Origin of the sequence: Streptomyces telluris (genome assembly GCF_024519335.1) — a bacterium.
Classification (GTDB): Bacteria; Actinomycetota; Actinomycetes; order Streptomycetales; family Streptomycetaceae; genus Streptomyces; species Streptomyces telluris.
In genome coordinates, this window is record NZ_JANIID010000001.1 from 1 (window position 1) to 110,640 (window position 110,640).

104 protein-coding genes, 1 pseudogene and 1 riboswitch (1 of these 106 only partly in view) are annotated in these 110,640 nt (G+C 73.4%); of the genes and pseudogenes, 56 read left to right on the plus strand and 49 right to left on the minus strand.

Features of this window, described 5'->3' with window-relative positions; genetic code table 11:
* Nucleotides 1-61: 61 nt before the first annotated feature.
* Nucleotides 62-250: a DUF6233 domain-containing protein gene (locus NQU55_RS37030; RefSeq protein ID WP_372504608.1), complete on the plus strand. Its 189-nt coding sequence runs from the start codon at nt 62-64 to the stop codon at nt 248-250.
* Nucleotides 251-494: 244 nt separating this feature from the next.
* Here NQU55_RS37030 and NQU55_RS00005 read toward each other — a convergent pair whose 3' ends face one another.
* On the minus strand, nt 495-1,244 hold the full coding sequence (locus NQU55_RS00005; RefSeq protein ID WP_256789307.1) for a hypothetical protein: 750 nt from the start codon (nt 1,242-1,244) through the stop codon (nt 495-497).
* Between the two features lie 513 nt (nt 1,245-1,757).
* On the opposite strand from NQU55_RS00005, the gene NQU55_RS00010 reads away from it, so the two are divergent.
* On the plus strand, nt 1,758-2,144 hold the full coding sequence (locus NQU55_RS00010) for a hypothetical protein (RefSeq protein WP_240977090.1): 387 nt from the start codon (nt 1,758-1,760) through the stop codon (nt 2,142-2,144).
* A 564-nt stretch (nt 2,145-2,708) separates the two neighbouring features.
* Here the strand turns inward: NQU55_RS00010 and NQU55_RS00015 are convergent.
* The 5 genes from NQU55_RS00015 to NQU55_RS00035 all read right to left on the minus strand — a co-directional run bounded on the left by NQU55_RS00015 (nt 2,709) and on the right by NQU55_RS00035 (nt 8,132).
* Nucleotides 2,709-3,350, minus strand: coding sequence for an IS5 family transposase (locus NQU55_RS00015; protein ID WP_256789311.1), 642 nt, complete (start codon nt 3,348-3,350; stop codon nt 2,709-2,711).
* Between the two features lie 4 nt (nt 3,351-3,354).
* The gene (locus NQU55_RS00020; protein WP_168096380.1) at nt 3,355-3,858 is read right to left on the minus strand and encodes a GNAT family N-acetyltransferase; all 504 of its coding nucleotides are present in this window, start codon (nt 3,856-3,858) and stop codon (nt 3,355-3,357) included.
* Nucleotides 3,859-4,489: 631 nt separating this feature from the next.
* On the minus strand, nt 4,490-6,376 hold the full coding sequence (locus tag NQU55_RS00025) for an NACHT domain-containing protein (protein WP_256789316.1): 1,887 nt from the start codon (nt 6,374-6,376) through the stop codon (nt 4,490-4,492).
* 406 nt (nt 6,377-6,782) lie between these two features.
* Nucleotides 6,783-7,073 carry a hypothetical protein gene (locus NQU55_RS00030; RefSeq protein ID WP_256789317.1) on the minus strand — a complete coding sequence of 97 codons (291 nt, stop codon included), beginning with the start codon at nt 7,071-7,073 and terminating at the stop codon, nt 6,783-6,785.
* Nucleotides 7,074-7,265: 192 nt separating this feature from the next.
* Nucleotides 7,266-8,132, minus strand: a complete 867-nt coding sequence (locus tag NQU55_RS00035) for an EamA family transporter (protein ID WP_168096469.1) — start codon at nt 8,130-8,132, stop codon at nt 7,266-7,268.
* Between the two features lie 157 nt (nt 8,133-8,289).
* Here NQU55_RS00035 and NQU55_RS00040 point away from each other — a divergent pair, with 157 nt between their 5' ends.
* Nucleotides 8,290-8,865, plus strand: a complete 576-nt coding sequence (locus NQU55_RS00040; protein ID WP_168096468.1) for a helix-turn-helix domain-containing protein — start codon at nt 8,290-8,292, stop codon at nt 8,863-8,865.
* A 46-nt stretch (nt 8,866-8,911) separates the two neighbouring features.
* Here the strand turns inward: NQU55_RS00040 and NQU55_RS00045 are convergent, their stop codons facing one another.
* Nucleotides 8,912-9,409, minus strand: coding sequence for a GNAT family N-acetyltransferase (locus NQU55_RS00045; RefSeq protein WP_168096467.1), 498 nt, complete (start codon nt 9,407-9,409; stop codon nt 8,912-8,914).
* Nucleotides 9,410-9,447: 38 nt separating this feature from the next.
* Nucleotides 9,448-9,879 carry a CoA-binding protein gene (locus NQU55_RS00050; RefSeq protein ID WP_058041433.1) on the minus strand — a complete coding sequence of 144 codons (432 nt, stop codon included), beginning with the start codon at nt 9,877-9,879 and terminating at the stop codon, nt 9,448-9,450.
* Between the two features lie 162 nt (nt 9,880-10,041).
* On the opposite strand from NQU55_RS00050, the gene NQU55_RS00055 reads away from it, so the two are divergent.
* A complete protein-coding gene (locus NQU55_RS00055) occupies nt 10,042-10,926 on the plus strand; it encodes an ADP-ribosyltransferase family protein (protein ID WP_256789319.1) in 885 nt (294 codons plus the stop codon).
* Between the two features lie 711 nt (nt 10,927-11,637).
* Here the strand turns inward: NQU55_RS00055 and NQU55_RS00060 are convergent.
* Nucleotides 11,638-13,302, minus strand: coding sequence for a hypothetical protein (locus NQU55_RS00060; protein WP_168094758.1), 1,665 nt, complete (start codon nt 13,300-13,302; stop codon nt 11,638-11,640).
* A 659-nt stretch (nt 13,303-13,961) separates the two neighbouring features.
* Here NQU55_RS00060 and NQU55_RS00065 point away from each other — a divergent pair.
* Nucleotides 13,962-14,588: a YigZ family protein gene (locus NQU55_RS00065; RefSeq protein ID WP_168094757.1), complete on the plus strand. Its 627-nt coding sequence runs from the start codon at nt 13,962-13,964 to the stop codon at nt 14,586-14,588.
* Nucleotides 14,589-14,788: 200 nt separating this feature from the next.
* On the opposite strand, the gene NQU55_RS00070 is transcribed toward NQU55_RS00065, so the two are convergent.
* The gene (locus NQU55_RS00070; protein WP_168094756.1) at nt 14,789-15,760 is read right to left on the minus strand and encodes a polysaccharide deacetylase family protein; all 972 of its coding nucleotides are present in this window, start codon (nt 15,758-15,760) and stop codon (nt 14,789-14,791) included.
* A gap of 99 nt (nt 15,761-15,859) precedes the next feature.
* On the opposite strand from NQU55_RS00070, the gene NQU55_RS00075 reads away from it, so the two are divergent.
* Entirely contained in the window at nt 15,860-17,029 is a 1,170-nt protein-coding gene (locus NQU55_RS00075) for an exonuclease SbcCD subunit D (RefSeq protein WP_168094755.1), read from the plus strand.
* A complete protein-coding gene (locus tag NQU55_RS00080) occupies nt 17,026-20,190 on the plus strand; it encodes an AAA family ATPase (protein ID WP_256789322.1) in 3,165 nt (1,054 codons plus the stop codon). The genes NQU55_RS00075 and NQU55_RS00080 overlap by 4 nt, the downstream gene beginning before the upstream one ends.
* Nucleotides 20,191-20,350: 160 nt before the next feature.
* On the opposite strand, the gene NQU55_RS00085 is transcribed toward NQU55_RS00080, so the two are convergent.
* Nucleotides 20,351-20,797, minus strand: coding sequence for an Lrp/AsnC family transcriptional regulator (locus NQU55_RS00085; RefSeq protein ID WP_168091412.1), 447 nt, complete (start codon nt 20,795-20,797; stop codon nt 20,351-20,353).
* A gap of 94 nt (nt 20,798-20,891) precedes the next feature.
* Between NQU55_RS00085 and NQU55_RS00090 the strand changes: the two genes are divergently transcribed.
* The 3 genes from NQU55_RS00090 (at nt 20,892) to NQU55_RS00100 (ending at nt 22,090) form a co-directional block, all read left to right on the plus strand.
* Nucleotides 20,892-21,410: a rhodanese-like domain-containing protein gene (locus tag NQU55_RS00090; protein WP_168091411.1), complete on the plus strand. Its 519-nt coding sequence runs from the start codon at nt 20,892-20,894 to the stop codon at nt 21,408-21,410.
* Between the two features lie 78 nt (nt 21,411-21,488).
* A complete protein-coding gene (locus NQU55_RS00095; RefSeq protein WP_058041442.1) occupies nt 21,489-21,719 on the plus strand; it encodes a type II TA system antitoxin, ParD family in 231 nt (76 codons plus the stop codon).
* The gene (locus NQU55_RS00100) at nt 21,719-22,090 is read left to right on the plus strand and encodes a hypothetical protein (RefSeq protein WP_058041443.1); all 372 of its coding nucleotides are present in this window, start codon (nt 21,719-21,721) and stop codon (nt 22,088-22,090) included. The genes NQU55_RS00095 and NQU55_RS00100 overlap by 1 nt, the downstream gene beginning before the upstream one ends.
* Nucleotides 22,091-22,181: 91 nt before the next feature.
* Here NQU55_RS00100 and NQU55_RS00105 read toward each other — a convergent pair whose 3' ends face one another.
* From NQU55_RS00105 to NQU55_RS00120, 4 genes are all read right to left on the minus strand, one after another.
* A complete protein-coding gene (locus NQU55_RS00105; RefSeq protein ID WP_168091410.1) occupies nt 22,182-23,867 on the minus strand; it encodes a DUF885 domain-containing protein in 1,686 nt (561 codons plus the stop codon).
* A gap of 73 nt (nt 23,868-23,940) precedes the next feature.
* Nucleotides 23,941-25,305: a GNAT family N-acetyltransferase gene (locus NQU55_RS00110; RefSeq protein ID WP_168091409.1), complete on the minus strand. Its 1,365-nt coding sequence runs from the start codon at nt 25,303-25,305 to the stop codon at nt 23,941-23,943.
* A gap of 110 nt (nt 25,306-25,415) precedes the next feature.
* Nucleotides 25,416-26,834: a dihydrolipoyl dehydrogenase family protein gene (locus NQU55_RS00115; RefSeq protein WP_168091408.1), complete on the minus strand. Its 1,419-nt coding sequence runs from the start codon at nt 26,832-26,834 to the stop codon at nt 25,416-25,418.
* Between the two features lie 63 nt (nt 26,835-26,897).
* On the minus strand, nt 26,898-28,469 hold the full coding sequence (locus NQU55_RS00120) for an alkaline phosphatase D family protein (RefSeq protein WP_168091407.1): 1,572 nt from the start codon (nt 28,467-28,469) through the stop codon (nt 26,898-26,900).
* A 185-nt stretch (nt 28,470-28,654) separates the two neighbouring features.
* On the opposite strand from NQU55_RS00120, the gene NQU55_RS00125 reads away from it, so the two are divergent.
* From NQU55_RS00125 to mug, 4 genes are all read left to right on the plus strand, one after another.
* Nucleotides 28,655-29,320 (plus strand): HNH endonuclease family protein, encoded by a 666-nt coding sequence (locus NQU55_RS00125; protein WP_256789504.1) that lies wholly within the window; start codon nt 28,655-28,657, stop codon nt 29,318-29,320.
* 76 nt (nt 29,321-29,396) lie between these two features.
* Entirely contained in the window at nt 29,397-29,615 is a 219-nt protein-coding gene (locus NQU55_RS00130) for a hypothetical protein (protein WP_206328972.1), read from the plus strand.
* Nucleotides 29,616-29,742: 127 nt separating this feature from the next.
* Nucleotides 29,743-31,176 (plus strand): adenylosuccinate lyase, encoded by a 1,434-nt coding sequence (purB, locus tag NQU55_RS00135; RefSeq protein WP_168091405.1) that lies wholly within the window; start codon nt 29,743-29,745, stop codon nt 31,174-31,176.
* Complete coding sequence (gene mug / locus NQU55_RS00140; RefSeq protein ID WP_168091414.1) at nt 31,173-31,718, plus strand: G/U mismatch-specific DNA glycosylase; 546 nt, start codon at nt 31,173-31,175, stop codon at nt 31,716-31,718. The genes purB and mug overlap by 4 nt, the downstream gene beginning before the upstream one ends.
* 155 nt (nt 31,719-31,873) lie before the next feature.
* On the opposite strand, the gene NQU55_RS00145 is transcribed toward mug, so the two are convergent.
* Together NQU55_RS00145 and NQU55_RS00150 are read right to left on the minus strand one after the other, a co-directional pair.
* Nucleotides 31,874-32,620 carry an ABC transporter permease gene (locus tag NQU55_RS00145; RefSeq protein ID WP_168091404.1) on the minus strand — a complete coding sequence of 249 codons (747 nt, stop codon included), beginning with the start codon at nt 32,618-32,620 and terminating at the stop codon, nt 31,874-31,876.
* The gene (locus NQU55_RS00150) at nt 32,617-33,354 is read right to left on the minus strand and encodes an ABC transporter ATP-binding protein (protein WP_168091403.1); all 738 of its coding nucleotides are present in this window, start codon (nt 33,352-33,354) and stop codon (nt 32,617-32,619) included. Before NQU55_RS00150 ends, NQU55_RS00145 begins: the two co-directional genes overlap by 4 nt.
* Nucleotides 33,355-33,461: 107 nt before the next feature.
* On the opposite strand from NQU55_RS00150, the gene NQU55_RS00155 reads away from it, so the two are divergent.
* The 3 genes from NQU55_RS00155 (at nt 33,462) to NQU55_RS00165 (ending at nt 36,599) form a co-directional block, all read left to right on the plus strand.
* Complete coding sequence (locus NQU55_RS00155; RefSeq protein ID WP_168091402.1) at nt 33,462-34,673, plus strand: sensor histidine kinase; 1,212 nt, start codon at nt 33,462-33,464, stop codon at nt 34,671-34,673.
* 9 nt (nt 34,674-34,682) lie between these two features.
* Complete coding sequence (locus tag NQU55_RS00160) at nt 34,683-35,333, plus strand: response regulator transcription factor (RefSeq protein WP_168091401.1); 651 nt, start codon at nt 34,683-34,685, stop codon at nt 35,331-35,333.
* A gap of 84 nt (nt 35,334-35,417) precedes the next feature.
* Entirely contained in the window at nt 35,418-36,599 is a 1,182-nt protein-coding gene (locus NQU55_RS00165) for an ROK family protein (protein WP_168091413.1), read from the plus strand.
* Between the two features lie 72 nt (nt 36,600-36,671).
* Here the strand turns inward: NQU55_RS00165 and NQU55_RS00170 are convergent, their stop codons facing one another.
* Complete coding sequence (locus tag NQU55_RS00170; RefSeq protein WP_168091400.1) at nt 36,672-37,415, minus strand: GntR family transcriptional regulator; 744 nt, start codon at nt 37,413-37,415, stop codon at nt 36,672-36,674.
* A 204-nt stretch (nt 37,416-37,619) separates the two neighbouring features.
* On the opposite strand from NQU55_RS00170, the gene NQU55_RS00175 reads away from it, so the two are divergent.
* Nucleotides 37,620-38,366, plus strand: coding sequence for an SDR family oxidoreductase (locus NQU55_RS00175; protein WP_168091399.1), 747 nt, complete (start codon nt 37,620-37,622; stop codon nt 38,364-38,366).
* Nucleotides 38,367-38,383: 17 nt separating this feature from the next.
* Here the strand turns inward: NQU55_RS00175 and NQU55_RS00180 are convergent, their stop codons facing one another.
* On the minus strand, nt 38,384-39,316 hold the full coding sequence (locus NQU55_RS00180) for an RNA polymerase sigma-70 factor (RefSeq protein ID WP_168091398.1): 933 nt from the start codon (nt 39,314-39,316) through the stop codon (nt 38,384-38,386).
* A gap of 120 nt (nt 39,317-39,436) precedes the next feature.
* Between NQU55_RS00180 and NQU55_RS00185 the strand changes: the two genes are divergently transcribed.
* Nucleotides 39,437-40,267, plus strand: coding sequence for an alpha/beta fold hydrolase (locus tag NQU55_RS00185; protein ID WP_168091397.1), 831 nt, complete (start codon nt 39,437-39,439; stop codon nt 40,265-40,267).
* Between the two features lie 116 nt (nt 40,268-40,383).
* Nucleotides 40,384-41,220: an ATP-grasp domain-containing protein gene (locus tag NQU55_RS00190; protein ID WP_168091396.1), complete on the plus strand. Its 837-nt coding sequence runs from the start codon at nt 40,384-40,386 to the stop codon at nt 41,218-41,220.
* A 37-nt stretch (nt 41,221-41,257) separates the two neighbouring features.
* Here NQU55_RS00190 and NQU55_RS00195 read toward each other — a convergent pair whose 3' ends face one another.
* The 7 genes from NQU55_RS00195 to bioB form a co-directional block, all read right to left on the minus strand.
* Nucleotides 41,258-42,097, minus strand: coding sequence for an SGNH/GDSL hydrolase family protein (locus tag NQU55_RS00195; protein ID WP_168091395.1), 840 nt, complete (start codon nt 42,095-42,097; stop codon nt 41,258-41,260).
* An 89-nt stretch (nt 42,098-42,186) separates the two neighbouring features.
* On the minus strand, nt 42,187-43,203 hold the full coding sequence (locus NQU55_RS00200) for a hemolysin family protein (RefSeq protein ID WP_168091394.1): 1,017 nt from the start codon (nt 43,201-43,203) through the stop codon (nt 42,187-42,189).
* A complete protein-coding gene (locus tag NQU55_RS00205; protein ID WP_168091393.1) occupies nt 43,200-44,546 on the minus strand; it encodes a hemolysin family protein in 1,347 nt (448 codons plus the stop codon). The genes NQU55_RS00200 and NQU55_RS00205 overlap by 4 nt, the downstream gene beginning before the upstream one ends.
* Nucleotides 44,547-44,787: 241 nt before the next feature.
* Entirely contained in the window at nt 44,788-45,498 is a 711-nt protein-coding gene (locus NQU55_RS00210) for a class I SAM-dependent methyltransferase (protein ID WP_168091392.1), read from the minus strand.
* Between the two features lie 141 nt (nt 45,499-45,639).
* On the minus strand, nt 45,640-46,356 hold the full coding sequence (bioD, locus tag NQU55_RS00215; RefSeq protein ID WP_168091391.1) for a dethiobiotin synthase: 717 nt from the start codon (nt 46,354-46,356) through the stop codon (nt 45,640-45,642).
* 59 nt (nt 46,357-46,415) lie between these two features.
* Nucleotides 46,416-47,723, minus strand: a complete 1,308-nt coding sequence (locus tag NQU55_RS00220) for an adenosylmethionine--8-amino-7-oxononanoate transaminase (RefSeq protein ID WP_168091390.1) — start codon at nt 47,721-47,723, stop codon at nt 46,416-46,418.
* Nucleotides 47,716-48,939 carry a biotin synthase BioB gene (bioB, locus tag NQU55_RS00225; protein ID WP_168091389.1) on the minus strand — a complete coding sequence of 408 codons (1,224 nt, stop codon included), beginning with the start codon at nt 48,937-48,939 and terminating at the stop codon, nt 47,716-47,718. The genes NQU55_RS00220 and bioB overlap by 8 nt, the downstream gene beginning before the upstream one ends.
* A 181-nt stretch (nt 48,940-49,120) precedes the next feature.
* Between bioB and NQU55_RS00230 the strand changes: the two genes are divergently transcribed.
* Entirely contained in the window at nt 49,121-50,332 is a 1,212-nt protein-coding gene (locus NQU55_RS00230; RefSeq protein ID WP_168091388.1) for an 8-amino-7-oxononanoate synthase, read from the plus strand.
* 4 nt (nt 50,333-50,336) lie between these two features.
* Here the strand turns inward: NQU55_RS00230 and NQU55_RS00235 are convergent, their stop codons facing one another.
* Together NQU55_RS00235 and NQU55_RS00240 are read right to left on the minus strand one after the other, a co-directional pair.
* Nucleotides 50,337-50,591, minus strand: coding sequence for a DUF397 domain-containing protein (locus NQU55_RS00235; RefSeq protein WP_168091387.1), 255 nt, complete (start codon nt 50,589-50,591; stop codon nt 50,337-50,339).
* Between the two features lie 9 nt (nt 50,592-50,600).
* Nucleotides 50,601-51,479, minus strand: a complete 879-nt coding sequence (locus NQU55_RS00240) for a helix-turn-helix domain-containing protein (protein WP_168091386.1) — start codon at nt 51,477-51,479, stop codon at nt 50,601-50,603.
* Between the two features lie 282 nt (nt 51,480-51,761).
* Here NQU55_RS00240 and NQU55_RS00245 point away from each other — a divergent pair, with 282 nt between their 5' ends.
* A complete protein-coding gene (locus tag NQU55_RS00245) occupies nt 51,762-52,199 on the plus strand; it encodes an ATP-binding protein (protein ID WP_168091385.1) in 438 nt (145 codons plus the stop codon).
* Nucleotides 52,200-52,335: 136 nt separating this feature from the next.
* Here the strand turns inward: NQU55_RS00245 and NQU55_RS00250 are convergent, their stop codons facing one another.
* The gene (locus NQU55_RS00250; RefSeq protein WP_256789339.1) at nt 52,336-52,806 is read right to left on the minus strand and encodes a C40 family peptidase; all 471 of its coding nucleotides are present in this window, start codon (nt 52,804-52,806) and stop codon (nt 52,336-52,338) included.
* Nucleotides 52,807-52,810: 4 nt separating this feature from the next.
* Nucleotides 52,811-52,995, minus strand: a riboswitch (cyclic di-AMP (ydaO/yuaA leader).
* A gap of 730 nt (nt 52,996-53,725) precedes the next feature.
* On the opposite strand from NQU55_RS00250, the gene NQU55_RS00255 reads away from it, so the two are divergent.
* The 9 genes from NQU55_RS00255 to NQU55_RS00295 all read left to right on the plus strand — a co-directional run bounded on the left by NQU55_RS00255 (nt 53,726) and on the right by NQU55_RS00295 (nt 61,284).
* Nucleotides 53,726-54,028, plus strand: coding sequence for an urease subunit gamma (locus NQU55_RS00255; RefSeq protein WP_168096538.1), 303 nt, complete (start codon nt 53,726-53,728; stop codon nt 54,026-54,028).
* Nucleotides 54,029-54,043: 15 nt separating this feature from the next.
* Nucleotides 54,044-54,355, plus strand: a complete 312-nt coding sequence (locus tag NQU55_RS00260; RefSeq protein ID WP_058041472.1) for an urease subunit beta — start codon at nt 54,044-54,046, stop codon at nt 54,353-54,355.
* Nucleotides 54,348-56,069, plus strand: coding sequence for an urease subunit alpha (locus NQU55_RS00265; RefSeq protein WP_256789342.1), 1,722 nt, complete (start codon nt 54,348-54,350; stop codon nt 56,067-56,069). The genes NQU55_RS00260 and NQU55_RS00265 overlap by 8 nt, the downstream gene beginning before the upstream one ends.
* Entirely contained in the window at nt 56,069-56,803 is a 735-nt protein-coding gene (locus NQU55_RS00270) for an urease accessory protein UreF (protein WP_168092992.1), read from the plus strand. The genes NQU55_RS00265 and NQU55_RS00270 overlap by 1 nt, the downstream gene beginning before the upstream one ends.
* 42 nt (nt 56,804-56,845) lie before the next feature.
* Complete coding sequence (gene ureG, locus NQU55_RS00275) at nt 56,846-57,553, plus strand: urease accessory protein UreG (protein ID WP_168092991.1); 708 nt, start codon at nt 56,846-56,848, stop codon at nt 57,551-57,553.
* Entirely contained in the window at nt 57,550-58,344 is a 795-nt protein-coding gene (locus NQU55_RS00280) for an urease accessory protein UreD (RefSeq protein WP_168092994.1), read from the plus strand. The genes ureG and NQU55_RS00280 overlap by 4 nt, the downstream gene beginning before the upstream one ends.
* A 191-nt stretch (nt 58,345-58,535) precedes the next feature.
* Nucleotides 58,536-60,143: an alpha/beta hydrolase gene (locus NQU55_RS00285; RefSeq protein ID WP_168092990.1), complete on the plus strand. Its 1,608-nt coding sequence runs from the start codon at nt 58,536-58,538 to the stop codon at nt 60,141-60,143.
* A gap of 187 nt (nt 60,144-60,330) precedes the next feature.
* Complete coding sequence (locus NQU55_RS00290; protein WP_168092989.1) at nt 60,331-60,510, plus strand: hypothetical protein; 180 nt, start codon at nt 60,331-60,333, stop codon at nt 60,508-60,510.
* 351 nt (nt 60,511-60,861) lie between these two features.
* Complete coding sequence (locus tag NQU55_RS00295) at nt 60,862-61,284, plus strand: SSI family serine proteinase inhibitor (protein WP_168092988.1); 423 nt, start codon at nt 60,862-60,864, stop codon at nt 61,282-61,284.
* A 29-nt stretch (nt 61,285-61,313) separates the two neighbouring features.
* Here the strand turns inward: NQU55_RS00295 and NQU55_RS00300 are convergent, their stop codons facing one another.
* From NQU55_RS00300 to NQU55_RS00320, 5 genes are all read right to left on the minus strand, one after another.
* On the minus strand, nt 61,314-61,472 hold the full coding sequence (locus NQU55_RS00300; RefSeq protein WP_168092987.1) for a hypothetical protein: 159 nt from the start codon (nt 61,470-61,472) through the stop codon (nt 61,314-61,316).
* Between the two features lie 132 nt (nt 61,473-61,604).
* Entirely contained in the window at nt 61,605-62,558 is a 954-nt protein-coding gene (locus tag NQU55_RS00305; protein WP_168092986.1) for a cytochrome c oxidase assembly protein, read from the minus strand.
* 112 nt (nt 62,559-62,670) lie between these two features.
* Nucleotides 62,671-63,696: a 6-phosphofructokinase gene (locus NQU55_RS00310; RefSeq protein WP_168092985.1), complete on the minus strand. Its 1,026-nt coding sequence runs from the start codon at nt 63,694-63,696 to the stop codon at nt 62,671-62,673.
* Nucleotides 63,697-63,816: 120 nt separating this feature from the next.
* Nucleotides 63,817-64,545: a type 1 glutamine amidotransferase gene (locus NQU55_RS00315; protein ID WP_058041480.1), complete on the minus strand. Its 729-nt coding sequence runs from the start codon at nt 64,543-64,545 to the stop codon at nt 63,817-63,819.
* Between the two features lie 28 nt (nt 64,546-64,573).
* Nucleotides 64,574-65,812: a MurT ligase domain-containing protein gene (locus NQU55_RS00320; RefSeq protein WP_058041481.1), complete on the minus strand. Its 1,239-nt coding sequence runs from the start codon at nt 65,810-65,812 to the stop codon at nt 64,574-64,576.
* A gap of 166 nt (nt 65,813-65,978) precedes the next feature.
* On the opposite strand from NQU55_RS00320, the gene def reads away from it, so the two are divergent.
* A complete protein-coding gene (def, locus tag NQU55_RS00325) occupies nt 65,979-66,554 on the plus strand; it encodes a peptide deformylase (protein ID WP_168092984.1) in 576 nt (191 codons plus the stop codon).
* A gap of 29 nt (nt 66,555-66,583) precedes the next feature.
* On the opposite strand, the gene NQU55_RS00330 is transcribed toward def, so the two are convergent.
* Nucleotides 66,584-67,228, minus strand: a complete 645-nt coding sequence (locus tag NQU55_RS00330) for a TetR/AcrR family transcriptional regulator (protein ID WP_168092983.1) — start codon at nt 67,226-67,228, stop codon at nt 66,584-66,586.
* Nucleotides 67,229-67,386: 158 nt separating this feature from the next.
* Here NQU55_RS00330 and NQU55_RS00335 point away from each other — a divergent pair, with 158 nt between their 5' ends.
* From NQU55_RS00335 to NQU55_RS00355, 5 genes are all read left to right on the plus strand, one after another.
* A complete protein-coding gene (locus NQU55_RS00335) occupies nt 67,387-68,613 on the plus strand; it encodes an acyl-CoA dehydrogenase family protein (RefSeq protein ID WP_168092982.1) in 1,227 nt (408 codons plus the stop codon).
* 47 nt (nt 68,614-68,660) lie between these two features.
* On the plus strand, nt 68,661-69,047 hold the full coding sequence (locus NQU55_RS00340) for a VOC family protein (RefSeq protein ID WP_168092981.1): 387 nt from the start codon (nt 68,661-68,663) through the stop codon (nt 69,045-69,047).
* Between the two features lie 141 nt (nt 69,048-69,188).
* Nucleotides 69,189-70,922: a sigma-70 family RNA polymerase sigma factor gene (locus NQU55_RS00345; protein WP_256789354.1), complete on the plus strand. Its 1,734-nt coding sequence runs from the start codon at nt 69,189-69,191 to the stop codon at nt 70,920-70,922.
* Nucleotides 70,923-71,058: 136 nt separating this feature from the next.
* Nucleotides 71,059-73,044 (plus strand): RICIN domain-containing protein, encoded by a 1,986-nt coding sequence (locus tag NQU55_RS00350; protein WP_256789355.1) that lies wholly within the window; start codon nt 71,059-71,061, stop codon nt 73,042-73,044.
* Between the two features lie 136 nt (nt 73,045-73,180).
* On the plus strand, nt 73,181-73,861 hold the full coding sequence (locus NQU55_RS00355; protein ID WP_168094703.1) for a hypothetical protein: 681 nt from the start codon (nt 73,181-73,183) through the stop codon (nt 73,859-73,861).
* Here NQU55_RS00355 and NQU55_RS00360 read toward each other — a convergent pair.
* The 3 genes from NQU55_RS00360 to NQU55_RS00370 all read right to left on the minus strand — a co-directional run bounded on the left by NQU55_RS00360 (nt 73,809) and on the right by NQU55_RS00370 (nt 76,276).
* Nucleotides 73,809-74,801 (minus strand): alpha/beta fold hydrolase, encoded by a 993-nt coding sequence (locus tag NQU55_RS00360; protein ID WP_168094704.1) that lies wholly within the window; start codon nt 74,799-74,801, stop codon nt 73,809-73,811. The genes NQU55_RS00355 and NQU55_RS00360 overlap by 53 nt on opposite strands.
* Nucleotides 74,802-74,893: 92 nt before the next feature.
* Nucleotides 74,894-75,196 carry a hypothetical protein gene (locus tag NQU55_RS00365; protein ID WP_058041490.1) on the minus strand — a complete coding sequence of 101 codons (303 nt, stop codon included), beginning with the start codon at nt 75,194-75,196 and terminating at the stop codon, nt 74,894-74,896.
* Nucleotides 75,197-75,349: 153 nt separating this feature from the next.
* The gene (locus NQU55_RS00370; RefSeq protein WP_168094705.1) at nt 75,350-76,276 is read right to left on the minus strand and encodes a phytoene/squalene synthase family protein; all 927 of its coding nucleotides are present in this window, start codon (nt 76,274-76,276) and stop codon (nt 75,350-75,352) included.
* A 126-nt stretch (nt 76,277-76,402) separates the two neighbouring features.
* Here NQU55_RS00370 and NQU55_RS00375 point away from each other — a divergent pair, with 126 nt between their 5' ends.
* A complete protein-coding gene (locus NQU55_RS00375; protein ID WP_168094706.1) occupies nt 76,403-76,804 on the plus strand; it encodes a YunG family protein in 402 nt (133 codons plus the stop codon).
* A 32-nt stretch (nt 76,805-76,836) separates the two neighbouring features.
* On the opposite strand, the gene NQU55_RS00380 is transcribed toward NQU55_RS00375, so the two are convergent.
* The gene (locus NQU55_RS00380) at nt 76,837-77,418 is read right to left on the minus strand and encodes a TetR/AcrR family transcriptional regulator (protein ID WP_168094707.1); all 582 of its coding nucleotides are present in this window, start codon (nt 77,416-77,418) and stop codon (nt 76,837-76,839) included.
* Nucleotides 77,419-77,487: 69 nt separating this feature from the next.
* Here NQU55_RS00380 and NQU55_RS00385 point away from each other — a divergent pair, with 69 nt between their 5' ends.
* The 3 genes from NQU55_RS00385 to NQU55_RS00395 all read left to right on the plus strand — a co-directional run bounded on the left by NQU55_RS00385 (nt 77,488) and on the right by NQU55_RS00395 (nt 79,821).
* Nucleotides 77,488-77,970 (plus strand): SRPBCC family protein, encoded by a 483-nt coding sequence (locus NQU55_RS00385; protein ID WP_168094708.1) that lies wholly within the window; start codon nt 77,488-77,490, stop codon nt 77,968-77,970.
* 91 nt (nt 77,971-78,061) lie between these two features.
* Nucleotides 78,062-78,943, plus strand: coding sequence for an SAM-dependent methyltransferase (locus tag NQU55_RS00390; protein ID WP_256789359.1), 882 nt, complete (start codon nt 78,062-78,064; stop codon nt 78,941-78,943).
* A 101-nt stretch (nt 78,944-79,044) separates the two neighbouring features.
* A complete protein-coding gene (locus NQU55_RS00395; RefSeq protein ID WP_168094710.1) occupies nt 79,045-79,821 on the plus strand; it encodes a lysophospholipid acyltransferase family protein in 777 nt (258 codons plus the stop codon).
* Nucleotides 79,822-79,943: 122 nt separating this feature from the next.
* Here the strand turns inward: NQU55_RS00395 and NQU55_RS00400 are convergent, their stop codons facing one another.
* Entirely contained in the window at nt 79,944-80,450 is a 507-nt protein-coding gene (locus NQU55_RS00400; RefSeq protein WP_168094711.1) for a pyridoxamine 5'-phosphate oxidase family protein, read from the minus strand.
* Nucleotides 80,451-80,543: 93 nt separating this feature from the next.
* Here NQU55_RS00400 and NQU55_RS00405 point away from each other — a divergent pair, with 93 nt between their 5' ends.
* Nucleotides 80,544-81,269: a hypothetical protein gene (locus tag NQU55_RS00405; RefSeq protein ID WP_168094712.1), complete on the plus strand. Its 726-nt coding sequence runs from the start codon at nt 80,544-80,546 to the stop codon at nt 81,267-81,269.
* Nucleotides 81,270-81,444: 175 nt separating this feature from the next.
* Complete coding sequence (locus NQU55_RS00410) at nt 81,445-82,845, plus strand: cytochrome P450 (protein WP_256789361.1); 1,401 nt, start codon at nt 81,445-81,447, stop codon at nt 82,843-82,845.
* A 4-nt stretch (nt 82,846-82,849) separates the two neighbouring features.
* Here NQU55_RS00410 and NQU55_RS00415 read toward each other — a convergent pair whose 3' ends face one another.
* Complete coding sequence (locus NQU55_RS00415; protein ID WP_256789363.1) at nt 82,850-83,986, minus strand: isoaspartyl peptidase/L-asparaginase family protein; 1,137 nt, start codon at nt 83,984-83,986, stop codon at nt 82,850-82,852.
* A 203-nt stretch (nt 83,987-84,189) separates the two neighbouring features.
* Here NQU55_RS00415 and NQU55_RS00420 point away from each other — a divergent pair, with 203 nt between their 5' ends.
* Nucleotides 84,190-85,791: an ABC-F family ATP-binding cassette domain-containing protein gene (locus tag NQU55_RS00420; RefSeq protein WP_168092322.1), complete on the plus strand. Its 1,602-nt coding sequence runs from the start codon at nt 84,190-84,192 to the stop codon at nt 85,789-85,791.
* Nucleotides 85,792-85,922: 131 nt separating this feature from the next.
* Here the strand turns inward: NQU55_RS00420 and NQU55_RS00425 are convergent, their stop codons facing one another.
* Entirely contained in the window at nt 85,923-86,684 is a 762-nt protein-coding gene (locus NQU55_RS00425) for a class I SAM-dependent methyltransferase (RefSeq protein ID WP_168092323.1), read from the minus strand.
* Nucleotides 86,685-86,868: 184 nt separating this feature from the next.
* On the opposite strand from NQU55_RS00425, the gene NQU55_RS00430 reads away from it, so the two are divergent.
* On the plus strand, nt 86,869-87,810 hold the full coding sequence (locus tag NQU55_RS00430) for a peptidoglycan recognition protein family protein (protein WP_168092324.1): 942 nt from the start codon (nt 86,869-86,871) through the stop codon (nt 87,808-87,810).
* Between the two features lie 96 nt (nt 87,811-87,906).
* On the opposite strand, the gene NQU55_RS00435 is transcribed toward NQU55_RS00430, so the two are convergent.
* Entirely contained in the window at nt 87,907-88,788 is an 882-nt protein-coding gene (locus NQU55_RS00435; RefSeq protein ID WP_256789367.1) for a GNAT family N-acetyltransferase, read from the minus strand.
* A gap of 107 nt (nt 88,789-88,895) precedes the next feature.
* Here NQU55_RS00435 and NQU55_RS00440 point away from each other — a divergent pair, with 107 nt between their 5' ends.
* A complete protein-coding gene (locus tag NQU55_RS00440; protein ID WP_256789369.1) occupies nt 88,896-90,563 on the plus strand; it encodes a GMC oxidoreductase in 1,668 nt (555 codons plus the stop codon).
* A 122-nt stretch (nt 90,564-90,685) separates the two neighbouring features.
* Here NQU55_RS00440 and NQU55_RS00445 read toward each other — a convergent pair whose 3' ends face one another.
* The 3 genes from NQU55_RS00445 to NQU55_RS00455 form a co-directional block, all read right to left on the minus strand.
* Entirely contained in the window at nt 90,686-92,857 is a 2,172-nt protein-coding gene (locus tag NQU55_RS00445) for a PIG-L family deacetylase (RefSeq protein WP_256789371.1), read from the minus strand.
* Nucleotides 92,858-93,108: 251 nt separating this feature from the next.
* Entirely contained in the window at nt 93,109-93,852 is a 744-nt protein-coding gene (locus tag NQU55_RS00450) for a response regulator (protein WP_168092326.1), read from the minus strand.
* Complete coding sequence (locus tag NQU55_RS00455) at nt 93,849-95,033, minus strand: sensor histidine kinase (RefSeq protein ID WP_168092327.1); 1,185 nt, start codon at nt 95,031-95,033, stop codon at nt 93,849-93,851. Before NQU55_RS00455 ends, NQU55_RS00450 begins: the two co-directional genes overlap by 4 nt.
* A gap of 179 nt (nt 95,034-95,212) precedes the next feature.
* Here NQU55_RS00455 and NQU55_RS00460 point away from each other — a divergent pair, with 179 nt between their 5' ends.
* The 7 genes from NQU55_RS00460 to NQU55_RS00490 all read left to right on the plus strand — a co-directional run bounded on the left by NQU55_RS00460 (nt 95,213) and on the right by NQU55_RS00490 (nt 102,260).
* On the plus strand, nt 95,213-95,431 hold the full coding sequence (locus tag NQU55_RS00460) for a hypothetical protein (protein ID WP_168092328.1): 219 nt from the start codon (nt 95,213-95,215) through the stop codon (nt 95,429-95,431).
* A 4-nt stretch (nt 95,432-95,435) separates the two neighbouring features.
* Complete coding sequence (locus NQU55_RS00465; protein ID WP_168092329.1) at nt 95,436-95,939, plus strand: cupin domain-containing protein; 504 nt, start codon at nt 95,436-95,438, stop codon at nt 95,937-95,939.
* A gap of 174 nt (nt 95,940-96,113) precedes the next feature.
* Nucleotides 96,114-97,274 carry an alpha/beta hydrolase gene (locus tag NQU55_RS00470; RefSeq protein WP_168092330.1) on the plus strand — a complete coding sequence of 387 codons (1,161 nt, stop codon included), beginning with the start codon at nt 96,114-96,116 and terminating at the stop codon, nt 97,272-97,274.
* 64 nt (nt 97,275-97,338) lie between these two features.
* Entirely contained in the window at nt 97,339-97,959 is a 621-nt protein-coding gene (locus tag NQU55_RS00475) for an ArsR/SmtB family transcription factor (protein ID WP_168092331.1), read from the plus strand.
* Complete coding sequence (locus NQU55_RS00480) at nt 97,956-99,335, plus strand: MFS transporter (protein WP_168092332.1); 1,380 nt, start codon at nt 97,956-97,958, stop codon at nt 99,333-99,335. Before NQU55_RS00475 ends, NQU55_RS00480 begins: the two co-directional genes overlap by 4 nt.
* A gap of 56 nt (nt 99,336-99,391) precedes the next feature.
* Entirely contained in the window at nt 99,392-100,537 is a 1,146-nt protein-coding gene (locus NQU55_RS00485; protein ID WP_168092333.1) for an alpha/beta hydrolase family protein, read from the plus strand.
* A gap of 121 nt (nt 100,538-100,658) precedes the next feature.
* Nucleotides 100,659-102,260: an alpha/beta hydrolase gene (locus NQU55_RS00490; RefSeq protein ID WP_168092334.1), complete on the plus strand. Its 1,602-nt coding sequence runs from the start codon at nt 100,659-100,661 to the stop codon at nt 102,258-102,260.
* 48 nt (nt 102,261-102,308) lie between these two features.
* On the opposite strand, the gene NQU55_RS00495 is transcribed toward NQU55_RS00490, so the two are convergent.
* Nucleotides 102,309-103,361 (minus strand): polyprenyl synthetase family protein, encoded by a 1,053-nt coding sequence (locus NQU55_RS00495; protein WP_168092338.1) that lies wholly within the window; start codon nt 103,359-103,361, stop codon nt 102,309-102,311.
* 66 nt (nt 103,362-103,427) lie between these two features.
* Entirely contained in the window at nt 103,428-104,489 is a 1,062-nt protein-coding gene (locus NQU55_RS00500; protein WP_168092335.1) for a tetratricopeptide repeat protein, read from the minus strand.
* 895 nt (nt 104,490-105,384) lie between these two features.
* Between NQU55_RS00500 and NQU55_RS00505 the strand changes: the two are divergent.
* The 3 genes and pseudogenes from NQU55_RS00505 to NQU55_RS00515 all read left to right on the plus strand — a co-directional run bounded on the left by NQU55_RS00505 (nt 105,385) and on the right by NQU55_RS00515 (nt 109,689).
* Nucleotides 105,385-106,915, plus strand: a pseudogene (locus NQU55_RS00505) (MbnB/TglH/ChrH family RiPP precursor modification enzyme).
* Complete coding sequence (locus NQU55_RS00510) at nt 106,912-107,931, plus strand: TIGR04222 domain-containing membrane protein (RefSeq protein ID WP_168096227.1); 1,020 nt, start codon at nt 106,912-106,914, stop codon at nt 107,929-107,931. The pseudogene NQU55_RS00505 and the gene NQU55_RS00510 overlap by 4 nt, the downstream one beginning before the upstream one ends.
* A 138-nt stretch (nt 107,932-108,069) precedes the next feature.
* On the plus strand, nt 108,070-109,689 hold the full coding sequence (locus tag NQU55_RS00515) for a phospholipase D-like domain-containing protein (protein ID WP_168096226.1): 1,620 nt from the start codon (nt 108,070-108,072) through the stop codon (nt 109,687-109,689).
* A 77-nt stretch (nt 109,690-109,766) separates the two neighbouring features.
* Here the strand turns inward: NQU55_RS00515 and NQU55_RS00520 are convergent, their stop codons facing one another.
* Nucleotides 109,767-110,640, minus strand: partial view of a serine hydrolase domain-containing protein gene (locus tag NQU55_RS00520; protein ID WP_256789378.1) — the 3' portion only. 389 nt of this gene lie beyond the right edge of the window; the window shows 874 of its 1,263 coding nt (coding positions 390-1,263); the start codon falls outside the window, past its right edge — the gene reads right to left on this strand; the stop codon is at nt 109,767-109,769.

Consider the following 110,640-nt stretch of genomic DNA (forward strand, 5'->3'; position numbering starts at 1 on the left):
TGCACCCTCACCCGGGGCGGGCCGGCCCCAGGTACGCGGGGACGACACTGACCGCTGGAAGATCGAACGCCCCCGCCACACCTACAACGACACCGGCCCTCGGCCTACGGTCGTCCACCACGAAAGTTGTTTCCGGACTAAGGACCCGGCCGAGCTCACCACAGCCCGAGCACGCGAAGCCCTCCGTGCACCCGGAGCCAGTGCCTGCCCGGTATGCGGAGCTGACCAGCTCAGGGGCAAACCCCTGTAGCCGCGAGCCTGGCTCGATTGCTGCAGCTTGGGGGAGCTATGGCCAGACGATGCGCCGCGGCTCCTGGCCCAGACGCGCGGGGCCGGGGGCGCTAGCCGGTCGCTGTCGCCCACCGTGCGCGGCGGCTGGGGAAGCGCGCCTACGCCCGTCGGCCGTCACGGGCCATGCCCGGCCCAGCCCAGTCCCGAAACGGGACAGTCGACCGATGAGGCTCTCACGGCTGACACCTGAGAGCCCCGCGGTATCACGGCATGAAGCCGACCCAGGTCTCTTCGCTCTTTGGGATCACGTAGAGGGGGTCGGTGGTCGCCTTCCAGCCCTGAGGCACGACGTAGTAGCTGTCCGGGCCTTCGACGAGTCGCCGCAGGCCGGTATAGCGGTAGCGGTGGCGCAGCTTGCTTCCGAGGTCTTCCTCGTGGACGCCGTGCAGGCTCAGGCGCTTGTTGCTCAGCACTAGAACGCCGGTCCATTCACCCACGTGGTGCGCATGTACGCGGGCATCGTGTCGGCCGAGGTACGAGGCGCCCAGGGTGGCGGCCCACAGGAGGAGCAGGCCGGCGGCGGCGAGTGGTACGGCTCTGTGCCGCGGTCTGTTGTCTGCTGCTGTTCTCTGCCCGAGCAGTAGCCCTGCCGCGAGGGTGAGGGGTGCGACCCAACCGTACGGAGCGATCTGCGGCCACATCAGGAGCAGGGTCAGCCCGGCGGCGAGCACGAGCAGGTGAAACCGCGCAGCCGTGGACAGGACGGCGGACAGGAACTGGGTGACCGGGCCAGGCGGGATTCTGAGTCCTGCCAGGAGCAGGACGATGCCGCCGGCCAGCAGGACCGGCAGTGTGAGGAGATTGAGGCTTTGGACGACGAACTGGGAGAACCCGAACCCCAGGGTGAAGGGTGACAGATGGAAATAGCCGTAGTAGGTGCTGGTGTATACCGCCCCCAGATAGAACATCAGTGCCGCGATGAACGACGCCTGACCCACGAGGACTTTCACCAAGGTCGCGAGGTCATCTCCGCCAGGCTCCCCAGGAGCCGACGGCTTTCGGACCCCGCCTGGGGCAGTCATGTACTGGCGGGTGTGGGTGGTGGGGGGGTTTCCGGGTGCGTAGGCACAGGGACGGGTTTCGTCGGTTCTGAGGGGCCGCTTGTTGTCGGCCCAGGCGGTGGTGGCGGGACCGGGCCGTCAGTCGCCGCGGATGCGGAGAGGGATGGGGTAGGTGAAGTCGTCTCCGGCGGACTGGGCTTCTCGTCGCCGGAGCACGCCGTGCAGCACATCAGACACACCGTGATGCCAGCAGCCGCGAAAATCTGTCGCCCGATCACCTTGTCCATGAGAACCTCCTGCGCCAAGACGCTAAAGCCCCGGCACGACAGCGTGGACGATGTCACGGCACACCACGCCGTGACATCGTCCACGTGGAGGCTGAGGCGGGCCCCGCGGGGCGGGCGCGGGATGCTAATTCGAATATGCGCTAGCCGGTCGAACTGAAGGCCGGGAGGCTCGGGTGCTGTGGACATGGGGATTTCTGGTTTCAAGCCGTCCTTCCTGGTCGGGATCGAGGCGGTTCGGCAGGCGCACGGATCACGTCGGGTGAGGCTGGCTGGTCGGCGGCTGACGGGGTTCGCGTTGGTGCGCTTCGTCGAGAGCGGAGACTGGTTTGCCGACTGTCCGGTGGTGCTGGATTTCGACGGCGTTCAGGTGGAGGTTTGTCACTCGAAGTTGGATGAACTCTCGATCGGCTGGGCCACGATCGACACCGCAGCAACCATCACCGGGCGGGAGTGGTCCGAGTTCATGCCTCAGTGGTCTCAGAGTGATGAACGCCTGAGAAGCCGTATCTCAACCGAACGTGATCCATTGATTTCTGCTGGTCAGGCATGGTGTAGCTCGGAATGAGAAAGGCATCCGGCGTCTTGTTTCCGCTCCGTGAGCGAGGGGTGCGCGATGGCGTCGGTGTTGGGAATGCTGGAGGAGCGGGAGACAGCGGCCCGTGTGCGGGTGGAAGGGCTACGGGAGGAAGTAGCCCGGTTGGCTGATGCGGCGGAGGCCGCCGAGATTGAGCTGGACCGGCGGGTGATCGCGTGGGAAGAGCTGGTCGAGGCCCTGGCAGCCTCGGCTGCCGAGACCACCGCCGGGACCGAGGCCGAGGAGAAAGCGGTGCTGTCGCTCGCGCCGGTGCCGGGCTCGACGGTGCCGCTCTGGCGGGAAGGGCTGCCGGTGACGGTTCTGGCGCCGGACTATCAGCGCATTCTGGGCGTGCTCGAACGGCAGCGATCCACGGGTCACGGACCGCTTCGGGCCAAGGAGATCCCGGTGGAGCTGGGCCTTGACGCGACGCCGGCGAAGGTCGAGGGGCTGCGGTCGAAAGCCCGACGCCTGGCGGAGTGCGGGTGGCTCCTCCTGGAGGCGTCGGGGGCGTTCAGTGCCGTCCGGCGGACCGTGGCCGTCCCAGACGCCGGCTCATCCGGTGACCATCGACCACCGGATCATCGCCTCGCTGGTGGCGGGCAGGGTCTCGTAGTCCCGGGCCAGACGGCGGGAGTTCATCAACCACGCGAACGTGCGCTCTGCCACCCACCGCCTCGGCAGCACCACGAACCCTGCCATGTCGTCGGTGCACTTGACGATCTTTAAGGTCAGGGCGAGTTTGTCCCGGCACCAGCCGACGAGGGAGCCGGTCCAGCCGCCGTCGGCCCACACGAGGGTGCTGTCGCGGTGCAGACGGCGCAGCCGCATCAGCAGGCCCGCCGCGGCGTCCCGGTCGCCGATGTTCGCAGCCGTGACCGCGACGGCCACGAGCAGGCCGGGAGTGTCGGTCACGATGCGCCGCTTGCGGCCCGGCACCTTCTTCCCGCGCCGTGAGGCGGCCGGCACCGTCGCGGCGGCCCGCACTGACTGCGCGTCGGTGATCCCCGCTGTGGGCTCGGCCTCACGGCCCTCGCGCTCACGGGCCGCCCCGCGCAACCGGTCGTGGAACTCGGCGATCAGCCCGTGCTCGCGCCAGCGGCGGAAGAATGCGTAGACCCGGGCCCATGCGGGGAAGCCCGAATGGCATCGCCCGCCACGAGATCCCGCCCGCGACCAGGTAGCGGATGGCAACAACCACTTACGTGCCGGGATGCTCCGGCAGGGCGCGCCAGTCCGACCAGGAGATCTCGCGGCCGAGGAAGCGCGGCTGCTCGAACGGCCAGTCGGCGGCGATCCACTGCGGCACCAGCTCATCGAGGGCCTGCTCGACCTTGCTGCCCACCAGCTCGTCCACCACCCACCAGGAGATCTCGCCGTCCGCGCCGGCCTTCTCCGGTGGGTCGATGTAGACACAGCCAAGCAGAGCTGTCTCCGCCGCGTCGAACAGCGCGTAGTTGAAGGACTGGTGTGCGGCGATCTCCTTCTCGTGCCGCAACAGGTCGGCCTGGTCGGCCTCGTAGGTCATGGTGGCCGCGGGCCAGCCCCAGGCCGGGCCGAAGATGGTCCACAGCCGCTCGCGCGAACCCATCACAGCCGGATAGTCGAGCGCGGTGTCCGCCTCCCGGATCGGCCGCAGGTGATGGCCACCGCCCGGCAGCGGTACCAGGACGGGGTGGACGAAGTCATCGGGAAGCCAGCTCATGGCACCCGACCGTAGCAGCGCGCGGCCGTCCGCTCCCCTGGATTTTCCCCGCATACCGCCAGGCCCTGCTCTCATGCCGGGCAGGGCCCGCGATCACCCGATCGAGACTCCCGTTCGATCGACAGACTCCATGATCGGTATGGCAACGGCTTTTCACACCTGACACCCCAGGTTGGGAAGCAAGCACTGGCCCGTCCCGGGCCGCCGTCACATGCGGGCCAGCCTTGTCCCTGATGAGGCCGGGTGTGGAGGAGGCGATCAGTTGGAGGGGCCGGTTGTTTCGTCTGGGGCGTCAGGCCAGTAGACACGTCCACCCCTCGCCCCCTCTCTGGCGTCATACCCCATCCAGTACGCCGAGCTCCTCCCCGCGGTACCGCACCTGGCCCGGGCGCACGAGGCCAGGGGGCGCTGGCCGGTCGCCGCTGGCCACCGTGGGCAGCGGCTGGGGAAGCGCACCGGCACCCGTCGGCCGTCACGGGCCTGCCGGTGCGCGCTGCGAGCCCGTGATGGCACAAGACCTCTATGGCCTCCGGCAGTTGATTACGAGGATGTGCGCACAGGTGCGCTGCACCTATATCGCTTCTCCGCCTCAGAGTCTGCCGGGTAGGCAGGGGCTGTCCATGGCATCAAGCTATCCACCATCTGCCCTCCACAAGGCCGGACTATTAGCGCTGGGCACGGCGAGCGGTCCCTTGGGATGAAAGTCAAGGTCAGTCGGCCAGATGTCGCTGCAAGTCGAGGTGCCGGAACTGGTAGACCGCTCCCACCTGACGCAGCACGCCCCGGCGTTCATGGGCATCGGAGAGGAAGGCCATGAGATCGCGTGGAAGGCGTCGGCGCAGCGCCAGGTAGAGGCGGGCGACGGCGAACGGCCCCAGGCGGTGGAGGAGAAGGCAATGCCCGACCCGAGCCAAACGCCGATGCCAAGTCCTACCCACAAGCTGACCACAGATACGCCGGCGATGACCGCTGCGGGTCCCAGTCCTACCGCGGCGGTCACGAGGGTGAGTTGCCAGAAGACCCGGCGGTCCCGGGCCCACAAGGCCCGTGGGCCGACGGCCACAGCCGGATCGGCCGAGCCGACACGGACCCCGGTGGCGATACCGGTCCCCAGGCCGGTCATGACGACTGCTGGAGCTGAGGCGCCCATCATGGCTGTCAGAACGGCCAAGCTGAGGCTGACGGCAAGCCAGGGCCAGTTCCGGACCCAGACAACCTTGGCTGCGGGTTGCCGGCCTTCTGTCTCGAAGGTGAGCCAGAGCGGGAGAGTGATGGTGAACGCGATAATCATGCCTCCCACGAATGCACCAATCGCGTTGCCAAGCTTGACCCCTATCGCGTCATCGACGGTGTGGATCGCCGCGAAGATCCCGAGCCCGCTGCCCGCCAGCAGTGCGATAGGCCAGCTGATCAGCAGAGGAATAGTTGCCCGTACGGCTCGGTGAAGTTGCCACCAGGCGAGGTCGGGTGTGCCGTGCAGAGTGTGCTGCAGATGCCGGGCGAGAAACGTCAGGGCCACCTGTGCCTGTCGCGGAGTCCAACGGCAGGGGTACCGGGGGTGAAGTCGGTAGGCGGCTGGGATGAATGCGGAGAACAACTGGGTCTCGACAGCAGCACGGGTGGGGAAACGCGAGGTATCACAGAGTTCTGCGGGATGCGGCAGATCTGCTGCGCGCTCACCGGGGCGGGGGTTGTAGATGGTTCGGGCAAGGAAGAGCATCAGTGGTGTGCGCAGCGCCTCTCCCACAGGCGTGGGGGTTCCCAACTGTGTGGTGAGGGTGGCCCAGCGATCGGCGGCCTCGCTTGTGCCGCCCGCGTCCCGTTGAAGGTAGGCGGTGGCGTCCGCGGCGGAGAGCGGGCACAGTTCGATACCGGCAGTTCCAGCGAGCTTCACCGGTACTCCCGAGGCGGGACGCAGGGCGTCGCGATACTCGGCAACGCGGCTGGACAGCACCACGGCCTGCCCCAGCGGCAGGGCCTGGTTGATCGCGCTGAGGGCGGTGCCGCGGACAGCGAAGGGGATCTCGTCGAAGCCGTCCAGGATCGGCAGGATCAGGTGGTGGTCGAGCAGAGCACGGGCGCGGTCGACCGGCCCGTAGCGGGCCGGGGCCGGCCGTGCCAGGCCGCGGTAGTCTGCGGCGAGCCGGTCGGCCATCCATGCGTACAGGTCTTGACGGGCCGGATTCCACGAGGCCAGTGGAAACAGCACTGGGACCGCCCGGACTGCCGGGTGCCGGCAGTCGGATTCGTCGGAGGCGCGTTGGGCGAGCAGGCCCAGCAGCAGCCGCAGGAGCAAGACGGTCTTGCCCGCCCCCGGTCGGCCGAGCACCAACAGCCGCTGGGTCGGCACGTTGCGGGTGAACAATTGGGTGATCTGAGCCCCTGCCCCGGCCAGGTCCTCTGGCGTTGCGGCCCAGCCCGCAGGGTCGCCGACCGGCCCGCCCGGCCAGTCGATAGCGATCGTCCGCAGCAGCGGCCACGTCTCGACGAGGTCCTCCGAAGCCGCTTTCCAGGACACCGAGAGAGGATAGGGGTCGTTGAGCTGCCGCACACGGACCTCGGCCTCCCACTGGCGGTGAACGGCCTGTGCCAACTGCTCGGCGGTCTCTTCCAGCGTCTGCTCGGCATCTTGCTCGGCACTCGCACTGAATGTCGCCCAGGACAGGAACTACGGTGCCAGCGTAGGCAGTAAGGACACCGTGGTAGCGGCAGCCCCCAGGGAGAATCGGTCCGCAAGCCATAACGCCCCGGCCGTCCCACCCAGCGCCAACACCAGATATGTCCCGCCCACACGCCATGCCCTGGACCGCGCGTCCCCCATACCAGTCATCATCTCGCCGGGTAGTGGCAGCAGCCACCCTCTTCGTGGACCAGGGGGCGAGCCCCCTGACCGCTAACCCTTGCCGGCCGCTGTCGGGGAACCTTCAGCTTCCCCACCGGCCCCAGAGGGTTTGCTGCCACTCGTCAGCGTCGGGGCCGGGAAGGTTTATTGAAGGCAACGATCCCTGCACGGTCTCGATCAGGTGCACCAGCGACCACGCGACGCCATAGCAGTCATCCGGGCCGAAGCAGCCGGCCAGCGCATGCGCCTCCTCCGCCGTGACGGGCGAGGGGATGGCTTCGAGCTGCCTCACTCGCCGCTCGATCTCTTCCTCGTCGGCGTGCCAATCCGGCAGAGCGCCATCGGCCACAAACGCCTGAACTTCGGGTCTCATCCGCGAATGATCAGCTGCCGAACATGGCCCGAGCAAGCGCAGACGCAACAAGGAGTGGCCCCGGTTCACCCCGCCGAAAGTAGCCAGGTCAACGCATGCCTGGGGCCGGACCAGCAGTCAGCCCGCTGCGCGCTGACACTGCGTAACCGTCTGAGGCCCGTTGGCGCGCCGGTGGGCCCGCGCGCGGGCGCGTCAGCCCGCTGCCAGCAGGACCGTGCCTGCCAGGGCCAGCCCCGCGCCCGTCGCCTGGACCGTGCGCAGGCGTTCGCTCAGGACGCCTCGTGCGGCCAAGGCCGTGACGACGGGGTAGAGCGAGGCGAGGACGGCGGCGACCGTTACGGGGCCGTTGTTCGCGGCGATGGAGTACGTGCCGTTGGCGGCCACGTCGGCGAGGCCGACGAAGGCGAGGGGGAGCAGGGACGAGCGGATGCCGTTCCAGCCGTCCTCCGGCAGGGCGGGTGAGCCGCGCCGTACGGAGATGTAGAGGGCGCCGCCGCCCACGACCACGTTGCACACGCGCTGGACGAACAGGGCGAGGAACAGGCCGGTCAGGTTGTGGGAGGCCTCGGCGATCAGGGCCATCACCGAGCCGAAGCCGAAGGCGGCGACGAGCGTGAGCATCAGGGTCTGGCGCTGTACGGGGGCGCCGCTCTTGCTCGGGCCGCTGGCCAGCACCACGCCCGCAATGGCCACCGCGATGCCCGCGACCTGCAGGATGCCGGGACGCTCGCCCAGGACGAGGCCCACGCCCAGCGGTACCGCGACGCCGCCGAGTGCGCCCAGGGGCGAGACGACTCCCATGGGTCCCAGGGCCAGTGCCCGGTAGAAGGCGAGCATCGCTGCCGGGCCCACGACGCCGGCCGCCACCGCGTACCAGAGCTGGGGGCCGGCCTCCGACCAGGCGCCCGTGGCGACGACGATCGTCCCCAGGGCGCCCACGGCCAGGATCTGGGAGACCAGGACGACGGTCAGGGCCGGTATGCGCCGGGTCAGCAGCCCGCCGCCGAAGTCGGCCAGCCCCCACAGGAAGCTCGTGGTCAGGGCGAAGACCGCCGTCATCGGGACACCTCGCAGTACAGTGTGGTGAACAGTGCAGTGCACTACACCGTAGTTCAGTATCTTCGACTTTGGTAATAAAATATTGACGGCACCGGTGCTGGTACCCGGCATCCGGCACGCAGCAGACGGCAGAGACGACGGAAGAGAAGACGCACCCATGGCGACGGACCTCGACCGGCTCACCCAGTCGCTCGCCCGCAACCTCAAGCGCTGGCGCGGCGAGCGCCACCTCACCCTCGACGCGCTGGCGGCCCGCTCCGGGGTCAGCCGCGGCATGATCATTCAGATCGAGCAGGCCCGCACGAACCCCAGCGTGGGGACGACCGTCAAGCTCGCCGACGCGCTCGGCGTCAGCATCACCACGCTCCTCGACCAGGAGCAGAGCACCCGTGTCCAACTGGTGCCCAAGGAGCAGGCGGTGCGGATGTGGTCGACGGAGGCGGGCAGTCACACCACTCTGCTCGTGGGGGCCCAGGGCCCCGGGCCCGTCGAGCTGTGGGACTGGCGCATCGCCCCCGGCGACGTCAGCGCCTCCGACCCGCACCCCGCCGGCACGCTCGAACTGCTCACGGTCACCGCGGGTGAGCTCAGCCTCGTGGTGGACGGGGAGGAGTTCACCGTGCCCGCCGGCTCCTCCGCGACGTTCGAGGCGAACGTGCCCCACACCTACCGCAACGACGGCGGGGAGCCGGTGGAGATGACCATGGCCGTCGTCGTGCCGCCCGCACACTGACCGCCCGTGCGGCGCCCGACGGGCGGCCCCGTCGTAGGCGCCTCCGTCAGGGCCGCGCCGCGCGCGACGCGACGTTCAGGGACAGTGCGACCGAGTGCTCGGCGAACCCCATGCTCCGGTAGAGGTGTTCGGCGTCCGGCGTCGCGTGCAGGTCGACGCGCGTGACGCCCTGCCCGGCGAACCAGTCCAGCAGCGCCTCCGTCGTCGCCCGCGCGAAGCCGCGGCCCCGGTAGCGCTCGTCGGTGGAGACGGTGAAGACGAAGCCGAACCGCCCGTGCGGGTGCCCGGGCGCGGCCAACCGCTCCTCCACCCGGCCCACGGCGCACGCGGCCAGGTGCGGCGGCCCGCCCTGCGCCGGGTCGCCGTCCACGACGAACGCCCCGAGCAGGCGCGGCCGTGCCGCGAGCTGCCGGCGCGCCTGCTCCTCCGCCGCGCGCTCCCACTCGCCCCCGGCGTCGTCGTCGTTCATCGAGGCGAACATCAGCCGGCGGAGCCGGACGATCTCGGCGGCGTCCTCCGGAGTCGCCTCCCGCACGCCGGTCATGAGATGACGTGTCCCAGTCATGAGATGACGCGGCCCGCTCATGAGGTGACGCGCGCGTTCCGGAGCCGCAGTGCGTCCAGCTCGATGGCCGGGCACCGGTCCATCACCATGTCCAGGCCCGCCGCGCGCGTCCGCTCGTAGGCGTCCTCGTCGACGACCCCCAGCTGGAACCAGACCGCCTTCGCGCCGATCGCGACGGCCTCGTCCGCGACCGGGCCCGCGAGGTCGCTGTTGACGAAGACGTCCACCACGTCGACCTCGAAGGGGATCTCCGCCAGGGAGGCGTAGCCCTGCTCGCCGTGGACCGTCTCGGCCTTGGGGTGCACAGGCACGACGCGCTTGCCGTGGCGCCGCAGCACTTCGGCCACGCCGTAGGCCGCACGCCGCGTGTTGGACGACAGTCCGACCAGCGCCCACGTGTCGCCGGTCTCCTCGATGATCTTCCGGATGATCCCCGGTTCTGCGTACATGCCCGCTCAACGATCATCCCCCCGCCACCATTCCCGGGGTGCCGCATAGACACCTCGCGACGCTGAGGCGTCAAGCGGCGGCGGTGAGGTGTGGGGAAGGCGAGCTGTTCATCGAACAGCTCGCCTTTCTGCAGGCAGTGGCAGAGCTGTCCGATCATGCGGTTGAAGAGCTTCCTCTGCGCCGAGGCGTGCCAGTCTCCGTGCGGGGACAACCACCAGCTCATCAACCGCATTCTCACCACCCCCGGCGGATTCACGTCGATCGGCGGCGGCCGGCTGATCGACGAGATGATCTCCCGGATAGCCGAGGGCGTGCCCACCGAGGGCCCCTACACCAGGTGGCGCGACGACGAGCTGCAACGCCTGATCGACGACTACCGGGCACCGGGGCTCGGCGACCGGGAGCGGACGGCCCGGCTGGAGCCCGTCAGGAAACGGCTGCACGCCCTCGCCGGCACACTGCGGGACGAGGCCACGACCCACGCCGACATGCTCGCCGACTCCCTGCACCGGCTGCCTCCCGTCAAGGGAACGGTGTACCGCGCGGGGTGGAAGATGTGGCCCCGGAAGCGGCTGGCCTTCAGCGGCTTCACCAGCACAAGCACCAGCGAGAAGCGGAAGAAGGCCGAGGAGTTCCTGCCGCTCCAGTACCCGACCGCCGGCAGCCGCAGGGTCCTCTACCAGCTCGAACTCGCCGGACGCAGCGGACGGGACAACTCCGCCTTCTCCCAGAAGCCGGGGGAGAAGGAAGTGCTCCTCCTACCGGGGCGGCGTTCACCGTACAACTGCGCAACCACAACGAAGTCGCATACGTCCAGGGACAGGAGATCCGCTACGACTTCGTCCGGGCAACGGAAGCGACCGGCTGACTCAGCTGCCTTCCGGCTCGGCTACGGCTTGGCCAGGAGGTCGGTGCGGTGCTGTTCGAGGTCGGTGACGTTTTTGAGGCCCGCCTGGACCGTGTACCGGGTGTGGACCCCGTCGGGACCCTTTTCCGGGGTCAGCTGCAAGCTGTTCGCGACGAAACCCCAGCTGCCGCCTGTATAGACGCCCTTGATCCTGCCGTCCACCGTCCCGGCGGCGTCGAAGGGTTCGCCCTTCCAGCGGAAGGTCCAGTAGGTGCGGTACCAGGCGTCCAGCTGCTCCGGGGAGGCCAGGACGTGCTCGCCGCTCGGGTCCCGGGGATCGGCGACGAGCTCCTCGGGCCGGTCATCCCCGGTGGTCAGAGCGATGAGGCCCGACGCGTCTGCCTCAGCAGCGGCCGGATACGTCCGGCCGCGGTGAACCGCGTAGGCCTTGGGGCGGAAATGGTCAACCTCGTCCAGACGCCGCACGAGAGCGTGCCGGGGCTGCAGGAGATCCTTGCGGTGCTGCTCCAGCTCGGTGACCTCGTCGCGCGGGAAGACGCCGCGGTAGCCGATGACCCGCCGCTTGAGGTGCTCCTTGGCGAAGCGTTCGTCGGAGCCGAGGTAGTTGCCCGACAGCGTGGTGGGCGTGGCGGCGGTGCACTCGAAGAGCTCGCCGCGCCAGCGGAACGTCCACGTCACGGCATACCAGGCTTCCAGGCGCTCCAGCGGAACCGGGTATCCCACCGATCCGTCGGCGGCCCGGCGCGGCGCGACCTCTTCGGGTGCGGGCCGCCCGGGCTCGGGCAGCAGCTCGACACACGGCCACAGACCCTCGGCGCCACGGGCCTGATAGAGCTCACCGCGGAAGACAGCGACCTCGCCCTTGACCGGGGAGAGTTGGCCCACGGGGTCAGCCATAGTATTTCCACAGCCTTTCGTTCTTGTCGAAGAAGCCGACGGCCTCTTCGGTGCCATCGTCATGCATGAGCCAGATCTCAGCATCGTGGGGGAAGCCGGTGGGCTCGGCCATCCACTCCGGGACACCCCCGCCGGTGTAGCCGGTGCCCAGGAACGGATGAAGATAGGCCAGTCCCTCGCTCCGGCCGGTCATGCGGGCGACCTGGTCGGCCCGCTCCTGGTCGCCGACGGCGCCGAAAGACGGCTCGGCACGCATGTCGTTCGGTGCCGGGAAGCGCAGCTGGTACGTCTCGGACGCGCCCGGTGGGACCGCGGACCAGCCGGCGCCGCCATCGTCAAGAGCGAGCCCGTCGCGCAGTTGGTCCATGCTGCGCAGGTCGGCGGTGTCACAGCCGCGCGCGATGGAGCCGACGAACTGGCCGGGCCTGAATTTGTCGTCCTCGTCGGACGGTGTGAAGTTCTCCAGGTAGGCCTGCGCGCGCTCGGGCGTGACCACCTTGGTCACCATTTGGCCCTCGCCGAGCTTGATCGCGTCACGGACCCCGACCACCTCACGGGCCTGCTCATCCGTCAGCTCGTTGGTCCGGCTGATCCGGAGCTTGTCGTGCTCGGAGCGGTCCAGGCCGCGTGCGCCCAACTCGTCATCGAGCTCATCCTGGTAGTTGGGGCCGTCGCGCAGCGCGTCGTTGCCGTACCGCCCTTCCGAAGCCTCATCGACCGGGCCCAAGGCATCCGCAGGCTCGCCCTGCGACTCATCACCCGGGTTCGGAGCATCGTCCGCCTGCTCGGCGCCCGCGTCCTGCGCGACTGCGGGGGCTGTCTCGGAATCCGCGTCCGCCGCGTCAACGGGTTCCGGGGCAGCATCGTCGGACTGCTCAGCCTCCGGATCCGGAGCGCCGGATTCTTCTCCGTCCGTGGGTTCTGGTGCGTCTGCCGGGCCTATGCCGGAATCTGCGTCCTCAGCGGTCGTCGCTTCCGGGGCGTCAGCATTCCATCGCTCGGCTTCCGGTTCCGGAGTCTCGGCTTGCTCGGGCGAACTGTCGGATTCCTCTACGGCCTCCGACTCCGGGGCCTCGTCCGCTTCGTCGGTACCCGTGTCTTCGGCACTCGCTTCCTCGGCACCCGTTTCCCGTGAGTCCTGCGCATCCGTCGGTTCCGGAGCATCGGCGTCGGGTCGCTCGGGCCCCGGTTCCGGCGCGTCGGTCTTCTCCGGTGTGCGGTCGGCTTCCTCCGCGCCCACCGGTTCTGGGGCGTCGTCCGTCTGCTCGGGGTCCGGGGTGCGTGAGTCCGTCGGTTCTGGAGCGTCCGCCGGGCTCGGGTCGGAGTCCGCGCCGTCAGCGCTCGCCGGTTCCGGGGCGTCACCGTCCGTGCTCGCCGGTTCCGGGATGTCGGCTTTCGGCTGCTCGGATTGCGGCTGTGGCGCGTCGCTGTTCTCCGGCGCGTTGTCCGGTTCCTCCGCGGCCGCCGGATCCGGGGCGTCGTCCGACTGCTCGGCATCCGAGGCGCGCCCGCCCGTGGGTGCCGGGGCGTCCGCCGGGCCCGTACCGGAGTCCGCATCCGCCGCATCCGTCGCCCTCACCGGTTCCGGGGCGTCGACGGGCTCGGGCGGCGGGGCCTCTTGGGGCGGCGGGGGCTGCTCGGGCCGACGGTCGCTCATGATCAACATTCTGACACGGCCACGTCAAAGCGTTTGGATTCGGGCGTACGGGGACCCCCGCGCGCGATTCCCGTGCCGTGAGCGTTTGTGCCCTGGCCACCGGACCGGTGGCCAGGGCACAAACGCGAAAGACGATGGTCGGGCGGCAGGGCCGGCCGTGACCGGCCGTGCGCGGACGCAGGTGAGGGCGGCCGTGCCTTCGTGCGTCGTCACCTTGTCCTCGGCGGGCGGGTTGAGGATGCTTCGGCCCAGTCGATTCCGCAGTAGACCAAGTCATTCCTCTCTTTGAGCATGAGCTGTTTGCGCTGGTCACGAGCGCATGCGGGCCACGCAGCGACCTGATTCCAGGACTCGGCAAGAGGCCGGTCCGCCACCTCGCTAGCCGGTCAATGAGTCGACAGCACGGAAGGTGGTGGCGGTCATGAAGACGCCGGACGCCGTCGCTCTGCACTGAGGCATCGAGCGCCCGGCAGCCAATAGGCATCCGCCCGGCGCCCGCACGACCGCCACCACCACCAGCACGAGGACCGTCCGCACGGTCCAGCCGGAGGCCTCACGAGCCCGGCTCAATCAAGGCATCGTGGTCCTCAGCACTCGAACAACCCCCACAGGGCCCGTGCGCCTCACAGGGATCGTTCAGACGGAATTAGGCTGGCGGGATGACGGAGCAGTACCGGACGGTCGCGCGCGAGGGCGTGCACGAGATCGAGATCAGCAAGTCGCGCTTCATCTGCGCGCTCGCGCCAGCCGCCACCGAGGAGGAGGCGCAGGCGTTCATCGCGCGCATCCGCAAGGAGCACCCCACCGCCCGCCACCACTGCTTCGCCTACGTGCTGGGCGCCGACGGCTCCGTGCAGAAGGCCAGCGACGACGGCGAGCCGGGCGGCACCGCGGGCGTGCCCATGCTGCAGATGCTGCTCCGCCGCGAGGTCCGTTACGCCGTCGCCGTCGTCACCCGCTATTTCGGTGGCGTCAAGCTCGGCGCGGGCGGGCTGATCCGCGCGTACGGGGGCGTGGTCGGCGAGGCCCTGGACGTGCTCGGCACCGTCACCCGGCAGCGCTTCCGGCTGGCGTCCGTGACCGTCGACCACCAGCGCGCCGGCAAGCTGGAGAACGACCTGCGGGCGACCGGGCGGGCCGTGCGCGAAGTGAGCTACGGCGCCGAGGTCCGCATCGAGGTGGGACTGCCCGAGGCGGACGTCGAGGGCTTCCGCGCCTGGCTCGCCGACATCACCGCCGGCGCCGCCCGCTTCGAACTGGGCGGGGAGGCCTACGGGGACGCCTGAGCCCCGCCCGGTTCCGAGTCCCGTCCGGTTCGAGTCCCGTCCGGTTCTGAGTCCCGTCCGGCTCCGGGGCCCGCCCGGTTCCGGGGCCCGCACGGCCTCGGGGCCGCCCCTTCCCGCGCCGGGGAGTCCCGGCCGGGCCCCGCCCCTTCCCGAGCCGGGAAACCCCGGCCCGCCCGTCCCCGCCGCCGGCCGCATCAGGATCAGGCATAGTCCTCCAGCCGCGCCAGCGCGTACCCCTGCTCCGTGAGCTTGCGCAGCACCGTCCGCAGCATGTCGCACATGGTGCCGCCCCAGGCCCTGGGCCCGTTGAAGTGGGTCAGGATGATGTCGCCGGGGTGGAACTGCTGGTCGTCGTGGCGGAAGTCGATCCGGTCCGCGAAGGCCTCCTCGTTCCACAGGGGCGCGGCCTGTATGCCGCAGTCCTCGGCGACGGCGAGGGTGTCGGCGTCGAAGTCGCCGAATGGCGGGCGGAAGAGCGTCGGTGTGACGCCTATCTCACGTTCCAGGATCTCCTGCTGGCCGCAGATCTCGTTGTACTTCTCGTCCTCGGAGACGTGGTTCAGCTGCGGGTGGCGCAGCGTGTGGTTCTGGATGGAGACGCCGAGGGCGTGCAGGTCGCGGAAGTAGCCGTAGTCCTCGGCCGCGGACTCGTCGGTGAGGAAGGCGGACAGCGGCACCTGCAGCTCCCGCACCATGTCCAGGAACTCCCGGTCCTTCGCCGCGCCGTCGTCGATCGTCAGGAAGGCGATCTTCTCGGTGGTCGGCACGGAGGCGGGCGCCGGGATCAGCCCCGATCCCTTGTCCGCCCACTCCGGCGTGGACAGCTCGGGCTTCTCCTTCGGCGGGGGAGGTGCGACGAGCGGAGGCTGGTCCAGGCCCCAGCGCTGCGAGGCGGAGAGCCGCTGCTCGGGGGTCAGTTTCGCCTTGGGCACCGGTGGCGGCTGCTCCCGTGCCTGCTGGTGGGGGTGGCCCGGCCGCTGCCCGAGGCCGGCCGCGTCCCGGCCGTCCCCGGTGCCGGGCAGGGAGCCGTTCCGGGACGCGCACGCGGCTCCGACGGCGAGCAGCAGGACGGCGATCAGCACCAGGGTGAGGGGGCGCGGGGTGCGGCGGCGTATGGAGCTGCGGGCACCGCCGCCGTGCCGCCGCCCGAAGCCGTTTCGTATAAGTCGCATATTTCCGGATCCTTTCAGCGGGTTGCCGCGCCCGCCCGCCCGGTTCACCCATCGGGGCCATGCCCCGCCACCCGCCCGCAGATGGAACACTTGGGGCCCGTGAGGATCCTGCATACGTCCGACTGGCACCTGGGCCGCTCGTTTCACCGGGTGAACCTGCTGGACGCCCAGCGCGACTTCATCGGCCACCTCGTCCGCACCGTCCGGGACGAGCGGGTCGACGTGGTGCTCGTCGCGGGCGACGTCTACGACCGGGCGGTCCCCCCGCTCGGCGCCGTCGCCCTCTTCGACGAGGCGCTGCACCGCCTCGCGGACCTCGGCGTGCCCACCGTCATGATCTCCGGCAACCACGACTCCTCCCGCCGTCTCGGCGTCGGCGCGGGGCTCCTCGACCGGGCCGGCATCCACCTGCGCACCGACCCCGCCGGCTGCGCCACCCCCGTCGTCCTCACCGACGCCCACGGCGACGTCGCCTTCTACGGGCTGCCCTACCTCGAGCCCGCCCTCGTCCGCGAGCAGCTGGGAGCCGAGCGCGCCGGCCACACGGCCGTGCTGGAAGCCGCCATGGCCCGCGTCCGCGCCGACCTCGCCGCGCGGCCCGCCGGCACCCGCTCCGTCGTCCTCGCGCACGCCTTCGTCACCGGCGGCACCACCAGCGACAGCGAGCGCGACATCACCGTCGGCGGCGTCGCCCAGGTCCCCGCCGCCGTCTTCGACGGCGTCGACTACGCCGCCCTCGGCCACCTCCACGGCTGCCAGACCATCACCGAGCGCGTCCGCTACTCCGGATCACCGCTCGCCTACTCCTTCTCCGAGACCGATCACCGCAAATCCATGTGGCTGATCGACCTGGACGCCGCCGGAGCCGTGACCGCCGAACGCCTCGACTGCCCCGTGCCACGCCCGCTCGCCCGCATCCGCGGCCGCCTCGACGACCTGCTGCAGGACCCGCAGCACGCCCGCCACGAGGACGCCTGGGTCGAGGCCACCCTCACCGACCCCCACCGCCCGGACGAACCCATGGCCCGGCTCGCCGCCCGCTTCCCCCACGTCCTCAGCCTCGTCCTCGACCCCGAACGAACCCCCCAGGACCCCCTCGCCTCCTACGCGCGGCGCCTGCGCGACCGCACCGACCAGGAGATCGCCGAGGACTTCGTCGCCCACGTCCGCGACGGCCTGGGACCCGACGACGCCGAACGCGAGATCCTCACCGGCGCCCTCGACCACGTACGGCTGGCCGCGGCCGGCGAGGAAGCGGGGACCCGATGAGGCTGCACCGGCTGACCCTCACCGCCTTCGGCCCCTTCGGCGGCACCCAGACCATCGACTTCGACGCGCTCTCCGCCGACGGCCTCTTCCTCTTCCACGGCCCCACCGGAGCCGGCAAGACCTCCGTCCTCGACGCCGTCTGCTACGCCCTCTACAACGAGGTGCCCGGCACCCGCCAGGGCAGCGGCGCCCCCGTGCTGCGCAGCGACCACGCCGCCGACGGCACCCTCACCCAGGTCGTGCTCGACCTCACCGTCGGCGGACGGCGGCTGGAGATCACCCGCCGCCCCGAGCAGCTGCGCCGCAAGAAGAAGGGCACCGGCTTCACCAAGGAACGGGCCACGAGCGAACTGCGCGAACACCGCTCCGGGGCGTGGGAGCCCCTCAGCCGCTCCCACCAGGAGATCGGCGAGGAGATCAAACAGCTGCTCGGCATGAGCCGGGAGCAGTTCTGCCAGGTCGTCCTGCTGCCCCAGGGCGAGTTCGCCCGCTTCCTCGGCGCCAAGGACACCGCCCGCGGCGAGCTCCTCGGCAGGCTCTTCGACACCGGCCGCTTCGGCGCCGTCGAGAAGCGCCTCGCGGAGCTGCGCCGGGCCGCCGAGGCCGGCGTACGGGCCGGCGACGACGGCCTGCTCGCCCTCGCCCACCGGATGCGCCAGGCCGCCGGAGACCCCTCCCTGCCCGAGGTGGGCACGCCCGCGCCCGCCACGGCGACCGGGGGCGGCACCACCGCACCCGCCGGCCGCGCCCGCGACGGCGTCCCGGCACCCCGCACCGCGTCCCGTCGCCCGGCCGCCGTCGCCGGGCAGGCCGTCCCGGCCCAGCGCGCCGCCGCGGCCCCCGCCCCGCTCACCCCCGGCGACCCCGGCCTCGCCGAAGCCGTCCTGGAGTGGGCCGCCCTCGCCCGCAGCAGCGCCCGGGAACGCCGGGACATCGCCGTCGTCGCCGCGCGCACCGCCGAGCACGCCCACCGCTCCGCCCAGGAACACGCCGACGCCGTACGCGAACTCGCCCGCCTCCAGCACCGCCACGCCCGGGCCCGCGAGCGCGCCGACGCCCTCGCCGCCCGGAGCGACGCCCACGAGGCGGCCCGCGAAAGGATGCGGCAGGCCCTCGCCGCCGACGGCGTCGTCCCCCTCCTGGACCTGCGCGCCGAAGCCGAGCGGGCCCACCGCACCGCCGTCGCCGCCGAGCAGCGCATCCGCGCGGCGCTCCCCGAAGGACAGCAGGAAGCAGGCGCCGGGCAGCTCGCCGCACGGGAGCGGAGCCTGCGCGAAGAGCTCGGCTCGCTGTCGGCCGCCCGCCGCGCCGAGGAGCGCGCCGACGCCATCGCGGTCCAGCTGCGCGCACTGGAGCGCGAGGCCCGCACCGACGAGGACGAGCTCGCCGAGGCCGACGCCTGGCTCGACGGCTGGGACGCCCTGCGCGACGCCTGCGAACGGCGCGTGGAGACCGCCCACACCGAAGCCACCCGGGCCGTCCGCCTGGAAGCCGAGACCGGCCCCCTCCGCACGCGGCTGGCCGCCGCCCGCGACCGCGACCGCCTCACCGGCGACGCCGCCGCGGGCGAGCAGCGGCTGACGGACGCCCGCGAGAACGCCGTCACCGCCCGCACCACCTGGCTCGACCTCAAGGAACGCCGCCTGGACGGCATCGCCGCCGAGCTCGCGGGCGGGCTCGCGCCCGGCACCGCCTGCAAGGTGTGCGGAGCCACCGAACACCCCGACCCGGCCCGGGCCGAGGCCGGCCGCGTCGACCGCGCCGACGAGGAGGCCGCGCTGGCCGCCTTCCAGCGCGCCGACACCCGGCGCGAGGAGGCCGCCCGCGAGCTCCAGGGACTCCGGGACGCCCTCGCCCGCGCCGAGGCCGACGCCGGCGGAGCCACCGCGGCCGAGCTCGAAGCGCTCGCCGCCGACCTCGGCCGCTCCCTGGCCGAGGCCCGCACGGCGGGCGCCGACCTGCACCCGGCCCAGGAGGCGCTCCGGCGGGCCGAGCGCGAGCACGACCTGCGCCGCGAGGCCCGGCAGGCCGCCCTGACCCGGATCACCGCGCGCACCACGCGCCGCGAACAGCTCGACCACGACCTGGCCGCCCTGGAGGAGGAACTGGCCCGGGCCCGCGGCGGCGAGGAGTCCGTCGCCCGTAGGGCCGCCCACCTGGAACGGCAACTGGACGTCCTGGCCGGCGCCGTCGAAGCCGTCCGCGCCGCCGCGGACGCGGCCGACAGGCTGAAGGAGGCCGACGCCCGGCTCGCCGACGCCGCCTTCCGCGCCGGCTTCGGCAACCCCGCACTCGCGGAAGAGGCCGTGCTCGGCCCGGCGGCCCGGCGCGAGCTGCAGGAGCGCCTCGACGCCCGGGCCCGCGAAGAGGCCGCCGTGGCCGCCGAACTCGCCGACCCGCAGACCGTGGACGCCGCCGCCCGCCCCGCCGCCGCACCGGAAGCCGCGGCCGCGGCCCTCGCCGCCGCGACCGCCCGCCTGCGCGAGGCCTCCTCCGCCGAAGCCGCCGCCCGCACCCGCTGCCAGGAGCTGGACCGGCTCTCCGCCACGGCCGTCACCGACGCCCGCCGGCTCGCCCCGCTGCGCGAGGAGTACCACCGCGTGGCGGAGCTGGCGGCGCTCGCCGCGGGCACCTCCACCCGCAACGAACGCCGGATGCGCCTGGAGTCGTACGTCCTGGCCGCCCGCCTCGAACAGGTCGCGGCCGCCGCGACCGCCCGGCTGCGGCGCATGTCCGCCGGCCGCTACACCCTCGTCCACTCCGACGCCCGCGCCGGCGGCAACGCCCGCTCCGGCCTCGGCCTGCACGTGATCGACCACTGGACGGGCAAGGAGCGCGACACCGCCACGCTCTCCGGCGGCGAGACCTTCTTCGTCTCACTCGCCCTCGCCCTGGGCCTCGCCGACGTCGTCACGGAGGAGGCGGGCGGCGTCCGCCTGGACACCCTCTTCATCGACGAGGGCTTCGGCAGCCTCGACGAGCAGACCCTGGACGAGGTGCTGGACGTCCTGGACTCGCTGCGCGAACGGGACCGCGCCGTCGGCATCGTCAGCCACGTCGCCGACCTGCGCCGGCGCGTGCCCGCCCAGCTGCGGGTGGTCAAGGGCCGCGCGGGCTCGGCCGTCCGGCACGAGGTCGCCGGCGCCGGCCCGCACGACTGAGCACGCCGTAACGGGGCGGGGCCCCGGTCCACGCCGTAACGGGGCGGGGCCCCGGTCCACGCCGTAACGGGGCGGGGCCCCGGTCCGCGCCGGGCCGGGCCGGGAGTGCACCTCAAGCCCGGCCCGAGCCGCACCGGGCCCGTCACGGACGCGGCCGGCTTCAGCGGCCGATCGCGCGCCGCGGCAGCGGTGAGGAGTACACGACGCTGGTCGTCACCGACCCCAGCGCGCCGATCCGCCCCGCCACCTCCTCCAGGTGCCGCATCGACCGGGCCGCGACCTTGATCACGAAGCAGTCGTCGCCGGTGACGTGGTGGGCCTCCAGGATCTCCGGCGTGCTCTCCAGCAGGTCGTGGAAGGGCTTGTAGTTGCCGTTGGGGTAGCGCAGCCGGACGAAGGCCAGGACGGGCATGCCCAGCTTCTCGGGGTCGACGACGGCCGTGTAGCCGCCGATGACGCCCGCCTCCTCCAGTCGGCGCACCCGCTCGGTGACGGCGCTGGAGGACATGTTCACGATCCGCGCCAGCTCGGCGTAGCCGGCGCGTCCGTTGTGCTGCAGGGCGTCGAGGATGCGCCAGTCGGTGGCGTCGGGGGAATAGCCGGTCATGGGCGATGTTTAGCAGTGAAATCCCTGGTAACTCAAGAGTTTTGCCGAGGAATGACGGTTCTGCTCAGTGATCTTGCGCCGTAGATTCATGGTCATGAACACCACCGCCCTCACCGCCGCCCCCACCGCTGACCCCGCTGCCGCCGCTCCCGCCGCGAGCCGCGTCATGGCCGTGCCGCCCGCGCCCTCCGCCGACGCCGCCGCGTACTTCGCCGCCCGGCTCGCCTTCCACACCGACGTCGCCGACGTGCACGCCGCCCTCGCCGAGGGCGCCGCGGACTTCGTCGTCGTGGACTCGCGCTCCACCGCGGCCTGGGACCAGGGCCACGTCCCCGGCGCCGTCCACCTGCCCACGGCACAGATCCCGCAGCTGGCCCGGCAGTTCCTCGACCCCGCCGTCCCCGTCGTCGTCTACTGCTGGGGCCCCGGCTGCGACGGCGCCACCCGCGCCGCCCTGGCCCTCGCCCGGCTCGGCCACCGCGTCAAGGAGATGCTGGGCGGCATCGAGTACTGGATCCGCGAGGGATACGCGGTGGAGACCGCCGGCGGCACCCGGCAGCTCCCGGCGGACCCGCTCACCGCCCCGCTCGACGCGGACGACTGCGGCTGCTGACCGGCCGGGCGCGCGCCCCGCGCACGAAGTCCGCCCGCGCCGCTGCCGCCCGCGGTACTCGGCCGGTACCGTGGGGACATGCCGGCACTCAACATCGAATTCACGGAAGAGGAACTCGCGGCCATCCGCGAGGCCGCTGCCGCGGACGGCAAGAGCATCAAGGCGTACGTGCACGACCTGTCCGTGCGCGAGCAGCAGCGCCGCCGCTTCGTGGAGCGCGCCGCCAAGTTCTGGAACGAGCACGTGGCGGAGTTCGACGCCGCCTTCCCCGAGGAGGCTCCGCCGTCCACGGGTGGTGCGGCTGCCTGATGTCGCTGCTCATCGATCTGCCCTGGCTCCTCGGCGTACAGGAGCAGAAGCTGTACGAAGAGCCCGCCGTCCACGACTACACCGCCCTCGCCGCCGCCGTCTCGCGGCACGCCTTCGACGTGGCGAAGTTCGACCACGAGCCCGACGCCGCCTGGCGCGCGGCCGCCCTGATGCACACCCTCGTCCGCCTGCAGCCGCTGCCCGTGCGCAGCAGCCTGTACGCGTGCATGGTCGTCGTGGCCTACATGGCCGCGGCCGGCGAGGGTATCGACCCGCCGTACGGGTCGATAGTCGACCTCGCGCGCGACATCAAGGAGTACCGCGTCGACGTCTACGAGTGCGCCGACCGGATCCGGACCTGGCGGATCTGAGAGACCCGGAATATCGGCCGGAAGATCTGAACGTTCCGAAGGTTCCGAAGGCGAATGGGGGGGGCGGGCCCGGCGGCCCGCCCCCTCGCCGTCACAGCACGGACAGCTCGGCCACCAGGTCGTCCAGGCCCAGCGAGCCCTGCGACAGTGCCGCCATGTGCCAGGCCTTGGCGTCGAAGGCGGCGCCGTGCGCGGCGCGGGCCGCGTCGCGGCCGGCCAGCCAGGCCCGCTCGCCCAGCTTGTAGCCGGTCGCCTGGCCCGGCATGCCGAGGTAGCGCACGAGCTCGCTCTCGACGAAGTCCGCGGGGCGGCCGCTGTGCATGCCGAAGAACTCCTGCGCCAGCTCCGGCGTCCAGCGCTCGCCCGGGTGGAAGGGGGAGTCCGCGGGGATCTCCAGCTCCAGGTGCATGCCGATGTCGACGATCACGCGGGTGGAGCGCATCATCTGGGCGTCGAGGTAGCCCAGCCGGTGCTCGGGGTCGGTGAGGAAGCCCAGTTCGTCCATGAGCCGCTCCGCGTACAGCGCCCAGCCCTCGGCGTTGGCGCTGACCCCGCCGAGGGTGACCTGGTAGCGCGAGAGCTGCTCGGCCACGTGCATCCACTGCGCGAGCTGGAGGTGGTGGCCCGGGACGCCCTCGTGGTACCAGGTGGACACCAGGTCGTAGACGGGGAAGCGGGTCTGGCCCATGGTCGGCAGCCACGTGCGGCCCGGGCGGGAGAAGTCCTCCGACGGCTCGGAGTAGTACGGGGCCGCCGCGCCGCCGGGCGGGGCGATGCGGGACTCGACGCGCTTGACCCGCTCGGCCAGCTCGAAGTGGGTGCCGTCCAGCGCCTCGATGGCCCCGTCCATCAGCTCCTGCAGCCAGACGCGGACCTCCTCGACGCCCTCGATGTGCGTGCCGTGCTCGTCGAGATGGGCCAGCGCCTCCCACGGCGTCCTCGCGCCGGGCAGCACCTTCTCCGCCTCGGTGCGCATCTCGCCGAGGATGCGGTGGAACTCCGACCAGCCGTACGCGTAGGCCTCGTTGAGGTCGAGGTCCGTGCCGTTCCAGTAGCGCGACCAGCGGGCGTAGCGCTCGCGCCCGATGACCTCCGGGGCCCCTTCGACGCCCGGCGCGTAGACGTCGCGCAGCCAGTCGCGCAGCACGGCGAGACCGCCCGTCGCGACGGCCGCCGCCGCGTCCAGCTCGGCGCGCAGCTCCTCGGGGCCCTCCGCGGTGAAGTCGCCGAACCAGCCGTTGCCGGTGCCGATCCACTCCTCCAGCTGCGTGAGGTTGGTGGCGACCTGGCGCGGCCCGGCGGGCAGCTTGCGCTCCAGGCCCTCGGCGAGCGAGGCCCGGTAGCCCTCCAGGGCCGCGGGGACGGCCCGCAGCCGCTCGGCGATCGCCGCCCAGTCCTCGGCGGTGTCGGCCGGCATCATGGTGAACACCTCGCGCACCGAGTGCAGCGGCGAGTGGATGTTGCTGACGGCGCGCAGGTGCTCGTCCGCGTCGTGCACCGCGAGCTGGGCGGTGAGGCGCTCGCGCAGCAGGCGGGCGCAGCGGCGCTCGATGCCGGAGTCGGCGCCGGGCTGCCGCTCGGCCTCGGCGAGGCGGTCGAGGGTGGTGCGCGCGAGGTCGGCGACGGCCTGCTGCCCCGCGGGGGAGAAGTCCGGCAGCCGCGTCGCGGACCCCGCAACTCCGAGATAGGTGCCCGTGATGGGGTCGAGTTCGGTGTACGCGTCGACGTAGGCGTCGGCGACCTGGCGGGGAAGCGGGGTGATCGTCTCGTTCGGCATGCGGACATCCTCGTACGGCGGGGCGTGCGGCGTCACCGGCATTTCGTGCTCCGTGCCGGGCTCCGGCGGAATGTCACGATGTGGGCGGGGACACCGGGACGCGGGCCGGGGCGAGCCGGGCGGTGATGACGAGCGTGCCCTCCTCGACCTGGTAGTCCAGCGGCAGGTCCAGCGCCCGCATCGCCGCGACCATGCCCGTGTTGGACGACCGCGTGACGGCGTAGACGCTGCCGCAGCCGGCGTCCACGGCCAGGCCGACCAGGCGGCCGAGGAGTTCGCCGCCGACGCCGCGGCGCTGCCACTGGTCCTCGACGAGCAGGGCGACCTCCGTCTCGTCGCCGTCCCACAGCAGGTGGCCCAGGGCGACCAGGCGGCCCGTGGCGGTGTACGCGGCCAGGGTGCGGCCGAAGCGCGGGCTCAGCAGGTGGCGCAGGTAGCGGTCGGCGTCGCCCACGGGCCCGTGGTAGCGCTGGGCGAGCGTGGCGGGGGAGCAGCGCTCGTGCATGGCGCGCGCCGCGTCCAGGTCGCCCGCGTCGGCGCGGCGCACGGTGATCGCGTTGCCCTCGGGCAGGGTGAGCACGACGGCGCGCGGCGGGACGCGCGGGCCGAGGCGGGCGTCGAGCTCCACCAGGGCGCGGGCCCGGGCGAACTCGGTGGGCGTGAACGGCAGGTAGGGGCGCTCGATGGTGATGGAGCCGCCCGCGGGGTCGCGCAGGCGCATCACGGTCCCCTCCCACGTCCCTTCCGCCGGAACGGGCTCGGCAGGGGCGCCGCCGCGCGGCGAGCGGGCCGGGACGGAGCGGATCGTGCAGCGGCCGAACAGCCGGCGCAGGGCGAGGGGGAGTTCCGCGGCGTCGAGCGCCGTGCGGGTGGCGAGGTTGAGGACCCGGGTGGGGGCGTCCACGAGGTCGTGGGCGTCGGCCCGCTCCAGCCAGGTGTCGCTGCCTCCGCCGGTGGCCGCGGCGTCCGAGAGGTCGCGGGCGGCCAGGGCCCCCGGTGCCCGCAGCAGCAGCTCGTCGACGACGCCGTCGGCCAGGGGGTGCGTCTGCAGGGAGAGGATGTCGACGCCGTGCCGGGCGAGGGCCGAGCAGAGCGCGGCCAGGCTGCCGGGCTCGTCGCGCACGGTCGTGCGCATCCGCCACAAGGTGGTGGTGCCCGCTTCCGGTGTGTCCTGCGCCGGGGCGCGGCCGGAGTGCGCGGCGGCCGGCGGGGCCGGGGGAGCGTGGTGGTGCCGGCGCGCCCACCAGGTGTGGAAGGCCGTCGTGGCCAGCAGGGCGGCGGCCGAGGAGACGAGCAGGAGGGGTCCGTCGGGACCGTGTGCGACGGTGTCGGCCAGGGTGTCGGCGGCGGCGACCGCGGTGAACAGGGCGGCCAGTTCGACCAGGTCCCGCCGCCAGTGATGGGCGCGGTGGGGCTTCGCGGTGGTCTCGTCCGTCATGGGCACCACCTTGACGGAGGGGTGTTGCGTGATCACGAACAGTCTGTGACCGATGGGTTAAGTGCGTCCTTTTGGCGGACTGTCCGGTTTCCCGGTCCGCGGGCCGGTTTCTACGAGCCCTGGTCGCCCGGGGTGTCCGGCCGGGTCTCGCTCGTGCGGAGGTCGGCCAGCGCGTCCTCCACGCCCCGGTGGAACGTCGGATAGGCGAAGATCATGTGCCGCAGCGTCTCCACGGGCACCTCGGCCTGGACGGCCACGGCCAGGCCGTACATCACCTCGCCGCCCGTGGGCCCGGCCGCCGTCGCCCCCACGAGCACGCCGCGGTCCGCGTCCTCGACGAGCTTGACCAGGCCCTCGTTGCCCGCCTTGTGGATCCAGCCGCGCGCGGAGGACGGCACGCGCGAGAGCCCCGTGCGCACCCGCAGCCCCTTCTCGCGGGCTTGGTGCTCGGTCAGGCCCACCGCGCCGACCTCCGGGTCGGTGAACGTCACCCGCGGCAGGGCCCGGTAGTCGGCCTTGGGGCCCGGCTCGCCGAGCACCGAGCGGATCGCGACCTCCGCCTCGTACATCGCCACATGGGTGAACGCGCCGTGGCCCGTCACGTCGCCCACGCCCCACAGCCCCGGCGCGGCCTGCATCCGGCCGTCCGTCCTCAGGGCCCGCCCGCCGGGGTCGAGGCCCACGGTCTCCAGGCCCAGGGCGCTCAGGTCCGCCCGGCGGCCCGTGGCCACCAGCAGCTGATCGCCTGTCAGCTCCGTGCCGTCCTCCAGCGTCAGCGCGAACGCGTCGCCGCCGTGCCGCACTCCGGTCGCCCGGGCGCCCGTGCGCAGCGTCAGCCCCTCCCCGCCGAGGACCCCGGCCAGCAGCGCGGCCGCCTCCGGCTCCTCGCCCGGGACGAGCCGGTCCATCGCCTCCACCACCGTGACGCGCGTGCCGAAGCGGGCGTAGACCTGGGCGACCTCCAGGCCGATCGCACCCCCGCCGAGGACGAGCAGCGAGCGCGGCGGCTCCTTCGCCGAGACCGCGTCCCGGTTCGTCCAGTAGGGGACGTCCGCCAGGCCCGGCACCGGCGGGATCTGCGGCCGGGAGCCGGTGGCGAGCACCACGCCCAGCCGGGCCTCGAACTCCCGCCCGCCGCCCTCGCCGCCCTCGACCACCACGCGGTGCGGGCCGGCCAGCCTCCCGCGCCCGCGCACCAGGCGGCCGCCCTTGCCGGTGAAGCGGTCGGCCGCCACCTGGTCGTTCCAGTCGTCCGTCGCCTCGTCGCGGATCCGGGCGGCCACCGGCGCCCAGTCGGGCACGACCTGCTGCACCGAACCCGCCATGCCCGGCACGCGCCGCGCTTCGGCCAGCAGGTTCCCCGCGCGGATCATCATCTTGCTCGGCACGCACCCCCAGTACGGGCACTCGCCGCCGACCAGCTCCGCCTCGACGCCCACCACGTCCAGCCCCGCCTCGGCGAGCCGGCCCGCGACGTGCTCGCCGCCGGGGCCCATGCCGATGACGACGACGTCCACCTGCTCGGCCATGGCAAGCCACCTTCCGCTCGGGTCGGCCGGACAGCCCCACCATCCCACCGCCCGCAGGCGGCGTCATTGTCCGACGCGCCCCGGCTGCAGCACCTTGGTGAACAGCACCGCCCCTTCCTCGTCCCGCAGCCGCACCGTCAGCTCCCCGCCCTCGCCGTCGATGGACACCTCACCGAAGAACTGGCTGCCCCGGCCGGGCGGGACGTTGGCGGTGGCCGGCGCCTTGAGGAAGGCCTGCCGCGGGCCGAACGTGCCGTCCAGCTCGTTCGCCGGGAAGCCGCCCGCGTTCAGCGGCCCCGAGACGAACTCCCAGAACGGCGCGAAGTCCTTGAACGCGGCCCGCTCCGGGGCGTAGTGCTGCGCCGAGGTGTAGTGCACGTCCGCGGTCAGCCAGACCGTGCCGGTGATCCGCCGGTGCTTGACGTGCCGCAGCAGCTCGGCGATCTGCAGCTCGCGGCCGAGGGGCGCGCCCGGGTCGCCCTGTGCGACCGCCTCGAAGTCCGCCGGGCCGTCGGTGACCACGAGCCCCAGCGGCATGTCGGAGGCGATCACCTTCCACACCGCGCGCGAGCGCGACAGCTCCCGCTTGAGCCACTGCAGCTGCCGGGCGCCCAGGATCCCCTGCGCGTCGTCGGGGCGGCGGCCGGGCGAGTTGGCGTTGCGGTACGTGCGCATGTCCAGGACGAAGACGTCCAGCAGGGGGCCGTGGCGCAGGACGCGGTAGACGCGGCCGTCGCCGTCCTCCTGCTGCGTGGAGAGGGGGAAGTATTCGGAGAAGGCCCGCCGCGAGCGGGCGGCCAGCACGTCCAGGCTCTTCTCCGCGTAGCGCGCGTCGTCCATGATCTGGCCCGGGTACCAGTTGTTGTGCACCTCGTGGTCGTCCCACTGGACGACGGTGGGCACCTCGGCGTTGAACCGGCGCAGGTTGGCGTCGAGCAGGTTGTAGCGGAACGCGCCGCGGAACTCGGCCAGCGTCTCGGCGACCTTCGCCTTCTCCTCGGTCGTGACGTTCCGCCAGACGCTTCCGTCGGGCAGCGTCACGGACGGCGCGATGGGGCCGTCGGCGTAGATGGTGTCGCCGCTGCACAGGAAGAAGTCCGGTTCCAGGCGGCGCATGTGCTCGTAGATGCGGTAGCCGCCGCGGTCGGGGTTGATGCCCCAGCCCTGCCCGGCCAGGTCCCCCGACCACAGGAAGCGCACGTCCGAGCGGCGGGCGGGCGCCGTACGGAAGGTGCCGTGGACCGGGCGGCCGGTGCGGCGGGGGTCGTCCGGGTCGGCCAGCAGGACGCGGTAGTGGATCTGTTCGCCGGGCGGCAGGCCGCGCAGGGCCGTCCTGCCGGTGAAGTCCGTACCCGGCCCGACCAGGGGGCCGTGCCAGCGGCGTACGGAGCGGAAGGACTCCGTGGCCGAGGTCTCCACGATCATCCGGGCGCGGCGGTCGGCCCGCACCCACACCAGGCCCGAGGAGGCCGTCACGTCGCCGGCCTGCACGCCCCACCGCGCCTCGGGCCGCCCCGCCAGGGCCAGCGCCGGGGCGGCGCCCACGGCCGGCACCACCGCGGCCGCCGCTGCGGCGCCCACCGCCCCCCGCAGCACCGAGCGTCTGCCGACCGCGTGCCCGGACCCCTGCGCCATGGAAACTCCTCCTGTGCCGACGGCTGCGCCGTGCTCGGTGATCGCTTCCGACGTTCCTACCGGCGCGAGGTGCCCGGTGGTGGAACGCGCCGTGAACAACGGCGTCAACGAGCCACGGCGGCACGTCGCCGTCCGGGGTATATGTCCTGCATTGAGGAGTTAGTGCAGGTATTTATGGGTCTGTGATCCTACGAAACCGGTGGCGCCGCGCCACCGCCGCCGCGGCCCTGTGCCTGTCCGCCGTCCTCGCCCCCGCCGCCCCGCCGGCGTCGGCCGCACCGCCGCCGGTGCCGCGCGACCTGCCGGAGCCGCCGGCGGCCTCCGCCGCCCGAGTGGAGCTGGCCGACCTGACCGTCGAGGCGCCACACTCGATGGCCGGGTACAGCCGCGCGAAGTTCCCCCACTGGATCAAGCAGATGGGCACCTGCGACACCCGCGAGGTGGTCCTCTCCCGTGACGGCCGCGACGTCAGGACCGACGACCAGTGCCGCGCGTCCTCGGGTCAGTGGCACAGCGCCTACGACGGCAAGGACTTCACGGCGGCGGGCCAGCTCGACATCGACCACATGGTGCCCCTCGCCAACGCCTGGCGGTCAGGGGCCGACACCTGGACCACCGACCGCCGCAAGCAGTTCGCCAACGACCTGGTCAACCCCCAGCTCATCGCCGTGTCCGCCGCCTCCAACCGGTCCAAGGGCGACCAGAGCCCGGACCAGTGGCGGCCGCCGCTGAACTCGTACTGGTGCACCTACTCCCGCGCTTGGACCCACATCAAGCACCTCTACCAGCTCAGCGTGACCCAGAGCGAGCAGGACACCCTTACTGCCATGCTGGACACATGCGATCGATGAGCGGCAGCCGGTGACCGGCGGCGGAGGACCGGGCGGGCACCTCGTGGACCAGGTGACCGCCGGGCCGGGCGGAGCGATGACCGACGACGTCGGCGTCATCACGGGCGACCTGACCGTCGCCACCACCGCCCTGCCCGACGGGCGGGCCCGGGTCGAGGTCCAGTACACCGGCGCCGAGGAGTGGTACACGCTCACCGGCAGCCCGGCGCCCCTCCCCGCGGCGGGCCTGGCGGCCCTCCACGACCAGGTGCTCGCCCGCATCCGCGAGGGCGACGCGGCCGAGGTCCCCCGCTGAGGCCCCCGCGTAGGATCGGGGGGGTGCCCTCCGGTCCCGGCGGACGCACCCCCGCAGACGCTCTCGTAGCAAGCTACGAACGAGCCCCGTGCCGGAGTCTGCAGCAACCGACAGTAGACTCGGCAGCGTGTCTGTGAAGCCCCGCATCCCCAATGTCCTGGCCGGCCGCTACGCCTCCGCCGAGCTGGCCGTCCTGTGGTCCCCCGAGTACAAGGTGACGCTGGAGCGGCGGCTGTGGCTCGCCGTGCTGCGCGCGCAGAAGGACCTGGGGATCGAGGTGCCGGACGCAGCCCTCGCCGACTACGAGCGGGTGCTCGACCAGGTCGACCTCGCCTCGATCGCCGAGCGCGAGAAGGTCACCCGGCACGACGTCAAGGCCCGCATCGAGGAGTTCAACGCCCTCGCCGGCCACGAGCACATCCACAAGGGCATGACGTCCCGCGACCTCACCGAGAACGTCGAGCAGCTGCAGATCCGGCTGTCCCTGGAGCTCGTCCGGGACCGGTCCGTGGCCGTCCTCGCCCGCCTCGGGAAGCTGGCCGCGGAGAACGCCGAGCTGGTCATCGCCGGCCGCTCGCACAACGTCGCCGCCCAGGCCACCACCCTCGGCAAGCGCTTCGCGACCGGCGCCGACGAGCTGCTCGTCGCCTTCGCACGCCTGGAGGAGCTGCTCGGCCGCTATCCGCTGCGCGGCATCAAGGGCCCCGTCGGTACCGCCCAGGACATGCTCGACCTGCTCGGCGGGGACGCCGCCAAGCTGGACGAGCTGGAGCGGCGCATCGCCCACCACCTCGGCTTCGCGCAGGCCTTCACCTCCGTCGGCCAGGTCTACCCGCGCTCCCTGGACTACGAGGTCGTGACCTCCCTGGTGCAGCTGGCCGCCGCGCCGTCCTCGCTCGCCAAGACCATCCGGCTGATGGCCGGGCACGAGCTGGTCACCGAGGGCTTCAAGCCCGGCCAGGTCGGCTCGTCCGCCATGCCGCACAAGATGAACACCCGCTCCTGCGAGCGCGTCAACGGCCTCATGGTCATCCTGCGCGGCTACGCCTCCATGGCCGGCGAGCTCGCGGGCGACCAGTGGAACGAGGGCGACGTCTCCTGCTCCGTGGTGCGCCGCGTGGCCCTGCCGGACGCGTTCTTCGCGCTCGACGGCCTGATGGAGACCTTCCTGACCGTCCTCGACGAGTTCGGCGCCTTCCCCGCGGTCGTCGCCCGCGAGCTGGACCGCTACCTGCCGTTCCTCGCCACCACCAAGGTGCTCATGGCGGCCGTGCGCGCCGGCGTCGGCCGCGAGGTCGCGCACGAGGCGATCAAGGAGCACGCGGTGGCCTCCGCGCTGGCCATGCGCGAGCAGGGCGCCGAGCGCAACGAGCTCCTCGACAAGCTCGCCGCCGACGAGCGCATCCCGCTCGACCGGGCCGGCCTGGACGCCCTCATGGCCGACAAGCTGTCCTTCACCGGCGCCGCGGCCGACCAGGCCGCCCTGGTGGTCTCCCGCATCGAGGAGATCGCCAAGCGCCACCCGGAGGCCGCGGCGTACGCGCCGGGGGCGATCCTCTGACACCGGCAGAGCTGGAGGCCGCCCGCGACCGCCTCGTTCCCGACGTGGTCGCGGACGGCCTCCGCGTTCTCTTCTGCGGCATCAACCCCGGCCTGATGTCGGCCGCCACCGGCCATCACTTCGCCCGCCCGGGCAACCGCTTCTGGCCGGTCCTGCACGCCTCGGGCTTCACGCCGCGCCGGCTGCGCCCCGCCGAGCAGGAGGAACTGCTCGGCTACGGGCTCGGCATCACCAACGTCGTCGCCCGGGCCTCGGCGCGCGCGGACGAGCTGAGCACCGCCGAGTACGTCGAGGGCGGCCGCATCCTGACGGAGAAGGTCGAGCTGCTGAAGCCCCGCTGGCTGGCGGTCGTCGGAGTGACCGCCTACCGCGTCGCCTTCGCCGACAAGCACGCGAAGATCGGCCCGCAGGAACGGACGATAGGCGCCACCCGCATCTGGGCCCTGCCCAACCCCAGCGGCCTCAACGCCCACTGGCCGCTGCCGAAGATGGCCGAGGAGTACGCGCGGCTGCGGGTGGCTGCCACCGGCGATTCGGCCTGATCGCAGCCCGGCGTTGTCCGGCACCGCCGGACCGCGCCGTCGTGGCCGTTCTCCGCCGCGACGGAGAAGACGAAGCGGCCGTTGCCGACGCCCCGGCCCTGCGGTACCGCGCCGTTGCCGCCTCCGGCGCGTACCGGCCGTCCTCCCCGGAGGCGTCACGCGTCGCGGCGGCTCAGCGACCACCAGCCCGCCGCCGCCGCGAGCACCGCCCACAGCGCCATCACGCCCAGCCCCGACCAGGCCCCGAGCGGGCCCTCGGGGACCGGGTGCAGGATCTGCTGCCCGGCCCGGTCCGGCAGGAAGGCCACCACCTTCCCGATGCCGGAGACCCCGGCGAAGACGGGCGAGATCAGGAACACCACGGGCGTGAGCACCGACAGCGCCCCGACCTGGCTGCGGACCACCGCGGTCACCCCGGCCGAGAACACGGTCAGCAGCGCGAGATAGACACCGCACCCGACCGCAGACCGGAGCGCACCGGGCGTCCCCAGCCCCACCCCGTACTCGCCCAGCAGCACCTGCGCGCCGAGGAAGCACCCGAAACCGGTCGCCAGCCCCACCGGCAGGGCGGCCGCGCCCAGGACGAGCAGCTTGCCCGCCCAGAACACGCCGCGGCGCGGGACGGCGGCGAGCGAGAGGCGGATCCCGCCGCCCGCGTACTCCCCGGCCACCGCCATCACCCCGAAGCAGACGGCGGCGATGTGCCCGAAGTTCAGGCCGAAGTACGAGCTGTACACCGCTTCGAAGTCCGCCTCGTCGGCCTCGGCCCTGCCGACCATCGCGTGCACCAGCACGGTGACCCCGACGGAGGCGACGAAGGCGGCCGACAGGGCCACGAGCAGGGCCCGCACGGAGCGGATCTTGGCCCACTCGGAGCGCAGGACGGGTGCGAGGGCGTTCATGAGGACGTGCCTTCCTGGTGGGTGAATTCGGCGGAGCCGGCGGTCAGGGCGAAATAGGCCTCCTCCAGGGAAGCGCTGCCACCGACGAAGTCGCTCAGGGAGGAGTCCGCGAGCAGCCGGCCCCGGCCGAGCACGACGAGGTGGTCGGCGGTCTGCGCCATCTCGCTCATGAGGTGGCTGGAGATCAGGACCGTCCGCCCCTCCTCCGCCAGGCGGCGCGTCAGCCGGCGCAGCTGGAGGATGCCCTCGGGGTCGAGACCGTTGGCGGGCTCGTCGAGCAGGAGCACGGGCGGGTCGCCGAGGAGCGCCGCGGCCAGCCCGAGGCGCTGCCGCATCCCCAGGGAGAAGGTCCGCACGCGGCGCCGCGCCGCGGACGCCAGGCCCGTCTCCTCCAGCACCTCGCCGACGCGGCGGGCGGAGATGCGGTTGGCGAGGGCGAGGGTGAGCAGGTGGTCATGCGCGGTCCGGCCGGGGTGGGCGGCCGAGGCGTCCAGCAGCGCGCCGACGTGCCGCAGCGGCTCGGCGAACGAGGCGTACGGGCGGCCGCCCACCAGGGCCGTGCCGGACGTGGGCCGGTCGAGGCCGAGGACCATGCGCATCGTGGTGGACTTCCCGGCGCCGTTGGGGCCCAGGAAGCCGGTCACCCGGCCCGGCCGGACGGTCACGGTGAGCCGGTCCAGGGCGCACACCGGGCCGTACCGCTTGGTGAGTTCACGGATCTCTATCGAGGTCATGCCCCAAGGCTCGCGTCCGGCCGCAGGCGGCACTTCCCCCTGGCGTGGGTACCGTCTCCCCCACGCGGGGGAGGCCGCCGCCCCGGCGGCCTTGGGAGGATGACGGCATGATCGCTCCCCTGCGCCCGGTGACCCGCGCGGTCACGTACACCCGCTGGCTGCACCTGGTGATGGCGATGGTCGTCGCCACGGTGTTCGCCTTCGTGGTCCCCGGGCTCGCCAACATGGACACGCTCGCGGGCGCCTGGCTGCTCGTGGCGCCACTGCCGCTGCTGGTGGCGGCCGGCACGATCCCGCGAGTGCGGCTCTCGGAGGGGATGCAGGCGCAGCTGCTGCTCTACCCGGCCCGCCGGGGCGGCCGGGAGCCTGACTTCACGCCCGCGCCCTCGGCTTCGTGGAGCGATCGCCGGCGCACGGTGCTGTGGCTGGTCCTGCGCTACGAACTGGGCACGCTGACGGCCTTCTTCTCCGTGCACACGCCGACGCTCGCGGTCAACCTCATCAGCGCCGCGTGCGGCGGGCGGCCGGAGAGCGTGCTGGCCCTGTGGAAGCCCCGGGGCGGCCACTGGTGGTACGCGCTCGTGGCCCTGGCGGCCCTGGCGCTGCTCCTGGCCTTCGTCGTCGTCGCGGGCGAGGTGCTGGCGCGGGCCGCGCGGGCGCTCCTCGGCCCCTCGGCGGCCCAGCGCCTGGCCGCGCTGGAGGAGCGCACGGAACGCCTGCTGGAACACAACCGGCTCGCCCGCGAGTTGCACGACTCCGTGGGACACGCGCTCACGGTCGCCGTGCTCCAGGCGGGCGCGGCGCGCGCCGCGGGCTCGCCCGGCTTCACCGACAAGGCGCTGGCGGCCATCGAGGAGACGGGCCGGCACGCGCTGGAGGACCTGGAGCGCGTCCTCAAGGTCCTGCGCGAGGACGCGCCCGGGCCGGCGGCGGGACGCCCGGCCCTGACCGACCTGAAGCGGCTGCTCACCGCCGCCCGGGGCTCCGGCACCGAAGTCACCGCAGAGGTCAGCGGCGCCCTGGAGGCCCTGCCCGGCCCGGTCTCGCGCGAGGGCTACCGCATCGCCCAGGAGGCGCTCACCAACGTGGTGCGGCACGCGGGTCCGATGCCGGTGTCGCTGCGCATAGCGGTCCGCGCGGACGTCCTGGAGCTGGACATCAGCAACCCCCTCCCCGCTTCCGCGGGCAGCGCCGTCAGCGGCACGGGCAGCGGCCTGCGGGGCATCCGCGAGCGCGCCGCCCTGCTCGGCGGCCACGCCGAGACCGGCGTGCACGAGGGCGCCTGGCGGGTGCGGGCCGTCCTCCCGCTGAGCGCCTAGGGTGAACCGGTGCCGATAACTGTTCTTCTGGTCGACGACGAGCCGCTCGTCCGCGCGGGCCTGCGCGCCATCCTCGAAGCGCAGCCCGACATCGAGGTGACGGGCGAGGCCGCCGACGGGGCGGCCGTGGTGCCGATGGTGCGTCAGCTGCGGCCGGACGTCGTAGCGATGGACGTACGGATGCCGCTGCTGGACGGCATCGAGGCGACGCGGGCCGTCCTGCGCACGGTGCAGCCGCCGCCGAAGATCATGGTCGTGACCACCTTCGAGAACGACGAGTACGTCTACGACGCCCTGCGCGCCGGCGCCGACGGGTTCCTCCTCAAGCGCGCCGCGCCCGCCGAGATCGTCCACGCGGTCCGCACGGTCGCGGCCGGCGACTCGCTGCTGTTCCCGCCCGTGCTGCGCAACATCGCGGCGGACCGGGGCAACGAGCGGGCCCGGGCCGCGATGGAGAAGGCCGCCCTGACGGCCCGTGAGGCGGAGGTGTTGCGCCAGATGGCCCGCGGCCTGTCCAACGCGGAGATCGCGGCCACCCTGCTGCTCGGCTCCGAAACGGTGAAGACGCACGTCAGCGCGGTGCTGGCGAAGCTGGGGGCGCGGGATCGCACCCAGGCGGTGATCGCCGCGTACGAGTCGGGGTTCGTCACCCCCGGGTGAGTCCCGAGGCTCGCCGCCGGTCACCGCACCCGATACGATCCGGCCAGTAAGCAAAGGATGCGCAAAAGCGAGGAGGCGGCGACGTTGGGGCGGCTCACCGGCGGGGACCCGTCCCTGCTGCGGCGGATCAACTCGGCCGTGGTCCTGCACGCGCTCCGCACGGCCGTCTCTCCCGCGTCCCCGCTGTCCACCGCGCCCACCCTCACGGACCTGGTCAAGGTCACCGGCCTGTCCCGGCCGACCGTGGAGGGCGTGATCGAGGGCCTGATGGAGTCCGGCCTGGTGGTCGAGGCGCCCGCCGGGGAGGGCGAGGCACGCCGCCAGGGCCGCCCCGCGCGCCGCTTCCGCTTCCGGGTGGAGGCCGGCCACCTGCTCGGCATCGAGATCGGACCGCACCGGATCGCCGCCCTGATGGCCGACCTGAGCGGGCGGGTGATGGGCTCGGCGTCCCTGGACGTGCCGGAGACCGCCCCGGCGGACGAGCGGCTGGACCGGGTGCGGGACGCGGTCGCCGATCTGCTCGCGCGCTCGGGAGTGCCGCGCAGCGGGCTGCGGGCCGTCGGCGTGGCCAGCCCGGGCATCGTGGAGGCCGACGGCACCGTCCGGCTGGGCACGGCGCTGCCGGGCTGGACCGGCCTGCCGCTCGGGGAGCGGCTGCGCCGCTCGTTCCGGTGCCCGGTCCTCGTGGAGAACGACGCGAACGCCGCCGCGGTGGCCGAGCACTGGAAGGGCGCCGCCACCGGGTCGGACGACGTCGTCTTCGTCCTGGCCGGGCTCAGCCCCGGGGCCGGCTCGCTGATCGGCGGGCGGCTGCACCGGGGCTTCGGGGGCGCGGCCGGCGAGATCGGCGCCCTGCACCTCCTCGGCCGGGAGGCGACCCCCGAAGAGGTGCTGTCCACGACGGGGGAGCCGCTGCACCCGTTGGACGAGGCGCAGGTGGCACGGGTCTTCGCGCTGGCGCGCGAGGGCGACGAGCAGGCCGCGGCGGCCGTGGAGCGCTTCATGCGCCGCCTCGTGCACGACGTGGCCGCGCTGGTGCTGGCCCTGGATCCGGAGATGGTCGTCGTCGGCGGCTGGGCGGCGGGGATCAGCGGAGTGCTGGAGCCGCTGCGGACGGAGCTGGCCCGCTACTGCCTCCGGCCGCCACAGGTGGTGCAGTCGATGCTGGGCGAGGCGGCGGTGGCCACGGGCGCGCTGCGCCTGGCCCTGGACCACGTGGAGAAGCAGCTGTTCGCCGTGGAGAGCACGGTCACCGCGCGGAGGTGAGCGCTCCGGCGCGGGTGCCGGGGCGTGCGGGCCGGGCGGTGGGGACGCCCCGCCCGGTCCTGCCCGGCCCGGTCAGCCCGCGGCCAGGAGCTGCACTCCGGACTCGCCGAACGTGAGCCGGCAGGTGTCCGCACGGTAGGTGGCGACGGCCACGGCCGCCGTGCCGCCCTCGGCGAAGTAGCGCGTGGTGACGAGGAGGACGGGCGCGCCGGGCAGCCGGTCGAGCTGCTTGGCGTCCTCGGCGCGGGCCGATCCCAGCTCGACCGCGCGGTCCTGGCCCTCCAGGCCGAGGCGCTGCAGCTCGCGCAGGACGGTGCGGGCGCGGGCGGCGCCGGGCGCGGCGTCGATCGCGGCGAGGCCGGGAACGGACGACCCCGGCACGTACAGCAGCTCGGCGGCCACGGGCTGGCCGTGCGTCCGGCGGATCCGGCGCACGGTGTGCACCGCCTGGCCGGCGGCCGTGCCGAGCAGCCGGGCGACGGCCGCGGGCGGCGCCGTCTCCTGGCAGTCGACGGCCTGCCAGGAATCCGTGGCGGCGCCCGGCCAGGCGTCCTCGGCCTCGCCGACGGCCACGCCCACGCGGGGCGGGGCGACGGTGGTGCCGACGCCGCGGCGGCGCTGCAGCCGTCCTTCGAGCTCCAGTTGTTCGAGCGCCTGCCGGAGCGTGGCCCGTGCGACGCCGAACCGGGCGGCGAGCTCCCGCTCGTTCGGCAGGATCTCACCCACCGCGAACTCGGAGTCGAGCGCCTCGCTGAGCACGGTCTTCAGGTGCCAGTACTTCGGCTCCGGCACCGTTTCGAGCTGCGTGGTCCCCACCCTGATCCTCCGCAAAGCATTTTGCGCGCTTCTTTATTAAAGGTTGTTGCAGTATGGCGACCATAGGACGGTGCCCGGACTTGGTCAAGACCAATGCCCCGATTAACGGCCCGGTACGCGATCCCTTCGAGCCCTTCGGCTACGGTCTCGCCCAGGGACCCCGGCGCACATGTGTACGGGCCCGGGCGAGCGAGCGGAGGGGCGATGGACCAGGTCACGGTGGTCACGGGAGGCAGCCGGGGGATCGGCGCGGCCGTCGCGGTGCGGCTGGCGCGCGCCGGCCACAGCGTGGGCATCGGCTACGAACGGGCGGCCGACGCCGCCGAGGAGACGGCCCGGGCGGTGCGCGCCGAAGGCGTCGGATGCGTGGCCGTCCAGGTCGACACCAGCGTGGAGAGCGCGGTGGACGCCCTCTTCGACACGGTGCGCGCGGAACTGGGCCCGGTCACCGGGCTGGTGAACAACGCGGGCGTCACCGGCCTGCTCGGCCGGTTCACCGAGACGCCCGTGGAACGGATGCGGCGGGTCGTCGACGTGAACGTGACGGGCGCTCTGATCTGCGCCCGGCGGGCCGCCCTGGAGATGTCCACCCGCCACGGCGGCCGGGGCGGCGCCATCGTGAACATCTCCTCGGGCGCGGCCACCCTCGGCAGCCCGGGGGAGTACGTCCACTACGCGGCGAGCAAGGCCGCCGTCGACGCGATGACCGTCGGCCTCTCCAAGGAGCTCGCCCAGGAGGGCGTCCGCGTCAACTCCGTACAGCCCGGGATGATCGTCACGGACATCCACGCGGCCATGGGCGACCCGCAGCGGCCGTGGCGCAACTCCGGCCGGGTGCCGATGGGCCGCCCCGGCGAACCCGGCGAGGTCGCGGCGGCGGTGGCATGGCTGCTCTCGCCGGAGGCCTCGTACACCACCGGAGCGGTGCTGCGGGTGGCCGGCGGCCTGTAGCCGGCCGGCCGTACCGGCTATCCCGCCAGGCCGCCGAGCTTGTCGGGGTTGCGCACCAGGTAGACCGTCGTGATCCGGCCGTCCGTCACCTCCAGGCTCAGGGCCGTGTCCGGGCGTCCTTCGGACAGGATGAGCAGGCCCGGGCGGCCGTTGATCTCCATGAAGCGGGCCTCCAGCCCCGGCAGGGGCTGCTGCGCCACCGCGTACAGGAAGCGCCCGACCTTGTCCGCGGTCTCGATGACGCGCAGCGGCGCCTTGGACTTGCCGCCGCTGTCGCCGACGAGCCGCACGTCGGGCGCGAGCAGCTCCAGCAGGTTCCCGAGGCTGCCGCCGGTGGCCGCCGCGAGGAACTTCTCGGTGAGGTCGCGCTGCTCGGCCGGGTCCACGGTGAAGCGCGGCCTGCCCTCGTCGACGTGGCGGCGCGCGCGGGTCGCGAGCTGGCGCACCGAAGCCTCCGAGCGGTCGAGCGTCACGGCGATCTCCCCGAAGGGGAAGCCGAACGCCTCCCGCAGCACGAAGACCGCGCGCTCCAGCGGGGAGAGCGACTCCAGGACCACCAGCACGGCCAGGGAGACGGAGTCCGCCAGGACCGCCCGCTCGGCGGTGTCGGGGACGGCCGGGCCGTAGTCGGTGGCGATCGGCTCGGGCAGCCACGGGCCGACGTACGCCTCGCGCCGCGCCTGCACCTGGCGCAGCCGGTCGATCGCCAGCCGGGTGGTGACCCGCACGAGGTACCCGCGGGGGTCGCGCACGTCCTCGCGGGCGGCGCCGGACCAGCGCAGCCAGGCCTCCTGGACGACGTCCTCGGCGTCGGCGACGCGGCCGAGCATCCGGTAGGCGACGCCGGTCAGGACGGAGCGGTGCTCCTCGAAGGCGTCGAGTGCGGCGTCGGAGGCGGCGTCGGGTGCGGTCACCGCTCCATCCCAGCGGACCCGGTGGGGCTTGTCCATGTGAACTCGCTCTCGGAGCACCGCCGTACGGGACCCGCACGGGGTCTTACCCTGCGGTAACTCTTACTGACATCCTGTCTCAATACCTCACCGGCACCCCAGGATGACGAGGAGCCACCCATGGCCGACACGGTCGTCTTCCCCATCGACACCCCCGCCGGACGGCGGACCGCGAAGGTGTCCTACGAACGGCTCGGCGGCGGGGAGCCGCTGGTGCTCCTGCACGGCATCGGCCACCACCTGCAGGCGTGGGACCCGGTCGCCGGCATCCTCGCCGCGGAGCGCGACGTCATAGCCGTCGACCTGCCCGGCTTCGGCGACTCCCCGGCCCTGCCGGACGGCGTGGCCTACGACCTGCGCGGCGTGGTCCCCGTCCTCGGGGCGCTCTTCGAGGCGCTGGACCTCGACCGGCCGCACGTCGTCGGCAACTCGCTCGGCGGACTGCTGGCCCTGCAGCTCGCGCACGAGAAGCTCGTGCGCTCCACGACGGCGATCTCCCCCGCCGGCTTCTGGACCGCGGGCGAACGCCGCTACGCCTTCGGCGTGCTGCGCGGGATGAAGCGCGGCGCCGACTCGCTGCCGCCGCAGGCCGTCGCCCGGCTGGCCCGCACGGCCGCCGGCCGCGCGGCGCTGGCCGGCACCATCTACGCCCGCCCCGGCCGCCGTTCGCCGGACGCGGTGATGGCCGAGACGCGCGCGCTGCGCGAATGCACCGGCTTCGCCCCCACGCTGGAGGCCGGCCGCGACGTCCTGTTCACGCACGACATCGCGGACGTGCCCGTCACCGTCGCCTGGGGTACCCGCGACCGGCTGCTGCTGCGGCGCCAGGGCGTCCGGGCCAAGAAGGTCATCCCCGGGGCCCGGCTGGTACGGCTGCCCGGCTGCGGGCACGTGCCCATGAACGACGACCCGGCCCTGGTGGCCAGAGTCATCCTGGACGCCACGCGCTGAAGCGGACCCCGCCCGGCCCCCACCAGGCCGGGCGGGAACCCGGGGAACCCTCTCTGACCTGCACGGATATCATCGGGTGGACCGCCCGTGGGCAGTCAACGCACCAGGAGAGCCCCATGTCGTCCGTCCGGCCCCGCGTCCTCTACGTCACCGACCTCGCCTACCCGGCGAAGGGGCGCAGATACTGCGACGAGGACATCTTCCTGTCCTCCCGGCTGCGCGAGGACTTCGACGTGGCGCTGTGCCACCCGCTCGACGCCGCAGCCCTGATGGACGGGTACGACGCGGTCGTGGTGCGCAACAGCGGGCCGGTGCTGCACTACCAGGAGGCGTACGACGACTTCGCCCGCCGGGCGGCCGAGGACGGCGTGCTCGTCTACAACCAGCTCACGGGCAAGGCCGACATGGCCGGCAAGCAGTACCTGCCGGACCTCAGCGCGGCGGGCCACCCCGTCATCCCTACCGCCGACCGCGCCGAGGACGCCGGCCGCCTGCCCGACGTGGCCGAGTACGTGGTCAAGCCCAAGCTCGGCGCCGACTCCATCGGCCTGCGCTTCGTCCCGCGCGAGGAGCTCGCGGACCTCGACTACGACGGCGTCCTCGTCCAGCCCCGCATCCACTTCCGCTACGAGGTCTCCTTCTACTTCGTCGACGACGCCTTCCAGTACGCCCTCCACGCGCCCGACCCCGCCCGGCGCTGGGTCCTCGAACCGTACGAGCCCACCGCCGAAGACCTGGCCTTCGCGCAGCACTTCGTCGACTGGAACGGCATCGAGCACGGCATCCAGCGCGTGGACGCCTGCCGCACCCCGGAGGGCGAGCTCCTGCTGGTCGAGCTGGAGGACCTCAACCCCTACCTGTCCCTCGACCTCGTCGCCCCGCGGACGCGCGACGCCTTCGTCGACGCGCTCAAGGCCTCGCTGCACCGGCTGATCGGCAACAACGCCTCGTAGCCCCCGCGGTCGCCGGCGCCCGCCGGGCTGCGGGGGCCTAGCCCTCGGCCCGCAGCCAGGCCGAGACCTCGCCGGGCCCCGCACCGCCCGCGGGCGGCGTCACCCAGAAGGCCCTGCCCAGGTCGGCGCTGAAGTGCGCGCCCGTCCGCCCGTCCCCGGACGAGCGGCCCGTCAGGCGCCGGCCGATCCACGGCACGAGGTGCTCGCGGGTGAAGCGCGCGTCGGCGGCGCGCCGGGACGCCCAGCCCGGGCGCACGGCCGGCGGCAGCGCGGCGCGCCAGTCGGACTCGGCCTCGTGGCCGAGCGCCTGCCACACGGCCTCGGCCACCCGCCGGTGGCCCTCGGCGTTCAGGTGCAGGCGGTCGTCGGCCCACAGCCGCGCATCGCCCAGCACCTCGGCGCCGAAGAGGTCCACGACCAGCGCGCCGTGCCGCTCGGCCAGCTCGTCGATGAAGGAGAACAGCTGCTCCATGCGGGGGCGGAACCGCTCCAGGACCGGGCCGCGCCGGCCCGGGCTGCGCATCAGCACCAGCTGCTTGCAGCCGGGCGCCAGCCGGTCCGCGGCCTCCGCCAGCCGTGCGCACACCACGTCCACGTCGCACTTGGGCCGCAGCACGTCGTTGAGGCCGCCTACCAGGGTGACCAGGTCCGCGCCCAGCGCGGCGGCCGGAGCGGACTGCTCGTCGGCGATCTGGCCGATGAGCTTGCCGCGCACGGCGAGATTGGCGTAGCGGAAGCCGGGGGTGCGGGCGGCCAGGCGCGCGGCGAGCAGATCGGCCCAGCCGCGGTAGGAGCCGTCCGGCAGACCGTCGGACATGCCCTCGGTGAAGGAGTCCCCGACCGCGACAAAGCTGGTGTACGTGACATTCATCTGCATGGCGCGGGTGATCCTACTCCTCCGCCGCGAAACGCCCCGCCCCCGCCCGGCGATGCCGGACGGGGGCGGGGGAGCGGAGCGGGGGCGCGTCACTGCGCCGGGCGGCCCACCAGCTCGCGCAGGAGGTCCTCCAGCGTGACCAGCCCGGCCGGCCGTCCGTCCTCGCCGATCACCGCCGCGAGGTGGGTGCCGGTGCCGCGCATCGTGGTGATGACGTCGTCCAGCGGCGTCGTCGCGCGGACCGTCGCGATCCGGCGCATCCGCTGCAGCGGGAACGGGAAGTCCCGCGGCCGGGCGTCCAGCGCGTCCTTCACGTGCAGGTAGCCCAGGATCCGGCCGGCGGCGTCCACCACCGGGAACCGGGAGAAGCCGGACTCGGCCGACAGCTGCTCCAGCCCCTCGGGGGTGATGCCGAGCGGCGCGGAGACCACCCGCTCGACGGGCGTGACCACGTCCTTCACCGGGCGCTTGCCCAGCACCAGGGCGTCCCGCAGCCGTTCGGTGGCCCGGGAGTCGAGCAGGCCGGCCGCGCTGGAGTCGGCGACGATCCGCGCGAGCTGGTCGTCCGAGTACGTCGCCGCGACCTCGTCCTTCGGCTCCACCCGCAGCAGCTTCAGCAGGGCGTTGGCGAAGGCGTTGATGGCGAAGACGAACGGGCGCAGCGCCCGGGCCAGGGCGACCAGCGGCGGGCCGAGCAGCAGGGCGCTGCGCACCGGCTCGGCGAGCGCGATGTTCTTGGGCACCATCTCGCCGAACAGCATGTGCAGGTACGTCGCCACGGCCAGCGCGATGACGAACGACACGGGGTGGATCAGGCCGTGCGGCACGCCGAGCGCGTTGAACACCGGCTCCAGCAGGTGCGCGATCGCGGGCTCGGCGACCACACCCAGGACCAGCGTGCACAGCGTGATGCCGAGCTGGGCCGCGGCCATCAGCGCCGAGATGTGCCGCAGGCCCCACAGGACGCTGCGGGCGCGCCGGTCGCCGCGGTCGGCGTACGGCTCGATCTGGCTGCGGCGCACCGAGATGAGGGCGAACTCCGCGCCCACGAAGAAGGCGTTGACGACGAGCGTCGCCAGGCCGATGAGCAGCTGCACGAAGGTCATCGGCCGGCCTCCTCGGGCACCTCGGCGCCGGTGCCGGCGTCCGCGGGCGGACCGGTCAGGCGCACGCGGGCCGCACGGTGGCCGGCCGCGTCGACGACGTCGACGCGCCAGCCCGCGACCTCCACGGTGTCGCCCCGCAGGGGGATGCGGCCGAGCTCGGTGGCCACGAGACCGGCCAGCGTCTCGTAGGGGCCGTCCGGCGCCCGCAGCCCGATGATCTCCAGCTGGTCGGTGCGCGCCGCGCCGTCGGCGTCGTACAGCGGCCGGCCGCCGGCGTCGGTGCCGGCGGGGGCGATGTCGGGCACCTCGTGGGGGTCGTGCTCGTCGCGGACCTCGCCGACGACCTCCTCCACGATGTCCTCCAGGGTGACGACGCCGGCGGTGCCGCCGTACTCGTCGATGACGACGGCCATGGTGCGCTTGCCCGACAGCCGGTCCAGGAGCCGGTCCACGGTCAGCGACTCCGGCACGAGCAGCGGCTCGCGCAGGATCGAGGTGACGGGGTGGCGGTGGCGACGGTCGGCGGGTATGGCCAGCACGTCCTTGATGTGCGCGACGCCGATGACGGTGTCCAGGCTCCCGCGGTAGACGGGGAAGCGGGACAGGCCGGTCGCGCGGGTCGCGTTCGCGACGTCCTCGGCGTTGGCCTGGGCGTCGAGGGCGGTGACCTGGACGCGGGGCGTCATCACGTTCTCCGCCGTCAGCCCGGCGAGGTTCAGGGTCCGCACGAACAGCTCGGCGGTGTCCGCCTCCAGGGCGCCCTCCTTGGCGGAGTGCCGGGCGAGCGCGGCGAGCTCCTGCGGGCCGCGCGCGGAGGCCAGCTCCTCGGCGGGCTCCAGGCCCATCCGGTGCAGGGTGCGGTTTGCGGTGTTGTTCAGGTGCCGGATCAGCGGGCGGAACGCGGCGGAGAACGCGCGCTGCGGGCCCGCGACCCGCTTCGCCACCGGCAGCGGGCGCGAGATCGCCCAGTTCTTCGGGACCAGCTCGCCGACCACCATCAGCACGACGGTGGACAGCACCGTGGCCAGCACCAGGGCGGTCGAGGGGGCGGCGGAGCCGAGGCCCACGGCCTCCATCGGGCCCGTGAGCAGCGCCGCGATGGACGGCTTGGAGACCATGCCGATGATCAGGCCGGTCACGGTGATGCCGAGCTGGGCGCCGGAGAGCTGGAAGGTGAGGCTGCGCACGGCCTCGACGGCGCCCGCCGCGCCGCGCTCGCCCTTCTCGGCGGCGCGCTCGAGGTCGGCGCGCTCGACCGTGGTCAGCGAGAACTCCGCCGCGACGAAGACGGCACAGGCCAGCGTCAGCAGCAGGGCGACCACCAGCAGGACTACCTCGGTCATCGGTTCACCTCCGTCCCATGGTCGGACGAAGGGGCGGGGACCGCGCGATGTCGACTGCGGGTACTACTGGGAGGCTCGCCCATGGGCGGACGCTCACACCTTTCACGTTGAAGGGGGCCTTTGCCCATCCATGGTAAAGGATGGGCAAAGCGATGATCCGGACGGAGCTCCGGGGTGGTCGGGGGAGTGTACGCCCTGCCGGAGTTCCTCGATCATCGGTGCGAGCGCCCCCGGGGCCGGCTCAGGCGCGCCCGTCGCCCGCGCCCGCCGCCTCCGGCGGAGCCGCCGGCCGTCTGGCCACCCCCAGTACGCACGGGGAGGCCGGGGTCGGCACCCGGCTCTGCGGCACCCGCAGCCGGCTGAACGCCCCCAGCTCGAACCCCGCCGCCTCGATCGCCGCCAGCGGATCCCGCGCCGTGTGGCACCCGCCGAACAGCACCGGCCAGACCGTGCGGTCCAGCGCCCGCTGGGTGGCCGCGAGCGCCACGCCCTGCGCCCGCCCGTGCTCGAAGAAGCGCAGCTCACCGCCCGGCCGGAGGACCCGCCGCAGCTCCGCCAGCGCGCGCCGCACATCCCGTACGGAGCACAGCACCAGCGAGGTCACCGCCGCGTCGAAGGCCTCGCTCTTCACCGGCAGCGCCTCGGCCGCGCCCGGCACCACGTCCACCGGGACGCCCGCCCGGACCGCCGCCTCCACCGCGATCCTGCGCAGCCCGCGCTCGGGCTCGATCGCCACGACCTCCGAGACCGTCGGCGGGTAGTAGGGGAAGTTCAGGCCGTTGCCCGCGCCGATCTCGATCACCCGTCCCGACAGGCCGGCCAGCAGCTCGCGCCGGTGCTCCCCGATCCCCGCCCGCTCGTCGACGATCGGGCTCACCTTGGCGTAGAAGCGCGCGAAGACAGGATGGTGCACGGCGTCGTGCGGCAACCTGGTGCTCCGAAGCGGCGGCATGGCACACCCCTTTCCGGGGACGACGGCTACCGCGATTGTTCCCCGGCCGGACCGGCCCGCACCGTCGGCGCGCCGCAATCTCCGCTGCAGCCGCGGCAGTTGGGGCGCAAGGGGTGTGTGGGGCGGCCGGGAAGGGCGGGGTCAGCGGTGAGCCGCCGTGAAGCCGGCCGCGTCCCACGTGCCGGACAGCTCCGGCGCCAGCCAGCCGGGGGCCGCCGTTCGGAACGCCTCCGGCGCGAGGGCGCTCGCACCCTGCGGGACGGCGCCCAGCAGCGGGGCGCCGGCCGCCTCCGGCAGGTCGGCGAGGTTGCAGCGCATCGCCAGGTCCGGGGCGGACGGCCAGCTGCCGATCACTATGCCCGCGCAGCGCAGGTCCCGCGCGCGCAGGGCCTCCGCGGTGAGCTCGGTGACGTTCAGCGTGCCGAGGCCGGGCTGCGTGACCACCAGGACCAGGGCGTCCAGCAGCCGGGCCGCGTCCGCGAGGGTCGTGCCCTCCTCGTCCAGGCGGACCAGGAGACCGCCGGCGCCCTCGACGAGGACCAGGTCGTGGCTCTCCGCCAGCCGCGAGGCCGCCTCCGCGATCTGCGGCGGGCGCACGGGCGCCATCCCGGCCCGGGCCGCCGCCGTACCCGGCGCGAGCGGCTCCGGGAACCGCGCGAGCTCCTCCCCGGTCACCCCGCTCCCCGCGAGCCGCCGCACCTCGGCGACGTCACCGGGCTCGCCGGGGGCGACACCGGTCTGCGCGGGCTTGAGCACGGCGACGGAACGGCCCGCGGCCCGCGCCGCCGCCGCGACGGCCGCGGTGACGACCGTCTTGCCGATCTCGGTGCCGGTCCCTGTGACGACCAGTACGGTCATGGTGTTCGGTTTCTCCGTTTCGTGGTCGCTGAGGCCTTGACCGGCCCGGGAGCATGCCGTCAGGCGACCCCGGCCGCCGCGCGCACCGCCGCGCACACCCGGGCCAGGTCCTCGTCGCTCGTGACGTACGGCGGCATCACGTACAGCAGGTCCCGGAACGGGCGCAGCCACACGCCCTCGCGGACCGCCGCGCGCGTCGCCGCCGCGACGTCGACCTCGTGGTCGAGCTGGACGACGCCGATCGCGCCGAGGACCCGGACGTCCCGGACGCCCGGCAGCGAGGCCGCCTCGGCGAGCCCGTCGCGCAGCCCGGTCTCGATGCGCTTGACCTCCGTCCGCCAGTCCTGTTCCAGCAGCAGGTCGATCGACGCGTTCGCCACGGCCGCGGCGAGCGGGTTGCCCATGAACGTCGGCCCGTGGGCGAGCACCGGCACCTCGCCGCGCGAGATGCCGTCGGCGACCCGCGACGTGCACAGCGTCGCCGCCATGCTGAGGTACCCGCCGGTGAGCGCCTTGCCGAGGCACATCACGTCGGGCGTGACGCCCGCGTGCTCCGCGGCGAAGAGCCGGCCGGTGCGGCCGAACCCGGTGGCGATCTCGTCGAGGACGAGGAGCACGTCGTGCTCGTCGCACGCTTCCCGCAGGACCCGCAGGAACACGGGATCGTGGAAGCGCATCCCGCCCGCGCCCTGCACCACCGGTTCGACGATGATCGCCGCGAGCTCGTGGGCGTGGGCCGCGATCGTCGCGCGCAGGTGCGCCGCGTAGGCCCGGACGACCTCGGCGCTGCTGTCCACGGCCGGCGGCACGTCCGCGAAGACGTGCTTCGGGAGCGCCCCGGACCACAGCTCGTGCATCCCGCCGTCGGGGTCGCACACGGCCATCGGCTGCCAGGTGTCCCCGTGGTAGCCGCCGCGCCACGTCATCAGCCGCCGCTTCCCGGGGCGGCCCGCCGAGCGCCAGTACTGCAGGCACATCTTGACGGCGACCTCGACGGACACCGACCCGGAGTCGGAGAGGAAGACGTGTTCCAGCCCCTCGGGGGTGATCTCCACCAGCCGGGCGGCCAGCCGAACGGCGGGCTCATGAGTGAGCCCGCCGAACATCACGTGACTCATCCGCCCGAGCTGCTCGCGCACGGCCTCGTTGAGGACGGGGTGGTTGTAGCCGTGGACGGCGGACCACCACGACGACATCCCGTCGATCAACTCGTGCACGCCGTCGACCGGTTCGGCCAGCCGCAGCCGCACCCCCGACGCGGACTCCACGAGCAGCGGCTCCTGACGGCCGGGCATCGGCCCGTAGGGGTGCCACACGTGCTGCCGGTCGAGGGCGAGGAGCTCGCCGGGGGTGAGCGGCTCAGGCATTGGGGGGCAGGTCCGTCCCCGCACCGCGGCGCCGCACGGAGACCAGGTCCGTACGGGCCTCCTGGCCGGCGCCCGCCTCGGGCGCGGCCTCCGGCGCAACGCCGGCACCGGCCTCGGGGGCCGCCGCCGCGGCCGGGGCGCCGCCGTCCCCGCAGGGCCCGCACGAACCGCCGCCGCAGCCGGAGCCGGAGGCCTCCGCGGCGGCGACGTCCGCCCGGTGCGCCGGCAGCGTCGTGGTGCCCGCGCCCTCCACCTCGAAGCCGGCGTCCGCGATCATGTCGAGGTCGGCCTTGCCCTCCTGGCCCTCACTGGTGAGGTAGTCGCCGAGGAAGATCGAGTTGGCCAGGTGCAGGGCGAGCGGCTGCATCGAGCGCAGGTGCACCTCGCGCCCGCCGGCCAGCCGCACCTCGACGTCCGGGCAGACGAACCGGACCATCGCGAGGATGCGCAGCGCCCGCTGCGGCGTGAGGTTCCACTCCTTGGCCAGCGGCGTGCCCTCGAAGGGGATGAGGAAGTTGACCGGCACCGAGTCGGGGTCCAGGGCGCGCAGCGAGAAGACGACGTCGACGAGGTCCTCGTCGCTCTCGCCCATGCCCGCGATCAGCCCGGAGCAGGCGGACATGCCCGCGGCCTGCGCCTGCTGCACCGTGTCGACGCGGTCGGCGTAGGTATGGGTGGTGGTGATGTCGCCGTAGGTGGCTTCGGAGGTGTTGAGGTTGTGGTTGTAGGCGTCGGCGCCGGCGGCGCGCAGCCGCTCGGCCTGGCCCGCGGAGAGCAGTCCGAGGCAGGCGCACACCTCGACGTCCTCGTTCTGCTCCTTGATCGCCTCGATGGTCTTGGAGACGCGGTCGATGTCCCGGTCCGTGGGCCCGCGCCCGCTGGCCACCAGGCAGACCCGCTTCGCCCCGCCGGCGACGCCGGCCGCGGCGGCCTTGGAGGCGTCCTCCGGCTTGAGCCACGTGTACTTGAGGATCCCGGCCTTCGAACCGAGCCGCTGCGAGCAGTACGAGCAGTCCTCGGGGCAGAGCCCGGACTTGAGGTTGACCAGGTAGTTGAGCTTCACCCGGCGCCCGAACCACCTGCGGCGTACCTTGCCCGCCGCGGCCACCACGTCGAGCAGGTCGTCGTCGGACGTCGCCAGCACGGCGAGCGCCTCTTCGCGGGTCGGCGACTCGCGCCGCAGCCCCTTGTCCACCAGCGTGTTCAGCAGGTCCATGGCGGTGATCCTCGCTCACGGCCGTACCCCGGGCCAAGGTAGGGATCGCACAACTCCGGCGGATTGATGTGTGTGTATTGCCACACCCTGACCAGGTGTGACGCCCGCTACGTTCTACAGAGGTTCTATCCGGGCTCCACAGAACCGGCCCCCAGCCCCTTGGAACGCGAAGGACGGCCGCATGCCTCAGGACTCGCCGCGGGACACGCCCCGGCCCGCCCTCCGGGACCCCTTCGCGTGGATCGACGCGCACCACGAGCGGCGCCTGGCGGCCGGGCTCGTACGGACCCTGCGGCCCCGCCCCGCGGACTCGCCGCTGACCGACCTGGCGGGCAACGACTACCTGGGCCTGACCCGCCACCCGGAGGTCACCGAGGCCGCGGCCGAAGCCGCCCGCCGGTGGGGCGCCGGGGCGACGGGCTCCCGTCTGGTCACCGGCAGCACCGCCCTGCACGCCCGGCTGGAGGAGGAGCTCGCCGCCTTCTGCGGCTTCGAGGCCGCGCTCGTGTTCTCCTCCGGCTACGCGGCCAACCTCGCCGCCGTCACCGCGCTCGCCGGGCCCGGCGGCGACGCCGGCGGGCCCGCCCTGCTCGTCTCCGACGAGGGCAACCACGCCTCCCTGATCGACGGCTGCCGGCTGGCCCGCGCCGAGAAGGCGGTCGTGCCGCACGCCGACCCGGACGCCGTCCGCAAGGCCCTCGCGGCACACGGCGGCCGCGCGCTCGCCGTCACCGACTCCGTCTTCTCCGTCGACGGCGACGCCGCCCCGCTGCCCGCGCTCGCCGGGGCGTGCCGCGCCCACGGCGCCGCCCTGCTCGTGGACGACGCGCACGGGCTCGGCGTCCTCGGCGAGGGCGGCCGGGGCGCGGTGCACGCGGCGGGACTGGCGGGCGCCCCGGACGTCGTCGCCACGGTGACGCTGTCGAAGGCGCTGGGCAGCCAGGGCGGTGCGGTGCTCGGCCCGGAGCGGGTGATCAGGCACCTGGTGAGCAACGCCCGCACGTTCATCTTCGACACCGGCCTCGCACCGGCGGCGGCCGGCGGCGCGCTGGCGGCCCTCACGGTGCTGCGCCGCGAGCCGCAGCGGGCGCGGCGGGTCCGGGACATCGCCGCCGAGCTGCACCGCAGGGTGGTGGCCGCGGGCTTCGTGGCGGTGCGGCCCGACGCGGCGGTGGTCTCCGTACGGGCCCCCTCGCCGGAGGCGGCGGTGCGGTGGGCGGCGGACTGCCGGGAGGCGGGGATCGCGGTCGGCTGCTTCCGGCCGCCGTCCGTGCCGGACGGCGTCTCGCGGCTGCGGCTGACCGCCCGGGCCGACCTGTCGGACCGGCAGGTGACGGCCGCGGCCGACGCGATCATACGGACCGCGCCGGCCGCTGAAGAGAAAGGGTCTTGACGGGTCAGAGCGGGTCGGTCCCGCCGTCGCGCAGGCCCTCGACGAAGCAGGTCCACGCGGCGGAGCGGAAGAGGAGCGCGGGACCGCCCGCCCGCTTGGAGTCGCGTACGGCGAGGAGGCGGCCGGGGAGCGGTCCGGCCGTCTCGACGCAGTTGTTGTATCCGGTGCTGTAACTGCTGCGCCGCCATGGAGCCTCGCGGAGCAGGGAAAGCGCTGCAGGGGTGGAACGGTGGGGTACGTACCGAGGCATTGCGGACATGGTGCCTCCTTACGCGCCGTCGTTGATCCCGGCGATGAATTCCAGCGATTTCTCGTGCGAGAGGGCGTGTGCGCGCAGCGTCGTGAAGGCCGCGCCGTACGCCCGGAGGTCTTCTTTCCGCTCCAGATAGAGGCTACTCGTCAAGTGGTCGAGAACAACCACATCCAGATCAGCAATGCGCGGAAATGAGAAAATAACAAAAGGCCCGGTGATGCCCATATGGCCGCCGCTGGAGAAGGGCAGGACGTGCAGCCGCACGTGCCCCAGCGATCCCGTCTCGACCAGGTGCCGCAACTGCCCGGCCATGACCTCCGGTCCGCCGACCTCATGACGCAGCACGGCCTCGTCCAGCACGGCGCACACCTCCAGCGGCTGCTCGCCCCGGAGCACCGCCTGGCGCGCCATGCGCACCCGCACCAGCTCCTCGACCTGCTCCGGCGCGGGGTCGCCGAGGGCCGCGCGGGTCACGGCGCGGGCGTAGTCCGGCGTCTGCAGCAGGCCGGGCACCACGGTGGTCTCCAGGGTGCTTAACCGCGAGGCCTCCGACTCCAGGCTGATGAAGTCGAGATAGGCGGGAGGCAGCCGGTCCCGGTAGGCGTACCACCAGCCGCGCCGGGCCCCCGCACCCTCGCCCGGTTCGGGGGACCCCGCGCCGCACAGCGCCCCCAGCAGCGCGCGCAGCTCGGCGTCGGTGACCCCGTAGGCGTCCAGCAGCCGGGCCACGTCCGCCGGTTTCACGCCACTGCTGCCCGTCTCGATCCGGCTGACCTTCGACTGGTGCCAGCCCACCGCGCGCGCGGCCTCCAGGCTCGTCAGCCCGGCCAGTTCGCGCTGGCGGCGCAGCTCCGCCCCCAGCTTGCGGCGGCGTACCGCCGGTCCGTACCGCATCGGCCCTCCCCTGGGTCACTGTCGTTGTCATACGTCAGTGTCAATAGCCCAGTGTGCCGCGTGAATCCGGTCGCTCGTCGTAGAGTTCACTGCTTCGGGCGACAGATATATGCATATCTTGGGGGATCGCTCCCATCACAGGCGTTATCAGTGGCAGTCTGTCGCGCAGAGCCGTCCGAGGCCGCTCATGCCCCCCACGACTTACGGCACGCTTCCCGGTTTTCCGTGGCAGCGCAGCCGGAGTCCGGTCTCGGCGGGACCTCGGCTGAAAGGGCCACCGCCATGGCAGACCACCAAGAAGCCACCGTCACGCTGCCGAGCGCCCCCGCCTCGGTCTCCACGGCGCGCCGCTACGTCGCGGAGGTGCTGGCGGACTGGGGGCTTCCGGGCGGGACGGACACCTCGGAGACCGTGCGCCTGATCGTCTCCGAGCTCGCGACCAACGCCGTGCAGCACACCCGGGGCCAGTCGCCCACCTTCACCGTGGACGTCCGCCTCGACCGCGATCAGCAGCTGCGCATCGGCGTCACGGACAGCCACCCGCGCTTCCCCCGGCGGCTGCCCGCCGCGGTCCAGCAGGACAACGGCCGCGGCATGGTGATCATCCGCTGTCTCACCGCGGAGCACGGGGGGCGGCTGTTCTGCACGCCGACCTCCGACGGCGGCAAGACGGTGTGGATCTGCCTCCCCTGGACCGCGCCGGTCAGCGCAGAGCGCTGAACTCCCCTCCGGCCGGCCGGGCCCCCCGCACCCGGGTGCGGGGGGCCTCGGGCCTCTTCGGGCCCTCGTGCGGGGAGGCGCGGGGAGCGGTGTCACCGGCCCTTCCGGGGTCTCCGGGCGGGCCGGTGACGCCGGGTCAGCCGACCCGGCCGTAGAGGACGCTGTTGGTCCAGATCCGCTCCAGACGGACGACCGCGCCCGTCTTGGGTGCGTGCCAGATGCGGCCGTCCCCGTTGTAGATCCCCACGTGGTAGATCCCGCGCCCGGAGACGAAGAAGACGAGGTCGCCGCGTTCGCGTGCGGAGCGGGGGATGTGATGGGTGCTGTTGTACTGCTGGGCGGCGGTGCGGGGCAGGGACTTCCCGGCCCGCTTGAAGGAGTAGAGCGTCAGGCCCGAGCAGTCGAACCGGGAGGGCCCGGTCGCCCCCCACTGATAGGGGGAGCCCTGCTTCGAGGCCGCGATCCGCAGTGCCTGGGAGGAGACGGTAGACGCCTCCGCCTCTGCCGCGCCGCCCGGGACCAGCACGGTGGCTCCGACGGCGGCGAGAGTGAGGGCCGATGCTGCGCCGGCCCTGGACAGCTTTGACGGACGTTTGTGCGCGCCCATGCGCTAACCCTTCGTCAGCCGCCTGTGAAGGATGACCTGTCGGGTTCGGGCAGGCGAAGGTTGCCCGGCCGCTGTCAACGGCTTCACCCCAAGGGCCGACCGCACTACTCTTGGTCGTCCCACCACTCTTGGGTCCTCCATCCCTGCCGTTGCACTCAAGTCGACCCGGCATCCCGGCGGCGGCAGGGTTCGGCGTCCGCCGGGACCGCCCCGCCTGGGTGGCGGGGTCTTGTCGTCGCAGGGATCTTGGCGCAGCCGCCGTGCCGATTCCGAGCGGAACCAGGGGTATGTGAGCCTGATCACTTCTGGGCAATTCCGGTGGACGCGGGGCGATTTGATGGTGTGCGCGCAAGCCGGCTGAGCCGCTGGCCTGCGGCGGTTCGTACCGGCCCGGGGGCAATCCGGCCGTCCGCGCCAAATCGATCAACGCGCCCCGTCTACGCCGTGATCCTTCATGGAGGGGACCGGGGTTTATTCGGGCGCGGACCCCCGGCCCTCCGGCGCACATGGCGCGGAGATCCCTTCGCCCCCGGCGCTCTGCGCCGGGGACCCGTATCGTCCGCGTCGGCATGACCCGCTCGCACCTTCCGTTCACCCGTTTCGTGCAGGCGTGCGAGCCGTGGCGGGGTCGTACCGCCGCGACGACCATGGTCTGCGCCGCCCGTAGCCGGCGGTACGTGTCGTGCGGACGGGCGGCCATGATCCGGCCCAGAAGATCCAGTAGGTGCAGACGACAGTCGGCGCCCGGGTCCGTGGCCATGGCAGTGCAAAGAGTCAGTTAACGCGTTGGAAAAGGTTCCGCCCTAATCTGCAATCACCGGCCACCGGCCGAAGAACCCCAGGTCAACACCGTGTTGAACTCGGGTAGCGTCCCGGTGCGTCCATCCGGGACACCTGGGACGACAGTGAGGTGGGACGCATGCAACTCTCCCCGCGCGAGCAGGAACGACTGCTCCTGCACGTGGCCGCCGACGTGGCCGCCAAGCGCAAGGCCCGCGGCCTGCTCCTCAACCACCCCGAGGCGGTGGCCCTGATCACGGTCCACGTCCTCGAAGGTGCCCGGGACGGCCGCACCGTCGCCGAGCTGATGTCCTCCGGGCGCGCGGTGCTCACCCGCGACGACGTCATGGAGGGCATCCCCGAGATGCTCCACGACGTCCAGGTCGAGGCGACCTTCCCCGACGGCACCAAGCTCGTCACCGTTCACGAACCGATCTGCTGACGGGGAGGACCCGCGATGATCCCCGGAGAAATCCTGTACGCCGCCGAGCCCGTGGCCCTCAACCAGGGGCTGCACCGCACCCGGCTCACCGTGCTCAACGCCGCCGACCGCCCGGTGCAGGTCGGCTCGCACTACCACTTCGCCGAGGCCAACCCCGGCCTCGACTTCGACCGTGCGGCGGCCCGCGGCAAGCGCCTCGACATCGCCGCCGGCACCGCCGTCCGCTTCGAGCCGGGCATCCCCCTCCAGGTCGACCTCGTCCCCATCGGCGGCAAGCGCATCGTCGAGGGCCTGCGCGGCGAGTGCGGGGGACCGCTCGATGACTGAACTCAGCCGTGTCGCCTACGCCGGCCTCTACGGGCCGACCGCCGGCGACCGCGTCCGCCTCGCCGACACCGACCTCGTCGTCGAGATCGAGGAGGACCGCAGCGGCGGGCCCGGGCACGCCGGCGACGAAGCCGTCTTCGGTGGCGGCAAGGTCATCCGCGAGTCCATGGGCCAGTCCCGCGCGACCCGGGCGGACGGGGCCCCCGACACCGTCATCACCGGGGCCCTCGTCCTCGACCACTGGGGCGTCGTCAAGGCCGACGTCGGCATCCGCGACGGCCGGATCACCGGCGTCGGCAAGGCCGGCAACCCCGACACCATGGACGGCGTCCACCCCGACCTCGTCATCGGCCCCGAGACCGAGGTCATCGCCGGCAACGGCAGGATCCTCACCGCCGGGGCCGTCGACGCCCACGTCCACTTCATCTGCCCCCAGGCCGCGGACGAGGCCCTCGCCTCCGGCGTCACCACCCTGCTCGGCGGCGGCACCGGGCCGGCCGAGGGCAGCAAGGCCACCACCATCACCCCCGGAGCCTGGCACCTCGCCCGGATGTTCGAGGCCATGGAGGGGTACCCCGTCAACGTCGGCCTGCTGGGCAAGGGCAACACCGTCTCGTACGACTCGATGCGCGCCCAGCTGCGGGCCGGCGCCGTCGGCTTCAAGATCCACGAGGACTGGGGGGCGACCCCCGCCGTCATCGACGCCTGCCTGGCCGTGTGCGAGGAGAGCGGCGCCCAGCTCGCCATCCACACCGACACCCTCAACGAGGCCGGATTCGTCGGCGACACCCTCGCCGCCATCGCCGGCCGGTCCATCCACGCCTACCACACCGAAGGCGCGGGCGGCGGGCACGCACCCGACATCATCACCGTCGTCTCCGAGGCCAACGTCCTGCCCAGCTCCACCAACCCCACCCGGCCGCACACCGTCAACACCGTCGACGAACACCTCGACATGCTGATGGTCTGTCACCACCTCAACCCGGGCGTCCCCGAAGACCTCGCCTTCGCCGAATCCCGCATCCGGCCGGGCACCATCGCCGCCGAGGACGTCCTGCACGACCTCGGCGCGATCTCGATCATCTCCTCCGACTCCCAGGCGATGGGCCGCATCGGGGAGGTCGTGCTGCGCACCTGGCAGACCGCGCACGTGATGAAGAGACGCCGCGGCGCCCTGCCCGGCGACGGCCCGGCCGACAACGCACGGGCCCGGCGCTACGTCGCCAAGTACACCATCAACCCGGCCGTCGCCCAGGGCCTCGACCACGAGATCGGCTCCGTGGAGCCGGGCAAGCTCGCGGACCTCGTGCTGTGGGACCCCGCCTTCTTCGGCGTACGGCCGCAGCTGGTCATCAAGGGCGGCCAGATCGCCTACGCGCAGATGGGCGACGCCAACGCCTCCATCCCCACCCCGCAGCCGGTCCTGCCGCGCCCCATGTTCGGCGCCCACGGACGCGCCCCGGCCGCCAACTCCCTCAACTTCGTCACCCAGTGGGCCATGGACGACGGCCTCCCCGAACGCCTCGGCCTCGGCAAGCGGTTCGTCCCCATACGGTCCACGCGCGGCGTCACCAAGGCGGACATGCGCAACAACGACACCCGGCCGAGGGTGGAGGTCGACCCCGACACGTTCACGGTCACCGTCGACGGCGAAGTGATCGAACCCCGGCCGGCGGCGGAACTGCCGATGGCCCAGCGCTACTTCCTCTTCTGATGAACACGACGACCGAGGCCGCCACGGGCGCGGAACCCGCCCCGGCCGTGACGAGGGCGGCCGGCCCCGCCGCCCTCCTCGTCCTCGCCGACGGGCGCTTCCCCGCCGGCGGCCACGCCCACTCCGGCGGGGCCGAGGCCGCCGTCAAGGCCGGCCGGATCACCGACGGCCGGACCCTGGAGGAGTTCTGCCGCGGCCGGCTGCACACCACCGGACTCACCGCGGCGGCCCTCGCCGCCGCGGCCGCGGCCGGCCTCGACCCGCTCGCCCTCGACGACGCCGCGGACGCCCGCACCCCCGCACCCGCCCTGCGCACCGCCGCCCGGCGCCTGGGCCGGCAGCTGATGCGCGCCGCCCGCGCCGCCTGGCCCTCGGCGGAGCTCGACGCCCTCGCCGCGGCCCGCCCGCGCGGCGCCCACCAGCCGGTCGTCCTCGGCCTTACGGCCCGCTCCGCCGGCCTCGGCCCGCTGGACGCCGCCTACGCCGCCGTCTACGAGTCGGTCAGCGGTCCGGCCACCGCGGTCGTACGCCTGCTGAGCCTGGACCCGTTCGTGGCGACGGCGGTACTGGCCCGGCTGGCACCCGAGCTCGACGCGGTGGCGGCCGCCGCCACCACGGCCGCGCACCGCGCCGCCACCGAGGGCCCGGACGCCCTGCCCGCCCGATCGGCCCCGCTGCTCGACATCACCGCGGAGCTCCACGCGGCCTGGCCCGTACGGCTCTTCGCGAGCTGAAGCACCGACCCCCGCCGCCCGACGAACCCCCAGGAGGGGACCATGCACCTCGACCACCCCGAGACCTACCCCCACCGCCACACCTACAGCGCCGCCTCGCCCGTCCGCCCCGACGGGACGCGCCGCGCCCTGCGGATCGGCCTCGGCGGCCCCGTCGGCTCCGGCAAGACCGCGACCGTCGCCGCGCTCTGCCGCGCCCTGCGCGAGGAGTTGTCCATCGCCGTCGTCACCAACGACATCTACACCCGCGAGGACGCCGAGTTCCTGCTGCGCAACGCCGTCCTGCCGGCGGAGCGGATCACCGCCGTGGAGACCGGGGCCTGCCCGCACACCGCCATCCGCGACGACATCTCCGCCAACCTGGAGGCCGTGGAGGACCTGGAGGCCGTGTTCTCCTCCCCGGAGGCCGGGCCGCTCGACCTCGTCCTGGTGGAGTCCGGGGGCGACAACCTCACCGCCACGTTCTCCAAGGGCCTGGTGGACGCGCAGATCTTCGTCATCGACGTCGCGGGGGGCGACGACATCCCGCGCAAGGGCGGCCCCGGCATCACCACCGCCGACCTGCTCGTCGTCAACAAGACCGACCTCGCCCCGTACGTCGGCGTCGACCTGGAAGGGATGGCCCGCGACGCCAAGGCGCAGCGCGGCGAACTCCCGGCCGTCTTCACGTCCCTCGTCACGGAGGGCGGCGTGGAGCCGGTCACGACGTGGGTGCGCGCACAGCTCGCCGCCTGGACCGCGTCCTCGTGACCGCTCTCGCCGCCGCCCCCGCGCCGCCGGACGGCGCCGGGCTGCTGGCCTCCGCCCGGATCGTGGCCGTCGCGGACGGCAGGGGCGGCACCGCCCTGCCCGTCCTCGACGGCGGCGGCCCGTTCGCCCTGCGACGGCTGCGCTCGCCGGGGGCCGAGGCGCGGGTGTGCCTGGTCGGCGCGATGAGCGCGCCGCTGGGCGGTGACGCCCTCACGCTGACCGCCGAGGTGGAGGACGGCGCCGTGGTGCACTTCTCCACCACGGCCGCCACGATCGCCCTGCCCGGCCGCACGGGCGCACCGGCGACCTACGTTGTATACATTCGCGTCGGCGAGGGCGCCGAGCTGCGCTGGCTCCCCGAACCGCTGATCTCCGCGCGCGGCGGCGAGCTGCGGATGACCACGCGCATCGAACTCGCCCCGACGGCCCGGCTGGTGTTCCGCGAGGAGCAGATCCTGGGGCGCGCGGGGGAGCCGCCGGGCCGGCTGACGGCCCGCCTCACCGTCCGGCGCGGTGGACGCCCGCTCTACGACCAGGAGTTGTCGTACGGTCCGGGCGTGCCCGGCTGGGACGGCGGGGCGGTCCTGGGCGGTCACCGGGCGGTCGGTCAACTCCTCGTCGTGGACCCGGCCTTCGCGGCGGCCCCCGTCGCACCGCGGGTGCTGGCCCCGGCGGCCGTCGTCGCCCCGCTGGCCGGTCCGGCCGCGGTGGTGAGCGCCGTGGCGCCCGACGGCCTGCAGCTCCGTACGGTGCTCGAAACCGGACTCTTGGGGATGGAAATCAGCAGATAGCGCGATACGGGTGATGTGGTGCGCTGGGGGCGAATGCCGCCACATGTGTCACTGCGTGTTTCGTCATTCTTACGGATTAGTAAAGAACACTCGTACGACCTGTCCATTGTGGGATAGGAGACGAAAGGATCCCCCTGCAGCATTGCGATCTCCGCCGCTCCAAGCGGCGTACCCAGCAGGGGGATTCCTACGTGAGACACACGTCAATACTCGGCGCGGCCGGCACCCTGGTGACCGGCGCGCTGGTGGCCGGGTTCCTGACCGCCCCGGCCGCCGGCGCGAGCGAGCGCGTGCCGGGCGGGGCCGCAGAGGCCCGCGGTGTGAAGATTGCCGCCGATCGCGCGGCCAAGACGGGCATCAAGTGGCAGGACTGTCCTGCCTCCTGGGGCCTCGAGAAGCCCATCCAGTGCGGCTACGTCACGGTTCCCGTCGACTACGCCAAGCCGAACGGCCCCACCATCAAGATCGCAGTGGACCGGGCCCGTTCGACCGGCACCGCCGACGAGCGCCAGGGCGCGCTGCTCTACAACCCCGGCGGCCCCGGCGGCTCCGGCATGAGGTTCCCGCGCCGCGTCACCACCAAGGCCCCGCTCTGGGCGAAGACGGCCAAGGCGTACGACTTCGTGGGCTTCGACCCGCGCGGCGTCGGCCACTCCGCCCCGATCTCCTGCGTCGACCCGCAGAAGTTCGTGGCGGCGCCCAAGGCCGACCCGGTGCCCGACAGCGAGGCCGACAAGCTCGCCCAGCGCAAGCTCGCCCGCCAGTACGCGGACGGCTGCGCCGAGCGCAGCGGCAAGCTGCTGCCGTACCTCACCACGGCGAACACCGCGCGCGACGTCGACGTCGTCCGTGCCGCCCTCGGCGAGAAGAAGCTCAACTACCTGGGCGTCTCCTACGGCACCTACCTCGGCGCCGTCTACGGCACCCTGTTCCCGACCCACGTCCGCCGCCTCGTCGTCGACAGCGTCGTCAACCCGGCCCAGGACAACATCTGGTACCAGGCCAACCTGGAGCAGGACGTCGCCTTCGAGGCCCGCTTCAAGGACTGGGAGGAGTGGGTCGCCAAGTACGACTCCACCTTCCACCTCGGCGCCACCCGGACCCAGGTCCAGAAGAACTGGGAGAAGCTCCGGGCCACCGCCAAGAAGAAGCCCATCGGCGGGGTCGTCGGCCCGGCCGAGCTGATCAGCTACTTCCAGGGCGCGGCGTACTACGACTCCTCGTGGGTCCCGGTCGCCGAGACCTGGAGCAAGTACGTCGCCGGCGACGAGAAGGCGCTGGTCGAGGCCGCCGGCCCCGACCTGTCCAACACGGCGGGCAACATCGCCGCCGAGAACAGCAACGCCGTCTACACGGCGGTCGAGTGCGCCGACGCCAAGTGGCCCACCAGCTGGAAGAAGTGGGACCGCGACAACACCCGCATCCACCGCGAGGCCCCCTTCATGACCTGGGCCAACGCCTGGATGAACCTCCCGTGCGCCACGTGGAAGGGCCCGCAGGGCACGCCCGTCGAGGTCACCACGCACAAGGGCCTGCCGCAGACCCTCATCATCCAGAGCGAGCGCGACGCGGCCACCCCGTACGCGGGCGCCGTGGAGCTGCACAAGCGGTTCAAGGGCTCCCGCCTGATCACCGAGAAGGGCGCCGGCTCGCACGGCGTCACGGGTGAGGCCAACCCCTGCGTCAACGCCAAGCTCGACGCCTACCTCCTCGAGGGCAAGGTCGACGCGAAGGACGTGACGTGCGCCCCGCACGCCGTCCCCGAGCCGCCGAAGCCCGCCGCGGCGAAGAAGGCGTAACCGTTCCACCGCACCACACGGCGCCCCGGTCCCCCGTGGACCGGGGCGCCGCTGCGTCCCCGGACGCTCCCCGGCGAGCACGGACGGGCATCAAGGACGTATCAGGCTGGATGACCATTTGATGAGCATTCTGCGAACCTCGACGGTTCTCGGTGTTTTGGCCGCCCGCTCCTCGTAGCCTGTGTCCATGGCCGTCACCCCGGACCTCACCCGGTCGCCCGAGGAGATCAACGACGCGATCCGCGCGTTCCTGGCGGAGCGCCGTGGCCGGATGCTCAACGGCGAGGAGCGCCGGGCCTACGAGCGGCTGCGGGCGGAGTGGCTGGCGGCGGTGCGGGGCGGCCCGTGCCTGACCGGGCAGCGGTGACGCGCCGGCCCCATGCCGCCCCGGCCCGTCCGCTGAAGGCCACGGGAGCGTATGCGCCCCCGCACCGTGCTGCACTCCAACGCGCCCCCGCCCACCGGGTGTTCCCCCGCATCCCCGGCATCACAGGGCCCTGGCAAGGGCGTTACGGGCGGTACGGTGGCCCTGCCCACGGCCGGCCGTCCCGCGCCGGCCCGCCGTCAGCGCACTGCCGCCACGACCCCGCGGCGCCGGAGGACCGGCCGGGTGACCTGCCGCCGCCACCCGGGCGACGGCACGGTGTGGCAGCTTGCCCGGCGCGGTCCGCGCGCGATGGCCTTGGGCCCGGGCACCCCCGCGCCCCAGGAGGCACCGATGTCCCTACCCCGTACCGCCGTGGCCGCCGCGGCGACCACCGCCGCGCTCCTCGTCCTGGGCTCCCCGCCCGCCGCGGCGGACGAGCTGCAGGGCCCGGCCGGCGGCCCGGGCGGCACCGACGGGCGGTTCTTCCTCACCGTTTCCGGCGCGCAGAACACCTGGATCCGCGGGGTCCAGCTGAGCTGCCCGGACGCCGGCGGCCACCACCCCCACGCGTCGGAGGCCTGCACGACGCTGCACCGCGCGAAGGGCGACCCCGGCCGGGTGACCGGGGCGGCCGGGCACCAGTGCACGCGGGAGTACGACCCGGTGACCGCGACCGCCGAGGGCGACTGGAACGGGCGCCCCGTCGTATGGCACAAGACCTTCCCCAACCCCTGCGCGCTCGACGCCGCGACCGGGCCGGTCTTCCGCTTCTGATCCGGCTCCCGGCCCGCCAGGGCCCCCGCTCACGTCCCCCGGGCCGCGAGCGTGCCTATCGTCAGCAGCATCAGCATCACCCACGCGAACCACAGCCAGCCGTTGCTGCCGATGGTCACCGTGTACGCCGTCACCACGACGAGGCCCCCCACCGTCAGCCCCGCCATCGTCTTCGTCGATCCGGGCATCCCGCACCTCCTCACGGCGGCCCGGGAGCGCGCCGACGCGCGAAAAGGGGCCGCGGCCTGGAGTCCATGGTCTCCCGGCCGCGGCCCCTGCCGCCAGATCTCGCGCACACGCCTCCCGCGTACGCCCGCCCGTCAGGTCTCCCGCGAGCGCAGCGAGGCGAGGTAGGCGTTGTAGGCCTCCAGCTCCTTGTCGCCGTTGCGGTCCGCGGCCCGGTCCGAGCGCCGCGCCTGCCGCTGCTCGGAGCGGTACCACTGGTAGGCCAGCGCGAGCAGCACCACGACCGACGGGATCTCGCTGAACGCCCAGGCGATGCCGCCGCCCGCCTGCTGGTCCTCCAGCGCGTCGATGCCCAGGGAGGCCGGCGGGTGCATGTACGTGCCGATCATCGGCTCCGAGGCCATCATCAGCGCGATGCCGAAGAACGCGTGGAAGGGCATGCCCGCGAACAGCTCCAGCATCCGCATCACGTAGCCCGGCCGGTGCGGGCCCGGGTCCACGCCCATGATCGGCCAGAAGAACACCAGGCCCACGGCGAGGAAGTGCACCATCATCGCGATGTGGCCGGTCCTGGACTCCATCAGGAAGTCGAAGAGCGGCGTGAAGTACAGCGCGTACAGGCTCGCGATGAACAGCGGGATCGTGAACACCGGGTGCGTGATGACGCGCATGTAGCGGCTGTGGAGCAGGGCGACGAGCCACTCGCGCGGGCCCTTGCGGCCGCGCCCGGCCGCCGGCAGCGCTCGCAGCGTCAGCGTCACCGGGGCGCCGAGGAGGAGCAGGATCGGTGACAGCATGCTGATGACCATGTGCTGCACCATGTGCACGCTGAACATGACCATGCCGTAGTCGTTGAGCTTGGTGCACATCACCAGCCACACGCTCAGCACACCGAGGACGAACGCGACGGTCCGGCCGACCTGCCAGGCGTCACCGCGCCGCCGCAGCCGGACCACCGCCCAGCCGTAGAGGGCCAGGGCCAGCAGACAGCCGATCATGAAGAATGGATCGCCACTGAACTGCAGACCCCGTTCCAGCGTGAACGGCGGCATGTCCATGTGCATCATGCCGTGCCCGCTGTGATCCATCCGCTCTCTCCCATTTCGCACCGATGCGCCGGGACCAGAGTAGAGGCGCCCCGGGCCGCGCCCGCGGCCGGGGGCGCCCCGCCGGAAGGCGGGAGACAACGGGACAAACGACTCAGAGCACGCACTCGACCTCGGTGTACCGCTCCTGCGGCACGGTCTTGAGCCGTTCGACGGCCTCCGCCAGGGGCACCAGTGTGATGTCCGTGCCACGCAGGGCCGTCATCATGCCGAACGCCCCGTGGTGCACCGCCTCGACCGCGTGCCAGCCGAACCGGGTCGCGAGGACGCGGTCGTACGCGGTGGGCGTGCCGCCGCGCTGCACGTGGCCGAGTATCACCGGGCGGGCCTCCTTGCCCAGGCGCCGCTCCAGCTCGTCGGAGAGCTGCCGGGCCACCCCGGCGAACCGCTCGTGCCCGTAGACGTCCGTGGCGCCCGTCTCGAAGGCCATGGAGCCCTCGCGCGGCTTGGCGCCCTCGGCGACGACGACGATCGCGAAGCGCTTGCCGGCCTCGAAGCGCCGGCCGACGACCTCGGTCAGCTCGTCGATGTCGAAGGGCCGCTCGGGCACGACGATGGCGTGGGCGCCGGCGGCCATGCCCGAGTGCAGGGCGATCCAGCCGGTGTGCCGGCCCATGACCTCCACGATCAGCACCCGCTGGTGCGACTCGGCGGTGGTCTTCAGCCGGTCCAGCGCCTCGGTCGCCACGCCCACGGCCGTGTCGAAGCCGAACGTGACGTCCGTCGAGGCGATGTCGTTGTCGATGGTCTTGGGGACGCCGACGATCGGCAGGCCCGCGTCCGACAGCAGGCGGGCGGCCTTGAGGGTCCCCTCGCCGCCGATGGGGATGACGGCGTCCAGGCCGAGGTCGGCCACGTGGCCCTTGGCCCGCTCGACACCGCCGCGCAGCTGCGCGGGCTGGACCCGCGAGGAGCCGAGGATGGTGCCGCCGGTGGCCAGGATGCCGGCCACGGCGTCCAGGTCGAGCCTGCGGTGGTCGCCTTCGAGGAGGCCCTTCCAGCCGTCGTGGAAGCCGATGACCTCGTCACCGTGGTCGACGACCGCGCGGTGCACGACGGACCTGATGACGGCGTTCAGACCGGGGCAGTCGCCACCGGAGGTGAGTACACCAATGCGCATGACAGGGGGAAACCTTCGCAACAGGGCGGGAGACCGGACCCCGTCGTCCGGTTGCGTCCCCGCCACCTTACTAGCGGTAGGTGGCGGGGGACGCGACCGTCCGTCATGCGGTCGGCAGGGCTACGCCGACTGGGTAGCCGCCGCGATCCGCTCGGCGCGCAGCGCCTCGTACCAGCGGTCGTCCACCGGCGGCAGGGCGTTGACGTCCAGCGCCAGCTTGATCAGCATGTCCGAGATGTGCGGGTTGCGCGCCATCACCGGGCCGTGCATGTACGTACCGAAGACGGTGTCGTTGTACGCACCCTCGAAGCCGTCGCCCGTGCCGTTGCCGTTGCCGTAGCGCACGCGGGCGAACGGGCGGGCCGTCGGGCCGAGGTGGGTGATGCCCTGGTGGTTCTCGAAGCCCGTCAGCGGCGGCAGGCCCAGCGGCTCGTCGATGTCCGCGAGGACGTCGCCGACGCAGCGCTCGCCCTCGCCGCGGGTGCTGATGACGTCGAGCAGGCCGAGGCCCTGCTCGCGCTGGCCCAGGTCGTTGATGAACTCGTGGCCCAGGATCTGGTAGCCGGCGCAGACCGAGAAGACGATCGCGCCGTTGGCGACGGCCCGGTTCAGGCCGCCGTCGCGGCGCAGCCGCTCGGCCGCGAGCCGCTGCGGGCGGTCCTCACCGCCGCCGATCAGGTAGATGTCCCCGGAGGTCGGGATGGGCTGGTCGGACCGGATGTCGACGCGCTGGACATCCAGCCGGCGCTGGCGCGCCCGCCGCTCCAGGACCAGGACGTTGCCCTGGTCGCCGTAGGTGCTGAGCAGGTCGGGGTAGACCCACACCACACGCAGACTGTTCTGGCTCATGCTCACAATCCTTCAGTGCTTGCGGGGGTCAGTTGCCGACGCGGCGGCGGACGTCCTGGAAGGCGGTGTAGTTGGCGATCAGCTCGATCTTGCCGGGCGGGCACTGCTGCACCGCCTCGTCCACGGTCTCGCAGACCCGGAAGTCCAGGCCCGCGACCTCCAGCCGGACGGCCAGGTCCAGCTTGCGGTCGCCGATGACGAAGATCGGGTGACCGGCGAGGCGCGGGTAGTCCACGTCCCACAGCCACGAGGTGTCGGTGCCGTCCGCGCCGCGGGCGTTGACCGCGAGGATCACCGGCGCCGGCGGCCCGTCGATCAGCGAGAACGTCTCCAGCCAGCCGGCCGGGTTCTTGGCCAGCAGCAGCCGGATGTCGCGGCCGAGGAACTGCACCACGTCGAACCGGCCCGCGACCGCCTGCACCTGGTACATCCGCTCCAGGGCGACCTGCGGCGGGACGCCGAAGGTGGCCGCGACGGCCGCGGAGGTGGTGGCGTTGGCCTTGTTGGCCCGGCCCGGCAGCTGCAGGTGGATCGGCCAGGCCGAACCGTGCGGGTCGAGGACGTAGTCGCCCGACAGCGCCCAGCTGGGGGTCGGCCGTCGGAAGCCGCACTCGCCGCAGAACCAGTCGTCGCCGGGGCGCTGCATCACGCCGCCGCACGACGGGCAGGACCAGGCGTCGTCCTTCCACTCCTGGCCGGCCGCCACCCACACCACGTTCGGCGACGAGGAGGCCGCCCACACGATCAGCGGGTCGTCGGCGTTGGCGATGATCACCGCCTTGCTGCCCGCCAGGCCCTCACGCCACTTCTCGGCGAGCATGCGCGTCTCCGCGGCCCGGTCGAGCTGGTCGCGCGAGAGGTTCAGCAGCGCTATGGCCTTGGGGGAGACGTCCCGGGCGACACCCGCCAGGTACTTCTCGTCCACCTCGATCACGCCGTAGCGGGCGTCCGAGCCGCCCGCCAGGGCCGAGGTGATGCCCGCGGGCATGTTCGCGCCCAGCGCGTTGGACACGACGGGTCCGCTGGCGCGCAGCGCCTCGGCGATCAGCCGGGTCGTGGTCGTCTTGCCGTTGGTGGCCGACACCAGGACCACGTCCAGGTGGGTCGCCAGCCGGGCCAGCAGGTCGGGGTCGAGCTTGAGCGCGACCTTGCCGCCGATCACCGATCCGCTGCCACGGCCTGCGGCCCGCGACACCGCCGCAGCCGCCTTGCCCGCCGTCACGGCCAGCTTGGCCCGCGGCGACAGTGGCCCCGAGTTGCCTGCCATCGTCCTAGATCCTCCTTGTTGGGCGCCGGGCCTGTTCCCTGGTCCGCCGGTGGTGGAACGCCCCCTCCGCGCCGAATCGCCAGCCAGGAGGCTCCGGTCGGGGATCAGCCTATCGAGATCCGGCCGCAGGCCCGAACCGGCCGCCCACGGAACGTAGGGTTGACCCATGCGAAACGGCTCCATCCCCGGCTCTTCCGGACGCGTACGGCCCATGCGGCTGCTCGGCGACCCGGGGCTCGGCACCCCCTGCGAGGACGTCACGGACTTCGGCGACGGCCTCGCGCAGCTCGTCGAGGACATGTTCGCGACGATGTACGCCGCCGCCGGCGTGGGCCTCGCGGCCAACCAGATCGGCGTCCCGCTGCGCGTCTTCGTCTACGACTGCCCGGACGACGAGGACCGCCGCCACCTGGGCCACCTGGTCAACCCCCGGCTCGTCGAGGCCGACGGCGTCACCGTCCGCGGACCGGAGGGCTGCCTGTCCGTCCCCGGCATCGAGGCGGGCACGCCGCGCTTCGACCGCGCCGTCGTCGAGGGCTTCACCCTGGACGGCGCCCCGGCGCGCGTGACCGGCACCGGCTTCTTCGCCCGCTGCCTGCAGCACGAGTGCGACCACCTCGACGGCGGTCTCTACCTCGACCACGTGACGGGGCTGCGCCGCCGCCGGGCGCTGCGGGCCGTACGCCGTGCGCCGTGGTCGGGGCGCACGGAGGAGCAGCCGGAGCCGGCCCGTACGGCGTAGGGCGTACGGGCGGCCGGCCGCGGCACGCCTCAGAAGCCGGGGCCGCCCGGCAGGTCGCCCGAGGAGGCGAGCCGTCCCCACAGCAGGTCCGCGAGGTGGCGCACCAGGTGCTCCCGCGGGAAGGGGCGCTCGCGCAGCCACCAGTCGCCCGCGGCGTGCATCATGCCGACGATGCCGTGGCCCCAGGCGCGCGACAGCTCGTCGCTGTCGGGGCCGAGGTCGACGCGCTCGGATATGACCTGGGCGAGCTCTTCGCCCATCCGCCGCAGCAGGGGAGCGGAGTGCCGCCCGACGTCGAAGCCCTGCTCGGAGGGCTGGCTCTCGTCGGCCGGGTGCATCAGGAAGCGGTAGACCTGCGGCCGGGCCTCTATGGCCGCGAGATAGCTGTCGAGCGTCCGCTCGACGCGGTCGCGGCGCTCGGCCGGGGCGTCCAGCGCGGCCCGCAGCCCCACGAGCAGCGCGTCGGTGTGCCGGGCGGCCAGGGCGCGGTAGAGCCCGCCCTTGTCGCCGAAGTGCCGGTAGAGGATGGGCTTGGTGATGCCCGCCTCGGCCGCGATGGCGTTCATCGACGCCCCGGGCCCCTCTCGCAGCACCACCCGGTCCGCCGCTTCGAGCAGCTCCTTGCGGCGGCGCTCCGCCGCATGCTGCTGGTCCTCCCGCTGACTGGTTTCCATATGACCTGCCTCCCCGCCCCTGTGATTCCTGACGCCTGCGCAACGTAACACCCGCTCCACCCAGCGAATCCGGGAGGCGGGACGGTTGACACTACTACCGGTCGGTAACATACTCATGTTACCGCGAGTAAGGGTTGCCGGCAGGGGTGGGAGACGCCATGGCCGAATTCACTATGGAGCTCAACGAGGACCAGCGGGGGGTGCGCGACTGGATCCACGGCTTCGCGGCCGAAGTGATGCGCCCGGCCGCCGCCGAGTGGGACGAGCGCGAGGAATTCCCCTGGCCGGTCGTCCAGGAGGCCGCCCGCATCGGGCTGTACTCGCTCGACTTCTACGCCCAGCAGTTCTTCGACCCCACCGGCCTCGGCATCCCCATGGCCATGGAGGAGCTCTTCTGGGGCGACGCCGGCCTCGGCCTCGCCATCACCGGGACCGGGCTCGCCGCCATCGGCGTCCTCACCAACGGCACCGAGGAGCAGATAGGCGCCTGGCTGCCGCAGATGTACGGCGACGCCGACGACGTGAAGATCGCCGCCTTCTGCTCCTCCGAGCCGGACGCCGGCTCGGACGTCTCGGCCATGCGCACCCGCGCCGTCTACGACGAGGCCAAGGACGAATGGGTCCTCAACGGGACGAAGACCTGGGCGACGAACGGCGGCATCGCGAACGTCCACGTCGTCGTCGCGGTCGTCGACCCCGGTCTCGGGGCGCGTGGCCACGCCTCCTTCGTCGTTCCGCCGGGCACCCCGGGGCTCTCCCAGGGGCAGAAGTTCAAGAAGCACGGCATCCGCGCCTCGCACACCGCCGAGGTCGTCCTCGACGGCGTCCGCCTGCCCGGCCGCTGCCTCCTCGGCGGCAAGGACAAGCTGGACGAGCGCCTGGCCCGTGCCCGCGAGCGCGTGCGCACCGGCGGCGCCCGTACGCACAACGCCGCCATGGCAACTTTCGAGGCCTCCCGCCCCACGGTCGGCGCCCAGGCCGTCGGCATCGCCCGCGCCGCGTACGAAGTGGCGCTCGACTACGCCCAGACGCGCCACCAGTTCGGCCGCCCCGTCATCGACAACCAGGGCGTCGCCTTCCAGCTCGCCGACATGCGCACCCGCATCGACGCGGCCCGGCTGCTGGTGTGGCGCGCCTCCTGGATGGCCACCGCGGGCAAGCCCTTCACTGCCGCGGAGGGCTCGATGTCCAAGCTCTTCGCCGGCGAGACGGCGAAGGCCGTCACGGCCCAGGCCATGCAGATCCTCGGCGGGAACGGCTACACGCGCGAGTACCCGGTGGAACGGATGCACCGGGACGCGGCCATTTACACCGTTTTTGAGGGCACGAGCGAGATCCAGCGGCTGGTGATCGCCCGTACGATCTCGGACGTGCCGATCCGGTGAGCCCGGGGCCGGCCGGGCCGAATACCTGAACGCCGGGGGAGTGGGGCGTGCTGCACCATCTCGAACTGTGGGTGCCCGACCTGCAGCGCGCCGAGAAGAGCTTCGGCTGGCTGCTCGGCGCCCTGGGCTACACGCCCCACCAGCACTGGGAGCACGGCCGCAGCTGGCGGCTCGGCGCCTTCTACCTCGTCGTCGAGCAGTCGCCCGCGCTCGCGGCCGGCACCCACGAGCGGTGCAGGCCGGGCATGAACCACGTCGCCTTCCCCGTGGAGAGCCGGGCGGCCCTCGACGCGCTCGTGGACGAGGCCCCGGGGCACGGCTGGCGGCTGATGTTCCCGGACCGGCACCCCTTCGCCGGCGGGCCCGACCACTACGCCGCGTACCTGGAGAACGAGGACGGCTTCGAGGCCGAACTCGTCGCCGCCGGGGTCTGAGCGCCCGTCATACCCGCCCCGGCAAAAAAGATTCCGCCGAATCCAAGATTTTTCTGTTATCCGCCGCACGCCCCCAGGTCTCCCATGCGTAAGGCCGCTGATGCGGTGGAGCGGGAACCGCGGAAAGAGGGTGGGCGGAACGTGAACTTGGACAGCACGGCCGGACTGGTCGAGGCGGCGCGCGGCGGGGACGACGCCGCACAGGACCAGCTGGTCGCCGCCTGCCTGCCGTTGGTCTACAACATCGTCGGCCGTGCCCTGAACGGGCACGCGGACGTCGACGACGTCGTGCAGGAGACCATGATCAGGATGGTCGGCGGCCTGAACGCCCTGCGGGACCCCGAAGGGTTCCGCTCGTGGCTCGTCGCGATCACCATGAACCAGATACGCAGCCACTGGCGCAAGGAGCTCAAGGACCGCAAGGACGCGCCGTCCGGCGGCCTGCAGGAGGTCGGCGCAGCCGCCGCCCCCGAACCCGACTTCGTCGAGTGGTCGATCATCCGTCTCGGCCTGCAGGGACAGCGCAGACAGGCTGCCCAGGCCACGCGCTGGCTCGACGGCGACGACCAGGTCGTCATGGCCCTGTGGTGGCAGGAGGCCGCGGGCGAGCTGAGCCGCGCCGAGGTCGCCGCGGCCCTGGGCCGCTCGCCGCAGTACACCGCCGTCCGGGTCCAGCGCACCAAGGCCCAGCTGGAGACAGCCCGCGTCGTCGTCCGGGCGCTCGCCACGGACCCGCGCTGCCCCGAGCTCACGGACGTCCTCGGCGGCTGGGACGGCGCGCCGAGCCCGCTGTGGCGCAAGCGCATCGCCCGGCACGCGCGCGGCTGCGCGGAGTGCGGCGGGCACTGGTCCGCGCTCGTGCCCGCGGAAGGGCTGCTGGCCGGCCTCGGGCTCGTGCCCGTCGGCGCCGCCCTCCTCGCCCGGGTCAACGGAGCGGTCCCGGGCGGCCCCCTGACGGCCTGCGCCGCCACCGCCCCCGCCACCGCTCCCGGCGGCGCCTCCGCCGGGGCCCCGGAGCCGTCGGCGGACCCCGCACCGCCCGGGGAGCCGGCGCCGGGCACCCCCGCCGACCTCGGGCGCCTGGCGCGCCGGGCGGTCGTCGCCGCCGGTGTCGTGGCCGTCGTCCTGGGCGGCACCCTGGGCGGCCCGCACCTCTTCAACGCCGCGCCCGAGAGCGCCCGTCCGCAGGCCCCCGGCGGCCCGGTCCAGGTCGTCCCGGTCACCGCGGGCGACCCCGCGCCCACCGGGCCGGACCGCACCGACGCCGCGGCCGTCGCCCGCTCCGACACCGACGGCCGCACTCCCGTGCGCGCCTCCGCCTCCGCCCCCGCCGCCCCGTCGGCGCAGGCACCCGCCACCGCGACTCCCGCCGCGGGCGCCAGCCCCTCCGGGCCCGCCGCCGGGAAGCCGGCCGCTCCGAGCGCGACCCCCGCCGGAGCCGGGACCGGAGCCGGAGCCGGAGCCGGCACCACGGCCCGGCGGACACCGCCGCCGCCCGCCCCGGGCGCGGGTCCCGCCCAGGAGGTCGTCCGCATCGTCAACACCGAGCGCGCCAAGGCAGGATGCGGGCCCGTCCGCTTCAACGCCGAGCTCGTCGCCGTCGCCCAGCGCCACACCGACGACACCGCCTCGCGCACCCCCGCCGGCCAGTGGTCCGCCTTCGCCCGCCGGGCGGCCGCGCCCGGCCACCACTGGAGCTCGTACGGGGTGAACGCCTCGGCCGGGCAGAGCAGCGCCTCCGCCGTCGTGTCCGTGTGGATGAAGGACCCCGCACACCGCCGGACCATCCTCAACTGCGCCTACACGGAGCTGGGCGTCGGCGTCTCCTTCGCCTACGACGGCCCGCGCTGGATGCAGGTCTTCGCGGCGCGCTGAGCGCAGCCGCCCCCGAACCACCCCCCTCCGCCGGGCGGGCCGGTCAGCGCCGCGCCCGGCAGTTCCGCAACCCCCACCGAGAGGAACTCCTTTGCCGCGCAAACACTCTCGCCGCCGCAGCAGAACCGGCCGCCGCGTGATACTCACGGCGGTCGCGACCGCCGCGGCCGCCGGAATCGCCTTCGGCGTCATGAACACCGGATCCGCCACCTCCACCCCGGGCTCCCAGGCCGGGGCCGCGAACGTCCCCGCCGCGCAGCCGGTGCACAAGAAGGCGCCCGCCCCCCTCACCTCCACGCCCCCGGCCGACAAGCAACGCGGTCTCGTCTACGACGGCCTCAAGCCCGCCCCCAAGGGCGACCCCTGCGTCGGCGTCTACAGCGTCTCGCGGGCCGGGCTGTGCACCCACGGCCCCGACGCCCCGCCCAAGGGCGTCGACATCACCAAGGACACCCCGCCCGTGGCGGGGAAGACGGACGCCCCCTCCCTGACCGGTGACGGCGGCAAGGCCCCCTCGGCCGACGAGGCCCTCGGCGGCGCCCCCTCGGTGGTCGACGCCCGCAAGGGCGGCGTCGCCGCGGCAGCCGCCGCCCCGGGCCCCGGTGCGCCCGCGAACCCGCAGGCCGGCTCCGGCTCCAAGGTCGTCTGCGAGGGCGACGGTTCGACCGGCAACCGCGTCCAGGTCCTGTACGTCCACGCGCCCGGCCGCGACCGCTTCGGCCAGTACGCCGCCTCCTTCAAGCAGTGGGCCGCCGAGACCGACGTCATCTACAACGCCAGCGCCAAGGAGACCGGCGGCGAGCGGCACGTCCGCTACGTCACCGAGGCCGACTGCACCGCTTCCGTCCTGAACGTCGAGGTCTCCGCGGGCGACCTGCAGGAGTTCGGGGCGATGAACAACGCCCTGGCCGCCAAGGGCTTCAACCGCCGCGACCGCAAGTACATGGTCTTCGCCGACGCCCAGGTCTACTGCGGCATCGGCACCTTCAACGGCGACGAGCGGCCCGGCGCGGACAACCTCAGCAACTTCGGCCCGTCCTACGGCCGTACGGACTCCGGCTGCTGGGGCGGCAGCACCCCCGCCCACGAACTGGGCCACAACCTCGGCGCCGTCAACAACAGCGCCCCGCACACCAGCAGGGCCGCGCACTGCGTCGACGAGTGGGACATCATGTGCTACTCGGACGCCCCGCACTACCCCAAGATGCAGGTCCTGTGCCCCGAGCGCACGGGCGACCAGCGGCTGGACTGCGGCCACGACGACTACTTCCACACCTCGCCCAAGCCCGGCAGCTACCTGGCCACCCACTGGAACATCGCCAACAACCGCTTCCTGATGGCGGGCGGGGGCAGCACGAACCCCGACCCCGGTCCCACGCCGACCCGTACCCCCGACCCGACGCGGCCGCCCACGGCCGGGCCCGACGCGCGGGTCAGCCAGATCACCCCGAACTCGGCCGTCGTCAGCTGGCCGAAGGTTCCCTCGGCCACCGGCTACGACCTGCTGGTCAACGGCAAGAAGACGGCCGACGTGAAGGACGTGGTCGTCCGCCTCACGGGCCTCGCTCCCAACACCTCCTACAAGGTCGCCGTCGCCGCGCGCGGCGCCGACGGCAAGGCCTCCGCGCCGGGCCGCGCCGCCTCCTTCCGCACCCTCTCCACCGACGGCGGCTCCCCGACCCGGCCGGGCACCCCGTACGTGATGGTCAACGGCCTCACCGGTGAGGCCCTCGACCTGTGGGGCGGCTCCTCGGCGGACGGCACCGTCGCCATCGCCTACCAGCGCCACGGCTACGCCAACCAGCAGTGGTCCTTCGAGAACGCCGGCGGCGGCGCACTGCGCGTGAAGTCGGTCCAGAGCGGCAAGTGCCTCCAGCTGGGCGGCGGGGACCGCCCCGTGGCGGGCCAGTACGTGGCCCAGCAGCCCTGCCGGGACACCGCCGCGCAGAAGTGGCGGCTGAACTCCGCCGGCGGCGGGTCGTACGTCCTGCAGCCCGAGGGCTCGTCCCTGGTGCTGGGCATCAGCAAGCGCTCGTACTACGGCGGCCGCCTGCTCGAACTCCAGCAGAAGAACGACCAGGGGTACCAGAACTGGACCCTGTCGAAGGCCGCCTCCTCCTGACGGCCGCCCTCTGACCGGGCCGGCGACCGCTGCTTCCCCCTTCCCCCCACCGGATTCCCCCCACGGATTCCCCCCACCGGCGGTCGCCGGCCCCTTCCGCACCACCCGTCCCGACACTCTCCGAGGAACCGCCACGATGAAGCTGCGCCCCACCACCCTGGCCCCCGCGCTCGGATGCGCCGCCCTGCTCGTCCTGGGCACGCCCGGAACGGCCGCCGCGCACGGCGACACCATCCATTTCGCCGTCGGCGGCGAGCAGCAGGGCGGTCACGTACGGACCGTGGCGACCTGGGAGAACGACGGCGACCCCGTCGACGAGCACGTCGCCGGCACCCTGACGGCCACCGGCCCGGACGGGCGCACCGCCGGCCCGTGGCAGCTCGTGGCCGCCGAGGGCGGGAAGGGGGCCTACACCACTCGCGAGACCCTGCCGGAGGGCACGTGGAAGGTCGTCGTCCACTGCGGCTTCCCGGACCTCGGCCACGGCGAGGGGACGGTCACGGTCGCGGCCGGGACCGCGGGCGCCGGGCAGGGTCCTGCTCCGGCCGAGAGCGCCGCCGCGACGCCCCAGGGGTCCGGTCCGGCCGGCCCGGTGGCCGCCCGGCGGGAAGCCGCGTCCCCGGAGAACGAGGAGGCTCCGGCGGCCCCCTCGTTCTCCTCGCGTACGGGCCTCGTCGCGGGCGCCTGCGCGGCCGTCGCCGTGGCGGCGGCCGCCGTGGTCCTCCTGCTGCGGTCCAGGCGCTCGGTCGCGGCAGGGGCTGCGGCTACGCGTTCGGGGACGGCAGGGACGACAGGAAGCCGAGGAGCTCGGCGTTGACTTCCTCCGGGCGCTCCTGCTGCGTCCAGTGACCGCAGCCCGGCAGGGTCACGCTGCGGCGCAGCCCCGGCACCGTCTCCTTGAGGGAGGCCAGCAGCTGCTCCATGCCGGGGAAGGCCCGCACGGGGTCGCGGTCGCCTCCCACGTACAGGGCGGGCACCTCGATGCGGAGGTCGTGGAAGGGCGCGAGGAGCTCCCAGTTCCGGTCGAGGTTGCGGTACCAGTTCAGGCCGCCGGTGAAGGCGCGTTCGCCGTGCGCGGAGAACTCGCGCACGAAGGCGTCCACGTCCTCCTCGGTGAACCAGCCCGGCAGCTCCTCCGGCTCCGCCATCGTGTCCAGGAGCGTGCGGCCGGCCGGGACGACCCACGGGCGCGGCGGGTCGGTCTGCGCGCTGTCGCCCGAGCCGCTGAACAGGATCCGGCGGAACGACGTCGCCGGATCCCGCGCCAACTCCGCGTCGGCGACGCCGGGTTCCTGGAAGTACAGCTGGTAGAAGCCGTCGCCGAACACGGAGCGCAGCGCCGGCAGCGGAGCCGCCGGGCCGTGCGGCAGCGGCGGCACGCTCAGGCCGGCCACGCCGCGGACGACGTCGGGCCGCAGCAGCGCCGTGGTCCAGGCGACCGGCGCGCCCCAGTCGTGCCCGACGACCACCGCGCTCTCCTCGCCGAGGGCGTGGATCAGGGCGATCACGTCACCGGCGAGGTGCAGCACGCTGTACGCGCCGGTGTCGTCCGGCTGTTCGCTGCGTGCGTACCCGCGCTGATCGACCGCGACGACCCGGTACCCGGCTCCGGCCAGCGGCCCGAACTGGTGCCGCCAGGAGTACCAGCACTCCGGGAAGCCGTGCAGCAGGACGACCAGGGGGCCTCGCCCCTGCTCCGCGATGTGCAGCGTTACTCCGTTGACCTCGACGAAGCGGTGCTCGACCGAGCTGGTCATGTGTCCTCCCGGGGGGCGTCCTGCAGACGTACTCCACAGTAGGGGCGTCCGCCCCGCGGCGGAGGAGACGTTGACCACTCGGCCGGTCCGCCTCAGCCGTCGGGGTTGGCCTCCAGACAGGTCAGCTCGATGTCGTCGATGATGGCCTCGTTCGTCTGGCCCTTCAGGTGCGCGACGTTCTCGATGCCGACCGCCATCCACCCCGACAGGCTCATGACGAGCACCCGCAGCCCGTCCGTACCGTGCTTGGCGAGCACCCGGTCCGCCACCTTGAGCGCTTCTTCGGGCACCCGTTCCGCCGGTTCGAGGCCGACGATGGTGCGCATCAGCCCGATGGTGGTGTGCGAGATCTCCGGTGCGATCGCCCGCAGCCTCCGGTCCTCTTCCTCGTCCACGTGTCCTCGATTCGTCCGTCAGCCGGTCACGTGCAAGCACCCTAGGCGGCCGCGCGCGGCGGCCGCAGCCTGAACACCAACGGGTGATCGCTGCTACGGGTGAATCGTGGTCAAGAAGCTCTCAAGTCGCCCCGGGCGGTGGTCGGAAGGCACTCAGAGGGCGCGGCGCCGGGCGGTCCGCGCGCGGCCGCACTCCCGGAGGAAAACCCGCAGGGCGGCAACGGCCGCAGGGCGCGCCGACCCGCGCAACAGGCCGCAGCCCTTCGCCGCCGCGGCGTCCGTGGTGAGCACTTCCAGCTCCACCATCGCCCGCACGAACGGGCGGTCGACCGGTGCGGTGAGACCGGCCAGGCGGCGGGCGTCCAGCAGGTCGTGGCGCGCGCGGCGCAACTGACCGGCCAGGAGCGCCCGTACGGCGGCGGTGTCGCGCGCCGACTCCAGGTCGTCGCGGGAGACGCCGTGCTCCTCCAGCGTCTCCCGGGGGAGGGCCAGGCGCCCGCCCTCCAGGTCCACGGCCAGGTCGTTGACGAAGTCCAGGCGCTGGCTGCCGTCGATGTACGAACGGCAGGCCGCACGGTACGCGACGGGGTCGGTGCCCGGGTCGAGCAGGCCGGCGACGAGCATGAACGCCGGGAGCGAGTAGGCGTCGACGTAGTCCTGGTAGGCGCCTTCCGTCGCGAACCCGTCGAAGTCGAGATCAGCCGGTGCGGCCTTCAGGAAGTCCTCGACCGCTCCGGCGAGCCCGGGGCGGGTCGTCACCGTGTGGATCAGTGACCGGATCACCGGATGGTCCGCCCGCCCGCCGGCCAGCGCCTCGCGTACGTCCCGCTCCCACGCGGCGTAGGCGGAGGTGCGCTCGGCCCGGGTGCCGCCGTTGTCGAGCGTGTTGTCCGTGTGGTGCATGAACGCGGTCATGGCGATGACGTGCGGGACGGTCGCACGGGGCAGCAGCAGCCGGACGGCCGCGTAGGCATGGCGCCGGTAGCGCGAGACGAGGTCGCGCTGCTGCGTGAAGTCGTCGCGCAGCCGCCGGTCGTGGACGCCGGCGGCGTCGAGTGCCTTCTCCCACGTGCTGGTCATGGTTCCTTTTCCCATCGGCTGGTTCCGGCCGCTGAGGGCCAGGATGACTGTACGTCGTGCGCGCCGTCAGGCGTCGGCTCGCCGGTCCTCCCGGCACTGTCAGTGGTCGCTGCCAGGATGCGCAGCATGACACCGTGGCTTCTCACCGACATCGAACGCGCCGTCCGCAGCAGCTGGGACGCCGACACGTGCACCCCCGAGTACCGCTCGCGCTGGACCCCGGACAATCCGGCACGCGACCAGTGCGGCGTGACCGCGATGGTCCTCAACGACCTGCTGGGCGGCGAGCTCATCCGGGGCGAGGTCCGCGTCGACGGCGTGCAGACCGACTTCCACTGGTGGAACCGGCTCGGCGAGGGCGTGGAGATCGACCTCACCCGCGAGCAGTTCTCCCCCGAAGAGATCGTCACCGGCGGCCGGGTCATCCCGCGCCCGCCCGAGATCAAGCGCCTCCGCGAGGAGTACGAGCTCCTGCGCGAGCGCGTCCTGGAGAAGCTGCGGACGGGCACGGCCGCGGCCGCGCGCTAGGCGCACGGGAGGAGTGCTCAGGTGAGGAGTGCTCAGGTGAGGAGTGCCGCCGTGCACTCCTCGGCCAGGTCCTCCGCGTGTCCGGGGAGCACCTCGCCCGCCCGCAGGTGACGGCGGACCAGCGAGAGCGGCAGGTCGATCACGGCGACGGAGACGCGTTCCAGGGCGGCGGGGTCCTCGGCGCCGAGGGCCGCGGCCAGGCGGGCCACGGCGGCCCGCACCCGCCGGTGGCCGTGCTCGGCGCGCCCGGCCTGCTCGCCGGGCCACTCGGCGCGCCCGAAGTCCCGGGCCCCGTAGAGCAGAAGGGCGGCCTCCTCCGGATGCGCGCGGCTCCAGGCGACGACGTGGCGCGCCGCCGCGCTCCCGGCCCGCCGGGGGTCGGCCTCCCCTTCGAGGGCGGCGAACCAGCCCTCCTGGAAGCGTTCGACCGTCCGCAGCCACACCTCGGCCAGCAGCACGGTCCGCCCGGCGAAGCGGTGGTACACCGACCCGCTCGGAGCCCCCACCTCCTTGGCGACCGCGGACATCGTCACGCCGGCCGGTCCCGACGCCGCGGCCAGCCGTACGGCGGCGTCGAGGAGCTGGTCGAGGTCGAAACGGGGTGGTCGGGCCATGAGCCGGAGAGTACTCTCCACAATATTGGAGAGACCTCTCTAATATTGCTTCCGGGAGACGGAGGATCCATGGACGTCCACAACGTGCACGAGCGCCTGCTGCCCGTGGCGGAGCACGAAGCGGGGGCGCTGATCGACTCCCTCGCGAGTGACGGGGACCGGCTGTGGCCGCACGGATCCTGGCCGCCCATGGCCTTCGACCGGCCCCTCGGGCCGGGGGCGGCCGGCGGCCACGGCCCCGTCCGCTACACCGTTGCCGCCTACGTCCCCGCCACGTGGGTCCGCTTCGCCTTCACCGGGCCGCGCGGCTTCCACGGCTTCCACGAATACGCGGCCCTGCCCGCCGGAGACGGGCGCACCGTCCTGCGCCACACCCTCTCCATGAGCGCCCGCGGCCCGGCCCGCCTCACCTGGCCACTGCTCTGGCGCCCGCTCCACGACGCGTGCCTGGAGGACAGTCTCGACCTGGCCGAACGCGCCTGCACGGGGACGGTGGCGAGGCCCGCACGCTGGAGCCCGTACGTCAGGCTGCTGCGGGCCCTGGTCCGCTGACGCGGGCCGATCATGGCTGGTTCGTCCCGGTGTTCACCACCAGGCGGGGGTAAGGCTGATCCCGACCGGTCCTGCGGCGAGAGGAGCACCTGTGCACAAGGAAGCGAATGGGGAAGCGAACCAGGACGTGAACAAGGAAGCGAACCAGGACGCGAACGAGGAAGCGACGCGCAGCTACTACGACTCCGGCGACGTGGACGCCTTCTACGGCGCGGTCTGGGGCGGCGAGGACATCCACACCGGCATCTACACCCGCCCCGGCGAGCCGATCGCCGAGGCCTCCCGCCGCACCGTCGAGCGGGTCGCCGACCGGCTCGCGGGCAGCTTCGGCCCCGGCGGCACCGTCATCGACCTCGGCTCCGGATACGGCGGGACCGCCCGCCGGCTCGCCGAGCGCTTCGGCTGCCGCGTCGTCGCCCTCAACCTCAGCGCCGCCCAGAACGAGCGGCACCGCGCCGTCAACGCCGAGCGCGGCCTCGACGGCCTCGTCGAGGTCGTCACCGGCTCCTTCCACGACGTGCCGTTCCCCGACGGCCACTTCGACGCCGTGTGCTCCCTGGAGGCCTTCTGCCACAGCAGCGACCGGCCGAAGGTGCTGAGCGAGGCGGCCCGCGTGCTCAAGCCCGGGGGAGTGCTGGCCTTCACCGACATCATGGCCGCCGAGGACGCCTCCGCGGAGGCGCTGCGCCCGGCCGTCTCCCGCCTCGGCGTGGACGCCCTGGCCACCGTGTCCTTCTACCGGGACCGGCTCTCCCGCCTCGGTCTGTCCGGCATCGGATTCGACGACCACAGTGGCCAACTGGTCAACCATTATGTCCGGCTGACGGAGGAGACGGCGGCGCGCGCGGCGGAGCTCGGCGGGCGCATCGGCGCCGCCTACCTCGGCCACCTGCAGGAGAACCTGCCCGTATGGGTGGACGCCGCGCGCCGCGGACGGCTGCGGTGGGGCGTCCTGCATGGACGCCGTCCGTAATCAACCGGCCACGGAGTGGCTCAATCGGCCTTCTCCCGCTGATCCATACCCGCGAGTAGCGTGCCCGGGCGCGGGGGGCTCTCTGGGAGAAGGGCGTTTGCATGTTCTATTGCGCGTTCAAGGCCGTGGTGCTGGTCCCGCTGCTGCGGTGGCTCTTCCGGCCGAGGGTGGAGGGGCTGGGGCGGGTCCCGCGGCACGGCGGTGCGATCGTCGCCGGCAACCACCAGTCGTTCACCGACCAGTTCCTGATGGGCGTGACCCTCCGGCGCCGGATCACCTTCCTCGCCAAGCAGGAGTACTTCACCGGCCGCGGCCTCAAGGGCAGGCTCGCCGCCGCCTTCTTCCGCGGCCTCGGCGCGATACCCGTCGACCGCTCCGGCCGCGGCGCGGGACAGGCCGCCGTCGAGGAGGGCGTGAAGGTGCTCCGCCGCGGCGAACTCCTCGGCATCTTCCCCGAGGGCACGCGCTCGCACGACGGACGGCTGTACAAGGGCAAGGTCGGCGTCGCCGAGATGGCGATCCGCTCCGGCGTGCCCGTCGTGCCGTGCGCGATGATCGGCACGTTCGAGGCCCAGCCCGCGGGGCGGCGGCTGCCCCGCCTGGTGCCCGTCACGGTCCGCTTCGGCGAACCCCTGGACTTCTCCCGCTACGCGGGCATGGCGGACCAGCGGCACGTGCTGCGCGCGGTCACCGACGAGATCATGTACGCGATCCTGAAGCTGTCGGAGCAGGAGTACGTCGACGTGTACGCCGTCGACGCCAGGGCCCGGCTGAGCGCCCTCGGCTCCGGCCCGGCCCGCGCCGAGGTCCTGGGGAGCACGCGATTCGCTCCCGGCCCGGACCGCGCGGCCCCCGGAGAGGACCGCACCGCGGCGTAGCGGGCGCACACCCGTGGGGCGGGCGCGCCGGGCGGCCGGCAGGATCTCCGCCGGACCGCCCGGCCGCGCCCTCCGTCACCGCCGCCGCCCCGTCCCCCGGCGAGCCCGTCACCGCCCGCCGCTCAGACGAGCCACTCGCCGTCGCGCATCAAGTGGCGTCCGCGGAGCTCGGGTTCCTCGTGCCACGCCTGCACGGCGCGCGGCACCACCTTGAAGTAGGCGTACGCGTCCCCCTGTTTGCGGGGGTCCCAGCCCGAGTGCCGGGCGAACGCGTCGCCCGCCGCGTCCGGCACCTCCTTGGTGCCGTACGTCTCCACGTCGCCGTCGATGAGGACGACGTCGCGCGTGTGCCCGAGTGCGAGCCGGGCCCGGCCGCCGTCCCGCAGGTTGCGGCCCGTGGGGTTGGCCGGCCGGGTCGCCATCCAGATCGCCTCCCCGTCCCACAGGAACCACAACGGCACCAGGTACGGCACCCCGTCGGCGCCGGCCGAGGCGACCCAGATGTCCAGCTCCCGCCCCAGCCGCTCCAGGACGTCCCGCTTGCGCTGCGCTCCGCTGCGGATGACGGGGGTCCGCCGGTCCCGTGCCTCCTCCGGGGCCTGCCCGGCCGTCTCCGATTCGATCTTCATGCCCGGACGCTATCCGCACGGGCCGCGGTGCGCCTCGGGCTGCGGCCGTAGGGCCGTCGACCGACCCGGCCCGGGCCCGTAGGCTGCCCGCTCATGAACGACGACGTGCGCAACATCGTGCTGGGACTGGTCGCCAGCGGGATCAGCGCCGCCGCGGGCTGGTTCGTCCGGACCCTGCTGTGGCGGCGCCAACTCCGGCGCAAGCAGATCTTCTTCGGCCTGCCGGCGGGCTCGGAGTGCCTGCTGGTGGTCAACCAGGACCCGAGCGCGAACGGCTGGGGCGTCGCACGGCACGACGCCTTCGCGCTGCTGGAGATATCCGCGCTGATCAAGGAGTGCGGGGCGCACGCGGACATCGTGGTGCACGACGCCGCCCGCCAGGGGATCGGCGTGCGCACCGAGTTCTGCGTCGGCGGTCCCGTGTCGAACCGGCGCACCGAGGCCCACCTGCGCTCGCTGCTGCCCGGTGTCGCGGTGGCCACCGGCCACGGCGGGCCGGAGGGGGGCGCGCTCACCGTCGGCGGCGAGACGTACCGGGTGGACAAGGGGACGGCCGAGTACGTCCTGCTCGCCCGGCTGACCGGGCCCGGCGGCAGCCGGCCGGTCTTCCTCGCCTCCGGCCAGCGCAGCGTCACCAACCAGGCGGCCATAAGGTATCTGGCCCGGCACCACGAACAGCTCGCCCACCGTTACGGGCTCGACGGCACGTTCTGCCTCCTGCTGAAGGTCGTGAACTCGGACGCGTACGGGCCGGACATGGTGGAACTGGTCTCCGACGTCACCGCGGCGGCCACCGCCGCGCCGTCGCCCACTCGCTGACGGTCCCGTTCCCGGCCCCGTTCCCCGCCGGGGGCTCACCCGATCCGGCGGCGCGGGCCGTGCGGTGGTTCCTTCCGCGGGGGCGGCTTCGCTACGGTGGCCGTGCCTGCCCCGCTGCCGCGACGACACCGTGCCCGGAAGCCGATTCCGGGAGCGGACCCCTGGAGGCACGTCCATGGCGATTCCCGGTCACGACCGGTCGCCCGCGGACCCCGGCCTGCGGGCGGGCCGGGCGCCGGGGGCCCGGCCCCTGGCAGGGCACCTGCCTGTCCTCTACAGGTCGCCGCTGGACTTCCTCGGCGCACTGCCCCGCCACGGGGACCTCGTCGAGGTCCGCATCGGCCGCCGCCCGCTGTTCGTGCTCTGCCACCCCGATCTCGTGCGCCGGGTCCTGACCGACGACCGGACCTACGACCGGGAGGGTCCCTCGTACCAGCGCTCCCGGCGCGCGATGGGCAACGGCCTGGCGACCTGCCCCCAGGCCGAGCACCGGACGCAGCGCCGGCTGATGCAGCCCGCCTTCCGCCCGGACCACCTCGCCCGGTACGCGGCGGTCATGCGGCGGACGATCGGCGAGGCCGTGGACGGCTGGCGCCACGGGCAGCGGATCGACCTCGGCGGCGAGCTGTTCGCGCTGGCCACCAAGACCGCGGTGCGGGCGCTCTTCGACGCCGAGCTGCCGCCCGCCGAGGGCCGGGAGCTGCACGAGGCCCTGGACACCTTCCTCAAGGGCATCTACCGGCAGACGCTCCTGCCGTGGGCCGCCGGGCTGCCCACCCCCGGCAACCGCCGCTACGGGCGGGCGCTGGCCCACGGGCAGGCGTACACCGCGCGCCTCGTCGAAGGCCGCCGCGCTGGTGCCGGGACCGGCGGCAGCGGGGACGTCGCCAAGGACGTCCTCTCCCACCTGCTCTCCACCCGTCTGCCCGACGGGACGCCGGTCGCCGGCGACGCCGTCCACGACCAGTGCACCGCGCTCGTCCTCGCCGGCTCCGAGACCACCGCCTCCGCGCTCGCCTGGTCCTGTCACCTCCTGTCGCGCCACCACGACGTCGCGGAAGAGCTCTACGCGGAGGCGCACGGCGTCCTGGGGGGACGGGCCGCAGCCCAGGAGGACCTGCCCCGGCTGCCGCTGACCGGGCGGGTCGTCACCGAGGCCCTGCGGCTGTACCCGCCGGCATGGCTGATCCCGCGGGTGACCACCACGGAGACCGAGCTGGCGGGCCGTCGCCTGCCGGTGGGCAGCATGGTGGTGTTCAGCCCGTACGTCATCCACCGCCGCGGCGACCTCTACCCCGAACCCGGCCGGTTCCGGCCCGGCCGCTGGGCGGAGGAGGACGTTCCGGCCGACGGCCCCGCAGCCGACCGGAACGCATCGCTCCGTGCCTACGCGCCGTTCGGTCTCGGCGCCCACCGCTGCATCGGGGAGTCCTTCGCGCTGACCGAGGCGACGTTGGCGCTGGCGACGATCGCCGCCCGCTGGAGGCTGCAGGCCGTTCCCGGCGCCGTCGTCCGCCCGGCGGCCAGGGCCGTGCTCGCCCCCGAGCGCCTGCCCATGTACCTGTACGCGCGGTGAGCCGTCACCGGCCGGTGCGCGACTCGTCGGGGAAGATCTTCGTGACGATCTCGCCGCCGGCCGTCAGATAGCCGTAGAGCATGCCCTCGCTGCTGTGCGGGGCGGCGAGCACTCCGTCGGGGCCCAGCGCGATCACGCCGCCCGTGCCGCCCAGCCCGGCGAGCCGCTCGTGCACGACCTCATGGGCCGCAGCGGTCACGTCCCTGCCGCCGAACTCGACCAGGTGCGAGATGGTGGACGTCGCGGCTCCGCGGATGAACACCTCGCCGTGCCCGGTCGCACTGGCCGCGACCGTTCCGTTCTTCGCGTACGTCCCCGCCCCCACGAGAGGCGAGTCGCCCACGCGGCCGGCCATCTTGTTGGTCATCCCGCCCGTGGACGTCGCGGCGGCGAGGCCGTGCTTGCGGTCGAGGGCCACGGCGCCGACCGTGCCCATCGCGGACTCGCCGACGGCCTCGGCGCCGAAGGCCTTCCCGCCGGCAGGCTTTCCACCGGCAGTCTTCCCGTCGGCGGACTTCCCGTCGGCGGACTTCCCGCTCGCCGACGGCGAAGTGCCGCCCCTGCTCTGCTCCTTGGCCTTCATGAGGCTGTCCCAGCGCGCCTGCGTCCAGTAGTAGTCCTGGGTGACCGCCTGCAGGCCGTTGCGCACGGCGAAGGCGTCGGCACCCTCGCCCGTCAGCAGCACGTGCGGCGTGCGCTCCATCACGAGGCGGGCGGCGGAGACGGGGTTGCGCACGTGGCGGACGCCGGCCACGGCACCGGCCGCCAGGTCCGAGCCGCGCATGACCGACGCGTCCAGCTCGTGCCCCGCGTCCTCGGTGAACACCGCGCCCTTGCCCGCGTTGAACAGGGCGTTGTCCTCCAGCGACCGCACGGCCGCCTCGACCGCGGCCACGCTGCCGCCGCCGTCCCGCAGGACCTTGCGGCCGGCGCGCAGGGCGTCGGCCAGCCCGTCGCGGTAGGCCTTCTCCGTGCGGGCGTCGGTGTCCTCCCGCCGCAACGCCGTACCGGCGCCGCCGTGCACGGCCAGCACCACGCCGGTCGCCTCCGGCCGGGCCGACGGCTGCGACAGCGCGGGCAGTGCCACCGCTACCGCCACCAGGGCGGTGAGGACGGGAAGGATCCAGAGTCTCGAACGCATGCGCATGGGCCTCTCTCCTTCGCTTTCGCGATCCGGGCTCGCTTCACGGGGCGTTCGCCGGTCCGGGCGCGCACGTAATACGGATGCGCCCGCCGCGCTCGCGCGGCTACCCTCGGCCCCATGTCTACGCCCCGCATTTCTTAGCTCAAGGACCCGATCCCACGCCACCCGTGTGTCCTTGAGCTGTTCCGGAGCGTAATCCCATGATCACCGTTCGCGGTGCCGGCATCCGTGCCGGCGCCCGCCTCCTGCTGTCCGACGTCTCCTTCCACGTGGCCCCCGGCGACCGCATCGGCCTGGTCGGCCGCAACGGCGCCGGCAAGACGACCCTGATGAGGACCCTGGCCGGCGAGCTGAGGCCCGCCGCCGGAGACATCACCGTCACCGGCTCCCTCGGCTACCTCCCGCAGGACGCGCAAGCCGCCGACCCCGCCACCCTCCTCACCGACCGGATCCTCTCCGCCCGCGGCCTGGACCGGGCCGTCCGCGCGCTGCGGGCCGCCGAGGACGCCATGGCGAAAGCCGGCGGCGCGGCCGCCCAGGAGCGTGCCATGAACGCGTACGCCCGGGCGGAGGCCGTCTTCCAGGCCCGCGGCGGTTACGCCGCCGAGGCCGAGGCCGCCCGCGTCGCCGCCGGCGTGGGGCTGCCCGCCCGCACCATGGGCGAACCGCTGGGCACCCTGTCCGGCGGGCAGCGGCGCCGGGCCGAGCTGGCCCGCATCCTCTTCGCCGGGCACGGCACCCTGCTCCTCGACGAGCCGACCAACCACCTGGACGCCGACGCGACCGCCTGGCTGCGCACCTTCCTGACGGCCCACCGGGGCGGGCTGGTGCTGATCAGCCACGACACCGGCCTGCTGGCCGACACCGTCAACCGCGTCTTCCACCTCGACGCGCACCGCGCCGCCGTCGACGTCCACAACACCGGCTGGAGCGCGTACCTGGCCCGGCGCGCGGCCGACGAGCGGCGCCGCACCCGGGAACGGGCGAACGCCGAACGCAAGGCGGCCTCGCTGCGCACCCAGGCGGACCGGATGCGCGCGAACGTCGCCACCGCCGTCGCGGCGAAGAACATGGTCCGCCGCGCCGACCGGATGCTCGCCGCCCTCGAACCGGCCCGCCGGACGGAGCGGACCGCCCGGATCCGGCTGCCCGAGCCCGCCCCCTGCGGGCGCACCCCCCTCGGTGCCGTCAGCCTCGTCAAGTCCTACGGCGGCCGCAGCGTCCTCGGCGGCGTCGACCTCGCCGTCGACCGGGGGAGCCGGCTCGCCGTCCTCGGCCTCAACGGCGCCGGCAAGACCACGCTGCTGAAGATCCTCGCCGGGCGCGAGGCCCCCGACGGCGGCCGCGTCGTCCACGGCCACGGCCTGCGCCTCGGCTACTTCGCCCAGGAGCACGAGACGCTCGACCCCGCGCTGACGGTGCGGCAGAACCTGGCCGCGGCCGCTCCCCACCTCGGCGACGGGGAGGCCCGGCACGTGCTGGGAGCGTTCCTCTTCGGCGGCGACGACGCCGACAAACCGGCCGGGGTGCTCTCCGGAGGCGAGAGGACCAGGCTGGCCCTGGCCGGCCTCGTGCACTCCGGCGCCAACGTGCTGCTGCTGGACGAACCGACCAACAACCTCGACCCCGCCTCGCGCGACGAGGTCCTCGGCGCGGTCGGCGCCTACCCCGGCGCCCTCGTGATGGTGACGCACGACGAGGGCGCCGTCGAGGCGCTGCGCCCGGACCGGGTCCTCCTGCTGCCGGACGGCACGGAGGACCTGTGGGACGACGGCTACCTGGACCTGGTGTCCCCGGCCTGAGACCGGCCGGCGGGCCGCGCGGCGGGAGGCCCCGCGGCCCGTCCGGTCACACGGGTTTGCGCGTCACACGGCCCACCGCGTCACACGGCCCACCGGGTCACACGGCCCACCGGGTCACACGGGCTTGCGGGTCACACGGGCTTGCGGGCCTCGATGAGGAAGCGTGCCGAGTGGGCGATGAAGGGGCCTTCGGCCGTGATGCGTTCGTGCAGCTCGCGCAGCCGGTCGCGGTACTGGTCGACGGTGAAGCCGGGGACCATCCAGATCACCTTCCGCAGAAAGTAGATCACCGCGCCGACGTCGCGGAACTCCATCCGCAGGGTCTCGGCGCGCAGGTCGACGACGCCGAGCCCCGCGGCCTCCGCCTCCCGCCGCTCGTCGTCGGGGTGCCGCCTGCGCCGCACCTCCTCCGGCTGCGGGCCCAGGAAGTACTCGACCAGCTCGAAGACGCTGGCCGGGCCCACGTGCTGCGCGAGGTACGTACCGCCGGGCCGCAGCACCCGGGCGATCTCCTCCCACCACACGGTCGCCGGGTGACGGCTGGTCACGAGGTCGAACGCCTCGTCGGCGAAGGGCAGGGGAGGCTCGTCGGCATCGGCGACCACGACCGCCCCGAGGGGGTGCAGCAGCCTCGTCGCCTTGGCGACGTTGGGCGGCCAGGACTCCGTGGCCACCATCGTGCGGGGCAGCTTCCGCGCGCCGGCGAGGACCTCCCCGCCGCCCGTCTGGATGTCGAGGGCCGCGTCCGCGAGGGCCAGGCGCTCGCTCATGGTGCGCTGATAGCCCCAGGAGGGGCGCTCCTCTGTGGCCCGGCCGTCCAGCCAGGAGAAGTCCCAGCCGGCCACGGGGGCCGCCTCGGCCTCGGCCACCAGTTCGTCAAAGCTTCGTGACATATCAGAAGTAATACCGCAAAGCGCATCGATAGTCTCCGGGGTTTCCGGGGCGGCATTCACCACCGGAGGCACCCGTTCCCGGTGGCGTGCGGCATGGGAACGGGCATACCGCGAACAGACGTGCGTGTCGCCGTGCGGTGCGGCGCGCACGCGCACCCCCACCCCCCAGCCCCGAGGAGTCGTGATGGCCTGGTACCCGGGCGCCACGAAGATGGAGCTCCAGCCGGAGTCGGACGACCAGCCGGCGATCCGGCCCACGCAGTTCATCCTGCACAGCGTCGGCGCGCCGTGGACCGCGCGCCGCCTCTACGAGTTCTGGCGCGAAAGCACCAACCTCGAGTCGCATTTCGGCGTCGGTTACGGAGGCGACCTCGCGCAGTACATCGGCACACAGACCCGCGCCGACGCCAACTACCGGGCCAACCTGCGCCCGGACGGCAGCGGGGCGGTGAGCATCGAGACCGCCTCCAACCTGGAGCACACCGACCCGTGGACCGACCGGCAGGTCGACAGACTCGTCGAGGTCGGGGTGTGGCTGCACCAGTACCACGGCCTGCCGTTACGGGTCTGCCGCTCCTGGGACGAACCCGGCTACGGCTACCACCGGCTGTTCCCGCAGTGGTCCTCGGGCGGCACGGCCTGCCCGGGCGACGCCCGCGTGGGGCAGTTCCACGACGTGGTCTTCCCCGCCATCGTGGCCCGGGCCTCCGGCAGGCCCGCCGACCCGCAGCCGGGCGGGGCGGCGCCGCGGACGCTGGGCGAGTACACCGACGCGCGGACCGCGCTCGTCCCAGGCGCGTGGACGACGCTCTCGGTCAACGGCCAGACCTTGATCAGCGGCGCGAAGGCGTACACGGCCACGGTCTTCCTGACCGTGACCGTTCCGGCGGGCAGCACCCTCCAGGGCCGCTTCTACCACCAGCGGGCGGACGGCTCCCGCTGGAACGGCCCGATCGTCGAGCGCATCGCGACGGTGGGCGCGTCCTTCGTCGACTTCACCCACCACGGGTCGGTCTCCGAAGGGGAGACCGTCCGCTTCGAGGCGTGCTACGACCCGCCGGCGCCGGGCGTGCGCGACCCGGGCACGGTCTCCGCCTCGCGGGCGCGCGGCTTGTACTGGACCTGACCCGGCGGCGGGAGCGGTGGCGGAACGCCGGGCCGAGGGGCGGCCGGGCCGGGTCTGCGGCGACCCGGGCCGGGCCTGCACGTCCCGCGTCCCGCGTCAGGCCTGCGACGCCTCCGGCTCGGCGGGCTCGGCGATCAGCGCCGTGCCCGTGCGGCGGAAGCCGAGCCGGGCGTAGATCCGGGCCACGTCGTCGTCGCCGGCGGAGAGGAAGACGGTCTCCGCGCCCCGCGACCGCGCGTCGGCGACGAGGGCCGCGGTGACCGCGAGGCCCAGTCCCTGCCGACGCACGGCGGGCAGCGTCCCGATGGCGACCAGTTCGGTCACCGCGCCGACGGGCTGGTGCATGCCCGAACACAGGGCCGTGTCCCCGCGGACGGCCGCGGCGGCCACCGTCAGGCCCGCGCGGATGCGCGCCGCCAGCCGGTCCGCCGTGCCGTCCCGGGCGGCGCGCCGCTCCGCCGCCGCCAGCTCCTCGGTGCCCATGGTGCCCACCGCCGTGCCGAGCTGGGCGAAGGCGAGCGGGCCGACGGCCACCGCGCTCGGCAGCGCCGGGTCGTCCGGGCCGAGCAGCCGCACGGCCAGGCCCTCGGGCAGCGCCGCCGCGGCCGTGGTGCTGCCCGGTTCGAGCACCATCAGGGGGTGCTCGTGCACGGTCAGCCCCGTCTCCTCGGCGGCCGCCCGCAGCGCGGGCGTCGTCTCGGCCACCCACTCGAAGCTTTCCGGAAGGCCGAGCTCGCGCTGGCGGGCCCTCACCCGCAGCACGTCGGCGGCGCTCACCGGCCCGGCGCCCGCCGGGCCCCGGGAGGGGCGGGCGTAGTACGGCCAGCCGTCGCTCTCGCGGACGAACAAGGTGAGCGGGCCGAAGTCCTCGGCCCGGGCGGCGCTGCGCGGCACGCTGTCGTAGTAGTCCTCCAGCCGGTCGAGGAGTCCGGGGCCGGGGGAGACGGAGGTGGGCGCGGAAGAGTCGGCAGGGGTCACGACAGGCATCCAACACGCGCCGTGCGCCCCGCCGCCACCCCCTTTCACCGCACTCCGGCCACGTACGTCCTGTAGTCATCTCCTGACGCGCTGCTACCTTGGGTGCGGTGTCGACGAGACCGGATCACGCCACCAGTGCCGGAAGCATCTCCCTCTCGCGCCGCCGTCTGCTGGGCTGGGCCGCCTTCGGCGCCGCTTCCCTCACGGGGGCGACCACGATCACGGCTGCGGCCGGACCGCGGCCGTCCGCGCCCGGCCCGGCCGGCAGCGGCGCCTTCGTGCCGGCCGTGGTGGTCGGCACCGGCTACGGGGCGGCCGTCACCGCGCTGCGGCTGGGGGAGGCCGGCGTCGCCACGCTGATGCTGGAGACGGGACAGCTGTGGAACCGGCCAGGGCCGGACGGCAAGGTCTTCTGCGGGATGCTCGACCCCGACCGGCGCTCCACCTGGTTCAAGAACCGCACCGAGGCGCCGGTCGCCTCCTTCCTCTGGCTCGATGTCGTCAACCGCCCGGTCCAGCCGTACGCGGGCGTCCTCGACCGCGTGAACTTCGGGCAGATGGGGGTGTACGTGGGGCGCGGGGTGGGCGGCGGCTCGCTCGTCAACGGCGGCATCGCAGCGACGCCCCGGCGCTCCTACTTCGAGGAAGTGCTCCCGCAGGTCGACGCCGGCGAGATGTACGGCCGTCACTTCCCGCGCGCCCTCGCGATGCTCGGGGCGAACGAGGTCGCCGCGGACTGGTTCGAGCGGACGGAGTGGTACCGCTTCGCCCGGGTCGCGCGCGAGGCGGCCACGAAGGCGGGGATGCGGACGAGGTTCGTCCCCAATATCTACGACTTCGCCTACATGCGGCGCGAGGCGGCCGGCGAGGTGCCGAAGTCCGCGCTGGCCGCCGAGGTCCTGTACGGCAGCAACCACGGCAAGCGGAGCCTGGACAAGACCTACCTCGCCGCCGCTCTCGGCACCGGCAAGGTCACCATCGAGACCCTGCACCGCGTCACGAAGATCCGCCGCGAGAAGGACGGCACGTACGTCCTGACCGCCGAGCCGATCGACGCGGAGGGGCGGCGGCTCGCCCCCAAGGAGATCGGCTGCCGCTACCTCTTCCTCGGCGCCGGCAGCCTCGGCTCCACGGAGCTGCTCGTCCGGGCCCGCGACACCGGCACCCTGCCGGACCTCGGCGCGGAGGTCGGCGCGGGCTGGGGGCCGAACGGCAACGTCATGGCCGGCCGCGCCAACAGGCTGCTGCACCCCACGGGCGCCCGCCAGTCGGCCATCGCCGCGACGTGCATCGATGACTGGGACGACCCCGCCGCGCCCGTCTTCGCCGACGTCGCCCCGCTGCCCGCGGGCTTCGAGACCGGGATCAGCATGTACCTGGCCGTCACCAGGAACCCCGAGCGCGGCACGTTCGTGCACGACCGCGCCACGGACCGCGTAGGGCTGCGCTGGGAGCGGGAGCAGAACGCCCCCGCCGTCGCCGCGGCGAAGTCCTTCTTCGACCGGATGAACAAGGCGAACGGCACCGACTACCGCTACGACCTCTTCGGCCCGCGGCCCAAGGCCTTCGGGGACGACTTCTGCTACCACCCGCTCGGCGGCTGCGTCCTGGGCCGGGCCACCGACGCCTACGGGCGGGTCGCCGGGTACCGGCACCTGTACGTGAACGACGGGGCGCTGATCCCGGGCTCGATCGGGGTGAACCCGTTCGTGACCATCACGGCGCTGGCCGAGCGGAACGTCGAACGGGTCCTCGCCGAGGACATCGCGCGATAGGACCGGGGCGCCGCGCGGCGGGCCGGGCGGGGCGGGCCGTCGCGGGGCGGGCCGTCGCGCGGCCGGGGGCGCCGGCGCCGGGCGTCCCGCCCCCGTACGGCGCCCCGCCCCCGTACGACGTCCTACGACTGGACGTTCGCCCGCGCCTTCCCGTCGTGGGCGATCCAGTCCGTGAACGCGCCCTTGCCCGAGCCGCGCAGCCGCGCGCTGCTCAGCTTGTTGTCCAGGCCCATGACGACGACCGCGACCGCGTTGCCCTTGGCGTCGAGCGCGACGCCGGGGACGCCCCGGAACGGAATGCCGTCCTTGCCCCACGGGCCCGGGCGGCCGGACCCGGCGGACAGCCGCACGCGGCCCTTGCTGTCGTGGTCGGTGAGCACGGTGGTGTTGCCGGCCTGTCCGACGGCGACGCGGGCGTGGCCGCTGAGCGGGTCGCACTGGGCCGAGACGCGCCAGCCCTTGTCGTCGCCGAGCCGGTCGACGACGAGCACCCGGGAGGTGTTCGGCTGACGCACGGCCATGCGCATGCCGCCGCCCGCGAGGGGCGTGAGGCTCAGCGGGCCGGTGACGGCGGGGAGCTTCGTCGGCTCGGCCGGCTGCAGCGGGCCGCCGGGGTCGTGCGACATCCAGTGGTGCACGGTCTTGGTGTCGGCGGCGACGAGGTGGATCCGGCCCTGGCCGTCGAGGGCCGCGTCGAGCCCGTCCTCGAGCCTTCGCGGGGGGCCGTCGAAAGCGAGCGTCTCCCACTCGGAGAAGTCCTTGCCGCCGGCGCCGCTGCGCCGGCTCACCTCGCCCTCGAAGGTGCGGACGAAGACGTGGACCGTGCCGTCGGCGCCGGCCACGGCGACCGGGTAGCCCATCTCCATCGAGCGCGCGGGGTCCTGCTCGGGCGAGCCCAGCGACTCCCAGGGGCCGAACGCCGGGGTGCCGCCGGAGCCGTCGCCGCTCTGCAGCGCGGTGACGACCTCGCGCCGGTGCGGCGTGTCCTTGCCGGGCAGCACCGTGCGTATGGAGAACAGCTGCAGGGTGCCGTCGGAGTGGCGCAGCGCCTGCACCTGGCCCTCCAGCATCGAGCCGCCGAGGGAGGTGGGGGTGGACCAGATGCCGCTGCCGGCCTTGGCCTCGGTCCAGCACTGCACCGCGCCGTCGAGGACCGCGAACGCCGCGAGGCGGCCGTCGGGCAGCGGCTGCACCCAGCGCATCGTGCCGGGCGCGCGGTGGCGGCAGTTGCTCGACCAGCCGTGGTACTTCGTCCCGGAGGTGCGGCCCACCTTGCGGTCGCCGCAGCCCGCGGTGTCGCCGCAGTCCTTGCCGTCGGCCCAGCCGTAGGTGTCGAGGAACTTGACCTTGTGGTCGGTGGTGGTCTTGTCGAGGTTGCTGGGGAGGTGGGTGACCTCGTAGCCGACGTAGCTGTCCACGGCCGTGGGACGGGCGTGCTTGCGGCCCCAGTACTCGGCGAGCGCGGCCTGGGCGAAGAACGCGGACGTCGTGTGGTCCTGGTGGTCGTACTTGGCTATGCCCTGCAGGACGGGCGGGGTGTTCGGGAACTCCGGCGGCTTCGGCAGGTGCGTGGGGTTCGGGTCCAGGGTGCGGACGACGGTCGGCTGGTAGCGCTCGAATATCGCGACGAGGGTGTCGATGAGCTGCTTGCGGCCGTACCGGAAGGTGCTCCTGACCGGGCTGCCGGCCGGCAGGAGCGTCGTCAGCTGCGGGGTCGCCCCGAGCCACAGGCCGCGCAGGCTCTCCTTGCGCGGGTTGCGCAGGGTGCGGGCCTCGACCAGCTCCAGGAAGATCAGCTGGATCTGGGGGGCCGCGCGCAGGGTGTGCAGCTCGACCTGGATGCCGGGCAGGAGGGACAGGGCCTCCACGGTCCAGGGGCTGAGCCAGTCGCCGGTGGCCATCTGGGCCGTCGCCTCGCGGAAGCCGTTGAGCCGGGCGCGGACGAACTCGCCCCGCTTCTCGGGCAGCCGCTTGTAGCCGCGGGCGCCCGAGAGCTCGTTGCGGCCGTCGGACTCGCCGCCGGTGAGACAGACCGTCACGGAGGGGCCGCCGCCGAGGATCGACTGCTCCAGCTCCGGGTTCATGAAGTAGAGGGAGTCGTCGGGGTGGGCGATGACGTGGACGAACGACTCGGCCGTCGTGGCCTTCGCGGGGCGCACCGGGGCGCCGTCCTGCGTGGTCTTCTTCTTCGCCTCCGGGGACAGCCACTGCCAGGCACCCACCGCACCGGCTCCGACGACGATGCCGCCGCCCGCGACCTGGAGTACGCGTCGGCGCGGTATGTGCCCAGGCACAGGTTTCCCCCACTCTCCCTGCGCGTGATGCGCGGGTAGAAAAGCAAAGGGGCGATTAGAACTAATCGCCCATGGATCATGAGTTCGATCCTATGACCCGCAACCTGCTGTTTCCCCGCTGTTTTGTAACAGCCGTACGTCGGCCGCATGTAGTTTCGTAGGCGGTTGCGCAACACCGCCCTACGGGCGCGCCAGAGTGACCGGCGGTCGCGTGCCGGTGGCGGAGCGGCTTGTGGAAAGCGCCGGTCCGGTCAGGCCTCCGGGCTGGACCCGCTCGCGTCGTGGACGAGCAGCGCGATCTGCACCCGGTTGTTGAGGTCCAGCTTGGTGAGGATGCGCGAGACGTGCGTCTTGACCGTCGCCACGCTCATGAAGAGCGCGCCGGCGATCTCCGCGTTCGACTGCCCGCGCCCGACGCCGGCCGCGACCTCCCGCTCCCGGTCGTTGAGCGCGGCCAGCAGCTTCCGGGCCCGGTCGCCGCGCGTGTCCGGCTCCCGCCCCCTGACCTGCGTGATCAGCTGCTGCGTGACGGCGGGGGAGAGGACCGGCTCGCCGGCGGCGACCTTGCGCACGGCCGCGACGATCTCCGCCGGCGGGGTGTCCTTGAGGACGAAGCCCGCGGCTCCGGCGCGCAGGGCCCGCAGCACCTGCTCGTCGGCGTGGAAGGTCGTCAGGACGACGACCTCCGGGGCGCCTTCGCGGCGGCGCAGCTCCTCCGTGGCGGCCAGGCCGTCGACCGACGGCATGCGGATGTCCATCAGCACCACGTCGGGCGCGTGCCGGTCGACGAGGGCGGTGACCTCCGAGCCGTCGGCGGCCTCTCCGACGATGAGGATGTCGGGCAGGCCGCCCAGCATGAACGACAGACCGGCCCGCACCAGGGGATCGTCGTCCACGAGCAGGACCCGGATCGGCCGAGGCTGCGGGGACTGCGGGGCCTCGGCCCGGGAGGAGGGCGAGGATTCGGGGCCGTGCGGCGGCTGCGGGGCGTTCATGGCCGCCACGGTAGCCAGCCGTCGACGCGGAAGCCGCCGTCGGGTGTGGATCCGTGCGAGAGGCGGCCGCCGGCGAGGGCGGCGCGCTCGGCCAGCCCGATGAGACCCTGCCCGGAACCGGGCACGGAGGCTCCGCTGCCGTCCCCCGGCGGATTGGTGACCCCGACCGTCAGCCCCGCCTCCGGGGAGCCCTCGACCGTGACCCTCACCGCCGCCCCTCCCGCGTGCTTACGGGCATTGGTCAGCGCCTCCTGCACGATCCGGTACACCGTGCGGCCCGTGGCCTCCGGAACCGACGGGGCATCGGACACCCGCTGCTCGAGCACCACCTCCGTGCCCGCCTGCCGGGACTCCTCCACCAGCTCCTCCAGCGCCGCCAGGGTGGGCTGCGGGCGCTCCCCTCCGCCCTCCGCGCCGGGCGCGCGCAGCACCCCGATCACCTCGCGCAGATCCTCCAGGGCCTGATGCGCGCTGTCACGGATCACCCCGGCGGCCCGGGCCACCTGCTCGGGCGGGGCGTCCGGACGGAATTCCAGCGCCCCCGCGTGCACGCACAGCAGCGACAGCCGGTGCGCGAGGACGTCGTGCATCTCCCGGGCGATGCGCTCCCGGGCCAGGCGCTGCGCCTGCTCCGCCCGCAGCTGCGCCTCCGCCTCGGCCCGCCGGGCGCGCTCGCGCAGCGACAGGACCAGCTGGCGCCGGGAGCGGACGAACATGCCCCAGCCGATGACGGTGAGGACCAGCAGCAGGCCCGTGGCCGTCGCGGCGGGGAAGGGCAGGTCCGGGTCGGGGCGGATCGCCGCCTGCAGCGGCTCGCTGATCAGGGCGAGCCCTCCCACGGCGGCCGCCGTCCGGAACGGCCGGTGCACGGCGACCGTGAACACCGCCACCAGCATGGCCCCCGCGGCGGGCGGCACGGGCGTGCTCACCACCACCAGGACCACGGCGAGCGGCACCGGCCACCTGCGGCGCATCCACAGCGCGACGCAGGCCAGGGCGCCCACGATCTGGTCGAAGAAGAGGAGCGCGGGCGCGGCGTCCGGATCCTTGCGCAGTGCCTCGGCGGCCAGTATCCCGATCACGGCCGCGAGGGCGATGCAGAGGATGTCGACCGCCCAGTCGCGCACACTGCGCGCCGTGCGGGGCCGCACCTCCGCCGTCTCCTCGGTCTTCACGTCCATGAGCAGCCAATTTACCGATGCGGCGGGCGGCCCGGAGGCGTGGGACGAAGGGCCGATACCAAAGTTGTACGAGGCGGGACCTTGGATGATCGGGGGGCCTGCGGGCGGCTACTTCGGTCGGTGCCGCACAGTCTTCCGGGCGATGACCGGGGCCGGGCGGCGGCAGGAGCATGGCGGGCATGAAGAAGCTGCTCGAAGGCGTCGGCGTCCTCCTCGTCCTGCAGGGCCTGGGCGGCGTCGTCCACGGACTCACCGGCTGGTTCCACTACTGGGTGGTCGTGCGCCACCTCGGCTTTCTCGACGGCTACGAGATGTACGCGAGCATCGTCCTCGCCGTCATCGGTACGGCTTTTGTCATAGCCTCGGACAGCGTCGAGGCCGGGTCCGCGCGAGAATGACCTCATGGCTGACAGGACTTCCGGCACTTCGGAACTGGTCGAGCTCCTCAATCTCCAACCGCACGTCGAGGGAGGGTGGTTCCGCGAGACGTGGAGGACCTCGCGCGAGGCGGTCCCCGACGGCTACGGCGGACCACGGGCGTTCGCCACCGGCATCTACTACCTCCTCCACCCCGGCGAGACCTCGCGCTGGCACCGCGTGCGCTCCGACGAGGTGTGGCTGTGGCACTGCGGCGGCCCGCTGCGGATGCGGCTCGGCGGCTCCGGCGACGCGCCCGACGCGAAGGGGGCCGCCGAGGTGGTCCTCGGACCCGGCGTCGAGCGGGGCGAGCAACCGCAGTTCCTGGTGCCCGGCGGCGTGTGGCAGTCGGCCGGGCCCGCGGGGGACGAGCCGGTGCTGGTGACGTGCGTGGTCGCACCGGGCTTCGCCTTCGAGGACTACGAAGACTGCGAGTCCTCGGAACCCCCCGAGCCCGCCGAGTCCTCCGAGGGCTCTGAGCACGCCTGATTCCGAGGATCCCGATTCCGAGGATCCCGAGGGCTCGGTGAGGGAGCGACGGCCCCCTCGCCGACCCCCTACTGAGGTATCACCCCAGGGTTGGCTCCCTGGGGTGACGCAGGTTCGGACACCCTCTTTCTAGCTTTCCCTCTGTCACGCAACGGGGACGAGGGAGAGACAGTCATGGGCCGCTTCAAGCGCACGCTGGTCGCCGCAGCTCTGGCCGCCGCGGTCGTGGCCGGCACGGCCGGCTGGGCCGTCAGCGACGAGCAGGCCGTGGTCACCGGCCCGCCCGCCGGCGCCGAGGCCTGGCGTGCGGACCACTCCCTCCACCGCCGGCTGCCGGACCCGGCGACGGCGGCGCCGCGTACTGTCGCCGCGTTCTTCGCCGGTCTCACCGAGGCCCAGAGCGAGGACCTGGCGGCCCGCCACGCGCTGGTCGTCGGCAACCTCGACGGTGCGCCCGTGCCCCTGCGGTACGAGGCCAACGCCCGGGCGATAGCCGCCGAGCGGGCGAAGGCGCAGGCCCGGGCCGCGGACCCGGGCCTGACCCGGGACGCGCGGGAAGAGGCCCGCGGGCGGGCCGACCGCTACGAGCGGCTGCTCGCGCCGGGCCGCCGGATCCTGGCCTTCGACCCGCGCGGCCGAGGCCAGGTCGCCGAGGTGTACGGCGATCTGACGGCCGCCCGGCACACCGCCGTGATCGTGCCCGGTTCGGACATCGACCTCCGCACCTTCGACCGGACGAAGGACCGCTACGGCACCCCCGCCGGGATGGCCGCCTCCCTGCGGGCCGAGATGGAGCGCAGGGCGCCCGGCACCCCGACCGCCGTCATCGCCTGGGCCGGCTACACCACGCCCGTGGGCCTGGGCCTGGACGCCGCCACCGGGCGCCTCGCGCAGGCCGGGGCCGTGCGCCTGGAGCGCCTGCTCGCCGGCCTGTCGGCAGCCGCCGCTTCTCCCGCCGCGCCGCCGCCCGCCGTCTTCTGCCACAGCTACGGCTCGGTGGTCTGCGGCCTGGCCGCCCCGACCGTCGACCGCACCGAGGCCGCCGACCTGGTGGCGCTCGGCAGCCCCGGCATGCGCGCCGACTCGGTGGCCGGGCTGCACACCGACGCCCGCGTCTGGGCCGCCGCGCGCAACTCCTCGGACTGGATAGGCAACGTCCCCAACGTCGACCTCTTCGGCCTCGGCCACGGCGCCGACCCCACGTCGGCGGAGTTCGGCGCCCGCGTCGTCCCCACCCACGGCGCCCACGGCCACACCGGCTACTTCGCCCCCGGCACGGACTCCCTGCGCAACTTCGCGGACATCACCCTCGGCACCTACACCTCGGCCCACTGACCGGCCTGGCCAAAACTGCCAAGGTTTCTTTGCAAAGAAACCTTGGCGGTCTAGAGTGCGGGGAATGACCGATGCCGTTCTCGACGCCAAGGGCCTGCGCGCCCTGGCGCACCCCGTACGCGTGCAACTCGTCGGACTGCTGCGGATGCACGGCCCGTCGACGGCCACCCGGCTCGCCGAGCGCCTCGGACTGGCCTCCGGGGCGACCAGCTACCACCTCCGGCAGCTCGCCGCCGCGGGCTTCGTCGCGGAGGACACCTCGCTGGGCAACGCCCGCGAGCGCTGGTGGCGCGCCGTCCACGAGAACACCGTGATCGACAACGCAGAGCTCGCCGAGCAGGAGCCCGAGGCCATGCTCGGCTACGTCCAGGGCGTCGTGGCCGCCCACACCCTGCGCACCCAGCTGGCCGTCGCCTCGTACCCGGCCCTGCCGAAGCCCTGGCGGGAGGCGTTCAACATGAGCGACTGGAGCCTGAGGCTCACACCGCAGGAAGCCGTCGAGCTGTCGGAAGAGCTCCGGGCGGTCGTCGAGCGCTACCGGCAGCACGCATCCGGCGCCGACGCCCCCTCCGGCAGTGAGCACGTCTCGCTCATCCTGCACCTCCTGCCCGACTCCGCTGCGGCGGAAGGCGGTACAGCGGAGGGCGCCACGGAAGGCGGCGCGGACAGGCAGGGGGAGTCATGACCCCGCCGGCCCCGCGGCGCGGCCGGATACCGGGCCGTCTGCCGCACGCCCGGCGCCCGGGCGGAGCCCCCGACGCCCCTTCCCCGGGACGCAGCATCCGCCCGCTCGCCGGAGTCCTCGCGGCAACGGCCGTCTCCCTGACGGGCACGCGCGTCTCGGCGGTCGCCCTGCCGTGGTTCGTGCTCGTCACCACCGGCAGCGCCGCGCAGACCGGACTCGTCGCCTTCTGCGAGATGACCCCGTACATCCTGGTCAAGATGTTCACCGGCCCCTTGGTCGACCGCGTCGGACCGCGCATCGTCTCCTGGACGACTGACACCCTCAGCGCCGCCGCTGCCGCGCTGATCCCCCTGCTCCACGCCCTGGATCTGCTGTCCTTCTGGCTGCTGCTCGGCCTCGTCGCGGTGATCGGTGCCGCGCGCGGGCCCGGTGACCTGGCCAAAGAGATCATGGTGCCGGAGGCGGCGGAGCACAGCGGGGTCTCCCTGCAACGGGCGACGGGCCTCTCCGGCGTCACCGAGCGCCTCGCCTCCACGGTCGGCCCGGCGGCCGGCGGTGCGCTGGTGGCGCTGCTCGGACCGATGGCCGGCCTGGTCGTCAACGCTGTCTGCTTCGCCCTGGGTTCCCTCGTGATCGTCCTCGTGCTCCCGCGCGGCACGGGTCTCGCGGTGCCGTCCGGCAATGCGCCCGCGGACGGCGGGGCGGGGGAACCGGCAGGCTACTGGCGCCGTTTCGGCGAAGGCTTCGCCTTCCTGCGCGGGGAACCCCTGCTGCTCACGATCATCGTCACGGTCGGCGTCACCAACCTCCTCGACGCGGGCTTCATGGCCGTCCTCGTCCCCGTGTGGGCCGAGGGCTCCGGCGGTGGGCCCGCGGCCATCGGCCTCACCAGCAGCGCGGCGGGGATCGCGGCCGTCTGCGGCAGCCTCGTGGCCGCCGCGCTCGCCCACCGGCTGCGCCGCCGCCCCGTGTTCTTCGCGGGCTTCCTGCTCGCGGGCGCGCCGAGGTTCGTGGTGCTGGCCTGCGGAGCGCCGTTGTGGGTGGTGCTCGTGGTGTTCGCGGTCGGCGGTTTCGGCGGCGGGTTCCTCAACCCCATCCTCGGCGCCGTGTCGTTCGAGCGGGTGCCGCGCGCCCTGCTGGGCCGGGTGCGGGCGCTGGGCGACTCCCTGGCCTGGGCGGGCATCCCCCTCGGCGGCCTGCTCGCCGGACTTGCCGTCACCTCCGCCGGTCTGGTGCCCGTTCTCCTGGCGGGCGGCGCGGTGTACTTCCTCACCACCAACCTGGCCGCGCTGCGTCCGGAGTGGCGCGAGATGGACCGCCGGCGCGGCGCCGGCGCCCCTCACGAAGTGCCGGAGGATCCCGCCGTACGAAGTTGATCATCTCCGACCTGAGGTGGATGGCAGGAGTGTCACGGCCGCATAACGTGATGATCATGTTGTGGAAATCGCGGAAGACATCGCGGCGGTCCTTCGTGGCCGCCGCGCTCCTCGTGGCCTTCGCCGCGCCCCAAGTGCCCGCCGTGGCCGCGGCGGCGGAACGGGGTGCCGGGCCGGCGGCGTCCGGGAACCCGGCCGAGGTGCCGGCGCCCACGGGCAAGTCGCCCGTCGGGACGAAGACCCTGCGCCTCGTCGACACCTCGCGCCCCGATCCCTGGAAGCCCGCCGCCGGCAAGCGGCAGCTCATGGTCTCGCTCTGGTACCCGGCGCGGCACCAGGGCGACCGGAACGCTCCTTACGCGTCGAAGGAGCTGTCCAAGGCGGTCGTCGGCAAGGAGGACCTCGCCGGCATCCGCACGAACGCGACCCTGAACGCCGAGCCGGCCCGCAAGGCCCGGCCGCTGGTGGTCCTTTCGCCGGGCTTCGGGATGAGCCGGCTGACGCTCACCGCGCTCGGCGAGGACCTCGCGTCGCGCGGGTACGCGGTGGCGGCGGTCGACCACACCTACGAGGCCCCGGTCGAGTTCCCCGGCGGGCGCATCGAGACCTGTGAGATCTGCGCGAAGCCGGACATGGCCGCCGTCGTGCGGAACCGGGCGAAGGACTTCTCCTTCGTCCTCGACCGGCTGACCGCCCCTGGCAGCCCGCTCGCCGTCGACCGCGGCCGGATCGCCGTGGTCGGCCACTCCATCGGCGGCGCGAGCGCGGTGGAGGCCCTGCGCAGCGACAAGCGCGTGGACGCCGCCGTGAACCTCGACGGCAACTTCCCCATCGACCTGCCGGCCGAGGGGCTGAAGAAGCCCGTGATGCTCTTCGGCGCACAGCGGTCCGGTGACGACGCGGAGAACTGGAACAAGAACTGGCCGCGGCTGACGGGCTGGAAGCGCTGGCTCGACGTGCCCGAAGGCGGCCACCTGACGTTCACGGACGCACCCTGGATCGTGGACCGGTTCGGGATGACCGACCAGATCCCGCCGGACCGGATCCACGGCGCCTACGGCAGCCTGCACGGCACCCGCTCGACCGCGCTCACCCGCGCGTACGTGAACGCGTTCGTCGACCGGCACCTGCGCGGCACCCCGAGCCCGCTCCTCGACCGGCCGTCCGCGGCCTACCCGGAGGTCGACGTCCTCAAGAAGTAGCGCACACACCCGGCGGACCCGGGGGTGGTACCAGTGCCACCCCCGGAACGGATACCAGGGGGGTCGATCGCGGCCGCCCCGCCCGGGAGCATCGAACCGTCACCACGCACCAGGAGGTTCGATGTTCGAGCTCAGGAAATCACGGCGGACCGTACCGGCGGTCTCCGCACTCTCCGCCGTGTCGGCCGCACTCGCCGCGGTGGTCGCGACCGCGGTGCTCCCGGCGGGAGCAGCCGCCGCGCAGCAGGGCGCGCCCGCGCAGCCGCGCCAGTCCGCGGCCGTGACCGTGCCCGAGCGGTACACCTCGCAGAAGCTCGCATGGCAGCCCTGCCCCGAGCTGACCGCCATGGAGTGCGCGGAGATGACCGTCCCGCGCGACTGGCACGCCCCGGACGCCGGCAAGGACCTCACGATCGCCGTGTCCCGCGTGCGGGCGAGCGACCCCGCCCACCGGCGCGGGGTGCTGATGATGGCCGCGGGAGGCCCCGGCGGCAAGGGGCTGCTGCGTCCGGCCGGCGTCGCCCGGAAGGCGCCCGCCATCGGCGCCGTCCACGACATCGTCAGCTTCGACCAGCGCGGCGTCGGCCGGAGCACACCGCTGCAGTGCCAGACCCAGGACGAGCTCGACGCCTTCTTCGCGGGCGACTTCCGCGACCGCTCGCCCGCCGCCGTGCAGCGCGTCGTGGACAACTCCCGCAAGCTCGCCGACGCCTGCCGCGACAAGCACGGCGACCTCCTCCCGTACATCACCACCGAACAGACCGTGCGCGACATGGACCTCTTCCGGGCCCTGCTCGGCGAACGGAAGATCTCCTACTACGGGGCCTCCTACGCGACCATGGTCGGCGCGTACTACGCCACGCTCTTCCCGCAGCGCGTCGAACGCGCCGTCCTGGACAGCAACATAGCCTTCGGCGGCACCTGGGAGGACTTCGAGAAGGGCCAGCCGGAGAGCTTCCAGCGCCGCTTCGAGCAGGACTTCCTGCCCTGGCTCGCGAAGAACGACGCCACCTACCACTACGGCCGCACCGCGGCCGAGGCGAAGGCCACCTGGGAGCGGCGCCGCAGCGCGCTGCGCGACAGCCCGCTCAGCCCGGGCGAGGGCAAGGGCAGGTCGCTCGACCCCAACCGCTTCGACAGCGGCACCATCCAGGCGATCTACGACTCACAGGAGGGCTTCCCGGCCCTCGCGACGGCCCTCGCCGCCCTGGAGCACTGGGACACGGCGGCCCCCGCCGAGCGGAAGCTCGTCGACACCGTCTTCGGCTCCTACCTCACCACCAACTTCTTCGCCGAGTTCCTCTCCGTGACCTGCGCCGACACCCCGTGGAACCGCGACACCGGCTCCTGGGTCCGGCGCAGCGCCGAGGACACCGCCAAGTACCCCCTGATGGGTGCCCGTGAGCTCGCCTTCGCCTCCGCGTGCGCCGCGTGGCCCGCCTCCCCGGCCCCGCGCGTCAAGGTCACCGGCAAGGGCCTGCCGCCCGTCCTGATGCTCAACTCCCGGCACGACCCGGCCACGTACTACGAGGCTGCCCAGCGCGCCCACCGGGACCTGCGCGGCTCGCGCCTGGTGACGGCCACCGGCGGCGACCACGGCGTCTACCTGGGCGGCAGCGCCTGCACCGACGGCATCGTGAACAAGTACCTCCTTTCCGGAGAGCTGCCCGCCCGGGACGTCACCTGCGAGGACGCGCCGCTGCCGGCGCCGGCGGCGAAGTAGCCGGCAGCGGGACCGCCCGCCGCGACCGCGACCGCGGCAGAGTCAGCGCTACAGCTGCCGCTGCAGCAAATGCGCGGAGAGCGCGACGAGTTCACCGACAGCGCCTTCCGCGAGACCGGAGCCGTGCAGGCAGTCGTGGGCGGCCGCCGCATGGCGGTGCGCCTCCTCCAGGGCGAACTCCCGGCCCCCGGCGGCCTCGACCAGGCCGGCCGCGCGGTCCGCGGCCGCGGCGTCCGGGGGCGTGTCCGGGCCCAGCAGCCGGGCCAGCTCGCGGGCGGTCGCCCCGTCGTCCAGGGCGACGGCCGCCAGCACCGGCAGGGTCTTCTTCCGCCGCAGCAGGTCGCCGTGGACCGGCTTGCCCGTCGTCTGCGGGTCGCCCCAGATCCCCAGCAGGTCGTCCACGATCTGGAACGCCGTGCCGAGCCGCCGCCCGGCCTCGGCGAGGGCACCCGTCTGCAGGGGCGCAGCGCCCGCCAGCACCGGCCCCAGGGACAGGGCGCAGCCGAGCAGGGCACCGGTCTTGCGGGCCGCCATCGCCTCGTACTCAGGTATGCCGACCGCCCCCCGCCCCGTCCACGGACGGTTCTCGAACAGCAGGTCGTCGGCCTGCCCGCGCACCAGCTCGCCCAGGCAGTCGGCCAGGTGTGCCACCGCCCGGCCGGCGTGCTCGCCCCCGGCCTCCGCGACCGTCCGCACGGCCAGCGCGAACAGGGCGTCGCCCGTCAGGACGGCCGGCCCGGTGCCGTACGCCTTCCACGTCGCGGGCCGGTGCCGCCGCCGCTCGTCGCCGTCCATGATGTCGTCGTGCACCAGCGAGAAGGTGTGCACCAGCTCCACGGCCACCGCGGCCTGCACCGCGGTCCCGAGGGGAGCGCCCACCGCCTCCGCGCCGAGCAGGGCGAACGCCTGGCGGACTCCCTTGCCGCCGGGGGAGGGGCTCGGCGTGCCGTCGGCCTCGCACCAGCCGAAGGAGAAGGCCGCCATGCGGGCCGGCAGCGGGTGCAGCGTCGCCACGGCGGCTCTGAGCGCGGGCTCGGCCAGCGCCCGTGCGCGGGCGAGCGTCTGGGGAGCGGGGATCCGGAGTGCGGTCTGCGTGGGCATGGGGCCGGCCTGCGTGGGCATGGGCTTTCTCTCTCCTGTCGTGGGCTGCCGCGGAAGGACGTGCTGTCAGGCGGCCGGACGTGCCGCCGGGGCCGCCGCCGGCTCCGCCGCAATCCCCAGCTCGGCGCGCGCCGCCTCGACCATCCGCCGGGCGTGGAGCAGGCCGATCCGGCCGAGCGTACGGTGCAGGTCGTCCAGCTCGGCGGACGTCTCGGCGCGGTCGTGCCCCAGCCGGGCCCGGCTCTTGACCAGCCCGAGCCGGGCCAGGGCCGCACCCCGCGGCTCCGCCATCTCCCGGAACTCCTCCAGCGCGCCGCGGTAGCACGCCTCGGCCTCCGCGTAACGGCCCGCCCGGAACAGGACGTTGCCGCGCATCTTGTGGTTGTAGGCCAGAGCGCTGACGAGCTTCATCCGCCGGCACGTCGCCTCGGCCTGCGACAGCAGCGCGAGCGCCCGCTCGGTCTCCCCCCGCAGGGACAGCACGTCGGCGATCCCGCGCAGCGCCCACGCGTGACCGCGGGCGTCGTCCGCCCGGCCCGATATCTCCGCCGCCTCCTCGAACATGGCCAACGCGGTGTCGTACGCACCCGAGTTGCGGTGCATCTGCGCGATGCCCTCCAGCGCCCACACGGTGTGCCGGGCCTCTCCGCGGCGCCGCGCCTCGGCCAGCAGCTTCTCGTGCAGTTCGCCGACGGCCTGGTAGTCGCCCTGGATGCGGCCGGTCTCGGCGAGGCCCGCCAGGGAGTAGCCGCGGGCCACGATGTCGTCGCCCCGCTCGGCGAGTTCGGCGGCGATGGCGAGCCAGCGCCGGGCCAGGGCGAGGGCTCCGCGCTGCCGGGCGAGCGTGCCGCCGCTCCACACGGCCCAGGCCATCGCCCCCAGGTCCGCCGCCTGCCGCGCGGCCCGGTAGCTCGCCTTCCACGCGCGCTCGGCGTCCTCCACCCGGCCGAGTCGCCGGCTCGCCTCCGCGACGGCCAGCTCGGCGTGCGCCATGTCGAGTGAGGAGCCGTCCAGTTGGGCGCGCTGCCGTTGCCCGACCGCCTTGGCCAGCACTTCCTCGAGCGAGGCGTTCACAGAGAGGTCTTCCAGGGAGCCCCGGTACTCGGGGGCGAATGCCTTGCCGTACATGGTTCAGCCTCACTTCGTGATCACTCGGGGAGGGCAGGGGGCGCCCAACCGTTGATCAAGAAGCTATGGCCTCGAACCACCCTGAGTAGTCAGTCCAGGAGGCGGCGTCTCGTACATCTGAAGTCCGGTGCGGACGGCACGGGTCATACGAGAGATGTACGAGCGCAGGGCGAAGCGGGGCGTGCGCGAGGGCTCACCCGGAGCCCTGACGCGCAGGCGCCGCAAGGGTGTTCATCATGGAGGTCCGGGGAGGGCGCCGGGATTCCCGTTGCCCGCGCTGCCGGCATTGCCCGCGGTGTTCCCTCCGGCCGGGCCGGCCGATCCCGGCGGGGGAGCCAGGGAGGCCTCAGGTTTCTTCGACGCCGTCGATCCGGACGTCCCGCCGTCGACCGAACCCGTCGTGCCGCTATTCGAGGCGGACGGCTTACGGCTCGGCGACCCCTTTCCCCGGCCCTGCCCGGACGACGTTCCGCCCTTTCCGCTGCCGTTTCCCCCGCTGCCCGTGGTCGTAGAGCCCTGACCGGCCGACTGTGCAGTGGCACTCGGACCCGGCTTGACGTGGTTGCCGTCGTCCACTGCCGATTTCAGACCGATAACTGCGGCCACAATGGCACCGGCGGCCCCGATGCAGGCCGCGAGGATTACTACGAAATTGCCCGGCCCATTGGCGGAACCCCGACCTCCGCCCGGGCCTCGACCGTATTGGCTCACTCGACCCCCCGAGGTGAAAACCCGAGGGCAAATGTACGCGCGAAATCCACGGGTGTGCTATGCACCGGATCGGGACGGATGCTGTTTCTCCGCCGCAGGATTTGTACAGTGTGCCGCGGGGAAAGCCCGCTGGTACAGGCGTTCGGCTCCACGGGGGAGCACGGGATGGACGGGGGGCGGGGCCATGAGTGAGCCGAGTGCGCTCAAAACGCTGGGGACGGGGATCGGCTGGCGCCCGGAGACAGCCGACGCCGTGGCGGCGGGCCCGGTCCGTGCCGACTGGGTGGAGGTCGTCGCGGAGAACATCTGCCCGGGCCACCTCCCCGCTCCGCTCCAGGAGCTGCGCGAGCGCGGCACGACGGTGATACCCCACGGGGTCTCCCTCGGCCTCGGCGGCGCCGACCGGCCGGATCTCGCCCGGCTCGCCGCGCTGGCAGAGCGCGCCGAAGCCCTCGGCTCGCCGCTCGTCTCCGAGCACATCGCCTTCGTCCGCTCCGGGGGACCGCTGACCGGCTCCCCGCGGATCGAGGCCGGCCACCTGCTGCCGGTGCCCCGCACCCGCGACGCCCTGGACGTCCTGTGCGAGAACGTCCGCATCGCGCAGGACATGCTGCCCGTCCCGCTCGCGCTGGAGAACATCGCGGCCCTCCTTCCCTGGCCCGGCGAGGAGCTGACCGAGGGGCAGTTCCTCGCCGAGCTGGTCGCCAGGACGGGGGTGCGGCTCCTGATCGACGTCGCCAACCTCCACACGAACCACGTGAACCTGGGCCACGACCCGGCGGCCGCCCTGGACGAACTTCCGCTGGAAGCCGTCGCCTACGTGCACGTGGCCGGAGGCGTCGAGCAGGGCGGGCTGTGGCACGACAGCCACGCCCACCCGGTGACCGGCCCCGTCCTCGACGTCCTCGCCGAGCTGTCGGCCCGCGTGACGCCCCTGGGCGTCCTCCTGGAGCGCGACGACGCCTTCCCCGCGCCCGAAGAACTCGCCGCGGAACTGGACCTGATCAGGGCGACGGTGGCAGGTGCCCGGCGCTCCTCCCGGCAGGACCTGCGGCGGAGGGCGGCGCACAGTGTCTGAAGCCGCACCGGAGACCACACCCGAGAGCACACCCAAGACCACACCCGAGAGCACACCCAAGACCACACCCGAGAGCACACCCAAGACCACACCCGAGAGCACACCTGAGACCGCCCCCGACGCCGCCCGGCGGCGCCTCGCGCACGCCCAGCACGCCCTGCTCTCCGCGCTCGTCGCGGACGCGCCCCCGCCGCCCGGCTTCGACCCGCAACGGCTGCGGGCGCAGCAGCAGGCACTGCTCGGCAAGCGCGCGGACGTCGTCGCGAAGGTCGCACCGGAGCTGCCCGAGATCCTCGGGGCGGACTTCCGGCGGCTCTTCCTCGCCCATGCCCGCGGGCGTCCGATGAGCGACGGCTACCGCCAGGACGCGCTCGACTTCGCCGAGGCGCTCCTCAAGGCCGGCGACGTTCGGACCGACGGTATTGGCACCGACGGCAGCCGGAGCAACGGCATCCGGGCCGGAGGCATTCGGCCCGACAGCATCCTCCCCGACCCCGGGCAACGGGAGCGCCTCGCGGCATGGACGGCCGCCCGGCACGGCGCGCGGTCCACCGCCCCCGCCCCGCTCCCGGCCCGCCTGGCGTCGGCCTGGCACATCTTGCGCTCGCGCGTGACCCGAAAGGCAACCGCCCTATGAACGCCGGCATCGTCGTCGCCTCCCTGGTGACGCTCTTCGCCCTCGTCGCCCCGTCGGCCCGGCTCGTCGTGGCCCGCCGCCGTGCCCTCGCCGATCCGCCGCCCGTTCAGGGCGAGCCGGAGCTGCTGGAGATCGCGTACCTGCTCGGCGGCCGCGGCCGCGTGGCGGACACCGTCATCGCCGGCATGTGCGACGACGGGCGGATATCCGTGAACGAGAGCGGCAAGCTCAAGGTCGAGCGGGCCCTCGCCCACAACGCCGTGGAGCGCGCCCTGCTGGGCCGCTGCGGCGCCGACTGGAGCACCTCCCTGCGCAAGGTCCGCACGTCGCTGCAGTTCGCCCCGGCCGTCGACGCCCTCGAAGGCGCCCTCGTCCGGCGCGGGATGCTCATGTCGCCCATGGTGAAGGAGAAGTGGCGGCGCGCCGCGGACGTGCAGGTGGGCGGGCTCGTCCTCGCCGGCGTCGGCGTCGTGGCGCTGGCCCTCATGCCCGGGAGCTTCGTGACGCCCTTCGTCGTCCTCGCCCTCCTCGTCGCCGGCATCGTGCTGCGCGTCCGGTGCCGGCCGGCCGGGCCGAAGGCGCGGCCCACCCCGCGCGGCAAGGACTTCATCAACCGGACGCCGGCGACCGGTCCCTGGAGCGTACGGTTCTCGGCCACGCACCCGGAGGGCGTCGCGGGCGTCGTCGCCGTGCACGGCGCCGGCGGGCCCGAGCCGGACCGGCCGTTCCTCAGCGGGCTGCGGCAGGCGGCGCTGTCGAGCACGGGCGTGGCCGGCGGACATTCCTACGCCAAGAGCACGAAGACCCCGGCTTCCCGGAAGACCTCGAAGTCCTCGTCCTCCTCCGCGTCCTCGTCGTCCCACACCAGCGGCGGGTACGGCTGCTCCGGCGCATCGAGCTGTTCCGGCCACTCCGGCCACTCCGGCCACTCCGGTCATTCGAGCTGCTCCGGCTCCAGCTGCTCCTCCTCCAGTTCGAGTTCGAGCTGCGGCGGAGGCAGCAGCTGCGGCTCCTGAACGGAACGTTCCGGGCAACTGGTAGCTTCACCCCGGTGATCATCCGCAGTGCCGGTCCCCGGCGCTGCGGATCGCCGTGCGCGTTTCGCCGCGCGGCGCGTTCCCGGTCACCTCCGCACCCCCGACCAAGGAAGCACATTGGCCCGCCTCCGGCTCCGCCGTTTAACCCGCCCCGCCGTCTCCGCAGCGGTCTCCGCCCTCGCCCTGGCCACGCTCCCCGCGGCCCCGGCGCTCGCCGACTCCTCGGCCACCCCGCACCTCGACGCCGTCGAGCAGACCCTCCGCCAGGTCTCGCCCGGTCTCGAAGGGCGCGTGTGGGAGCGCACCGCCGGCAACGCGCTGGACGCCTCCTCCGGTGACCCCGCCGACTGGCTCCTGCAGACCCCCGGCTGCTGGGGCGACGCCACCTGCGCCGAGCGCCCCGGCACGAAGCGGCTGCTCGCCAAGATGACCGAGAACATCTCCCGGGCCACGCGCACCGTCGACATATCCACCCTGGCGCCGTTCCCCGACGGGGCTTTCCAGGACGCGATCGTCGCCGGTCTGAAGAAGTCGGCCGAGAACGGCAGCAAGCTCAAGGTCCGCGTGCTGGTCGGAGCCGCGCCGGTCTACCACATGAACGTGCTGCCCTCGAAGTACCGCGACGAGCTGCGCGACAAGCTCGGCAAGGCCGCCGACAGCGTCACCCTGAACGTCGCGTCGATGACCACCTCGAAGACCGCCTTCTCCTGGAACCACTCCAAGCTCCTCGTGGTGGACGGGCAGTCGGCGATCACCGGCGGCATCAACAGCTGGAAGAACGACTACGTCGACACCACCCACCCGGTGTCCGACGTCGACCTCGCCCTGACCGGGCCCGCCGCCGGTTCCGCCGGCCGGTACCTGGACCAGCTGTGGACCTGGACCTGCGGGAACAAGAACAACATCGCGAGCGTGTGGTTCGCCGCGTCCGACGGCGCCGCCTGCATGCCCACGATGGAGAAGGACGCCAACCCCGCGGCCGCCCCGGCCACCGGGAACGTCCCGGTGATCGCCGTCGGCGGCCTCGGCGTCGGCATCCAGGACTCCGACCCCTCCTCGTCCTTCCGGCCGGACCTGCCGACGGCGCCCGACACCAAGTGCGTCGTGGGCCTGCACGACAACACCAACGCCGACCGCGACTACGACACGGCCAACCCCGAGGAGAGCGCCCTGCGCGCCCTCGTGGCCAGTGCGCGCAGCCACGTGGAGATCTCCCAGCAGGACCTCAACGCCACCTGCCCGCCGCTCCCGCGCTACGACGTCCGGCTCTACGACGCGCTCGCGGCGAAGCTGGCCGCCGGAGTGAAGGTCCGCATCGTGGTCAGCGACCCCGCCAACCGCGGCGCGGTCGGCAGCGGCGGCTACTCGCAGATCAAGTCGCTGAACGAGATCAGCGACGTCCTGCGCAACCGCCTCGCGCTGCTCACCGGCGGTCAGCAGGGCGCGAGGACGGCCATGTGCGGCAACCTGCAGCTGGCCACCGCCCGTAGCTCGGACAGCGCCAAGTGGGCCGACGGCAAGCCGTACGCGCAGCACCACAAGCTGGTGTCCGTGGACGGTTCCGCCTTCTACATCGGTTCGAAGAACCTCTACCCGTCCTGGCTGCAGGACTTCGGGTACATGGTGGAGAGCCCGGAGGCCGCCCAGCAGCTCGACGCGAAGCTGCTGGCCCCGCAGTGGAAGTACTCGCAGGCCACGGCGACCTTCGACTACGCCCGCGGGATCTGCCAGGGCTGATCCCCGGCGCTCCCGTGCGGACCTGCGGCCCGCGGCTGGTGACAGCCGCGGGCCGCAGGCGTATGCGAGCAGGACCGTCAGCGCAGCGCCATCAGGGTCGTCGTCCTCTGCTGCCCGGCGACGCCGGACCGCCCCGACGGGGCCTTGCCGCAGTACTCGGCCTCGACCAGCGCGCCGAGGTCGCCCGTCCAGTCGCCGTTGAAGTTGAACGCGGCGGTGTGCCGGCCGTCGGTGCTCGCGCCGGCGATCGTGGTGGAGCCGTGGACGCCGCCGGTGTGCATCCAGATGTTCGTGCCGCACGACAGGCGGACCGAGGCGACCCCGAGGCCGTAGCCGACGCCCGGCATCTGATCGTCGGCGGGCACCGTGGTGAGCAGCTCCCGCTGCTGGGCCTCCGGCAGCAGCTTTCCGCCGATGAGGGCGCCGTAGAAGCGGTTGAGGTCGCCGGCGGTGGAGATGATCTCGCCGGCGGCGCCGCCCCACGACGGGTTGAGCTCGGTGACGTCGTAGATCTTCGGGTCGGGGGAGGGCTCGGCCAGGAGCGTGCTGTAGGCCCGGCCGTGCGGCCCGGGCAGTTCGGGCGCCGTGCCGGGGAGCGTGGTGGCGGTGAGCCCCAGGGGCCGGACGATGCGCCGCTTGATCTCGGTGGCGTACGAGCGGCCCGTCACCTTCTCGACGATCATGCCGGCGAGGACGTAGTTGGTGTTGGAGTACCGCCAGCCCTTGCCCGGCTGGAAGTACGGTGCGTGCGCCATCGCGGTCTTCACGAGCTCTTCCGGCGTGTGGTCGTCGAAGCGGTGCTCGAGGAAGTCGGGGCCGAGCAGCTTTCGGAAGGCCGGATCGTCGGTGTAGTTGTAGATCCCGCTGGTGTGGTTGAGCAGCTGCCGGACGGTGATCCCCCGGCCGTCGTGCCCGTTGCCCCGGACGACGCCCGGCAGCCATCGCCCGACG

What these genes read in the sequence shown, in the direction of transcription:
- NQU55_RS00370 (WP_168094705.1), bottom strand. Translation starts at nt 76,276, where the DNA reads ATGACCAGCACGTGGGAGAAGGCACTCGACGCCGCCGGCGTCCACGAC.
- NQU55_RS00475 (WP_168092331.1), top strand. Translation starts at nt 97,339, where the DNA reads ATGACCGATGCCGTTCTCGACGCCAAGGGCCTGCGCGCCCTGGCGCAC.
- NQU55_RS00480 (WP_168092332.1), top strand. Translation starts at nt 97,956, where the DNA reads ATGACCCCGCCGGCCCCGCGGCGCGGCCGGATACCGGGCCGTCTGCCG.
- NQU55_RS00220 (WP_168091390.1), bottom strand. Translation starts at nt 47,723, where the DNA reads ATGCCTGAGCCGCTCACCCCCGGCGAGCTCCTCGCCCTCGACCGGCAG.
- NQU55_RS00495 (WP_168092338.1), bottom strand. Translation starts at nt 103,361, where the DNA reads ATGCCCACGCAGACCGCACTCCGGATCCCCGCTCCCCAGACGCTCGCC.
- NQU55_RS00320 (WP_058041481.1), bottom strand. Translation starts at nt 65,812, where the DNA reads ATGGCAGGCAACTCGGGGCCACTGTCGCCGCGGGCCAAGCTGGCCGTG.
- NQU55_RS00415 (WP_256789363.1), bottom strand. Translation starts at nt 83,986, where the DNA reads ATGCGTTCGAGACTCTGGATCCTTCCCGTCCTCACCGCCCTGGTGGCG.
- NQU55_RS00155 (WP_168091402.1), top strand. Translation starts at nt 33,462, where the DNA reads ATGATCGCTCCCCTGCGCCCGGTGACCCGCGCGGTCACGTACACCCGC.
- NQU55_RS00375 (WP_168094706.1), top strand. Translation starts at nt 76,403, where the DNA reads ATGACACCGTGGCTTCTCACCGACATCGAACGCGCCGTCCGCAGCAGC.
- NQU55_RS00460 (WP_168092328.1), top strand. Translation starts at nt 95,213, where the DNA reads ATGAAGAAGCTGCTCGAAGGCGTCGGCGTCCTCCTCGTCCTGCAGGGC.
- NQU55_RS00295 (WP_168092988.1), top strand. Translation starts at nt 60,862, where the DNA reads ATGTCCCTACCCCGTACCGCCGTGGCCGCCGCGGCGACCACCGCCGCG.
- NQU55_RS00430 (WP_168092324.1), top strand. Translation starts at nt 86,869, where the DNA reads ATGGCCTGGTACCCGGGCGCCACGAAGATGGAGCTCCAGCCGGAGTCG.
- NQU55_RS00020 (WP_168096380.1), bottom strand. Translation starts at nt 3,858, where the DNA reads ATGAGCTGGCTTCCCGATGACTTCGTCCACCCCGTCCTGGTACCGCTG.
- NQU55_RS00310 (WP_168092985.1), bottom strand. Translation starts at nt 63,696, where the DNA reads ATGCGCATTGGTGTACTCACCTCCGGTGGCGACTGCCCCGGTCTGAAC.
- NQU55_RS00260 (WP_058041472.1), top strand. Translation starts at nt 54,044, where the DNA reads ATGATCCCCGGAGAAATCCTGTACGCCGCCGAGCCCGTGGCCCTCAAC.
- NQU55_RS00300 (WP_168092987.1), bottom strand. Translation starts at nt 61,472, where the DNA reads ATGCCCGGATCGACGAAGACGATGGCGGGGCTGACGGTGGGGGGCCTC.
- NQU55_RS00490 (WP_168092334.1), top strand. Translation starts at nt 100,659, where the DNA reads ATGTTCGAGCTCAGGAAATCACGGCGGACCGTACCGGCGGTCTCCGCA.
- NQU55_RS00195 (WP_168091395.1), bottom strand. Translation starts at nt 42,097, where the DNA reads ATGCAGATGAATGTCACGTACACCAGCTTTGTCGCGGTCGGGGACTCC.
- NQU55_RS00210 (WP_168091392.1), bottom strand. Translation starts at nt 45,498, where the DNA reads ATGCCGCCGCTTCGGAGCACCAGGTTGCCGCACGACGCCGTGCACCAT.
- NQU55_RS00235 (WP_168091387.1), bottom strand. Translation starts at nt 50,591, where the DNA reads ATGTCCGCAATGCCTCGGTACGTACCCCACCGTTCCACCCCTGCAGCG.
- NQU55_RS00265 (WP_256789342.1), top strand. Translation starts at nt 54,348, where the DNA reads ATGACTGAACTCAGCCGTGTCGCCTACGCCGGCCTCTACGGGCCGACC.
- NQU55_RS00040 (WP_168096468.1), top strand. Translation starts at nt 8,290, where the DNA reads ATGGCGACGGACCTCGACCGGCTCACCCAGTCGCTCGCCCGCAACCTC.
- NQU55_RS00100 (WP_058041443.1), top strand. Translation starts at nt 21,719, where the DNA reads ATGTCGCTGCTCATCGATCTGCCCTGGCTCCTCGGCGTACAGGAGCAG.
- bioB (WP_168091389.1), bottom strand. Translation starts at nt 48,939, where the DNA reads ATGGACCTGCTGAACACGCTGGTGGACAAGGGGCTGCGGCGCGAGTCG.
- NQU55_RS00485 (WP_168092333.1), top strand. Translation starts at nt 99,392, where the DNA reads ATGTTGTGGAAATCGCGGAAGACATCGCGGCGGTCCTTCGTGGCCGCC.
- NQU55_RS00455 (WP_168092327.1), bottom strand. Translation starts at nt 95,033, where the DNA reads ATGGACGTGAAGACCGAGGAGACGGCGGAGGTGCGGCCCCGCACGGCG.
- NQU55_RS00205 (WP_168091393.1), bottom strand. Translation starts at nt 44,546, where the DNA reads ATGACCGAGGTAGTCCTGCTGGTGGTCGCCCTGCTGCTGACGCTGGCC.
- NQU55_RS00500 (WP_168092335.1), bottom strand. Translation starts at nt 104,489, where the DNA reads ATGTACGGCAAGGCATTCGCCCCCGAGTACCGGGGCTCCCTGGAAGAC.
- NQU55_RS00330 (WP_168092983.1), bottom strand. Translation starts at nt 67,228, where the DNA reads ATGGAAACCAGTCAGCGGGAGGACCAGCAGCATGCGGCGGAGCGCCGC.
- NQU55_RS00085 (WP_168091412.1), bottom strand. Translation starts at nt 20,797, where the DNA reads ATGACCGGCTATTCCCCCGACGCCACCGACTGGCGCATCCTCGACGCC.
- bioD (WP_168091391.1), bottom strand. Translation starts at nt 46,356, where the DNA reads ATGACCGTACTGGTCGTCACAGGGACCGGCACCGAGATCGGCAAGACG.
- NQU55_RS00400 (WP_168094711.1), bottom strand. Translation starts at nt 80,450, where the DNA reads ATGAAGATCGAATCGGAGACGGCCGGGCAGGCCCCGGAGGAGGCACGG.
- NQU55_RS00315 (WP_058041480.1), bottom strand. Translation starts at nt 64,545, where the DNA reads ATGAGCCAGAACAGTCTGCGTGTGGTGTGGGTCTACCCCGACCTGCTC.
- NQU55_RS00510 (WP_168096227.1), top strand. Translation starts at nt 106,912, where the DNA reads ATGAACGCCGGCATCGTCGTCGCCTCCCTGGTGACGCTCTTCGCCCTC.
- def (WP_168092984.1), top strand. Translation starts at nt 65,979, where the DNA reads ATGCGAAACGGCTCCATCCCCGGCTCTTCCGGACGCGTACGGCCCATG.
- NQU55_RS00470 (WP_168092330.1), top strand. Translation starts at nt 96,114, where the DNA reads ATGGGCCGCTTCAAGCGCACGCTGGTCGCCGCAGCTCTGGCCGCCGCG.
- NQU55_RS00355 (WP_168094703.1), top strand. Translation starts at nt 73,181, where the DNA reads ATGAAGCTGCGCCCCACCACCCTGGCCCCCGCGCTCGGATGCGCCGCC.
- NQU55_RS00060 (WP_168094758.1), bottom strand. Translation starts at nt 13,302, where the DNA reads ATGAGCGACCGTCGGCCCGAGCAGCCCCCGCCGCCCCAAGAGGCCCCG.
- NQU55_RS00245 (WP_168091385.1), top strand. Translation starts at nt 51,762, where the DNA reads ATGGCAGACCACCAAGAAGCCACCGTCACGCTGCCGAGCGCCCCCGCC.
- NQU55_RS00030 (WP_256789317.1), bottom strand. Translation starts at nt 7,073, where the DNA reads ATGAGACCCGAAGTTCAGGCGTTTGTGGCCGATGGCGCTCTGCCGGAT.
- NQU55_RS00145 (WP_168091404.1), bottom strand. Translation starts at nt 32,620, where the DNA reads ATGAACGCCCTCGCACCCGTCCTGCGCTCCGAGTGGGCCAAGATCCGC.
- NQU55_RS00230 (WP_168091388.1), top strand. Translation starts at nt 49,121, where the DNA reads ATGCCTCAGGACTCGCCGCGGGACACGCCCCGGCCCGCCCTCCGGGAC.
- NQU55_RS00175 (WP_168091399.1), top strand. Translation starts at nt 37,620, where the DNA reads ATGGACCAGGTCACGGTGGTCACGGGAGGCAGCCGGGGGATCGGCGCG.
- NQU55_RS00180 (WP_168091398.1), bottom strand. Translation starts at nt 39,316, where the DNA reads ATGGACAAGCCCCACCGGGTCCGCTGGGATGGAGCGGTGACCGCACCC.
- NQU55_RS00080 (WP_256789322.1), top strand. Translation starts at nt 17,026, where the DNA reads ATGAGGCTGCACCGGCTGACCCTCACCGCCTTCGGCCCCTTCGGCGGC.
- NQU55_RS00090 (WP_168091411.1), top strand. Translation starts at nt 20,892, where the DNA reads ATGAACACCACCGCCCTCACCGCCGCCCCCACCGCTGACCCCGCTGCC.
- NQU55_RS00115 (WP_168091408.1), bottom strand. Translation starts at nt 26,834, where the DNA reads ATGGCCGAGCAGGTGGACGTCGTCGTCATCGGCATGGGCCCCGGCGGC.
- NQU55_RS00305 (WP_168092986.1), bottom strand. Translation starts at nt 62,558, where the DNA reads ATGGATCACAGCGGGCACGGCATGATGCACATGGACATGCCGCCGTTC.
- NQU55_RS00290 (WP_168092989.1), top strand. Translation starts at nt 60,331, where the DNA reads ATGGCCGTCACCCCGGACCTCACCCGGTCGCCCGAGGAGATCAACGAC.
- NQU55_RS00130 (WP_206328972.1), top strand. Translation starts at nt 29,397, where the DNA reads ATGACCGACGACGTCGGCGTCATCACGGGCGACCTGACCGTCGCCACC.
- NQU55_RS00190 (WP_168091396.1), top strand. Translation starts at nt 40,384, where the DNA reads ATGTCGTCCGTCCGGCCCCGCGTCCTCTACGTCACCGACCTCGCCTAC.
- NQU55_RS00425 (WP_168092323.1), bottom strand. Translation starts at nt 86,684, where the DNA reads ATGTCACGAAGCTTTGACGAACTGGTGGCCGAGGCCGAGGCGGCCCCC.
- NQU55_RS00110 (WP_168091409.1), bottom strand. Translation starts at nt 25,305, where the DNA reads ATGACGGACGAGACCACCGCGAAGCCCCACCGCGCCCATCACTGGCGG.
- NQU55_RS00105 (WP_168091410.1), bottom strand. Translation starts at nt 23,867, where the DNA reads ATGCCGAACGAGACGATCACCCCGCTTCCCCGCCAGGTCGCCGACGCC.
- NQU55_RS00035 (WP_168096469.1), bottom strand. Translation starts at nt 8,132, where the DNA reads ATGACGGCGGTCTTCGCCCTGACCACGAGCTTCCTGTGGGGGCTGGCC.
- NQU55_RS00465 (WP_168092329.1), top strand. Translation starts at nt 95,436, where the DNA reads ATGGCTGACAGGACTTCCGGCACTTCGGAACTGGTCGAGCTCCTCAAT.
- NQU55_RS00395 (WP_168094710.1), top strand. Translation starts at nt 79,045, where the DNA reads ATGTTCTATTGCGCGTTCAAGGCCGTGGTGCTGGTCCCGCTGCTGCGG.
- NQU55_RS00385 (WP_168094708.1), top strand. Translation starts at nt 77,488, where the DNA reads ATGGACGTCCACAACGTGCACGAGCGCCTGCTGCCCGTGGCGGAGCAC.
- NQU55_RS00405 (WP_168094712.1), top strand. Translation starts at nt 80,544, where the DNA reads ATGAACGACGACGTGCGCAACATCGTGCTGGGACTGGTCGCCAGCGGG.
- NQU55_RS00450 (WP_168092326.1), bottom strand. Translation starts at nt 93,852, where the DNA reads ATGAACGCCCCGCAGCCGCCGCACGGCCCCGAATCCTCGCCCTCCTCC.
- NQU55_RS00380 (WP_168094707.1), bottom strand. Translation starts at nt 77,418, where the DNA reads ATGGCCCGACCACCCCGTTTCGACCTCGACCAGCTCCTCGACGCCGCC.
- NQU55_RS00200 (WP_168091394.1), bottom strand. Translation starts at nt 43,203, where the DNA reads ATGACCTTCGTGCAGCTGCTCATCGGCCTGGCGACGCTCGTCGTCAAC.
- NQU55_RS00070 (WP_168094756.1), bottom strand. Translation starts at nt 15,760, where the DNA reads ATGCGACTTATACGAAACGGCTTCGGGCGGCGGCACGGCGGCGGTGCC.
- NQU55_RS00065 (WP_168094757.1), top strand. Translation starts at nt 13,962, where the DNA reads ATGACGGAGCAGTACCGGACGGTCGCGCGCGAGGGCGTGCACGAGATC.
- NQU55_RS00270 (WP_168092992.1), top strand. Translation starts at nt 56,069, where the DNA reads ATGAACACGACGACCGAGGCCGCCACGGGCGCGGAACCCGCCCCGGCC.
- NQU55_RS00410 (WP_256789361.1), top strand. Translation starts at nt 81,445, where the DNA reads ATGGCGATTCCCGGTCACGACCGGTCGCCCGCGGACCCCGGCCTGCGG.
- NQU55_RS00360 (WP_168094704.1), bottom strand. Translation starts at nt 74,801, where the DNA reads ATGACCAGCTCGGTCGAGCACCGCTTCGTCGAGGTCAACGGAGTAACG.
- NQU55_RS00420 (WP_168092322.1), top strand. Translation starts at nt 84,190, where the DNA reads ATGATCACCGTTCGCGGTGCCGGCATCCGTGCCGGCGCCCGCCTCCTG.
- NQU55_RS00120 (WP_168091407.1), bottom strand. Translation starts at nt 28,469, where the DNA reads ATGGCGCAGGGGTCCGGGCACGCGGTCGGCAGACGCTCGGTGCTGCGG.
- NQU55_RS00095 (WP_058041442.1), top strand. Translation starts at nt 21,489, where the DNA reads ATGCCGGCACTCAACATCGAATTCACGGAAGAGGAACTCGCGGCCATC.
- NQU55_RS00240 (WP_168091386.1), bottom strand. Translation starts at nt 51,479, where the DNA reads ATGCGGTACGGACCGGCGGTACGCCGCCGCAAGCTGGGGGCGGAGCTG.
- NQU55_RS00250 (WP_256789339.1), bottom strand. Translation starts at nt 52,806, where the DNA reads ATGGGCGCGCACAAACGTCCGTCAAAGCTGTCCAGGGCCGGCGCAGCA.
- NQU55_RS00255 (WP_168096538.1), top strand. Translation starts at nt 53,726, where the DNA reads ATGCAACTCTCCCCGCGCGAGCAGGAACGACTGCTCCTGCACGTGGCC.
- NQU55_RS00185 (WP_168091397.1), top strand. Translation starts at nt 39,437, where the DNA reads ATGGCCGACACGGTCGTCTTCCCCATCGACACCCCCGCCGGACGGCGG.
- NQU55_RS00150 (WP_168091403.1), bottom strand. Translation starts at nt 33,354, where the DNA reads ATGACCTCGATAGAGATCCGTGAACTCACCAAGCGGTACGGCCCGGTG.
- NQU55_RS00050 (WP_058041433.1), bottom strand. Translation starts at nt 9,879, where the DNA reads ATGTACGCAGAACCGGGGATCATCCGGAAGATCATCGAGGAGACCGGC.
- NQU55_RS00045 (WP_168096467.1), bottom strand. Translation starts at nt 9,409, where the DNA reads ATGACCGGCGTGCGGGAGGCGACTCCGGAGGACGCCGCCGAGATCGTC.
- NQU55_RS00335 (WP_168092982.1), top strand. Translation starts at nt 67,387, where the DNA reads ATGGCCGAATTCACTATGGAGCTCAACGAGGACCAGCGGGGGGTGCGC.
- ureG (WP_168092991.1), top strand. Translation starts at nt 56,846, where the DNA reads ATGCACCTCGACCACCCCGAGACCTACCCCCACCGCCACACCTACAGC.